Annotated in this window: 113 protein-coding genes and 1 tRNA gene (2 of these 114 only partly in view); 71 read left to right on the top strand and 43 right to left on the bottom strand. The window is 59.7% G+C overall.

Annotated elements, in window-relative coordinates; translation table 11 throughout:
* Nucleotides 1–971, top strand: partial view of an NADP-dependent oxidoreductase gene (locus CTR2_RS15570; RefSeq protein ID WP_087082869.1) — the 3' portion only. The gene continues 46 nt to the left of window position 1, outside the view; 971 of the gene's 1,017 nt are visible here — the last part of the coding sequence; its start codon lies off the left edge, out of view; the stop codon is at nt 969–971.
* Nucleotides 972–1,172: 201 nt separating this feature from the next.
* Entirely contained in the window at nt 1,173–2,078 is a 906-nt protein-coding gene (locus CTR2_RS15565; protein WP_087082871.1) for an SDR family oxidoreductase, read from the top strand.
* A 49-nt stretch (nt 2,079–2,127) separates the two neighbouring features.
* Here the strand turns inward: CTR2_RS15565 and CTR2_RS15560 are convergent, their stop codons facing one another.
* Complete coding sequence (locus CTR2_RS15560; protein ID WP_087082873.1) at nt 2,128–2,613, bottom strand: Lcl C-terminal domain-containing protein; 486 nt, start codon at nt 2,611–2,613, stop codon at nt 2,128–2,130.
* Nucleotides 2,614–2,957: 344 nt separating this feature from the next.
* On the opposite strand from CTR2_RS15560, the gene CTR2_RS15555 reads away from it, so the two are divergent.
* From CTR2_RS15555 to CTR2_RS15535, 5 genes are all read left to right on the top strand, one after another.
* Nucleotides 2,958–4,157, top strand: a complete 1,200-nt coding sequence (locus CTR2_RS15555) for a multidrug effflux MFS transporter (RefSeq protein ID WP_087082875.1) — start codon at nt 2,958–2,960, stop codon at nt 4,155–4,157.
* A complete protein-coding gene (locus CTR2_RS15550; RefSeq protein WP_087082877.1) occupies nt 4,150–5,583 on the top strand; it encodes an MFS transporter in 1,434 nt (477 codons plus the stop codon). The genes CTR2_RS15555 and CTR2_RS15550 overlap by 8 nt, the downstream gene beginning before the upstream one ends.
* 289 nt (nt 5,584–5,872) lie before the next feature.
* The gene (locus tag CTR2_RS15545) at nt 5,873–7,171 is read left to right on the top strand and encodes an efflux RND transporter periplasmic adaptor subunit (RefSeq protein WP_087082879.1); all 1,299 of its coding nucleotides are present in this window, start codon (nt 5,873–5,875) and stop codon (nt 7,169–7,171) included.
* An 18-nt stretch (nt 7,172–7,189) separates the two neighbouring features.
* Nucleotides 7,190–10,357 carry an efflux RND transporter permease subunit gene (locus CTR2_RS15540; protein ID WP_087082881.1) on the top strand — a complete coding sequence of 1,056 codons (3,168 nt, stop codon included), beginning with the start codon at nt 7,190–7,192 and terminating at the stop codon, nt 10,355–10,357.
* The gene (locus CTR2_RS15535; protein WP_087082883.1) at nt 10,354–11,793 is read left to right on the top strand and encodes an efflux transporter outer membrane subunit; all 1,440 of its coding nucleotides are present in this window, start codon (nt 10,354–10,356) and stop codon (nt 11,791–11,793) included. Before CTR2_RS15540 ends, CTR2_RS15535 begins: the two co-directional genes overlap by 4 nt.
* Nucleotides 11,794–11,923: 130 nt before the next feature.
* On the opposite strand, the gene CTR2_RS15530 is transcribed toward CTR2_RS15535, so the two are convergent.
* Nucleotides 11,924–12,562 carry a TetR/AcrR family transcriptional regulator gene (locus CTR2_RS15530; RefSeq protein ID WP_003075989.1) on the bottom strand — a complete coding sequence of 213 codons (639 nt, stop codon included), beginning with the start codon at nt 12,560–12,562 and terminating at the stop codon, nt 11,924–11,926.
* A gap of 170 nt (nt 12,563–12,732) precedes the next feature.
* Nucleotides 12,733–13,233, bottom strand: coding sequence for a flavodoxin family protein (locus CTR2_RS15525; protein ID WP_034380827.1), 501 nt, complete (start codon nt 13,231–13,233; stop codon nt 12,733–12,735).
* Between the two features lie 552 nt (nt 13,234–13,785).
* On the opposite strand from CTR2_RS15525, the gene CTR2_RS15520 reads away from it, so the two are divergent.
* From CTR2_RS15520 to CTR2_RS15495, 6 genes are all read left to right on the top strand, one after another.
* Complete coding sequence (locus CTR2_RS15520; RefSeq protein ID WP_087084558.1) at nt 13,786–16,926, top strand: bifunctional diguanylate cyclase/phosphodiesterase; 3,141 nt, start codon at nt 13,786–13,788, stop codon at nt 16,924–16,926.
* A gap of 51 nt (nt 16,927–16,977) precedes the next feature.
* Nucleotides 16,978–17,307, top strand: a complete 330-nt coding sequence (locus CTR2_RS15515) for a YnfA family protein (protein WP_034354139.1) — start codon at nt 16,978–16,980, stop codon at nt 17,305–17,307.
* Between the two features lie 251 nt (nt 17,308–17,558).
* Nucleotides 17,559–21,086, top strand: a complete 3,528-nt coding sequence (gene smc / locus CTR2_RS15510; RefSeq protein ID WP_087082885.1) for a chromosome segregation protein SMC — start codon at nt 17,559–17,561, stop codon at nt 21,084–21,086.
* A 36-nt stretch (nt 21,087–21,122) separates the two neighbouring features.
* Nucleotides 21,123–22,472: a cell division protein FtsZ gene (locus CTR2_RS15505; protein WP_087082887.1), complete on the top strand. Its 1,350-nt coding sequence runs from the start codon at nt 21,123–21,125 to the stop codon at nt 22,470–22,472.
* Between the two features lie 63 nt (nt 22,473–22,535).
* Nucleotides 22,536–24,662, top strand: coding sequence for an NAD-dependent DNA ligase LigA (gene ligA / locus CTR2_RS15500; protein WP_087082889.1), 2,127 nt, complete (start codon nt 22,536–22,538; stop codon nt 24,660–24,662).
* Nucleotides 24,663–24,692: 30 nt separating this feature from the next.
* Entirely contained in the window at nt 24,693–25,739 is a 1,047-nt protein-coding gene (locus CTR2_RS15495) for a patatin-like phospholipase family protein (RefSeq protein WP_087082891.1), read from the top strand.
* Nucleotides 25,740–25,780: 41 nt separating this feature from the next.
* Here the strand turns inward: CTR2_RS15495 and CTR2_RS15490 are convergent, their stop codons facing one another.
* Genes CTR2_RS15490 through CTR2_RS15480 form a run of 3 tightly spaced genes read right to left on the bottom strand, consistent with a single transcriptional unit; the run spans nt 25,781 to nt 28,531 of the window.
* Nucleotides 25,781–26,158: a DsrE family protein gene (locus CTR2_RS15490; RefSeq protein WP_238707780.1), complete on the bottom strand. Its 378-nt coding sequence runs from the start codon at nt 26,156–26,158 to the stop codon at nt 25,781–25,783.
* A 49-nt stretch (nt 26,159–26,207) separates the two neighbouring features.
* On the bottom strand, nt 26,208–27,053 hold the full coding sequence (dsbG, locus tag CTR2_RS15485) for a thiol:disulfide interchange protein DsbG (protein ID WP_087082893.1): 846 nt from the start codon (nt 27,051–27,053) through the stop codon (nt 26,208–26,210).
* Between the two features lie 56 nt (nt 27,054–27,109).
* Nucleotides 27,110–28,531, bottom strand: a complete 1,422-nt coding sequence (locus CTR2_RS15480) for a prolipoprotein diacylglyceryl transferase family protein (protein ID WP_254913305.1) — start codon at nt 28,529–28,531, stop codon at nt 27,110–27,112.
* Between the two features lie 184 nt (nt 28,532–28,715).
* Here CTR2_RS15480 and CTR2_RS15475 point away from each other — a divergent pair, with 184 nt between their 5' ends.
* The 4 genes from CTR2_RS15475 (at nt 28,716) to CTR2_RS15460 (ending at nt 33,110) form a co-directional block, all read left to right on the top strand.
* The gene (locus tag CTR2_RS15475) at nt 28,716–29,390 is read left to right on the top strand and encodes a response regulator (RefSeq protein WP_003062385.1); all 675 of its coding nucleotides are present in this window, start codon (nt 28,716–28,718) and stop codon (nt 29,388–29,390) included.
* The gene (locus CTR2_RS15470; protein ID WP_087082897.1) at nt 29,390–31,213 is read left to right on the top strand and encodes an ATP-binding protein; all 1,824 of its coding nucleotides are present in this window, start codon (nt 29,390–29,392) and stop codon (nt 31,211–31,213) included. Before CTR2_RS15475 ends, CTR2_RS15470 begins: the two co-directional genes overlap by 1 nt.
* A gap of 182 nt (nt 31,214–31,395) precedes the next feature.
* On the top strand, nt 31,396–32,115 hold the full coding sequence (locus CTR2_RS15465) for a c-type cytochrome (protein WP_087082899.1): 720 nt from the start codon (nt 31,396–31,398) through the stop codon (nt 32,113–32,115).
* Nucleotides 32,116–32,132: 17 nt separating this feature from the next.
* On the top strand, nt 32,133–33,110 hold the full coding sequence (locus CTR2_RS15460; protein ID WP_087082901.1) for a c-type cytochrome: 978 nt from the start codon (nt 32,133–32,135) through the stop codon (nt 33,108–33,110).
* A gap of 286 nt (nt 33,111–33,396) precedes the next feature.
* Here the strand turns inward: CTR2_RS15460 and cyoE are convergent, their stop codons facing one another.
* Together cyoE and CTR2_RS15450 are read right to left on the bottom strand one after the other, a co-directional pair.
* Nucleotides 33,397–34,302, bottom strand: coding sequence for a heme o synthase (gene cyoE, locus CTR2_RS15455; protein ID WP_087082903.1), 906 nt, complete (start codon nt 34,300–34,302; stop codon nt 33,397–33,399).
* A gap of 24 nt (nt 34,303–34,326) precedes the next feature.
* Entirely contained in the window at nt 34,327–35,505 is a 1,179-nt protein-coding gene (locus CTR2_RS15450; RefSeq protein WP_087082905.1) for a COX15/CtaA family protein, read from the bottom strand.
* A 508-nt stretch (nt 35,506–36,013) separates the two neighbouring features.
* Here CTR2_RS15450 and CTR2_RS15445 point away from each other — a divergent pair.
* A tRNA-Gly gene (locus CTR2_RS15445) sits at nt 36,014–36,087 on the top strand.
* A gap of 11 nt (nt 36,088–36,098) precedes the next feature.
* Here CTR2_RS15445 and CTR2_RS15440 read toward each other — a convergent pair.
* The 4 genes from CTR2_RS15440 to CTR2_RS15425 form a co-directional block, all read right to left on the bottom strand.
* A complete protein-coding gene (locus CTR2_RS15440) occupies nt 36,099–37,319 on the bottom strand; it encodes an Arm DNA-binding domain-containing protein (RefSeq protein WP_087082907.1) in 1,221 nt (406 codons plus the stop codon).
* Nucleotides 37,298–37,525, bottom strand: coding sequence for a hypothetical protein (locus tag CTR2_RS15435; RefSeq protein ID WP_003054634.1), 228 nt, complete (start codon nt 37,523–37,525; stop codon nt 37,298–37,300). The genes CTR2_RS15440 and CTR2_RS15435 overlap by 22 nt, the downstream gene beginning before the upstream one ends.
* A 70-nt stretch (nt 37,526–37,595) precedes the next feature.
* Entirely contained in the window at nt 37,596–37,958 is a 363-nt protein-coding gene (locus CTR2_RS15430; RefSeq protein WP_254913306.1) for a hypothetical protein, read from the bottom strand.
* A gap of 124 nt (nt 37,959–38,082) precedes the next feature.
* Entirely contained in the window at nt 38,083–38,808 is a 726-nt protein-coding gene (locus tag CTR2_RS15425; protein WP_087082909.1) for a BRO-N domain-containing protein, read from the bottom strand.
* A 245-nt stretch (nt 38,809–39,053) separates the two neighbouring features.
* Between CTR2_RS15425 and CTR2_RS15420 the strand changes: the two genes are divergently transcribed.
* Nucleotides 39,054–40,505: a putative phage abortive infection protein gene (locus CTR2_RS15420; protein ID WP_310220678.1), complete on the top strand. Its 1,452-nt coding sequence runs from the start codon at nt 39,054–39,056 to the stop codon at nt 40,503–40,505.
* A 329-nt stretch (nt 40,506–40,834) separates the two neighbouring features.
* Here the strand turns inward: CTR2_RS15420 and CTR2_RS15415 are convergent, their stop codons facing one another.
* The gene (locus CTR2_RS15415) at nt 40,835–41,032 is read right to left on the bottom strand and encodes a hypothetical protein (protein WP_087082915.1); all 198 of its coding nucleotides are present in this window, start codon (nt 41,030–41,032) and stop codon (nt 40,835–40,837) included.
* Between CTR2_RS15415 and CTR2_RS15410 the strand changes: the two genes are divergently transcribed.
* From CTR2_RS15410 to CTR2_RS15400, 3 genes are all read left to right on the top strand, one after another.
* A complete protein-coding gene (locus CTR2_RS15410; protein WP_254913307.1) occupies nt 41,031–41,678 on the top strand; it encodes a DUF4145 domain-containing protein in 648 nt (215 codons plus the stop codon). The genes CTR2_RS15415 and CTR2_RS15410 overlap by 2 nt on opposite strands.
* 12 nt (nt 41,679–41,690) lie before the next feature.
* Nucleotides 41,691–42,122 carry a hypothetical protein gene (locus tag CTR2_RS15405; RefSeq protein WP_087082917.1) on the top strand — a complete coding sequence of 144 codons (432 nt, stop codon included), beginning with the start codon at nt 41,691–41,693 and terminating at the stop codon, nt 42,120–42,122.
* 200 nt (nt 42,123–42,322) lie between these two features.
* A complete protein-coding gene (locus CTR2_RS15400) occupies nt 42,323–42,931 on the top strand; it encodes a DUF4337 domain-containing protein (RefSeq protein WP_087082919.1) in 609 nt (202 codons plus the stop codon).
* Nucleotides 42,932–43,104: 173 nt separating this feature from the next.
* Here the strand turns inward: CTR2_RS15400 and CTR2_RS15395 are convergent, their stop codons facing one another.
* From CTR2_RS15395 to CTR2_RS15380, 4 genes are all read right to left on the bottom strand, one after another.
* A complete protein-coding gene (locus tag CTR2_RS15395; RefSeq protein ID WP_087082921.1) occupies nt 43,105–43,665 on the bottom strand; it encodes a hypothetical protein in 561 nt (186 codons plus the stop codon).
* A gap of 386 nt (nt 43,666–44,051) precedes the next feature.
* A complete protein-coding gene (locus CTR2_RS15390) occupies nt 44,052–44,321 on the bottom strand; it encodes a hypothetical protein (protein WP_087082922.1) in 270 nt (89 codons plus the stop codon).
* A 46-nt stretch (nt 44,322–44,367) separates the two neighbouring features.
* Nucleotides 44,368–44,763, bottom strand: a complete 396-nt coding sequence (locus CTR2_RS15385; RefSeq protein ID WP_087082924.1) for a hypothetical protein — start codon at nt 44,761–44,763, stop codon at nt 44,368–44,370.
* 196 nt (nt 44,764–44,959) lie between these two features.
* Complete coding sequence (locus tag CTR2_RS15380; RefSeq protein WP_140401016.1) at nt 44,960–46,345, bottom strand: MORN repeat-containing protein; 1,386 nt, start codon at nt 46,343–46,345, stop codon at nt 44,960–44,962.
* Nucleotides 46,346–47,003: 658 nt separating this feature from the next.
* On the opposite strand from CTR2_RS15380, the gene CTR2_RS15375 reads away from it, so the two are divergent.
* On the top strand, nt 47,004–47,588 hold the full coding sequence (locus CTR2_RS15375; protein WP_087082930.1) for an HNH endonuclease: 585 nt from the start codon (nt 47,004–47,006) through the stop codon (nt 47,586–47,588).
* Between the two features lie 217 nt (nt 47,589–47,805).
* Here the strand turns inward: CTR2_RS15375 and CTR2_RS15370 are convergent, their stop codons facing one another.
* Nucleotides 47,806–48,468 (bottom strand): S24 family peptidase, encoded by a 663-nt coding sequence (locus CTR2_RS15370; protein WP_087082932.1) that lies wholly within the window; start codon nt 48,466–48,468, stop codon nt 47,806–47,808.
* Nucleotides 48,469–48,535: 67 nt separating this feature from the next.
* Here CTR2_RS15370 and CTR2_RS15365 point away from each other — a divergent pair, with 67 nt between their 5' ends.
* Both CTR2_RS15365 and CTR2_RS15360 read left to right on the top strand, forming a co-directional pair.
* Entirely contained in the window at nt 48,536–48,772 is a 237-nt protein-coding gene (locus tag CTR2_RS15365; protein ID WP_087084561.1) for a hypothetical protein, read from the top strand.
* A gap of 234 nt (nt 48,773–49,006) precedes the next feature.
* Entirely contained in the window at nt 49,007–49,390 is a 384-nt protein-coding gene (locus tag CTR2_RS15360) for a hypothetical protein (RefSeq protein ID WP_140401017.1), read from the top strand.
* Here the strand turns inward: CTR2_RS15360 and CTR2_RS15355 are convergent.
* The 3 genes from CTR2_RS15355 to CTR2_RS15345 all read right to left on the bottom strand — a co-directional run bounded on the left by CTR2_RS15355 (nt 49,371) and on the right by CTR2_RS15345 (nt 50,306).
* A complete protein-coding gene (locus tag CTR2_RS15355; RefSeq protein ID WP_087082936.1) occupies nt 49,371–49,577 on the bottom strand; it encodes a hypothetical protein in 207 nt (68 codons plus the stop codon). The genes CTR2_RS15360 and CTR2_RS15355 overlap by 20 nt on opposite strands.
* A gap of 144 nt (nt 49,578–49,721) precedes the next feature.
* Nucleotides 49,722–49,964, bottom strand: coding sequence for a hypothetical protein (locus tag CTR2_RS15350; protein WP_140401018.1), 243 nt, complete (start codon nt 49,962–49,964; stop codon nt 49,722–49,724).
* A gap of 66 nt (nt 49,965–50,030) precedes the next feature.
* A complete protein-coding gene (locus CTR2_RS15345) occupies nt 50,031–50,306 on the bottom strand; it encodes a hypothetical protein (RefSeq protein ID WP_087082940.1) in 276 nt (91 codons plus the stop codon).
* Between the two features lie 61 nt (nt 50,307–50,367).
* Here CTR2_RS15345 and CTR2_RS15340 point away from each other — a divergent pair, with 61 nt between their 5' ends.
* The 8 genes from CTR2_RS15340 (at nt 50,368) to CTR2_RS15305 (ending at nt 56,528) form a co-directional block, all read left to right on the top strand.
* Nucleotides 50,368–50,838 (top strand): phage regulatory CII family protein, encoded by a 471-nt coding sequence (locus CTR2_RS15340; protein WP_176391632.1) that lies wholly within the window; start codon nt 50,368–50,370, stop codon nt 50,836–50,838.
* A 1-nt stretch (nt 50,839) separates the two neighbouring features.
* The gene (locus tag CTR2_RS15335; RefSeq protein ID WP_087082944.1) at nt 50,840–51,673 is read left to right on the top strand and encodes a hypothetical protein; all 834 of its coding nucleotides are present in this window, start codon (nt 50,840–50,842) and stop codon (nt 51,671–51,673) included.
* Between the two features lie 71 nt (nt 51,674–51,744).
* Nucleotides 51,745–52,086 carry a hypothetical protein gene (locus CTR2_RS15330; protein ID WP_087084562.1) on the top strand — a complete coding sequence of 114 codons (342 nt, stop codon included), beginning with the start codon at nt 51,745–51,747 and terminating at the stop codon, nt 52,084–52,086.
* 13 nt (nt 52,087–52,099) lie between these two features.
* Complete coding sequence (locus tag CTR2_RS15325) at nt 52,100–52,888, top strand: helix-turn-helix domain-containing protein (RefSeq protein ID WP_087082947.1); 789 nt, start codon at nt 52,100–52,102, stop codon at nt 52,886–52,888.
* Nucleotides 52,881–53,429 carry a hypothetical protein gene (locus CTR2_RS15320; protein ID WP_087082949.1) on the top strand — a complete coding sequence of 183 codons (549 nt, stop codon included), beginning with the start codon at nt 52,881–52,883 and terminating at the stop codon, nt 53,427–53,429. The genes CTR2_RS15325 and CTR2_RS15320 overlap by 8 nt, the downstream gene beginning before the upstream one ends.
* Before the next feature lie 133 nt (nt 53,430–53,562).
* Nucleotides 53,563–54,111, top strand: coding sequence for a hypothetical protein (locus CTR2_RS15315; protein WP_254913308.1), 549 nt, complete (start codon nt 53,563–53,565; stop codon nt 54,109–54,111).
* Nucleotides 54,108–56,150, top strand: coding sequence for a phage terminase large subunit family protein (locus tag CTR2_RS15310; RefSeq protein ID WP_087082951.1), 2,043 nt, complete (start codon nt 54,108–54,110; stop codon nt 56,148–56,150). The genes CTR2_RS15315 and CTR2_RS15310 overlap by 4 nt, the downstream gene beginning before the upstream one ends.
* A gap of 51 nt (nt 56,151–56,201) precedes the next feature.
* Nucleotides 56,202–56,528, top strand: coding sequence for a Mor transcription activator family protein (locus CTR2_RS15305; RefSeq protein ID WP_254913309.1), 327 nt, complete (start codon nt 56,202–56,204; stop codon nt 56,526–56,528).
* A gap of 118 nt (nt 56,529–56,646) precedes the next feature.
* On the opposite strand, the gene CTR2_RS15300 is transcribed toward CTR2_RS15305, so the two are convergent.
* A complete protein-coding gene (locus tag CTR2_RS15300; RefSeq protein ID WP_140401019.1) occupies nt 56,647–57,282 on the bottom strand; it encodes a hypothetical protein in 636 nt (211 codons plus the stop codon).
* 32 nt (nt 57,283–57,314) lie between these two features.
* Complete coding sequence (locus CTR2_RS15295; protein WP_087082957.1) at nt 57,315–58,427, bottom strand: DUF4747 family protein; 1,113 nt, start codon at nt 58,425–58,427, stop codon at nt 57,315–57,317.
* A 194-nt stretch (nt 58,428–58,621) separates the two neighbouring features.
* Here CTR2_RS15295 and CTR2_RS15290 point away from each other — a divergent pair, with 194 nt between their 5' ends.
* From CTR2_RS15290 to CTR2_RS15280, 3 genes are all read left to right on the top strand, one after another.
* Nucleotides 58,622–59,407, top strand: a complete 786-nt coding sequence (locus tag CTR2_RS15290) for a Rha family transcriptional regulator (protein WP_087082959.1) — start codon at nt 58,622–58,624, stop codon at nt 59,405–59,407.
* A 220-nt stretch (nt 59,408–59,627) separates the two neighbouring features.
* Nucleotides 59,628–60,188, top strand: a complete 561-nt coding sequence (locus CTR2_RS15285) for a hypothetical protein (RefSeq protein ID WP_087082961.1) — start codon at nt 59,628–59,630, stop codon at nt 60,186–60,188.
* Nucleotides 60,185–61,399 (top strand): hypothetical protein, encoded by a 1,215-nt coding sequence (locus CTR2_RS15280; protein ID WP_087082963.1) that lies wholly within the window; start codon nt 60,185–60,187, stop codon nt 61,397–61,399. Before CTR2_RS15285 ends, CTR2_RS15280 begins: the two co-directional genes overlap by 4 nt.
* Here CTR2_RS15280 and CTR2_RS15275 read toward each other — a convergent pair.
* Nucleotides 61,396–61,527, bottom strand: coding sequence for a hypothetical protein (locus tag CTR2_RS15275; RefSeq protein ID WP_254913310.1), 132 nt, complete (start codon nt 61,525–61,527; stop codon nt 61,396–61,398). The genes CTR2_RS15280 and CTR2_RS15275 overlap by 4 nt on opposite strands.
* Before the next feature lie 370 nt (nt 61,528–61,897).
* Between CTR2_RS15275 and CTR2_RS15270 the strand changes: the two genes are divergently transcribed.
* The 20 genes from CTR2_RS15270 to CTR2_RS15175 all read left to right on the top strand — a co-directional run bounded on the left by CTR2_RS15270 (nt 61,898) and on the right by CTR2_RS15175 (nt 80,741).
* A complete protein-coding gene (locus CTR2_RS15270) occupies nt 61,898–62,170 on the top strand; it encodes a hypothetical protein (protein WP_254913311.1) in 273 nt (90 codons plus the stop codon).
* A 2-nt stretch (nt 62,171–62,172) separates the two neighbouring features.
* On the top strand, nt 62,173–63,789 hold the full coding sequence (locus CTR2_RS15265; RefSeq protein ID WP_254913312.1) for a phage portal protein: 1,617 nt from the start codon (nt 62,173–62,175) through the stop codon (nt 63,787–63,789).
* Nucleotides 63,786–65,237, top strand: a complete 1,452-nt coding sequence (locus CTR2_RS15260; protein ID WP_254913313.1) for a S49 family peptidase — start codon at nt 63,786–63,788, stop codon at nt 65,235–65,237. Before CTR2_RS15265 ends, CTR2_RS15260 begins: the two co-directional genes overlap by 4 nt.
* Before the next feature lie 29 nt (nt 65,238–65,266).
* On the top strand, nt 65,267–65,632 hold the full coding sequence (locus tag CTR2_RS15255) for a head decoration protein (protein WP_087082969.1): 366 nt from the start codon (nt 65,267–65,269) through the stop codon (nt 65,630–65,632).
* Nucleotides 65,633–65,659: 27 nt separating this feature from the next.
* The gene (locus CTR2_RS15250; RefSeq protein ID WP_087082971.1) at nt 65,660–66,703 is read left to right on the top strand and encodes a major capsid protein; all 1,044 of its coding nucleotides are present in this window, start codon (nt 65,660–65,662) and stop codon (nt 66,701–66,703) included.
* Nucleotides 66,704–66,705: 2 nt separating this feature from the next.
* The gene (locus CTR2_RS15245) at nt 66,706–67,026 is read left to right on the top strand and encodes a hypothetical protein (protein WP_087082973.1); all 321 of its coding nucleotides are present in this window, start codon (nt 66,706–66,708) and stop codon (nt 67,024–67,026) included.
* Between the two features lie 5 nt (nt 67,027–67,031).
* The gene (locus tag CTR2_RS15240; protein ID WP_087082975.1) at nt 67,032–67,445 is read left to right on the top strand and encodes a hypothetical protein; all 414 of its coding nucleotides are present in this window, start codon (nt 67,032–67,034) and stop codon (nt 67,443–67,445) included.
* Between the two features lie 35 nt (nt 67,446–67,480).
* Nucleotides 67,481–68,278, top strand: coding sequence for a phage tail tube protein (locus tag CTR2_RS15235; protein ID WP_087082977.1), 798 nt, complete (start codon nt 67,481–67,483; stop codon nt 68,276–68,278).
* 109 nt (nt 68,279–68,387) lie between these two features.
* Nucleotides 68,388–71,069: a phage tail tape measure protein gene (locus CTR2_RS15230; protein WP_087082979.1), complete on the top strand. Its 2,682-nt coding sequence runs from the start codon at nt 68,388–68,390 to the stop codon at nt 71,067–71,069.
* Nucleotides 71,069–71,452: a hypothetical protein gene (locus CTR2_RS15225; RefSeq protein WP_254913314.1), complete on the top strand. Its 384-nt coding sequence runs from the start codon at nt 71,069–71,071 to the stop codon at nt 71,450–71,452. The genes CTR2_RS15230 and CTR2_RS15225 overlap by 1 nt, the downstream gene beginning before the upstream one ends.
* A 57-nt stretch (nt 71,453–71,509) precedes the next feature.
* Complete coding sequence (locus CTR2_RS15220) at nt 71,510–75,064, top strand: hypothetical protein (protein ID WP_310220658.1); 3,555 nt, start codon at nt 71,510–71,512, stop codon at nt 75,062–75,064.
* An 18-nt stretch (nt 75,065–75,082) separates the two neighbouring features.
* Nucleotides 75,083–76,363: a hypothetical protein gene (locus CTR2_RS15215; RefSeq protein WP_087082981.1), complete on the top strand. Its 1,281-nt coding sequence runs from the start codon at nt 75,083–75,085 to the stop codon at nt 76,361–76,363.
* Nucleotides 76,360–76,749, top strand: a complete 390-nt coding sequence (locus CTR2_RS15210; protein WP_140401021.1) for a hypothetical protein — start codon at nt 76,360–76,362, stop codon at nt 76,747–76,749. The genes CTR2_RS15215 and CTR2_RS15210 overlap by 4 nt, the downstream gene beginning before the upstream one ends.
* The gene (locus CTR2_RS15205; protein ID WP_087082985.1) at nt 76,746–77,144 is read left to right on the top strand and encodes a hypothetical protein; all 399 of its coding nucleotides are present in this window, start codon (nt 76,746–76,748) and stop codon (nt 77,142–77,144) included. Before CTR2_RS15210 ends, CTR2_RS15205 begins: the two co-directional genes overlap by 4 nt.
* Before the next feature lie 4 nt (nt 77,145–77,148).
* On the top strand, nt 77,149–78,975 hold the full coding sequence (locus CTR2_RS15200) for a hypothetical protein (protein WP_087082987.1): 1,827 nt from the start codon (nt 77,149–77,151) through the stop codon (nt 78,973–78,975).
* The gene (locus tag CTR2_RS15195) at nt 78,972–79,208 is read left to right on the top strand and encodes a hypothetical protein (protein WP_087082989.1); all 237 of its coding nucleotides are present in this window, start codon (nt 78,972–78,974) and stop codon (nt 79,206–79,208) included. Before CTR2_RS15200 ends, CTR2_RS15195 begins: the two co-directional genes overlap by 4 nt.
* Before the next feature lie 95 nt (nt 79,209–79,303).
* Nucleotides 79,304–79,543: a hypothetical protein gene (locus CTR2_RS15190; protein ID WP_254913315.1), complete on the top strand. Its 240-nt coding sequence runs from the start codon at nt 79,304–79,306 to the stop codon at nt 79,541–79,543.
* Nucleotides 79,540–80,010: a lysozyme gene (locus CTR2_RS15185; RefSeq protein ID WP_087082991.1), complete on the top strand. Its 471-nt coding sequence runs from the start codon at nt 79,540–79,542 to the stop codon at nt 80,008–80,010. Before CTR2_RS15190 ends, CTR2_RS15185 begins: the two co-directional genes overlap by 4 nt.
* The gene (locus CTR2_RS15180) at nt 80,007–80,498 is read left to right on the top strand and encodes a hypothetical protein (protein ID WP_087082993.1); all 492 of its coding nucleotides are present in this window, start codon (nt 80,007–80,009) and stop codon (nt 80,496–80,498) included. Before CTR2_RS15185 ends, CTR2_RS15180 begins: the two co-directional genes overlap by 4 nt.
* 90 nt (nt 80,499–80,588) lie before the next feature.
* Nucleotides 80,589–80,741, top strand: a complete 153-nt coding sequence (locus tag CTR2_RS15175; RefSeq protein WP_153260315.1) for a hypothetical protein — start codon at nt 80,589–80,591, stop codon at nt 80,739–80,741.
* A gap of 6 nt (nt 80,742–80,747) precedes the next feature.
* On the opposite strand, the gene CTR2_RS15170 is transcribed toward CTR2_RS15175, so the two are convergent.
* Complete coding sequence (locus CTR2_RS15170; protein WP_087082994.1) at nt 80,748–81,203, bottom strand: universal stress protein; 456 nt, start codon at nt 81,201–81,203, stop codon at nt 80,748–80,750.
* A 379-nt stretch (nt 81,204–81,582) separates the two neighbouring features.
* Between CTR2_RS15170 and CTR2_RS15165 the strand changes: the two genes are divergently transcribed.
* Nucleotides 81,583–82,008 (top strand): hypothetical protein, encoded by a 426-nt coding sequence (locus CTR2_RS15165; protein WP_087082996.1) that lies wholly within the window; start codon nt 81,583–81,585, stop codon nt 82,006–82,008.
* A gap of 59 nt (nt 82,009–82,067) precedes the next feature.
* Here the strand turns inward: CTR2_RS15165 and CTR2_RS15160 are convergent, their stop codons facing one another.
* Nucleotides 82,068–82,856 (bottom strand): Rha family transcriptional regulator, encoded by a 789-nt coding sequence (locus tag CTR2_RS15160; protein ID WP_087082998.1) that lies wholly within the window; start codon nt 82,854–82,856, stop codon nt 82,068–82,070.
* Nucleotides 82,857–83,363: 507 nt separating this feature from the next.
* Here CTR2_RS15160 and CTR2_RS15155 point away from each other — a divergent pair.
* Nucleotides 83,364–85,952 carry an HD domain-containing protein gene (locus CTR2_RS15155; RefSeq protein WP_087083000.1) on the top strand — a complete coding sequence of 863 codons (2,589 nt, stop codon included), beginning with the start codon at nt 83,364–83,366 and terminating at the stop codon, nt 85,950–85,952.
* A gap of 182 nt (nt 85,953–86,134) precedes the next feature.
* Here CTR2_RS15155 and CTR2_RS15150 read toward each other — a convergent pair whose 3' ends face one another.
* The 9 genes from CTR2_RS15150 to CTR2_RS15110 form a co-directional block, all read right to left on the bottom strand.
* Nucleotides 86,135–86,281, bottom strand: coding sequence for a hypothetical protein (locus tag CTR2_RS15150; protein WP_254913316.1), 147 nt, complete (start codon nt 86,279–86,281; stop codon nt 86,135–86,137).
* Between the two features lie 84 nt (nt 86,282–86,365).
* Nucleotides 86,366–86,776, bottom strand: a complete 411-nt coding sequence (locus CTR2_RS15145) for a LexA family protein (RefSeq protein ID WP_087083002.1) — start codon at nt 86,774–86,776, stop codon at nt 86,366–86,368.
* Between the two features lie 279 nt (nt 86,777–87,055).
* Entirely contained in the window at nt 87,056–87,394 is a 339-nt protein-coding gene (locus tag CTR2_RS15140; RefSeq protein WP_087083004.1) for a DUF6616 family protein, read from the bottom strand.
* Nucleotides 87,395–87,404: 10 nt separating this feature from the next.
* Nucleotides 87,405–88,178 (bottom strand): DNA alkylation repair protein, encoded by a 774-nt coding sequence (locus CTR2_RS15135; protein WP_087083005.1) that lies wholly within the window; start codon nt 88,176–88,178, stop codon nt 87,405–87,407.
* Nucleotides 88,175–88,669: a MarR family winged helix-turn-helix transcriptional regulator gene (locus tag CTR2_RS15130; RefSeq protein WP_087083007.1), complete on the bottom strand. Its 495-nt coding sequence runs from the start codon at nt 88,667–88,669 to the stop codon at nt 88,175–88,177. The genes CTR2_RS15135 and CTR2_RS15130 overlap by 4 nt, the downstream gene beginning before the upstream one ends.
* 99 nt (nt 88,670–88,768) lie before the next feature.
* Nucleotides 88,769–89,449, bottom strand: coding sequence for a hypothetical protein (locus CTR2_RS15125; protein WP_087083009.1), 681 nt, complete (start codon nt 89,447–89,449; stop codon nt 88,769–88,771).
* A gap of 205 nt (nt 89,450–89,654) precedes the next feature.
* A complete protein-coding gene (locus CTR2_RS15120) occupies nt 89,655–90,551 on the bottom strand; it encodes a hypothetical protein (protein WP_087083011.1) in 897 nt (298 codons plus the stop codon).
* Nucleotides 90,552–91,154: 603 nt separating this feature from the next.
* Nucleotides 91,155–91,352: a hypothetical protein gene (locus CTR2_RS15115; RefSeq protein ID WP_087083013.1), complete on the bottom strand. Its 198-nt coding sequence runs from the start codon at nt 91,350–91,352 to the stop codon at nt 91,155–91,157.
* Between the two features lie 211 nt (nt 91,353–91,563).
* Entirely contained in the window at nt 91,564–91,989 is a 426-nt protein-coding gene (locus CTR2_RS15110; protein WP_087083015.1) for a nuclear transport factor 2 family protein, read from the bottom strand.
* 250 nt (nt 91,990–92,239) lie between these two features.
* Between CTR2_RS15110 and CTR2_RS15105 the strand changes: the two genes are divergently transcribed.
* Entirely contained in the window at nt 92,240–92,488 is a 249-nt protein-coding gene (locus CTR2_RS15105; RefSeq protein WP_310220643.1) for a TOBE domain-containing protein, read from the top strand.
* A 219-nt stretch (nt 92,489–92,707) separates the two neighbouring features.
* On the opposite strand, the gene CTR2_RS15100 is transcribed toward CTR2_RS15105, so the two are convergent.
* The 3 genes from CTR2_RS15100 to CTR2_RS15090 form a co-directional block, all read right to left on the bottom strand.
* Complete coding sequence (locus CTR2_RS15100) at nt 92,708–93,040, bottom strand: hypothetical protein (RefSeq protein WP_087083019.1); 333 nt, start codon at nt 93,038–93,040, stop codon at nt 92,708–92,710.
* A 148-nt stretch (nt 93,041–93,188) separates the two neighbouring features.
* A complete protein-coding gene (locus CTR2_RS15095; RefSeq protein WP_087083021.1) occupies nt 93,189–93,530 on the bottom strand; it encodes a hypothetical protein in 342 nt (113 codons plus the stop codon).
* Between the two features lie 128 nt (nt 93,531–93,658).
* Entirely contained in the window at nt 93,659–94,582 is a 924-nt protein-coding gene (locus tag CTR2_RS15090) for a LysR family transcriptional regulator (RefSeq protein WP_087083023.1), read from the bottom strand.
* Between the two features lie 98 nt (nt 94,583–94,680).
* On the opposite strand from CTR2_RS15090, the gene CTR2_RS15085 reads away from it, so the two are divergent.
* From CTR2_RS15085 to blaOXA, 3 genes are all read left to right on the top strand, one after another.
* Complete coding sequence (locus CTR2_RS15085; RefSeq protein ID WP_087083025.1) at nt 94,681–95,202, top strand: DMT family transporter; 522 nt, start codon at nt 94,681–94,683, stop codon at nt 95,200–95,202.
* A 201-nt stretch (nt 95,203–95,403) separates the two neighbouring features.
* Nucleotides 95,404–95,820 (top strand): VOC family protein, encoded by a 417-nt coding sequence (locus CTR2_RS15080; protein WP_087083027.1) that lies wholly within the window; start codon nt 95,404–95,406, stop codon nt 95,818–95,820.
* A gap of 200 nt (nt 95,821–96,020) precedes the next feature.
* Nucleotides 96,021–96,821 carry a class D beta-lactamase gene (blaOXA, locus tag CTR2_RS15075; protein WP_254913317.1) on the top strand — a complete coding sequence of 267 codons (801 nt, stop codon included), beginning with the start codon at nt 96,021–96,023 and terminating at the stop codon, nt 96,819–96,821.
* Between the two features lie 116 nt (nt 96,822–96,937).
* On the opposite strand, the gene CTR2_RS15070 is transcribed toward blaOXA, so the two are convergent.
* The 3 genes from CTR2_RS15070 to CTR2_RS15060 all read right to left on the bottom strand — a co-directional run bounded on the left by CTR2_RS15070 (nt 96,938) and on the right by CTR2_RS15060 (nt 100,329).
* Nucleotides 96,938–97,657: a PA1136 family autoinducer-binding transcriptional regulator gene (locus tag CTR2_RS15070; protein ID WP_087083029.1), complete on the bottom strand. Its 720-nt coding sequence runs from the start codon at nt 97,655–97,657 to the stop codon at nt 96,938–96,940.
* Nucleotide 97,658: 1 nt separating this feature from the next.
* Complete coding sequence (gene hchA / locus CTR2_RS15065) at nt 97,659–98,507, bottom strand: glyoxalase III HchA (protein ID WP_087083031.1); 849 nt, start codon at nt 98,505–98,507, stop codon at nt 97,659–97,661.
* A 430-nt stretch (nt 98,508–98,937) separates the two neighbouring features.
* Nucleotides 98,938–100,329: an aminotransferase-like domain-containing protein gene (locus CTR2_RS15060; protein ID WP_176391633.1), complete on the bottom strand. Its 1,392-nt coding sequence runs from the start codon at nt 100,327–100,329 to the stop codon at nt 98,938–98,940.
* A 169-nt stretch (nt 100,330–100,498) separates the two neighbouring features.
* On the opposite strand from CTR2_RS15060, the gene CTR2_RS15055 reads away from it, so the two are divergent.
* On the top strand, nt 100,499–100,732 hold the full coding sequence (locus tag CTR2_RS15055) for a hypothetical protein (protein WP_087083033.1): 234 nt from the start codon (nt 100,499–100,501) through the stop codon (nt 100,730–100,732).
* Nucleotides 100,733–100,897: 165 nt separating this feature from the next.
* Here the strand turns inward: CTR2_RS15055 and CTR2_RS15050 are convergent, their stop codons facing one another.
* Entirely contained in the window at nt 100,898–101,779 is an 882-nt protein-coding gene (locus tag CTR2_RS15050; protein ID WP_087083035.1) for a LysR family transcriptional regulator, read from the bottom strand.
* Nucleotides 101,780–101,830: 51 nt separating this feature from the next.
* Between CTR2_RS15050 and CTR2_RS15045 the strand changes: the two genes are divergently transcribed.
* From CTR2_RS15045 to CTR2_RS15015, 7 genes are all read left to right on the top strand, one after another.
* Nucleotides 101,831–102,769, top strand: coding sequence for a DMT family transporter (locus CTR2_RS15045; RefSeq protein ID WP_087083037.1), 939 nt, complete (start codon nt 101,831–101,833; stop codon nt 102,767–102,769).
* An 81-nt stretch (nt 102,770–102,850) separates the two neighbouring features.
* On the top strand, nt 102,851–103,483 hold the full coding sequence (locus tag CTR2_RS15040; RefSeq protein WP_087083040.1) for a LysE family translocator: 633 nt from the start codon (nt 102,851–102,853) through the stop codon (nt 103,481–103,483).
* Nucleotides 103,484–103,640: 157 nt separating this feature from the next.
* On the top strand, nt 103,641–104,003 hold the full coding sequence (locus tag CTR2_RS15035; RefSeq protein ID WP_087083042.1) for a histidine kinase dimerization/phospho-acceptor domain-containing protein: 363 nt from the start codon (nt 103,641–103,643) through the stop codon (nt 104,001–104,003).
* Between the two features lie 156 nt (nt 104,004–104,159).
* A complete protein-coding gene (locus tag CTR2_RS15030) occupies nt 104,160–104,486 on the top strand; it encodes a response regulator (RefSeq protein ID WP_176391634.1) in 327 nt (108 codons plus the stop codon).
* A 479-nt stretch (nt 104,487–104,965) separates the two neighbouring features.
* Nucleotides 104,966–105,880 (top strand): LysR substrate-binding domain-containing protein, encoded by a 915-nt coding sequence (locus tag CTR2_RS15025; protein WP_087083045.1) that lies wholly within the window; start codon nt 104,966–104,968, stop codon nt 105,878–105,880.
* Between the two features lie 137 nt (nt 105,881–106,017).
* A complete protein-coding gene (locus tag CTR2_RS15020) occupies nt 106,018–106,710 on the top strand; it encodes a hydrolase (RefSeq protein WP_087083047.1) in 693 nt (230 codons plus the stop codon).
* Nucleotides 106,711–107,535: 825 nt separating this feature from the next.
* Complete coding sequence (locus CTR2_RS15015; protein WP_254913318.1) at nt 107,536–109,317, top strand: amidohydrolase; 1,782 nt, start codon at nt 107,536–107,538, stop codon at nt 109,315–109,317.
* Nucleotides 109,318–109,320: 3 nt separating this feature from the next.
* On the opposite strand, the gene CTR2_RS15010 is transcribed toward CTR2_RS15015, so the two are convergent.
* Entirely contained in the window at nt 109,321–110,244 is a 924-nt protein-coding gene (locus CTR2_RS15010) for a LysR family transcriptional regulator (RefSeq protein ID WP_087083049.1), read from the bottom strand.
* 176 nt (nt 110,245–110,420) lie between these two features.
* On the opposite strand from CTR2_RS15010, the gene CTR2_RS15005 reads away from it, so the two are divergent.
* Nucleotides 110,421–110,776, top strand: the 5' portion of a protein-coding gene (locus tag CTR2_RS15005; RefSeq protein WP_087083051.1) for a cupin domain-containing protein. It continues 178 nt past the right edge of the window; the window shows 356 of its 534 coding nt (coding positions 1–356); the start codon lies at nt 110,421–110,423; its stop codon lies beyond the right edge, outside the window.

The raw sequence follows: 110,776 nt of genomic DNA, 5'->3' as shown, positions 1-110,776 counted from the left end.
AGGCGGTTGAGAGCAATTTCAAGCTGGTGCAGTCGCCGCTGCCAGCCGTGGGCGAGGGCCAGGTGCTGGTGCGCCACCACTATCTGAGCCTGGACCCTTACATGCGCGGCCGCATGAACGACTCCAAGAGCTATGCCCAGCCTCAGCCACTGGGCGAGGTCATGCAGGGCGGCACGGTGGGCGAGATTGTCGAGAGCCGCCACCCCAAGTTCAAGGCCGGAGACAAGGTGGTCGGCATGGGCGGATGGCAGGAATACTCGCTGCTTGACCCCAGCGTGCCCGGAGCACTGCGCAAGGTCGACACCACCCATGTGCCGCTGTCCTACTATCTGGGCGCCGTGGGCATGCCGGGCGTGACGGCCTGGTATGGCCTGGTCAAGATCATCAATCCCAAGGCTGGTGAAACCATGGTCGTCAGCGCTGCCACCGGTGCCGTGGGCAGCGCCTTTGTGGCGCTGGCCAAGGCGCGTGGCTGCCGCGTGGTGGGCATTGCGGGTGGTGCCGAGAAATGCCGCTACGCCGTGCATGAGCTGGGCTTTGATGCCTGCATCGATTACCGCGAGCACCCCGATGTCAAGACCATGGCCAAGGCCTTGAAGGATGCTTGCCCCAATGGTATCGACGGCTATTTCGAGAACGTGGGCGGCTATATCTTCGATGCCGTGCTGCTGCGCACCAATGCCTTTGCACGCGTGGCCCTGTGCGGAATGATTGCCGGCTATGACGGCCAGCCCCTGCCGCTGGCCAACCCGGCGTTGCTGCTGGTCAACCGCATCAAGCTCGAAGGTTTTATCGTCAGCGAGCACATGGAAGTCTGGGGCGAGGCCCTGACCGAGCTGGGCGGCCTGGTGGCAGCCGGCAAGCTCAAGCCGCGCGAGACGATTTCCCAAGGTCTGGCCTCGGCACCCGGCGCGTTTCTGGGCCTGCTCAAGGGCAAGAACTTCGGCAAGCAGCTGGTGAAGTTGGTTTAACCCCCCTGAGGCGCTGCGTGCCTTCCCCTAGCCGGGCGCCCCCTTTCTCTACGCGCTGCGCGCTAGGGAAGGGGGACGACAGCCTCGCTGCGGGGCGGCGCGGCCGGCATAGGCCCTTGCTTGCTGTCCCTTGGTTGCGCCGCGCCGGTTTCGAGTGAGGCGACGCATCCGAGCTGCATCCAAATACATACGGAGACAAGAATGATCACGAATTTCGCGGGAAAGACGGCGGTTCTGACGGGGGCCGGCTCGGGCTTCGGGCTGGAGTGCGCGCGCATCGGAGCTGCCAGAGGCATGAATCTGGTGCTGGTCGATGTGCAGCAGGAGGCGCTGGACAAGGCCGAGGCCGAGCTCAAGGCCGCCGGTGCCAAGGTGCTGGCGCGCAAGGTTGATGTCTCGGATGCGGCGCAGATGGAAAGACTGGCTGCCGAAGTCAAGGAAACCTTTGGTGCGCCGCACTTTGTCTTCAACAACGCGGGCGTTGGCGCGGGCGGCCTGGTCTGGGAAAACACTGTTGCCGACTGGCAATGGGTGCTGGGCGTCAATGTCTGGGGCGTGATCCATGGCGTGCGTCTGTTCACGCCCATGATGCTGGAGGCCGCCAAGGCCGATCCCGCCTATGAAGGTCATATCGTCAACACTGCCAGCATGGCGGGTCTGCTGGCGCCGCCGAACATGGGCATCTACAACGTCAGCAAGCACGCGGTGGTGTCGCTGACCGAGACGCTGTACCAGGATCTGGCCCTGGTCTCGGACCAGGTCAGCGCCAGTCTGCTCTGCCCCTTCTTCGTGCCCACGGGCATAGGTCACAGCGAGCGCAATCGTCCCCAGGGCCTGGAGGCGCAGCCTTTGACGGCCAGCCAGAAGATAGGCCAGGCCATGACCGACAAGGCCGTGGGCTCGGGCAAGGTCACGGCGACCGAGGTGGCGCAGAAGGTGTTCGATGCCATGGCCTCGGGCCAGTTTTATATCTACAGCCATCCGCAGGCCTTGGGCTCGGTGCAGGTGCGCCTGGAAGATGTGGTTCAGGGCCGCAACCCCACGGATCCGTTTGCGCACAAGCCCGAACTGGGCGTGAGCCTCAAGGCAGCGCTGCGCGCCGGCTGAGCGTGCGTGAGGGGGGTGAAAAAGCCTTGCCGAAGCGGCAAGGCTTTTTTCATGGTGCGGCCGGAGCCTGAATACCGAGCTCGGCCTCGGTGGCAGGGCGCACCAGGCGCAGCAGCAAGGCATTGCCCTTGCCCATATCGGGCACGGCCTGCAGAGTCTCGGTGTTGACCGCCCAGGCCTGCTGGGCCGAGAGGCCGGAGAGGCTGCTGGATTTGTCCACCTGGGCGTAGTTGTAGGTGTTCAGGCGCTGGGCATTCACGGCAGCCGTACCCGTCCAGTGCCAGTCGCGTGGCGCATTGGGAAAGAGTTCCGGGTTCAGACCCTGGGGCTTGCTGCTGCGGTCCAGCAGGCGCTTGAGTTCATTGACGCGCGGCAGGCGCCAGCGCAGATTTTCGGCCTTGCTGCGCTCTGCGGCATGGGTCATGGCCTGCTTGTAGCTGAAGACCTCGGCCTGGCCGCTGCAAGCCTTGCCATTCCAGCTCATGCCCTCGGCGCAGCGCGGCCAGGCCAGCCTGGCGCGCGTGTCTATCACCATGTTTCCATCCGGCGAGAGCTGAAAGGCCGGGGCAGCGGGCGCGGGCTGCGCACCGGTAGGTCCAGCCGCCAAGCATAGCGATAGCGCGGCGAGTGTGATGGGCAGCGAAAAGGGCAGACGTGGGAAGGAGCTTGCAGCAGTCACGGCGAGAGCAGGGAAGGGTAGTTGAGCCCATTGTGCTTGTCGTCCATGCGGTCATGGCTTGGATGACCGGGTCTAAAGCCTCGTAATTGAGGGCTTAGGCACAGGCAGTGCGAGGCTGACCGGCGTGAGCCTGCACCGCCATGCAGGAAACCGGCGCTTGTTCAGCACATAAATCAAGTTACCACGACAATCACACCCCTATGCAAGCTTCTGTTTCCCTGCGTCTGGTTCTGATCCTGGGCCTGTTGTCGGCCATCGGGCCTTTCGCCATCGATATGTATCTGCCGGCCTTGCCCCAGATCGGCGCCAGCCTGGATGCCCAGGTCGGGGCCGTGCAGGCCAGTCTGACCGCGTTCTTTCTCTCCATTGGTATGGGCCAGCTGCTCTATGGGCCGGTCTCCGACATGCTGGGCCGCAAGCCGCCGCTGTACTTTGGTCTGACGGTCTTTGCCGCCGCCAGCGTGGGATGTGCGCTGGCTCCCAATATCGAGACCCTGGTGGCGTTTCGCTTTGTGCAGGGCCTGGGCGCTGCGGCCTGCATGGCCGTGCCGCGTGCCGTGGTGCGCGATCTGCATACCGGCCACGCGGCCGCACGCATGATGTCGCTGCTGATGCTGGTGTTCAGCGTCTCGCCGATTCTGGCGCCCCTGGCCGGCAGCGGCGTGATTGCCCTGGCCGGCTGGCGTGCCGTGTTCTGGGTGGTGGCGGCCGCAGCCGTGCTGGGCCTGGTTGCCACGTGGCGCGGCGTGGAGGAGACCCGCACCGCCGAGGCGCGGCTGGACAGCAGTCTGGGCGGCGCACTCAAGGCCTATCTGATCCTGCTGCGTGACTGGCATTACCTGGGCCTGGTGTTCATCGGCGGCTGCGCCATGGCGGGCTTTTTTGTCTACCTGGCGGGCTCGCCCTTTGTGCTCATCAACTACTACGGTCTCTCATCCACCCAGTACAGCATGGCGTTCGCGCTGAACTCCATCGCCTTCATCGGTGCGGCGCAGCTGACGGGGCGGCTGGGCCAGCGCTTTGGTCTGGTCAATGTGGTCAAGGCCGCGGCTTCTGCCTCGGGCCTGACCATGGCCGCATTGCTGGTCTATTACCTGCTGGGCGGCGAGCAGCTGACGGTGCTGATCGTGCTGTACTTCATCGCCAGTGCCTTCATGGGCCTGGTGATTCCCACGACCTCGGTGCTGGCCCTGGAAGAGCATGGCGAGATTGCCGGTACGGCCTCGGCCTTGCTGGGCACGCTGCAGATGCTGAGCGGCGCGGCGGCCATGCAGATCGTGGGGCATTTTTCCAACGGCAAGCCCCTGCCCATGGTGGTCGGTATGGCGACCGGAGCCCTGGTGGGCGTGACGCTGACCTGGATCACGCTGGGCCGTGTGCACCGAGTCGCCCATGACTGAAAGCACTGCTCAAGCCTCCCCTGCCTACGACGGCCTGCCTGACGGTGCGCGTGGCCGCGCCATGCTGGTCATCATTCTGGGTCTGACGCTGTCGGTGCTGGACAGCAGCATCGTCAATCTGGCCTTGCCCGCCATTGCGCGCGAGCTGCAGGCCAGCTCGGCCCTGACGCTATGGGTGGTCAACGCCTATCAGCTGGCCGGCCTGGTGCTGCTGCTGCCGCTGGCAGCCCTGGGCGAGCGCCTGGGTTATCGGCGCATCTATCTGCTCGGTATGACGGTGTTTGTCATTGCCTCGGTGGCGGCCACGCTGGCCAGCTCGCTGAGCACGCTGATTGCGGCGCGCGTGTTTCAAGGCATGGGTGCGGCCGGCATCATGAGCGTCAATGCGGCGCTGGTGCGGCTGACCTATCCCCGTGCCATGCTGGGGCGCGGCATGGCCATCAACTCGCTGGTGGTGGCGACCTCGTCCATGGCCGGGCCTTCGGTGGCCGCAGCCATCCTGTCGGTCGCCAGCTGGCCCTGGCTGTTTGCCATCAATGTGCCGCTGGGCCTGATGACCTTGTGGATGGGGCGCAAGGCGTTGCCGGCCAACCCCGTGGTGCGCAAGGATGGCGAGCCGATAGCGGCGCTTGACGTATTGCTCAATATTCTGATGTTCACCCTGCTTTTTCTGGGCGGTGAGCAACTGGGCGTGCGCATGGGGCAGGATCAGGGCGCCGCGGGCAGCTCGCTGATGCCTTCGGGCTGGTGGCTGCTGGGCGCCGGGCTGGTGGTCGGCTACGTCTATCTGCGCCGCCAGTGGCACAAGGCAGCTCCGCTGTTCCCTGTCGATCTGATGCGCATTCCCGTGTTCCGGCTGTCGATGTGCGGCTCGGTCTCTGCCTTCTGCGCGCAGATGCTGTCCTATCTGGCCCTGCCGTTCCTGCTGCTGGAGGCGCGCGGTCTGTCACCCATGGAGGCCGGCATGCTGATCACGGCCTGGCCGCTGGCCACCGTGCTGACGGCTCCGGTGGCCGGGCGCCTGATCGGCAAGTATCCCGACGGACTGCTGGGCGGCATCGGCATGGCCATGTTTGCCTGCGGACTGTGGCTGCTGGCGGCCATGCCGGTCGATGTGGCGCACTGGGACATGGTCTGGCGCATGCTGCTGGCGGGCAGTGGCTTCGCGCTCTACCAGTCTCCCAACAATCACACCATCGTCACCTCGGCCCCCATGTCGCGCAGCGGTGCAGCGGGCGGCATGCTGAGTTCTGCCCGCATGACCGGGCAGACGCTGGGTGCTGTGGTGCTGGCCACCATCTTTGCCATCTCGGGCGGGCATGGTGGCAATGCTGAACTGCTGGCGCTGGCTGTGGCCGGCGGTTTTGCAGCGCTGGCCGGAGTTTTCAGCATCTTGCGCGTACGCCCGGGCAAGTCGCAGCATTGATTTGGCAGCAAAAGCGGCTTCTGTCCTGATATTGAGAGCGCAGCCAGTTGCCGATTTCGGGGTTTTGCGGGCTCTGGCTCTAGTCCGTTATGACGAGGAGCCTTGCTGCCAAGGTTTTCTACAGTGATGTCACCAAGCCGATGGAGCAGCATGTCTTGCATGCCTGTGTGACAGAGGAATGGCAAGCGGGTGATTGCCGGCATGTCATCGCGCTCCCGGCTGCTTTACATTTTATTAATATTGTCGGCGCACAATGTTGACAAGTTCCTTAGTTCAGACCGTTCCACGTATGAAGATTGACCAGCCCGCTTCGCCGAGACCGCGCCGAGAGGCGCATTTTTCTTGCCTCCCCGGGGCAGGCCGGCAGGGTCTTCGCCAGCAGCGCTGGACGCTGGCTGTGGGCGCCATGCTGATCGCTGCAGCGCTGGCGGGATGCTCCAAGCCCGAGGCGGAGCAAAAAGGCCCGCCCAAGTCCGAGCCCAAGGTCGGCGTTGTTACCTTGCAGTCGCAAAGTCAGCAGCTGGATGCCAGCCTGCCGGGGCGCACCCGTGCCTTCATGACGGCCGAAGTGCGCCCCCAGGTCTCGGGCATCATTCAGCAGCGCCTGTTCACCGAAGGTGCTCTGGTCAAACAGGGCCAGCAGCTCTATCAGATCGACGCCGCATCGTTGAAGGCTGCCGAGGCCAGCGCCGCGGCCGCCGTGGCCAAGGCCGAAGCCAGCCAGCGCACGCTGGCGGCAACGGCGCGGCGCAATGCCGAGCTGGTCAAGATCGACGCGATCAGCAAGCAGGCCTTCGACGAAAGCCAGGCGGCGGCGGCTCAGTCCGCATCGGATGTAGCCGTGGCCAAGGCGAATCTGGAAACCGCACGCATCAATCTCAAGTACAGCCGAATCGAAGCCCCTATCGGCGGCCGCATCGCACTGTCTGCCGTCACGCCCGGTGCGCTGGTCACGGCCAATCAGGCCACGGCGCTCACTACCATCGTGCGGCTGGACCCCATGTATGTGGACTTCACCCAGTCCAGCACCGATCTGATGCAGCTCAAGCGCGATCTGGATTCCGGCCGCTACCAGAAGGTGGAAGGCAACAAGATTCCCGTGCGCATCCAGCTCGACGACGGCAGCGACTACCCGCATCAGGGCAAGCTGGCCTTTGCGGGCGTGATCGTCAACGACACCACCGGCACGCTGACCCTGCGCGCCGAGGTGCCCAATCCCGACGGCATGCTCATGCCCGGCATGTATGTGAAGGCCTTGCTGCCGACGGCTCTGGCGCCCGATGCCTTGCTGGTGCCGCAGCAGTCGGTGACCCGCGATCTGACCGGCCGTGCCAATGTCATGGTCGTCAAGGACGGCGATGTGGTTGAAAAGCGGGATGTGGAACTGGATCGTGCCGTGGGCGCTTTCTGGTTGCTCAAGACGGGCCTGAATGCCGGCGAGCGTGTGATGGTGGATGGCTTTCAGCGCATCAAGCCCGGCGACAAGGTCCAGGCCATGGAAGTGGATCTGAAGGCCAAGGCCGAGCGCAAGAGCCAGCGGGGCGAGCCGCCCGTGCAGGCCGCTGCCGATGCACCTGCCAAGAAGTAAGCAAGGCAGGCGACACACATGGCTCAGTTCTTCATCAACCGGCCCATCTTTGCGTGGGTCATCGCCATCATCATCATGCTGGCCGGGGCTTTGTCGATCAAGCTGCTGCCGCTGGAGCAGTACCCCGAGATCGCTCCACCCCGCGTGACCATCGGCGCCCAGTACACGGGTGCTTCGGCCGAGACGGTCGAAAACTCGGTGACGCAGATCATCGAGCAGCAGATCAAGGGCATCGACAACATGCTCTATATGAGCTCGACCAGCAATGCCTCCGGTCAGGCTCGCATTACCCTGACCTTTGCTCCGGGCACCAATGTCGACGTGGCGCAGGTGCAGGTGCAAAACAAGATTCAGGGCGCGGTCAACCGCCTGCCGGACTCCGTGAAGACGCGCGGCGTCTTCATCAACAAGGGCGGCCAGGATTTTCTGGTCACCTACAGCTTTTATTCCCCCGATGAGGATGTGACCGCCGTGGACATCGGCGATTACATCAACAGCAATCTGGTGGACATCATCGGTCGCATCGAAGGCGTCGGCGACATCAACGTCTTCGGCACGCCGTACGCGATGCGCATCTGGATGGACCCCGCCAAGATGGAGAAATACGGGCTGATTCCCTCCGATCTGAGCAGCGCGCTCAACGCGCAGAATGCCCAGGTCTCGGCGGGTCAGCTGGGGGCCTTGCCTGCGGTGCAGAACCAGCAGCTGAACGCGACCATTACGGCGCGTACCAAGCTCAAGACCGTGGAGCAGTTCGAGGACATCGTGCTCAAGTCTTCGAATGACGGCTCTGTCGTCACCATCAAGGACGTGGCCCGGGTGGAACTGGGGGCCGACAATCTGTCCATTCAGGCCAAGCTCAATGGCATGCCGGGCGCAGGCATGGGCATTATCCTGGCCGATGGTGCCAACGCCATGGCGGTGTCGGATGCAGTGGCGGCCAAGCTGGCCGAGCTCAAGCCCTTCTTCCCCAATCAGATCGACTATTTCGTGAGCTCGGACTCCACGCCCTTTGTGCGGGCATCGATCAGCGAAGTGGTGCATGCGCTGGGCGAGGCCATGGTGCTGGTGGTGATCGTGATGTTCGTGTTCCTGCAGAACTTCCGTGCCACGCTGATCCCCGCCATTGCCGTGCCGGTCGTGCTGCTGGGCACCTTCGGCGTGCTGTCCGTCGCGGGCTTCTCCATCAATACCCTGACCATGTTCGCCATGGTGCTGGCCATCGGCCTGCTGGTGGACGATGCCATCGTGGTGGTCGAGAACGTGGAGCGGGTGATGCACGAGACGGGCAAGTCTCCCAAGGAGGCAACGCGCCAGTCCATGAAGGAGATCACGCCCGCGCTGGTCGGCATCGGGGTCACGCTGTCGGCGGTGTTCGTGCCCATGGCCTTCTTTGGCGGCTCGACCGGCGTGATCTATCGCCAGTTCTCCATCACCATCGTGGCGGCCATGGCGCTGTCCGTGTTCGTAGCCCTGACGCTGACACCGGCGCTGTGTGCGACGCTTCTCAAGGCACCGGATCGCAGCCATGGCGACGGCCATGAGCGAGCCATACGCTCCGGAGTGCTGGGCATCAACGACCGGTTCTTCCGCTGGTTCAATCGTAATTTCGATGCCGCGGCCAATCGTTACCAGGGCACGGTGGCGTTCAGCCTGGGTCGGGCCAAGCGCATGATGCTGATCTTCCTGGCCGTGCTGGCCGCGGTCTGGCTGCTGATGGCCAAGCTGCCCACCTCGTTTCTGCCCGATGAGGACCAGGGCTTTGTCTATGTCAACGTCAATCTGCCTTCCGGCGCTTCGGACGCCCGTCTGCAGGAAGTGCTGGACCAGGTGCGCGAGTACCTGGCCAAGCAGCCGGATGTGATCAGCTTCAACCAGGTTTCCGGTCTCAACGGCGACCAGAGTTCGGCGCGCGGCTTCATTCGTCTGAAACCCTGGAGCATGCGTCCGCTGCCTTCGCAATCGGCCGCAGCCATTGCGAACAAGGCGACCAGGGAGCTGGCCAGCATCCGCGATGCACGCGTGCAGGTGGTGCTGCCACCGGCAGTGCGCGGCCTGGGTTCGAGTTCGGGCTACAACTTCATGATCAAGGACATCAATGGCGTCGGCCACGAGGCCTTGCTTGCCGCGCGTGATCAGGTGCTTGGCGAAATGCGCGCCAACAATCTGCTGACGGCCGTGCGCACGACCAATCTGGAAGATGCCAGCGAGCTGCGCGTGGATGTGGATGACCGCAAGGCTGCCGCGCTGGGGCTGGCGTACAGCGACATCAACAGCGTGCTCTCCAGCGCCATGGGTGGCACCTATGTGAACGACTTCTTGAACAATGGTCGCGTCAAGCGTGTCTACATCATGGGCGATGCCCAGTACCGCATGCTGCCCACCGATATTGCCAAATGGACGGTGCGCAACAACAAGGGCGAGATGGTGCCGTTTGGCGCTTTCTCCAGAACCTACTGGGCCTATGGCTCGCCTCAGCTGCTGCGGTACAACGGCAGCCCGGCCTATGAGTTCGAAGGCCGTGCCGCAGCCGGCATCAGCTCGGGTACCGCCATGCAGACGGTGGAAGACATCTTGAAGAAGCTGCCCAATGGCATCTCCTACGAATGGACGGGGGCGTCCTTGCAGGAGCGCCAGTCCGGTGCGCAGGCGCCCATGCTGTATGCCATCTCGATTCTGTTCGTCTTCCTGTGCCTGGCCGCACTGTATGAAAGCTGGACGGTGCCGCTGTCGGTGATGCTGGCCGTGCCGCTGGGCGTGGTGGGCGCGCTGCTGGCGACCTATACGCGTGGCCTGACCAACGACGTGTACTTCCAGGTCGGCCTGCTCACCACCGTGGGTCTTGCGGCAAAGAACGCGATCCTGATCGTGGAGTTTGCAGTGCAGCTGCAGGAGCAGGGCAAGAAGCTGTTCGACGCCACGGTGGAAGCCGTGCGTCTGCGTCTGCGTCCCATCCTGATGACTTCTCTGGCCTTCGGTTTCGGCGTGATTCCGCTGGCCATCGGCACCGGCGCTGGCGCCGGTGGTCGCAATGCCATCGGCACGGCCGTGCTGGGCGGCATGGTGGCATCGACGGTGCTGGGTATCTTCCTCGTGCCGGTGTTCTTCCTGCTGGTGCGCAGCTGGTTCAAGAGCCGCTCGCGCAGCGATGAGACGGCTGACGTCAACAAGGAGAGCGCAGCATGAGGCGCCCGAGCATGAGATTTTCGACCATGGCGGCCGCCGCAGTGACGGCCTTGCTGGCGGGCTGCAATCTGGCCCCGGCCTATAAAACGCCTGATCTGGCCGTGCCCGAGACCGTGTCCGGCAACGCCTTGCCGGCCCAGGCCAGCGAGGCGGCGCTGCAGCAGGCCCAGGCGCTGCAATGGTTGCAGTCCCCCCAGTTGCGCGAGGTGGTGGCGCTGGCGCTGAGCAACAATCGCGATCTGCGCGTCGCGCTGGAAAACATCGAGAAGGCCCGGGCCCAGTACGGCATCACGAGAGCCGATCTGCTGCCGGGCATCACGGCCCAGGCACAGAGCAATCGCACGCGCACCGCAGGGGATCTGACGACGGCAGGGCGCTCCAGCGTCAGCGAGCAATACACGGCCCAGTTGGGCTTCGCCAGCTACGAGCTGGACCTGTGGGGGCGCATCCGCAATCTGAGCGAAGCCTCGTTGCAGCAGTTTCTGCAAAGCCAGGACAACCGGCGCAATGTGCAAATCGGTCTGGTGGCCGATGTCGCCAATGCCTGGCTGACGCTGGCGGCCGATCAGGCGCGTCTGCAGCTGGCCAGGGACACGCTGGACAGCCGCATCAAGGCTTTTGAGCTGACGCGGCGCATGCATGAGCTGGGCTCGACCTCCGGTTTGGTGCTGGCACAGAACCAGACCACGGTCGATACGGCACGCGGTGACGTGGCCAGCTACACCTCCCAGGTCGACAGGGATCGCAATGCCCTGCAACTGCTGGTAGGCGGTCCGGTGCCTGCACAGCTGCTGCCCAATGCCCAGACCCTGACGAGCGCGACAGACACGGCGGCGCTCAAGGTCGTTCCCGTACCTCTGCCCTCATCGGTGCTGCTCAAGCGTCCGGATGTGCAGGCGGCGGAGCGCAATCTGCAGGCCATGAATGCCAATATCGGCGCTGCAAGGGCGGCGCTTTTTCCCAGCATCACGCTCACCGGCAGTGTCGGTACCGGCAGCAATGAGCTGGACCGTCTGTTCGGCAACAACAACGGCACCTGGAGTTTCATCCCTCTGGTCAAGCTGCCGATTTTTGATGGCGGCCGCAACCGCGCCAATGTACAGGTGGCCGAAAGCAATCAGCGCATTGCGCTGAGTCAGTACGAGAAGTCAGTGCAAACCGCCTTCAAGGAGGTGGCGGATGTGCTGGCCGACCGCGCCCAGTGGGATGAGCGGCTGGCCGCCCAGACCAGCATGGTGGCCAATACCCAAAAAGCCTTCGATTTGTCGAATGCTCGCTTCAAGGCCGGTGTGGACAACTATCTGACGGTGCTGGATGCGCAGCGCAGCCTCTATACCGCGCAGCAGACCCTGATAGGCCTGCGCCTGTCGGAGCAGCTCAACCGCGTGACCCTGTGGAAGGCACTGGGCGGGGAAGAGGCCGCACAGCAGGGGTGATGGGTGAGCTGTCGCTCCATAGAAAAAGCCGCAGCCTGAAAGGCTGCGGCTTTTTTGATAGCTGCTAACGCTTTACCAGAAAGCGATTGAGCGGGATTTCATTGAAATTTCGGCGCGCCAACACTCAAGGTCAAGGCATCTTGAACAGCAAGGTCACCTGGAGCCGGAACAGGGTTCCGGCATTCATGGGCACTTCGGGATGGATGACGGTGTTGTTCATCATGGCCAACCACAGCGGTGCAAGCAGCAATTCCGGGTGTTGAACCAGCTCCGGAGCCTTGAGTTCGCCGCGTTTGGCGGCCAGCTGCGCGAGCCGGGTGAAATGCTCGAGCAAGGCATCGTGCACGTAGCGACGATACATCTGCGCCAGCAGTGGAAACTCCAGGCCTTCGGCGACGACCAGCCTGGCCGTGGCGGAGCGGCCGCTGCTGTCGATGACCTCTGCCGCGGCGCCCACGGTGCGCAGCAGATACTCTCCCACGGATTCATGCTCGTGCATGGGGCTGGACTGCAAGGCCACGGCTGCCGAAGCGATATGTGTCTGGATGACGGCTTCGAACAGGGCTTCCTTGCTGTCGAAATAGCGAAACAGCGTGACCTTGGACAGTCCTGCGCGCTGTGCAACCGAAGCCGTGGTGCCACGCGCATAGCCGTGTTCCAGAAATTCTGCAAACGCGGCCGCCACGATGGAGCGGCGTGTGGCCTGGGTCTTTTGCGGACTGGGGCCGCGTGGCGTGCGCTTGGGACGTGCGGTGTCTGGTTCAATCATGGACGCAAGAACTGGTGAAGTCGCAGACTATGCCTGCTTGGGAGCGCGCATCAGGGAAAAGCATGCGCGAGCAATGATGGCACATTTATACAACCCGATTCGAAGGCTCCATTCTTGCCTTTGTATGGAGCCTATCCTGCCCGGAATGATGCGGGCAAACCCTTGTTTTTCTAAAAAATGCCCAATGCCAGCCCCGTGGCCAGTGATTGGCCCAATTCTTCGCAGCGCTGCAAATCGGCGGCCGGAATCTGTTTGGGGGCGAGTATGGCCTCCGGCGTCTGGGCATGGGTGCAGATGATGAGCGGTTCTGCCACGGCCTTCAGGCGCCAGCCGGTGGCAATGCGTTCCATCTGCCTTGCTGCGTTATGACCGTCGCTGCCGGCGCAGACCAAGCTGGCATAGGGGCGGCCCTGTATCCGATCGAGCACGCCGTAATAGCTTCGATCGAAGAAGTCCTTCATCAGACCGCTGATGGCGGCCAGATTCTCCGGCGTGGCAAACAGATAGCCCTGAGCTTGCAGCAGGTCTTGCGGGCCGGCCTGGGAGGCATGCAGCACGCGGACCTCGACGGATTCCTCCTGCCGGGCGCCGGTGCTGGCCGCTTCAACCATCTGGAGTGTACCGCCAGTCAGCGAGTGGTAGACGATCAGCAGAGTCGTGCGTTGTGACATGGTTGCTTTATTGCCGGTGGACAAACCGCAGGCGCTTGCAGGCAGGAATAACCGGGTAGAGCGCTGTGGTTCTGCTTGATTGTTGCTAAAAAGATACGGGTTGTCGTGGTTTGTGATGCGGCCTGAATGGGACTAAGCTCCGACAAATATTGACATTTGTCAATTTTGCGACCTGAGCTTGCTCTTGATTTTGCAGCGCTTTGTATTGGATATACAAGCTTATGCCTATGATTTGATCTAAATCTAGACGCAATCATGCCAAGGCTTTCAGGGTAATCACTTGGTGTGAATGTTCTTTGGATGTAGGTTTGCTCCTACAAACTATGTCGCTCCTCATGTTGGCTCATGGTGCCGCAGCCTTTGTTGCAAGGTGCCACTGTCGACTGGAGCTACCTCGCAACTCAGGAATCTTGTGTCTTTTGCATGTCGCAATTCGCAACTCAGCCAGTGATGAAAGTGCGTAAACCCTGGTTGGCGCTGCTGGCATTGGGTTTTGGAATTGCCTGCGGCAGTTTGGGGGGCTGGATGCTCCATCAACGCCAGGAGTCGCGCATGCAACAGCGCTTGCAGCTCAGTGCCGATATGGCGACGCGAGCTCTGGAGCAACGCCTGGGCAGCTATGACCGTCTGCTCGTCAGGCTCGCCGAGCAAATGGCTGGCAATGCGGATGCGGGCCAGCAGGTGTTTGCCCAGCATGCCCATGCTCTGCTCAGCCAGGATAATCTGGTGGGACTGCAGGCCCTGAGTCTGACCCGTGCAGTGACTGCGGAGCAGCACACCGATCTTGCGCGTGATTCACAGGCCTTCGAGGTTTCCTACGTCTGGCCGTTGATAGGCAACGAGGCACTGGCGGGAAGCAACGCGCGTCAGCCGGCGGCGGCATTTCAATCCTTGATGCAGGCGTGGAACTCTCGTCAGATGTCGATGTCGGCTCCATTTCGCTTTCTGCAACTGCCCGATAGCCCCAAGGGCGTGGTGTTGCGGGCTCCGTTGTGGGCTGCGGCAGAGGAGGGCGGCGGCGCCGCGATCGGGAAATCTTCCGGAAAGCCGCTCGGGACGCTCAATGCCCGGATCCGTCTGGGCGAATTTGCGAGGGGGCTGGTTCCGGCCAACCTCTACCCTCAGGTCGCCTTCAAGCTGGTGGATCTCAGTCCAGTCGACCCATCGCCAAAGGCCGGTGGGGACCACAAGAGACTGACCACGCCGCTGTCGATGCTTGCCGGTGGTTCGGAGATTTTGTTCACTGGCGCACTGTGGGCGGAGGCGGAAACCCATCCTGAATTTGCCTTGATCAAGCCGCTGGAGCGGCAGATACAGGTGTATGACCGCATCTGGTCGCTGCAGTTCAAGCCCGCGCTCAGCACTCAGAGAAGGTTTGAGAGGTATTTGCCCTGGCTGGTATTGGGCCTGGGTCTGCTGGCAGGGCTGGTGCTGGCTGCCTGGGTCTCGGGCTGGTGGCAAAGCCGCTGGAGCTGGAGCCGGCGCCTCAAGTTCAGTGCTCAGGCAAGGCAGGAGAGTGATGCGCGCTTTCATGCCATGTGCGAGCAGGCTGCCATGGGCGTGCTCGAGCTTGATATCGCCACGCGCAGCGTACTCAAGGTCAACCAGCATTTCTGTCAGTTGCTGGGCTATGAGGCCCAGGAAATTCACAGACGCAGCGTGCTGGAGCTGGTCATGCCCGAAGACCAGGCGCACTGTGCGCAACTGCTTGAAGGACTGGACTTGCAGCAGTTCCAGCACAGCGCGGGCGAATTCTGTCTGCGTTCCAAGGAGGGCGCGCCAGTCTGGGTTGAACTCAATGCGTTTCTGACCGGACGTCATGAATCGCGGCGCCTGCAGGTGCTGGTGCAGGACATCAGTGGGCGCAAGCGCCTTGAGCAGATGGAGCGGCTGGGTCATCAGCAGTTGCGCAATCTCATGCAAAGACTTCCGGTGGGTCTGGTCATGGAGGATCTGGATGGGCGCCTGGTCTACTGGAACGAAGAATTTCTGCGTCTGGCAGGTCATGGGGGCAAGCCCGGCGTATCAACCCAGCAGTGGTGGGAGCGCATGTTCCCCGATGCCGCCGAGCGTGAGCGCGTCATCCAGCGCTGGGAAGTCGCCAAGGCTCAGGCCCGCCGGACGTTGCAGCTGCGCCAATCCGAGCGTGTCGACGATGTGCAGGCTCAGTGGGACGAGCTCGCCACCGAGGCGTCGGCCTGCACGGTGTCTGCGCAGACATTGATGCTCAGGGGGGTAGACAGTCTGCGCCGCCCGGTCGCGGTCAGTGCCGTGTTACAAGCCGAAGGGTGCTTGATGGTGCTGCAGGATCAGAGCCAGCGCATGGCGGCCGAGCAGGAGGTCCGCCGTCTGGCCTTCTACGACGCCTTGACCGGCCTGCCCAACCGGCGCCTGCTGGCTGATCGGCTGCAACAGGCTCTGGCCGTGGCGCAACGCAAGGCCCATTTTGGTGGTGTGGTGCTGCTGGATATCGACAACTTCAAAGCCTTCAACGAGACCTATGGCCTGGATCAGGGCGATTTGCTGCTGCAGTCGATGAGTCAGCGTATCCGTGGTCTGCTTCCTTCAGGGGCCACGATTGCTCGTCAGGGCGGCGATGATTTTGTGCTGCTGATCGAGGACCTTGGCAGCGATTCCGTGGCGGCTGCCGCCAGGCTGGAGCAGCAGGCCGACCAGTGGCTGAGCCGCTTGCGTGAGCCCATAGAGATCGGCGGTATTCCGCGCTCCATCACCGTCAGCATGGGCCTGAGCCTGTTTGGCGAGCCAGAACTGACGGGTGAAGAAGTACAGCGCCGCGCTGAAATGGCCATGTACCAGGCCAAGAGCCAGGGGCGCAATGTCAGTTGCTTCTTCGACCCCCAGCTGCAATCGGCGCTGCAGGAGCGTCGTACGCTTGAGCAGGATATGCGTGCCGGTCTGCAGGCCGGTGAATTCGAGCTGTTCTATCAACCCCAGGTGGAGATGGGCAAGGTGATTGGCGCCGAAGGTCTGCTGCGCTGGAAGCATCCTGAGAAAGGCTTTGTCCCCCCTGCGCATTTCATTCCGCTGGCCGAGGAAACAGGCGTCATCCTGCCCCTGGGCGACTGGGTGCTGCAGGCCGCCTGCCGGCAACTGGCGAAATGGGCCAAGCACCCCCGTTATGCGCAACTGGTGCTCTCGGTCAACGTCAGTCCCAAGCAGTTCCATCAGAGCGGATTTGTCGAGCAGGTGCTCAAGGCGCTGGCCGAGCATGGAGCCGATGCGCGTCGGCTCAAGCTGGAGCTGACCGAAGGCATGCTGGTCTCCGATGTGGACGACACCATCGCCAAGATGATGCGTCTGAAGTCCTACGGCATCGGATTCTCGCTGGACGACTTTGGTACCGGCTATTCCTCGCTGTCCTATCTGAAAAGGCTGCCGCTGGACCAGCTCAAGATCGACCGCAGTTTTGTGCGTGACGTGCTGACCGATCCCAATGACGCAGCCATTGCCCGCACCATTGTGGCTCTGGCCAAGAGCCTGAGTCTGCATGTGATCGCCGAAGGCGTGGAGACCCAGGCGCAGTGCCGTTTTCTCGAAGGCATACGCTGTTATGCGTGGCAGGGGTATCTGATGAGCCCGCCCGTGCCGGTCAGCGAGTTCGAGAGCCTGGTCACCAATGGCAATGTGCCGGGATCTCCGACGCCGGCTCTCAGTCCGGTGTCCATGCGTTGAGGCGGTTCATGCTCTCTACAATGCCCGCATTTCGCTGTGTGAGAGATTGAATTGCCTGAAATCAAGACCCTGTTGCTATTTGTCCTGACCGCCGTGGCGGAGATTGTGGGCTGTTACCTGCCCTGGCTCTGGCTCAAGCAGGGCGGCAGCGCCTGGCTGCTGCTGCCCGCTGCGGTCAGTCTGGCCTTGTTTGTCTGGCTGCTGACTTTGCATCCCTCGGCCTCGGGTCGTATCTACGCGGCCTACGGCGGTATCTACATCAGCGTGGCGCTTCTGTGGCTGTGGCTGGTGGATGGCATCAAGCCCAGCGCCTGGGATATGGCAGGGGTGGCCGTCTGTCTGCTGGGGGCGGGTCTGATTGCTTTTCAGCCGCGCACCTGAGGCGTCCGCTGCTCTCTTATTCGATCAGAATCTGCCCCAATCCCTTGTCGATCCTGCGCAGGCAGCTATGGTTTGCGTGTATGCAGCAATCTTGGCTGACGAGGGGGCAGGCCGCGTTATGATTCCCGTCTGTTGACGGTTGCGAGCAAGAACAGGGCTTTTTCAAGTTTTGCGTTTGTGCAACCGCTTTTGCCGTTTTCTTTCCCAATCACAAGCCTTTGCTGGCCAGCCTCTAGACCGACACCGACACCGTGCGCCTGAATTCCATCAAGCTCTCCGGCTTCAAATCCTTTGCCGAGCCCACCAATTTCATTCTGCCGGGGCAGATGGTCGGCGTGGTGGGGCCCAACGGTTGCGGCAAGTCCAACATCATGGATGCGGTGCGCTGGGTGCTGGGAGAGAGCAAGGCCAGCGAGTTGCGTGGCGAGTCCATGCAGGACGTGATCTTCAACGGCACCACGCATCGCAAGCCGTCCAGCCGTGCCAGTGTCGAGCTGACCTTCGACAACAGCGACCACCGCGCGGGCGGTCAGTGGGGGCAGTTCGGCGAAATCGCCGTCAAGCGCGTGCTCACGCGCGAGGGCAACAGCAGCTACTTCATCAACAACCAGCCCGTGCGTCGTCGCGACGTTCAGGACGTGTTTCTGGGAACGGGTCTGGGACCGCGTGCCTACGCCATCATCGGACAGGGCACGATCAGCCGCATCATCGAGTCGCGCCCCGAAGAGCTGCGCCTGTTTCTCGAAGAAGCGGCCGGGGTTTCCAAGTACAAGGAGCGTCGTCGTGAGACGGAAAACCGCCTCTCGGCCACGACCGAGAACCTCACCCGTGTGGAAGACATTCTGCGCGAGCTCAATGCCAATCTGGACAAGCTGGAAAAGCAGGCCGAAGTTGCGGCCAAGTACAACGGCTTGAACGCCCAGGTAACGCTCAAGCAGCATCAACTGTGGTTCATGAAGCGGGCCGATGCCGAGGCCGAGCAGGACCGCGTGCGTGTCGAAGGCCTCAAGGTCGTCAACGAGCTCGAAGAGCGCATGGCCGATATCCGCAACAACGAGAGCGGACTCGAAACCCTGCGCCAGTCGCACTATGACGCCAGTGATCAGGTCAATCAGGCGCAGAGCAAGCTATACGAAGCCACGGCCGAGGTCGGCAAGCTGGAGGCCGAAATCCGCTATGTGGTCGAAGGTCGCCAGCGCGTGCAACTGCGTCTGCAGCAACTGGCCGAGCAACTGCTGCTGTGGAGCAGCCGCAGCGAAGAGGCCCAGGGCGAGATCGAGAACATCGAAGGGGCGGGCATGGATGCCGAAGAGCAGGCCGAGATGCTGGCTGCCCAGCTCGAAGAGCAAAGCACTCGCCTGCCCGATCTGGAAGATTCTCTGCATAAGGCGCAGAAAGCCGATGCAGACCAGCGCAACTCGGTGGTGCAGGTGCAGCAGCAGATTCAGGTGCTGGCCGCCGAGCAGCGCAGTCTCGATGAGCAGCGTCGCCAGTTCGAAACCCGTTATGAACGTTTACGGGCCGACCGCAATGCACTGGAAACGCCGGATGAAGCGCGTCTGAACAATCTGCAGACGCAACTGGCCGAGGCGCAGGAGCTGGCCGAGATGGCTGATGCCGTCCTCAACGAGTTGCAGGACAGCGTGCCGCAACTCGATGAGGATAGGCGCGCACGACAGCAGGCCGTGAATGCCGAAAACAGTCGTCACGCCGATCTGTCGGCGCGGCTGGACGCGCTCAAGGCCTTGCAGGAAAAGGTCAAGACCGATGGCAAGCTTCAGCCCTGGCTGGCCAAGCATGGGTTGGACGGCATGCAAGGTCTGTGGAGTCGCATCGCCATCGAGTCGGGCTGGGAAAATGCGCTGGAAGCCGCACTGCGCGAACGTCTGGGTGCGCTGGAAGTCGGTCGCCTCGACATGGTGCGCGGCTTTCTGGGCTCGGGCGGACAGGACGCTCCGCCGGCCCGGCTGGCCTTCTTCAGCCAGGCTCAGGCGGTGGGCGCATCGGCGGCTGCGCGCTTTGCGCGTCTCAGCGATCTGCTCAAGATCAATGACGCCGGCCTGCGCACCGTGCTGGTGGACTGGCTGACGGGCTGCTATACCGCGCCCACGCTCGACGAGGCTCTGGCCAAGCGTGCCGATCTGCAGGCTGGCGAGACCATTTATGTGCCCACCGGCCATGCGGTGACCGCGCACAGCGTGACTTTTTATGCGCAGGACTCCGAACAATCGGGGCTGCTGGCGCGGGCGCAGGAAATAGAGCACCTGGAAAAGGAAGTCCGCGCCCAGGCGCTGATCGCCGATGAATCGCGTTCGGCCTTGGTGCGCGCCGAAAGCGCTTATGCCGATGCTTCGCAGCGTCTGGTGTCCGCACGCCGCGAAGCGAGCGAGTCGCAAAGCCGTGCCCATGAGCTGCAGGTCGAGACCTTGCGCCTGTCTCAACTGGCCGAGCAGGCGCGCGCCCGCAATGCGCAAATTTCGGCGGATCTGTCCGAAGTCGAAACCCAGCTCTCCGATATCGAAGAGCGCAAGGTCGCCGCCGAGGCCCGCTTTGAAGAGCTGGACATGCAACTGGCCGACAGTCAGGAGCGCCATGCCCAGCTGGGCGATCGCGTGCTGGAGGCCGAGCGCCGTCTGAACGAATCGCGCGAACAGTTGCGCAGCCTGGAGCGTCAGGCCCAGGAGGCGACCTTCTCGCAGCGCACGCTGCACGCGCGTCGCGCCGAGCTGTCGCGCACCATCGAAACCGCCAGCCAGCAGGCCAAGTCCCTGGCCGAGGAGCAGCAACGCGCTCAGGACGAACTGGCAAGACTGTCTGATGCCGCAGCGCAGGGCGGTCTGCAGGATGCGCTGGATCTGAAGATGCAACGCGAAAAAGACGTCGCCGAGCGCCGCAGTGAATATGAGGATCTGACCAACAAGCTGCGTGCCAGCGACGAGCGTCGCCAGAGCCTGGAAAAGGCACTGGATCCGCTGCGTCAGCGCATCACCGAATTCCAGCTCAAGGAACAGGCCGCGCGCCTGGGTCTGGAGCAGTACAGCAATCTGCTGACCGAGGCCGAGGCCGATCTGGCTGCTGTGGCTCAGTCGATTGCCGAAGGCAATGTGCGCATGCACGGCCTGCAAGGTGAAATCGACCGCCTGCACCGCGAAATCCAGGCCCTGGGGGCCGTGAATCTGGCCGCGCTGGATGAGTTGACCCTGGCGCGTGAGCGCAAGACCTTCCTCGATGCGCAGATGGATGATCTGACCAAGGCCATGAACACCTTGGAAGAAGCCATTCGCAAGATCGATGCCGAAACGCGGGATTTGCTGACCGGCACCTTTGACATCGTCAATCGCCATTTTGGCCGCATGTTTCCCGAGCTGTTCGGTGGCGGTCAGGCCAAGCTGGTGATCACCGGCGACGAAATTCTCGATGCCGGGGTGCAGGTGATTGCCCAGCCGCCCGGCAAGAAGAACCAGACCATTCACCTGCTCTCGGGCGGCGAGAAGGCGCTGACCGCGATTGCGCTGGTGTTTGCCATCTTCCAGCTCAACCCCGCGCCATTCTGTCTGCTGGACGAGGTGGATGCGCCGCTGGACGACGCCAATACCGAACGTTATGCCAAGCTGGTTTACAGCATGAGCAAGGGAACCCAGTTCCTGTTCATCAGTCACAACAAGATCGCCATGGAGATGGCCGAGCAGCTGATTGGTGTGACCATGCAGGAACAGGGCGTTTCACGAATTGTTGCGGTGGACATGGAGTCCGCCCTCTCCATGGCTGAGCTATCCTGAGCCCGGTCATCCCCTATTGAAGAACCGTTTTCTCACATGAGTAACTTGCAAATCAGTCTGGCCGTCCTGGGTGTGGTGCTGTTGGCGCTGATCGTTGCCTACAACTCCTGGACTGCGCGTCGCAATGCGCCCAAGCGGGCCGAGCCTGAGGATGAAAGCACAGATCCTCAGCGTCTCGAGCCCGGAATGAATACCGTCGGTCATGGTGCGGACCTGACCAAATACCAGCATGAGCCCGTGCTGGGGGATTTCGGCAAGGCCATTCCCGGTACCGAGCCCCTGCAGATGCCCGAATCGGCAGGTCGCTTTGCCGAAGCCGATGCCGAGCTGGCCCGCCTGGTGGCGCGCGAAGCCCATGAGGAAGCGCAGCGTCAGGAAGCCCTGGTGGCCGCCCAGCACAAAGCCGAGGCGACTGAGGCTACGCATGCTGTGCAAGAGGTGAACGCTCAGGGCACGGATGCAGCCATTGCAGCAGTGACTGAGCAGGCCGCGCAGGCTGTGGAGCCCGTGCTGACGGACGCTCCTCTGGCCGCTTCGATCCCTCCCGCCCCGTCAGTGGAGCGACGCGGCCATCTGGATGCGCTGATCGATGCGATTGCTCCGATTACCGTGGCCCAGATTGTTCCTGGTGAAGTGGCCTTGCAGGCCCAGCCCAGTACCCGCCGCGCCGGCAACAAGCCCTTTGCCATTGAAGGCATGAACCAGGACAGCAAGCAGTGGGAGCCGTTGCAGACCGGCCAGCGCTATCTGGGCTTTCAGGCCGGTGTCCAACTGGCCAACCGTACCGGTGCACTCAACGAGATCGAGTTCTCGGAGTTCGTCACCAAGGTGCAGCGCTTCGCCGATGCGCTGGGCGCCATGGCTGACGTGCCCAATATGCTCAACGAGGTCTCGCGTGCACGCGAGCTCGATCAGTTCGCCAGCGAGCACGATGCGCAACTGAGCTTTATGCTGCGTGCGCGTCAGGCGTCCTGGAGTGCTGGTTATGTCCAGCAAAATGCCCAGCGCCTGGGCTTTGTCATCACGCCCATGCCGGGCCGCATGGTGCTTGCCTCCCCCATCCAGGGCCTGCCTCCGGTGCTGGTGCTGAACTACGACCCCCAGGCCGCCATGGGCGATGATCTGGATCAGTCCGTCGTGCGCGAATTCCTGCTCAGCCTGGATGTGGCCCAGGTGCCGCGTGGACAGCAGCCGTTTGCGCGCCTGCGCCAGGTGGCGGAGCAACTGTGCCAGACCATGGACGGCGTGCTCTGCGACCAGAACGGCTATCTGCTGCCGGTTTCGGCGCTGGACCCGATTCAGCATGACCTGGAGCTGCTCTACGACAAGCTCGACAGCGCAGAGCTGTCGGCCGGCTCACTTCTTGCCAGAAGGCTTTTCAGCTAAAACAAACAGGCCAACAATGTTGGCCTTTTTTATCCCGGACCTTGAATTTCCAGCGGGCAGAGCATGACCGAGAATTTAGACCTTTTTTCCGCTGAACCCCAGGGCCAGAAGCCATCGACAGCTATCAATGCTGGGGTGCCCGAAAGCGTGATGAGCAAGGTGGCGGCATTGCGCGCCCAACTCCATCAATGGGCACATGAGTACTATGTGCTTGATGCGCCCACGGTTCCCGACGGGGAATATGACCGCGTCTATCAGCAACTCGAGGCACTGGAAGGAGCTTACCCCGTACTCGTTACGCCGGACTCTCCCACGCAGCGCGTGATCGGTGCGGTGCTGGACGGTTTGACTCCGGTTCGCCATGCCGTGCCCATGCTGAGCATCCAGACAGAGACCGATAACGAGGCCACGGGTGCCATTGCCTTCGACCAGCGTGTGCGCAAGGAGCTGGGGCTGGATGAGTCTGCTGCAGCCATCGAATATGTGGCCGAGCCCAAGTTCGATGGCCTGGCCATGAATTTGCGTTATGAAAACGGCCGCCTCGTGCAGGCCACCACGCGCGGCGATGGCGAGGTGGGGGAAGACGTCACGCACAATATCCGCACCATTCGCCAGATTCCACTGATCCTGTCCACCGGCCGCGATGTACCGCCCGTGGTGGAGGTGCGCGGTGAGGTGCATATGGCCAAGGCCGATCTGGACAAGCTCAACGCGCGCCAGCAGGCCGCAGGTGCCAAGACCTTTGCCAATCCGCGCAATGCGGCGGCCGGATCGGTCCGTCAGCTCGACTCGAGTATCGCGGCCCAGCGTCCGCTGTCGTTCTTCGCCTATGGTCTGGGCGAGATCACGCCGCCGGAGCAGGGCGGGCCGGACTTCGGCACGCACTACGCCATGCTGCAGACTTTGAAATCCTGGGGCTTTCCGGTTGCACCGCAAGTCAGTATTGCGCTGGGTGCTTCTGAACTGGTAGCGTTTCACGAGCGCATCGGTGCCGAACGCGCCAATCTGCCCTATGAAATCGACGGCGTGGTCTACAAGGTCAACAGCCTGGTCCTGCAGCGTCAACTGGGCTTCAAGTCGCGCGAGCCGCGCTGGGCCGTGGCGCACAAATACCCGGCTCAGGAGATGCCTACGCTCATGGAAGCCATCGACGTGCAGGTGGGGCGCACGGGCAAGCTGACGCCCGTGGCGCGCCTGGCTCCGGTGCAGGTGGGCGGCGTGGTGGTGACCAATGCCACGCTGTCCAATCTGTTCGACATCCGCAAGAAGGGCGTGCGCGTGGGCGATCAGGTCATAGTGCGCCGTGCGGGCGATGTGATCCCCGAGGTGGTGGGACGGGTGCCGGGCGAGCGGCCTGCTTATGTGCCCAACTTCCGCATGCCCAAGACCTGTCCCATCTGCGGCAGCGAGGTGGTGCGTGAAAAAGGCGAGGCCAACCACCGCTGCACGGGCGGCCTGTTCTGTGGCGCACAGCGCAAGGAGGCAATCTTGCACTTTGCGCATCGCCGTGCCATGGACATCGAAGGTCTGGGCGACAAGCTGGTCGATCAGCTCGTGGATGCCCAGGTGGTGCGCGTGCTGCCTGACCTTTACAGGCTGGGCCTGAGCTCGCTGGCAGCGCTGGATCGCATGGCCGAGAAATCGGCCCAGAACGTGCTGGCAGCCCTGGAAAAATCCAAGAGCACCACACTGCAGCGCTTTCTGTTTGGTTTGGGCATTCGCAATGTGGGTGAATCCACGGCCAGGGATCTGGCCAAGCATTTCGGCAAGCTCGACGCCATCATGGACGCCAGCGTGGAGGAGTTGCTGCAAGTCAAGGATATCGGGCCGGTGGTGGCAGACAGCATTCACACCTTTTTTGCCCAGCCCCATAACCGCGAGGTGGTGGAGCAACTGCGCGCCTGCGGTGTCCAGTGGGAGGAAGGCGAGCCAGCCGAGAAGGCGCCTCAGATTCTGGCCGGTCTGACCGTGGTGCTGACCGGCACCTTGCCCACGCTGGGCCGCGACGCCGCCAAGGATATGCTGGAAGCGGCGGGTGCCAAGGTCTCGGGTTCGGTCAGCAAAAAGACCAGCTATGTAGTGGCCGGGGCAGAGGCGGGCAGCAAGCTGGCCAAGGCCGAGGAGTTGGGCGTGCCCGTGCTGGACGAAGCTGGCATGCTGGCACTGCTAAGGGGCGAGCAGCCCGGTTGAGTCGACTGTAGAAGCAGCAAGGAAGGCTACATGAACAAATTGCGACGCAAACCCGTGGTGGGCCTGGCCCTGGGCAGCGGTTCTGCAAGAGGCTGGGCGCATTTTGGCGTGCTGCGCGCGCTGCGCGAAGCCGGTGTCAGCCCCGACATCATCTGCGGTACATCCATTGGTTCATTGGTCGGTGCAACCTATGCTGCTGGCGAAATGGACGCCTTCGAGAGCTGGGTGCTGGGCCTGGGCAAGCGCAAGGTCTTCGGCTTCATGGACTTCAATCTGGGCGGCGGATTGCTCAAGGGCGAGAAGATCATCGAGTTCTGGCGCGAGAATTTCGTCCAGGAAACCGTGGAGCAACTGGTCACGCCGTTCGGCTGCGTTGCCACCGATCTGCAGACAGGTGCCGAGGTATGGCTGCGCAAGGGCTCGATTGCCGAAGCCGTGCGCGCGTCCATTGCCCTGCCAGGCCTGTTCACTCCGGTGATGCGGGAAGGGCGGCTGCTGGTCGATGGCGGTCTGGTCAACCCGGTGCCGGTGTCGCTGGCGCGTGCCATGGGGGCGGACATCGTCATCGCCGTCGATCTGAATGCGGACATCATGCGCAGGCATATGAAGCCCGTTGACATGAGCGAGAGCGAGATCAACCTGCATGCCCGCGAACTCAGGGTTTCGCAGTTGCATCTGGAAGAGGAGGAGCCTCCGGTACCGCTGGGCCAGATTCCTGAAGCGCTGGCGGCGAATGGCTCACCGCTCGGTTGGGCGGGCGCATGGATGCGCAGCATGACGAGCGTGAAGACATTGTCCTCATCCGTCATGCGCAGGGGCCGCAAGGGGGAGGGAGATGCCGAGGACGGTGCTTCTGTGCCTGTGCCCTCGCTGGTCAATGTGGTCATGGCCAGTGTCAATATCATGCAGATGCGCATCACCCGCAGCCGCATGGCGGGTGACCCGGCCGAGGTGCTGATTGCTCCGCGCCTCTCGCATGTCGGGCTGATGGACTTCTACCGGGGGCGCGAGTCCATCGATGAGGGCTATGCCGCAACCCAGCTGGCGTTGCCTGCGCTCAAGGACTGGGGTCTTTAGCCCGGAGCGCGCGGCTTTGGAGTGCCGAGGCCGCAGCCTGCTCAGCTGCGGATATAGGTCCAGCCATCCTGCTGCATGCGGGCGATGGCTTCGACGGCGCCCATGGGCAGCACCTGAATATTGTCCGGTGCGCTGATGCCGGCGTTCCTGAGCGTGTTGGGGCACAGCAGCACATGTGCCAGAGCAGGGCCCATGTCGTCCGGCTGGTCCAGCACGGCTTGCACGGCCTGGGCATTGACGACAATCCAGACCTCCAACTCAGGGTTGGCGGCTTTCAGGTTCTTGAAGTTTCCGCGTGCGCGGACCAGTGCTTGCGTGCTGGGTGCGTGCAGCACGATGCGGGTGCTGGGGCGCAGGGCGGGCAGCAGGGTGTTCCAGTCGGGTCGGATCATGGTGTTGGGGCAGATTTGCCAGCGCAATGATAGCTGCTTGCAAATTCTGTGAAGGGGCTATGCGGTGACTTGAATCCTAATGTGCGGGCGACTTGGCTGGAGCTTTGTCCATCAACTCGTCCAGCAGCCCGGGCGGCATGCCGGTGCGGATCTGCACCAGCCCCTGGGCATTCTTCCAGATCGTTGCGGGTGTGGCACGCAGGCCTGCATTGCTCATCAGCGCGGCGTTGTTGGCTAGTGCATCGCGGGCCGACAGGGGGATGCGCTGCAGCGGTGCAATACCCAGGATATCGGGATTCTTGCCATGCGCGTCGGCATAGGCCATGGCATGGCTGGCAAGAGCCTGCTCGGGTGCCTTGGAGGCCAGAATGGCGGCGGCCTTGCCTTCGCTGCTGGGGCGCAGCATGCCCACCAGAATATGGCGCAACTGCAGCTGGCCAGCTTGCACCAGTGGCCTGGCATCGCGCCAGAGCTGGTTGCAATAGGGGCAGTTGGGATCGGTGAATACATAGGCGATGCGGGCGGCATCTGGCCTGCCGTCGCCAATCCAGTGTGTACGCTCCAGATCGGACCAGAGCTCCTGGCCCATGGGCTTTTGCACGGCGTTGTGCAAGGCTTTGGCGTTGACATCCTTGCCCTGGGCATCAATGACGGTGCCAATCACCCAGTGCTTGCCGTCAGGCATGCGGTAGATGGGGATGGGCTGCTGGTCGCGGTAGGCGGCCCAGGCCTTGAGGCCACCGGAGCTCTGCATGGGGCCCACGATCTGCAGGCCTTGCTCGGCGAGAAACTGCGCTGAGGGCAGGTCGCTGCTTGCCGCACCGCTTGCTGCCGCGCCGCTGGCGGCAATCACGTCGCGGGTATAGGCCACGGCCACCACGGTGGCTGCGGCTGCAGCGAAGATGGGGAGAATCAGTGCCATCAATGGGCGTGACAGGGGCTGTAAACGTGGCACGAAAAACCTTTGTCCATCTTGAGTCATGGGGCCTGTGTTGGAGGCGCAATGATGCGCAACTGCTCACTCAGACTGGCGCGGGAGAGCTCCCCCGTACGCGTGGACCGCAGGCGTCCGTTCGCGTCATAGAAATAGGTGGATGGCAGGGCGCGTTGCTGCCAGTGCTGACCGGCGAGCTGCTCAGTGTCCAGGAGCACCTGGGCTGGGGGTAGAGGCATGGACTGCAAATAGCGCAGCACTGCAGCGGCGTCTTCACCCTGGTTGATCCAGATGAAACGAACGCCTGGATGGTCTTTTTGCGCTTGGGCCAGTACCGGCATCTCGCGCTTGCAGGGGGGGCACCAACTGGCCCAGAGGTTGATGACCAGCGGTTGACCGCCGTAGCTGCGCAGATTCGTGGGCTGAGCGGCAGCGCTGACCAGCGTCAGGGAGGGGAGTGAGGACTCTGGAGGCTCAACCCAATTTCGCAGTGTGTAAGCCGCCATCAGGATGAAAGCGCCCACACCCAGGGACTGCAGCACGCCACGTTGCAGGAGCGCATGGCTGCGGCAGCTCCAGGCTGCCCAGAGAACCGCCACCAGCAGCCCGGCCCAGAGGTTCCAGCCACCGTCGCGAATATCCAGAATCTGCAGCACGCTGGCGGGAGCTGCGCTCACGGGCAGCCAGTACTCGGGCCACCATTGCACGACGTAGGCCGCGCGCGCCGCCACCAGTCCAGCAAGCGTGGCCTGAAGCAGCAGAGTCTCGACAGGCTGATTGCTTTGCCGCTGCCTGAGTCGCGCCCACCACTGGCTGGCAAACAATGCCAGAAATGCGGCAAGAGCCATGGTGGGAAGAGCGAGAGGGCCTATCCGCACGCTGGCGGGCAAGGCCAGTGCCTGCAGAAAGCCGGGTTGAGCTGCTTCGGTATTGCCTTCGCTTAGGGCTGGAGCCGGGGCATCCGCATTCCTGTCCATGCCTGCTTGAGCGGCGCTGATGCTCTGCTGCTGTACCGGGTAGCAGATACCTATCTCGGCACAGCCCTGCCATTGCAGCTCCAGCGGCCATTGCGCCGACCGTTCAGGCAGCGAGGCCTGAATGCGCAACTCCCGGTGAAAGACCTGCACATGGCCGAAAAACGCATCGCTCAGGGTCCGACCTTCAGGAATCTGCAGTGGTATTGGCTGACCTTGAGCATCGAGCAGGCGCAACTGGTCGCGGTAGAGATAGTGACCAGGAGCAATGTTCCAGCGCAGCTCCAGCAGGCGGTGGCCATCAGCCTCTGTTTTGATGGCGCTTTGCTCGGCGTGGACCAGCTCGAAAGCCTGTTCAGCAGTCAGGACTTCGGGCTGTGCAGCGGGCCTGTCGGCACTCAGGCTGGGCAGGGTCAGCGGCTGTGCCCAGGCAGTCATCCCCGTCAGCAGGACTGAAAGCAGAACTAGGGCTGCGGCAGAGCGAAGAGACATGAATGGTGGTGGCTGAGTGTCTTGGATGAGGCAGCCCTGCATCTTGGGCGCAAGGGATTAAGCAGGGGTTAACGCTGCGAAAAGATAAATCTGCGATGCTCGGCCGCTTCGGATAAACAAGGCGCGTAACGGGTACTCACATCCTTGGATGTGATGGTGCGGGTGGCGGTTGCGCAGTGAAAAAATGCATGTGCTGTTAGTGGAAGATAACGCTTTGGTCGCCAGCGGGGTGAAGGCGGGCCTGCAGCTACAGGGCTTTGGCGTGGACGTGGTGGGTTGCGCGAGCCAGGCTGATGCGGCGCTCAAATCCTCCCACTTCGATGTATGCGTGCTGGATCTGGGACTGCCCGATGAGGACGGTCTGCATCTACTGGCGCGGTGGCGCCGTCAGGGGCTGGAGCTGCCGGTGCTGGTGCTGACCGCACGTGATGCAGTGGACCAGCGCATCGAAGGCTTGCAGACCGGGGCTGACGACTATCTGGTCAAGCCCTTCGATCTGCACGAGCTGGCGGCGCGACTGCACGCGCTGCTGCGACGGGCGGCGGGGCGTACCGTGGACTGGATTGTGCTGGGCGATGTCAAAGTGGATCTGGCCGCCGGCCAGGCCATACGGGAGGGCAGCATCGTGGACCTGTCGCGTCGTGAATGGGCGTTGCTGCGCGCGCTGCTGCAGTCGCCAGGGCGAGTGCTGAGCCTGGAGCAACTGCGCGACAGCCTCTATGGCTACAGCCTTGATGTGGAGAGCAACGCGGTCAATGTACATGTGCACCATCTGCGTCGCAAGCTGGGCTCGGACATGGTGGAGACCGTGCGTGGTGTGGGGTTCAGATTAGGGCGCGTGCAGGGGGGCAGTTGCTGATGCGCAGCCTGCGGGTCCGTTTGCTGGTCTGGCTGTGTCTGGCACTGTGCACTTTGTGGGGCGGTGTGGCCGCCTGGATGTTTGCCGGCATGAGACATGAGCTGCGCTCCGTGCTCGACGACCGGCTGATTGCATCGGCCCGCATGGTGGCGGGCATTGTTCACCAGTTCAAGCCGCACAACACCAGCCCCGGGGACTGGGGGCCCATGCTCAATGTGGTGGCGCGTGATGGTGTGGCTTGCGAGGTCAGCATGATTCGCAGCGAAGTGCATACTGCGCCTACGCATGATGCTATGGATCCGGATGCAGATGCTGTGTCGGACGAGGCGAGCGGCAACGCGGCTCGCCCGGCACTGATTCCGGCATCTCCGCTGGATGCACCGCGCGTCAAAACTGCAAAGACCGGCCGCGCCGGGGATTTCGCAGATACGGCTCCAGAGCAGGCGACCGAGCCTACCGATTCTCAGGTGCTGGCTCGCACTGCGGGTGCGCCCAGCTTCCAGGGGCCGCTGCCGCTGGGCTTCTCGAGCATCACCAAGGGCGGCAAGCCCTGGCGCACCTATGTGCTTGAGGAGCATGGCGTGCGCATTGCCACGGCCGACCGCATCGATGTGCGCGAGGGATTGATCCATGGTTTCGCCTACACCATCATCCTGCCCTTTGTGCTGGCGCTGCTGGCCAGCATGGTGTTGATGTGGTGGGGGGTGACACGCGGCCTGCGCCCCCTTGAGTCGCTGCGCCAGGAGTTGAGCGAGCGTCCGCCCGGAGATGATTCGCCCGTGGCGCAAGGCAGGCAGGTCAAGGAGCTGGCGCCACTGGTGCAGACCATCAATCACTTGCTGCAGCGCGTGCACAGAGCCATTGAGCGCGAACGTCGCTGGAGCGACGATGCCGCCCATGAGCTGCGCACGCCGCTGACTGCCGTCAAAACCCATGTGCAGGTGGCGCAGATGGCGGTGGCCAATGCGGGGTCTCAGATGGTGGCTTTGAGAGATCCGTCCGGAGCCGGCAAAGAGGATGCTGAGCCCAGGCCGATTTCGGAAACCGCGCAGTGGCAGATGACCCGGCAGGCACTGGAGCAGGCGGGGGAGGGCGTGGAGCATTTGCAGCACACGCTGGAGCAATTGTTGCTCTTGGCGAGGCTGGATTGTCAGCCGGTGAGCGAAGATGCAGGAGGCTCTCGTGCCATGGCCTGCGGTAGCGAGCCCGCCTGTGCCTGGGAGGCTCTGGAGAAAGCCTGGGGATTGGCCGCCACGGCCATTCCTTCAGGCTCGCTGCGCTTGCGCTGGTTGCCTCAGCAAGCCCTGAATGACGCCAGGCTGCAGGACTTGCGTGTAGCCGTGCCTCAGCCCCTGCTGGTGTCGGCATTGCGCAATCTGATGGAAAACGCCTTGCGCTATGGGCAGAAGGCAAGTGGCGAGCCGGGCGACTCTGCGATACTGCTCGGCCTGCGCCACATTCCGCAGCTGGCGCAGGTCGGCGGGGACAAGTCGCAGGCGATGCTCGTCAATCCTGCTGGTTATGTGGAGTTCACAGTGATCGACCATGGGCCCGGTCTGAGCAGCGAGGACTGTGCCGTGGCGACCCAGCGCTTCTGGCGCAAGCAGCATCAGGCCCATGGCAGCGGTCTGGGGCTGGCGATAGTGCAGCGCATTGCACAGTGCAGCGACGGTGAGCTGGAGCTGCTGCCCTTGGCCCAGTGGCCGCAGCATAAGGGCTATGCATTCGAGCAGGCACACAACGGCCTGGCGCCAGAAGCGGTGACAGGGCTGGTGGTGCGTTTATGCCTGCCGGTGAAGTCCTGTGCTGCGCCGCCTGATTAGTCAGATTGGGGGAGCCAATTGTTTGCAGCATTAATTGGCTCTTAATCTTCTATAAGTATCTTCGGGCAATGTGCTTGCTGTCATTGGGCTGCCATGGCTCGTGACATTCCAGGTCAGACGTCGGCGTTCAGCACACGCCTGATGTGCGGCAGATCTGAGCCGCTTAAACCTCCATTCCCAAGATGAATCGCTTGAACACAAAGACTCTGCCCCGGTCGTGGGTGGCTGTCGGCATTTCCATGCTGATGGCGACCAGCGCCTGGGCACAAGAACCTGCAGCCGCCAAGACTGCATTGAGCGGCAATGCCGCTGCCGGTGCAAAGATCGCTCAGTCCGGCTCGGCCGGCGGTGCGGCTGCCTGCGTCACCTGCCATGGTGCCAAGGGCGAGGGCCAGCCTGGCTTTCCCGCACTGGCGGGTCAGCACGCCGGTTACCTGGAGCGTCAGCTGAACCAGCTGGCGGCTGGTGCCCGTCAGTCCGCTGTCATGGCTCCCATGGCCAAGGCCTTGAGCGAGCAGGAGCGCGCCGATGTGGCCGTCTATTACGCCAGCCTGCAACTGCCTATCAAGAGCGTGCGCGGTGCCTTGCCCGGCAAGAGCGACGATGGCGGTGCCTGGTTGGTCGAGCGTGGCCGCTGGGTCGACGGCATTCCTGCCTGTGCGCAGTGCCATGGCCCCGGTGGCGTGGGCGTGGGCAAGGACTTTCCGGCCATCGGCCATCTATCTGCCGACTATATGCAAAGTCAGATCGATGCCTGGAACAAGGGGCAGCGCGAGGCCGGCCCACTGGGTCTGATGGGGGCTGTGGCCAAGAAGCTCACGGCCGATGACGTCAAGGCCGTTGCAGCGTACTACCAGCGCCTGCACAACCCCGCTGCTGCCACAGCAACCGCCAAGCCTTAAGAGTTCGGGAGTTGACAATGTCGGACAAACAACAAACTGCTTCCAAAAGCTCCAATCTCGCTGAATACGCCGTGGTGGCCTGCCTGTTCGCAGGTCTGGGGGGCGCGCTCTGGTATGGCATGAGCATCAGCAGCCCCAAGAAGGCTGAAGAGCCAGCCAAAGTGGCTGCGCCTGCTGCAGACGCCAAGGCCGTGACAGTGACAGCCAAGCCCGGTGAATTCACACCTCCCGGCGTCAGCGACTATCCGGAAGGCCCCATGGGCGAGTGGGTGCGCCGTGGCGAAGCGATCTTCACACGCACACCGGTCAATGCCGTAGGCTTCTCGGGCAATCCGCTGAGCTGCACCAATTGCCACCTCGACGCGGGTCGCTTGAAGGGCGCAGCCCCCATGTGGGGGGCCTACCCCATGTACCCGGCCTATCGCAAGAAGACCGACCATGTGGATACTTTTGCCGAGCGCGTGCGCGGCTGCTTCATGTACTCCATGAACGGCAAGGCACCGGACGACGGTCATGACATTCTGGTGGCACTGGAGTCCTATGCCTACTGGATGGCACAGAAGGCCCCTACGGGCGAGAAGCTGCCCGGTGCCGGTTTCAAGAAAGCGGGCCAGCCCGAAACGACACCCACCTATGAAGCCGGTGCCAAGGTTTATGAAGCCAAGTGCGCGCTATGTCACGCAGCAGACGGCAAGGGCCAGTTTGTCGGCGATGTGGCCGTGTTCCCGCCGCTATGGGGCAAGGACTCCTATAACTGGGGTGCCGGCATGCATGACATCGACAAGGCGGCCAACTTCATCAAGAACAACATGCCCTACGGAAATGCAACGCTGAGCGATCAGGAAGCCTGGGATGTGGCGACCTTCATCAACAGCCAGGAGCGTGGCCAGGATCCGCGTTTCAATGGCAATCTGCAGGCCACGGCCGAAAAGCACCATGGCAAATACTCCATGTACGGCAAGGAAGTGAACGGCAAGCTGCTCAAGGGTCTGTAAATGGACGCATGATTAGGTCTGCCGGATGCAGCTCAAGGCCAGCCCTGTAGTCGGGGCTGGCCTTTTTTGTGATCGGGGTGATCAAGAGTGGGTGTCTGGCCGAGCCACCGTTGAGCCGTCGGCGGTACGTTGCGCCCTGGGCGCGGAGCCCAGGGTTTGGCTGGGCTGAACAAGATCCGTGGAGTCCGCACTCAAACGTAGACTCGAAAAGCACGGGAAGCTCACTTTCCGACAGACGTAGGAAAGCCCGGCGAGCCGGGCTTTTGCAATGGCAGGGCTTGAAAGATCAGGCCATGAACAGGTAGTGATCCACGAGCAGGGCGAGAAACAGCAGGCTCAGGTGAAGCAGTGAAAAACGGAATGTGCGACGCGACAGCTCGTCCGAGTAATTGCGGTACAGGGCCACGGCATAGGCGATGAAGCCTGCACCCAGAACGACAGCCGCGAACAGATATAGCCAGCTGCTCATGCCGTACATGAAGGGCAGCAGACCGGCCGCAAACAACACAACGGTGTAGAGCAGAATCTGCAGGCGTGTGTATTCGCTGCCATGGGTAACGGGCAGCATGGGCAGGCCGGATTGGCGGTAGTCCTCCACACGGTACAGGGCCAACGCCCAGAAGTGGGGCGGAGTCCAGAGGAAGATGATGAGGAACAGAATCAGTGCCTCGGGGCCGACATTGCCTGTCATGGCGGCCCAGCCCAGCACGGGTGGCATGGCGCCGGAAGCTCCGCCGATCACGATGTTCTGTGGCGTGGCGGGCTTGAGAACCACGGTGTAGATCACTGCATAGCCGACAAACGTGGCCAGCGTCAGCCACATCGTCAGCGCATTGGTCCAGACCAGCAAGATCGTGGCGCCAATCATGCAGAGAATGGCCGAGAAGGCCAGTGCCTGCTGACCGGAGAGTTCGCCGCGCGCCGTGGGGCGCCATGATGTGCGCTTCATCTTGGCATCGATATGACGTTCCACCAGGCAGTTGAAGGCCGCAGCGGCAGCCGCTACCAGCCAGATGCCGACGCAGGCAACGCCCATATGTATCCACTGATTGGCTGTGGGCCAGCCGGGCACGGCCAGCACCATGCCGATCAGGGCGCAGAACACGATGAGCTGCACCACACGCGGCTTGGTCAGTGCGTAGAACTGGCTGATTCGCGAGGTGTTGTTCAACAAGGCTTCACTTTGACTCATGCAATCACTCTTTTGCGCTATGCCTCAGACAGGGCGGCGCGCCATTTCAAGGTCGGGGGCTGTGACGGCATGGCTACGCGTCACGGCCAGGCTCCAGACCACAATCGTTACCAGGGCCGCGGCTCCACCGGTGTGGAGCACGGCCGCTACCAGGGGCCAGTCCAACACCACATTGGACAGACCCGTCAGAACTTGCAGCACAGCAAAAAATCCCAGCAGCCGGCGCTGCTTGGCCAGTGCAGGGACATGGCGCATTGCCCACCACAGACTGGTCAGTGCCAGAACCACTACATAGGCTGCCAGCCTGTGGGTGTAATGGATCGCGGTCAGCGCTTCGAAGCTGATGTGGCTGCCGTCCTTAAGCATGCCCAGAGGGCGCCAGATCTGCAGCGCTTCGGCGAAATTCATGGCTGGCCACCAGCTACCCTGGCAGCCAGGGAAGCTCGTACAGGCCAGCACGGCGTAATTGGTGCTGACCCAGCCGCCAAGGCTGACCTGGGCGACCAGCAGCGCCAGACACAGCCATAGCGCGATGCGCAAGCGTCCGGCAATCGGGGCAGCAGAGCGACCGGCCTGCTGCTGGCTCAGTCCCGATGCAGGAATGGCCAGCAAGGCCAGCAAGCCGGTACCGCCCAGCAGATGCAGGGTGACGATGGCCGGAAACAGTTTCATGGTGACCGTCAAGGCGCCGAAAGCGCCTTGTATGCAGACCCATACCAGAGCCAGAGTCGGCCACCAGGGATTGGCTGCACCGCTGAAAGACGCATGCTGATTCTTGCGCCTGGCGGCCCGAGCCTGCTTCCAGCTCATGACCGTCATGGCAATGATGAGCACGCCGACCGTGGTCGCCAGATAGCGGTGAATCATTTCCACCCAGGCCTTGCCATGGGTGACCGGGCCGGTCGGCATGGCAGCTTGCGCTTCGGAGATCTGGGCATGCGCTGCGATAGGGCTGGCCGTGCCATAGCAGCCAGGCCAGTCAGGGCAGCCCAGGCCCGAGTCCGTCAGCCGAGTGAAGGCGCCGAATAGAACCAGATCGAAGGTCAGGAACAGCGTCAGCACGCAAAGAGCCTGCAGACGTTTGCCGGGGCCGGTGCCGCGACTGCGCCACCAGACCCAGCACAAGGGCCCCAGGGCCAGCACCATACCGAAAGCCATCAGCTCCAGCGCAGGAGCCAGGTCATAAAGCTGTTGCTCCGTCATGCCGCAGCTCCGCGGACTGGCTTCCGTCGTCCAGCCGCCTGTGCTTCAGGCAAGACACGGCGGTCAGCGGACAGGAAAAAATCGCAGAAGCAAAGCGGCATGATTCGGCAGGGACGGTCAGTACTTGGCCAGTATTTACAGAAATTATTGAAGATCTTGGTCAAGCGTAAAACGAGAGGAGCCTGCTTGCCCGTAGCGAGACTTGCGTGCTCCAGGACCAGGACTTTGCTCGACGCTTGGAGCAGCAGTTGAATGCATGCTCTTTGATCGCGCACAATTTTACCCATGTGATTTGAGGCTAGGCAGTCGTGACCGGAGTGTCCCTAACAACGAGGAAGAAAGGCTTGTCTTCAAAACCCTGCTTTCGGGGAAACTCCGAGGCAAAAAATTGCCAAAATGCTCCGATTTTGAACGGAGGCTACACAGCCTTGATGTACGATAGCCCAAGCTCGCAGCCTGGAACTGCGAGCGTGTCGAAGGCAGCTGCAGCCGTGGCTTCGTCGCAGACGCGGGTGTCGTTCAATGGTAGGACTCTTGCTTCCCAAGCAAATAACGTGGGTTCGATTCCCATCACCCGCTCCAGCTTTATCCTTCTAAAACAAAGACTTATCACGATCTTTGTTTTTCAGGGGAGTTCCTGGGGAGTTTTGTCCGATGAAGGACTCCAGCTTCGCCTGCTCTATATCCCCCTGACCGTCCTCCAGCCACTTGGAATAGACGTTCAAAAACATCTCCACCGAATGCCCCATCTGCTTGGCTGCATAGGCCGGCGTGGCACCTGCCATGAGCAGCATCGTCGCATAGGTGTGGCGCATGTTGTTGGGCGGGCGGTAACGAATGCCCAGCGCCTTGAGCATCGGCACCCAGAAAGGGTTACGAAACCGCTTGTCGTCTGCCCATGGCTCGCCATGCGTCGGGTCGGCGAAGATCGTTTGTGAATCCTTGGGCGCGGCCTGGTGCATGACGTCGCCGGCCATGTGGCCGAGTTGCGCCCTTGGGGTCTGTTCCTTCTGCCTTTCCAGCGCATTCAGGGCCCGGCTGTTCAGGCTGACGAGGCGGGCCTTGTTGGTCTTGGTCTGCTTGCGCAGACCCTTGACGACCGCCTCGTGGATCAGCACCTGCTTCTTGCTCCAGTCGATGCTGTGCCAGCGCAGGGCCACCATCTCGCTGGTGCGCAGACCTGAGAAGAATCGAAATGCGATCAGATTGGCAACCGTCGGCGCAAATTGGGCGCGCGCGTAGTCAATGATCTTCTCCACTTCCTCGCGGTCGAACGGGTCGGGCGGCTCCCTTTGCCACTTGGCGCTGGGGACCGCCGCGACCGGGTTCTCGCTCAGTAGCTTGTCGAGAACAGCCAAGTCCATCGCGGATCGGAGTGCCGACACATAGTTGTTGACGGTTTTGCCGCTCAGATCCGGCCGGGTCTTGATGGCGCGAAGAATGTCCGAATGCTTGAGGGCCGAGACCTGCTTTTCGCCAATGAACGGCTTCCAGAACTTGACCGCACTGAGGTAGCCGGCCAGTGTCGAATTCTCTGCCACCTTCACGGACAGCCAGTGATCCAGCTGGTGGGCCACGGTGGTGCCGGCGGCCACCGTGCCGCCTTCCGGAAAGTATTCGCGCATCACAAAGTTGCCCGCACGGATCTTGAGCCTGATCTCGGCAAGCAGCCGTATGGCGTATTTGATGTTGGCAGGCGTTGGCGCAATGGCTTTGCCGTCCACCAGGAGAGTGCGGCGAATGCGCTCTCCCCGGTAGGCGAACGAGAGCCGAATGCCGCTCTCACGAATCTCTACACCCCGCGCATTACCCATTTCTGGACTCCTTCACGGTCGATAAAAATGTGCGAATCGGGCGATCTGAAGTACTCGCGCCGCTCGATCCAGACACCGCTCTCGATCTTTCGGCGAATCGCTTTCTCGGTGAAGCCTGAGATGGCCGCAAAAATCTTGATGGTGACAAAGCGGTCCGGTGCCAGAAAGACCGGTGGCGGCTGGGTGGCGGTCAGAAAAGAGTCCATGTCATACCTCCTGAAAAAGAAGAACCCTGCTCAGTGGCAGGGCTCGGGGTTGCTCGATCGATGGCGTGGGTCACATTGCGTGCTGCGGGTGCGCATGCCGCGTTGAAGCGCTGGCAGGCTCCTGGCTGCGCGCCGGCACCAGTGCGCAGTGAATGACGCGTGCATGCACCTCGCTGCGTGGCGGGCGGCAGGCCAGCGTGTGGATGCGGGCACGCTCCAGCTCCACCACCAGGGCGGCGCCGGGCAGCAGCGCTGCATGGTGCTCTTGCCAAAAGCGCTGCGCCGCCACGCCCGTCCAGGTGGCGCGCCATGGCTCGGTGTGGTGCGGGCCCAGGCAGTCCAGCAGCAGCAACTGCAGCTGAAAAGCGCCGCACAGCGCCGTGCTGGCCTGCGGCGGGGTGCGGCTGAGGAAAAGCGTTCCGGTATGGCGCATGCATGCCTCCTGTTTTGGGCAATGAAAAAAGCCCGCGCGGCGTGGGCCGGGCGGGCTGGGGTTTGAATGAAATCAGGCTCTAGCGTTGATGTAGCAAGCGCTGGTAGCTATGAAGTTGATATAACTACTGCAGCTGCAGACGGCCTTGGTGGCCGGGCTGAGAGGGTTGGGCCTGCTGCAGCGCCTGCAACTCGGCGCGCGTGGCCATGCGCTGGGTGCAGGCTGCCGCCAGTCGCGCCAGCGTGGTATCGCTCACGATCAGATCGGTGCGCACAGCCTGGGTCAACTGGGCCAGCGTCATCACCATGGCACCGGTCTCGATGGGCTGCACATACGGCTGCATCGCACCGCCCGCGCCGCGGGTAAAAGACAGCAGCATGCGCGTGGAGTGGGGTGCTTCGCCCTCCAGCATCACGGCATCAAACACGGCCTGATAGACCTGCAGCGTGGCCGCATGGGCCAGCTGGTGGGCATGCTCGACGAGGTGAACGTCGCGTTGCGAGGCGTTGTCGTCCGTCTGTTGTTCAAGCAAGTCCAGTACCCAGGCCCGAAACTCCTTGGCCACGGTCGTGCGGGCAAACATTGCGAGAAGATGCGCGCCGCGCAGGCTGAAGATGCGGACTTCGCGGGTCTGTATCTGGTCGGTCAATTTGACCGAGCAGGTCATCGTGTCCGTGAACTCGTCGGAGCGCCGTGCATAGATGCGGTTGATTGCGCTCTCATCGGCATACCCAAGAGCTTGGGCAATCTCGTTGGCCTTGAGCCAAGGCTGCCCTTGGTGGTCAACGATGCCAAAAGTGGTGGAGTGAAAAGACAGCACAGCAGCGCGTGCATTGAGGGTGTCAGCCATTACGGCCTCCTTGCGGTCATTTTTGCAACAACCACCGTCCCTTGACGCCAACCAAAGGGCGGTGACTCGAAGAGATTGGCGTACCGGGACCGCTTGCGCTAACCGGCGAGCCTTGCGGCTCTCCCTCCGAGCCACCATAAAACTGGGGCCACAGACGACAAAGCCGCACGACTGCGGAGCAGATGCGGCTTTGTTGTCGCCGCAAGCAGTATTCAGGACGCCAATCCTGGTCACGCTTTACTGGCGTGACGTTGTGGAGTGTACGCGAACCAGTTGCGTTATGCGACTGCCAGAGTGCTGCTTTGCAACATTCGGATACTTCTTGTGTATGCTCGCCTGCCATGGAGGAGATAGCTTTTATGCCGTTTATTTTTTGGGCAGGTCTAGTTTTTTTGCTGGGAAGTGCGTTATGCGTTCACTTTGATGTGTTTAGTTTTAGAAAAAGATTAACAAGAAAATTTTACTCTGCATTTAGCTTTGTTATTCCAAGTAAAGATATACGTGGACAGCGTTTAAAATTTGGCATGGCTGCAGCTGCAGCTTATATTTTTGCCGTAATTCTATTGTTGCTTCTGTTTTCTATACTTTTTTCAACTGCGATGCCGTACGCTACAGGGTCTGAGGAAAATAAGTACACAGGGCCATTGGGGGATTTATTTAATGGGGTATTAACGCCCGTGCTGACATTTCTTACGTTCTGTGGTTTGCTTGTGACTATTCTTATTCAGAATGTCCAGATGCAGGCGACCCTGCAAGAGCTGGAGCTAACACGAAAAGAAATGTCGGATTCTACGGATGCTTTGCAAGCGCAAGTTGTGAATTCAATAGCTCAAAAATTTGATGGTAATTTTTATGAGATGCTTAAATTTCATAAAAATTTATCAGAAAAATTATACGATGAAGAACGGATAATTAATTTTGAATTAAGGGGTTTTAATGATGATCCATTAGGATGGTCGGGGTTTTCTAAGGTTGATTATTTTCGTGGATTCTTTTTGACTAATTATCAGCTGTTAAAATTTATTAAAGATAATGAAAAGAAGAATATCATAAGTTATGAGGAGGCAAAAAACTATGCAAATATCGCTAGAGCAATGATTCCTGAGAGGTTGCTTGCATTAATTTTTATAAATTGCCTCAATGCCCGCTATGTAAATTACAAAAATCTGGTTGAATATTATGAATTTCTAGAACATTTTTCTTTTTCAAATTTCAATGATTCGTGCGTTCTTAATAAAATTTCGGAGTATGATCGGAAGGCATTTGGAAATTTTGAAAATTTATTGAATTTTATAAGTTCTGAAAAAAGTCATTTGCTATATTTTATAGGACTTGATATAAAAGATTTTATTAATGAGCTAAGGTCTAAAATTCATTCTGTATTTAAATTAAGTGATTATCATGAAATGATGAAGAATCCGGAGGTTATGGAATATTCTCGGTCAATCTACAAATTTGTCGAGAATATTAATGAAATAAAGAATGGCATTGAATTAAGAAATTTCTTAGATGAAAAATATTTTTTGATGGCCATTGAAAGTAAAGATCAAATATTTTTCTTGAAATATAGCGGGTTTAATATAAAAGAATATTATTTGTCTATTCAGAATATAAACTCGAAATTGAAGGAACTGACACCAAGTGCTTATTACGGGGTTGAAGAGCATTTAAAATATTTGGATAAAGTAATGTATTAAATATTGAATATTTGGCGACATTGATTAGATAGGTTGTTTTGTATGACTGGGAATATATAAATAATAGTCATTAACTGGCGCCGTTTACAAACCCTGTCCAGCAAGGCCGTGCCTTTGGTATGCCAGTCGGCGCGCAGGGCTATCTCGGTGGGTAGCCTGAGCAAGTCAAGCAGGTCGGGCTGCTGATCGGCGTTGAGGTTGCGCAGGCCTCGGGAGAGCGGGGGCTGCTCACCAGATAACCGCACCAGTTCGTCGCGGTCTGACGTGTTGGTTATCAAGATCCCTTGGTGATCAAAAAAGCCCGTCGGGTCTGGAGCCTTGCGGGCTTTTTAAATTGGTAGGTTTGACTTGAGAAGGTGCCGTTGGTGCTCCAGCAGCAGCCGCATGCAGAGGGTGCAGACAAAATCATCCCTGTCGGGTGCCGTGCGGTACAAATCCACCAGTTGCCGCAACTTGAATCCGCCATCAGAATTCAGCACATCCGAAATGGCGTTGTCATCAATCACGATAGAAGAGAGGGAGTCCATGGCAGTCCTTGTGATGCAGTGCCCGCATTGCGGCGCAGAAAATATGACTTTTGCTGCGATTTCAGGCAGCAATAGCAATCGAAGCCTGACTTCGTCGATCTTTGCACAGTGCTCTGCCTGCTACGAAGGTGTCGTTGTCAAATTTGCCTTTAGGCAGGCTGGGTACAGGGCTGAACAATTACTGGGCTATTCGGGAAATATTCTCGAGCACCCAGCAGTGGTTCTGAAGAAGATTTGGCCCACTTTGCCGCCTATAGACGCGCCTCAGAGCACACCTGAAAAGGTAGCTCGCAGCTTTGTGGAGGCAGCGAAATCAAGACGCTCAGGGCTTTGGAACGCCGCATGTGGCAGTTATCGCCGTTGCATGGAGCTGGCGTTGAAGGAGTTTGCCCCTGATGTCGAGGCATGGAAGCTGGAAAAGCGTATCGACAAGCTGGCGGCTGAACATCGAATTACACCAGCTCTTCAGACATGGGCGCATGAGTTGCGACTGGATGGCAACGAGGCACTGCATGGCGATGATGATGCGACGGAGGAGATGGCTGAGCAAATGCATCATCTGACATATTTTCTTCTGACCTATTTGTACACTTTGCCGAATCAGATTGAAGAGGTTCGAGTGCGACGTGAAGCTGCTTCAGAATAATTTTAATGAGCCATGCAAAGTATCCTGAATAATTTAACAGACGCGTCGTGGTGGTTTACAAGTTTTGTTCCGGCGCTGTTGATCATTTTTTTTCCCAAGCTTGTTAAATACGCATTCAAGAGATCAAAGAAGATTTTTCGCTCAGTACGTGCACGTCATTTGTGGAAGGTAAAAGGAAAAAGACTGGATGATTTGCTGATTCAGAGAGAAATGTTTTCAGAACAAGCGGCATTTAATGTATTTATGACATTTATATCTGCTGGTTTTATTATCCTGGTTTTGAATCCTTATTCGGGCATGAGCGGAAAGAGCGTTGCATATGGAATTATTGTTTCTGTGCCCATCCTGATCTCAGAGCTTTTCTGGCTTAGTAAGGATGCGCGTGTGCAAGATTTAATTGTGCGTCGCAAGCGCTGGCTGAATGGGAAAAAACAGGTGAAGTAAAGAACCTGTGCGTAAGCATTGCTTATCAGCCTGGCCAGCTCTCCGGGTTGCTGGTGACCCATGACCATTTGCTGTGTTGTCAGCCGCGAAGCCTGTCCAGCAAGGCCGCGCCTTTGGCATGCCAGTGGGCTCTGAAGCCCAGGTAGCGGTCATACCGCCCCCATAATGCGCCACCCATTGCTATCAAGAATTTGGCTGCTATGTCTTCCAACGGCTTTCACGTCCACGGCCCGCACGATCACGAACTCGAACATGCCGCCCAGGGTGAACATGGCGCAACCGCCCACCACGGCATCGGCGGCGGCAGCCTGACCAACCAGATCGCCATGTGCACGGCAGTCATTGCCACGGTGGGCGCCATCTTCTCGTACATGGGCGGTGCGACCCAGGCCAATGCCGGGCTGTACAAAAACGACGCAGCCATCAAGAAGACCGAGGCGGCCAACCAGTGGGCCTTCTATCAGGCCAAGAGCACCAAGCAGTCGATGGCCGAGTTCGCGCGCGATCTGGTGGCCACGGAGGACAAGCGGGCCGCCTACCAGGCCAAGGTGGAGCGCTACGAGAAGGAAAAGGACGACATCAAGCGCGATGCCGAGCGTCTGGAAGCGGAGGCCCGGCAGTGGGACGAGCAGTCCGAGATGCAGATGCACCTGCATCACCGCTGGGCCCAGGCCACCACGGCGCTGCAGGTCGCGATTGCCCTCGCAGCCATTGCGCTGCTGACCAAGAAGAAGTGGCTCGAATACGGGATGCTTGGCGTGGCCGCGCTTGGCCTGGCCGTGGGCGGGCTGGCGATGCTGCATATCTAAGAGCGTTTTTACGATCTGCTGAGCAGTAGCGCAAGGAATGCGAGAGATTTTTCTCCGTTCACACACAGCGGCACGCGGACTGTCTCTGGGGTGTCAGTCATCTAGATTCCTTGGTGATCAAAAAAGCCCGCCGGGTCTGGAGCCTTGCGGGCTTTTGGGCAATTTATGTGGGGTCAGGGCTTCACGCATCGTCGTGCCAGCTCGACAAGCCATTCGGCCAGCGGTGGCGGCGTATGTTCGCGTTCCGACCTGGTGATGTGTGGGCGATAGTCCTGGCGCTTGCGGCTTTGGACAACATGAGTTGCCTCGCCAAGGACTATCGGAAGGTTGGGTATGTCTGCTGGTTCGCAGCCTACGATGTAGAACCAGGTTTCTTTTTCGGCCTTGTGGCCCCACCACTTCTGGGGCGCCGCCAGCGTCCAGCCGCCCCATGAGTCACGTGTGCCTGGTTTCGGAAGGTGCTGTGCGAGCCATAGCGTGCTTCCGGCAGGATGCTCCAGAACCCCGCCGAATTCGCGGATCAGCGCAACTGCCAGGCGGCCCAGGTTTCGCTCGTCGGGACGAGGGCGCGCGAATGCGCGCAGTCGTCCCCAGGCGCGGCAGGGCGGATGTGCAACCGCCGGATGGGGGCCGTCATAAGTTCGAGCATCCCGAGTGATGTCGTAGACGTCCACGTCCTTGAGGTTCTTGTAGATGCTGTCTGTGCGAGCGAACAGTACCGCGACTGTCTGCATGTGCGTGCTCCTTTGGCTTAAGGCTAGGCCAAGGCCTGCTCTCACGTCGTTCTAGGCACTAAAAAAGCCCGCCGGGCCTGGAGCCTTGCGGGCTTTTGTTTGGGTAGTGGCTTTTGAATTTGTGAGCGCGCTGTGCTTGCTCTAGCTGCGTTTGAAAATAGTTTGATACCGATAGCATTGCTGGGCTGGCGGTCGCTGCTTTGCTTTCCATAGCGCGTAGCAGGCGGCTGCGCTGGCGGTCCCGGTGCTGCAGCTCGTGCAGCACGGTGTCTATCGGATGCATCGGCAGGTGATCCCCAAGCCCAGGTGGCCCAGCTCGGCAAAGCCATGGTCAAACGCTTCGGCGGCGCTGCGGGCCGCGTGTTGGATGGAAACGCAGCCGCATTTCAGAACAAAGATGCGCATGGCGACTGCTCCTCGAAAAGCGGCAAATTCAGGTGGTTGGCGGTGCCGGCACGCACGCGGTTGATGGTCATCAGCGCCGGGCCATGCTGGCTGCGGCGGCGTGGCTTGCTGGTCGCAGCAGCCTGCTCGGCCGCCATGCGTGCGCGGGCCTTGGCAAAGGTGTCGGCAATGTTGGTGCTGGCCGAGTTGCTGTACTGGAATGCCGCGCTGGTGATCGGCACGCTGGGCAAGGTGGGGCGGGCTGCTTGCATGGGTTCTCCGGTTGAGGGCAAAAGAAAAGCCCGCTCAGTGGCGGGCTTAGGGTGGTTTGTCTTGGTTTTGCTCTGACCTGACGGCCACCATTTGCAAGATGAAAAGCCGTACCAGCCGAATGCCGAAGCTCCATAGCCAGCCAGCCCAAGCGAATACGAATAGCTCTGCGATTGCAAGCAGCGTGCTGTGAACTCTCGTCCAAGTCTTGCGCTCTTGCTGTTGTTGCCTCCAGAGGCGATTGACTTCTTTGTTGCCTACTAGAAATGCAAGATAGATCAGCAGCAGAGTGTTGATGATTCCTGTCCAGATGGCGGCAACATCAAGCAGTCGTGCGCCATATGATGGCTGGGCGTAGGTTGCATATGCAATGCCGGCAATCACGCTCCAATGGGTTGCGTTCCAGAGTAGCGGCTTGAGGTTCGTTTGAGATTGGCTGTTCATATGCTTTCTCCGTGAGCCCTTATCCAGGCCGTGCATTCGTCGTACGTGCCCTGATGCCAGGTGCTGAAAATCCAGGCTGTAAAGGTACCGTCGCCATTCGGCTCAATGCGTACTGCTTTCAAAGTAAATTCTCCATAAAAGAAGCCCGCTACTTGCGGGCTTCTGTCATTAACTACTTTATTGTTTATCTGTGATTCTATCGTTCCATAACCCTTCCTGTTCTGGGTCGGGTTGTGTCACTTCTAGTAGTGAGATAGTCTTTATTGACTGGTGGTATAACCAATTTTTCCGATGTATCTGGCATTGTTATTTTTTCAGTCGGGATTTGTGGTTTTACATCGTATGTGGTGCTCCTTAAGATGATTAAGGGTTCGCTATTATTTTTAGCACTTGAGCCCTTTTCAATCTTTGCACTATTTTCACTCTTATCAGATTTCAAGCGTTCATTTTTTGACTTGCTGCTTCGATTTGATTTCTCTTTCTCGAAGTCATCAGTGCTAGTTCTCGATGCAGAAACAGCCTTTGAATTTTCGTTGACCTGATTATTTCTCTCTCTTTTAGCTCGTGTTTCATTAAATTCTGTATTTCGACGTGCTTTTTCTCTGTCCAATTCGACGGTGCTTCCGCGAGAGGCAGACTCGACCCTGGTCATATTGGTTTTTATATTGACTGACATATTTCGCAAGTCTCTTGCGAGTGAGGCTCGTGCATTCTCTCGGCCTTGTGCCATCTCTGCATCGTAATTTGCTTGAGCATTGGTTATCAACTTGCGAGCAGCTACGAGGATCAATGGACATTCAGCCATTTCTTGAGCGTATGCAACTAGGTCAGCCTCGCGCCCTCGTCGAGGAAGGTATGTATCAAAATCTTCAGTGACAACTCCCACATAATCCGGTTGACCTGGAGTTTTTAAAACACCTTTACCAAAAAACATAGATCCTATGCAGCTGAGGCCTTTGGGATTGCTCAATCCTTCACTGCGATTGAAAAGGTAGTATCTATAAGCATTGCCTTCAAATGTTGCGCCATTAGGCCATTTTACAGAGACAGGACCTTCAAAGTAACTTCCAATTAAATTGCTGGATTTAAAAAATATTCGGTCATTTGGCGCAACGGCGTAAGGTATTGATTCGTTATCGAATTGACCTTTGACTACTCTACCACTTCCGAATGTGATGGTTCCCGGTCCTTTGAAGCCTTTGTTGTAACCACCGACGTATTTGAAGGCCTCTGGAGATATTTTTTTATTTCCTGTTCCCCATCTTGACGTGTATGTTATTGACTCGTTGTCTATCGTGCCATTATTGAATTTTGCACTTGATGTATCACCATGGATCTGAGGCGCATTAGTTGTGGATGGATAATTTCCGTAATAATCATATTGATTGAAAAACATTCCATTCCCATTGAATGTTTCTCCAAGGTAGCCTCCCTCATATCGACTGCCATCCTCGAAAACATATATCCCAGTACTTGTTCCAGCATCTTTTTGTATCCATCCTGTCTTGGGGCCGGTCGACACACACCCGGAAAGAACGAGTAATGTGATGGATGCCGTTATAACGCTATTAATGTTAATCATTTTTATGCTGGTTAATGGATTATTAATTGACGGATGTGTTCAGTTGTACCATGGTGTATTGATTTCGACTTCATCAAAATATATGAAGGGTAAATACTAGGTGGCGCCCCTTTGGTGATGGCCGGCACGCGAGCTGCCTGTATCGGGTGCTCCGGTTCAGGGCAAAGGCAAAGCCCGCTCAGCGGTTGCTGAGGGGCTTGGAGGATTGACGGCTGCAGCCATCGACTGGCGCAGGCCGTGAAGAAAGAGCCGATGCCCTTACGGGCGTGCCAGAGGAAGTGAAGTGGAGGGAGGAGATACCTCTGACTCGGCGATAACCGTTCAAACCGCAGCGCCCTGGTGCAAGGCGCTCTGGTTTGGCCCCGATGTGCACGGGGAGGGCAGTGCCGGGATTCCAACCGGCGTTGCCGTTCTTGCTCTTGGCCGCATTCGCCTCACCCTTTTGACCGTGTACGCCCTTTGGCGGCTGGATACGGCAGGGATGCCGCGCAGAGCAGCGGCCGTGCCCGCTGATGCGATGGTGCCCGGGGACGCTCCGCATGGGTGGAGCGAACGACATGGGCATGCGGTGCAAGAGTGGATGGAAAAGGGTGGGATCCGCTCGCTGTAATAACATCTGGATTCCGACATCACAGACTTCTTACAGGAGGGATCCCGTATGGGAGGAAAGGCCTCGGTTGAGCTTTATCCGGGTCAGCGCCAGAAAGAGCGGCGTCAGTTATTCAGTCGTTTTGCAATCCCTGCTGTGGAGGCTGTTTACAGGGAAAAATTCTTTGCCTTGTTCGGTACGCGTTGTTTTAAATGCGGCCAACCCGAAACATACGTGCACGGCACGAGAGGACTGAAGGTTCTTTGTATCGACCACCATGTGTCAATGGCGCATGGCGGGCATCTGGTCCCCGGCAATCTTGTGTCACTTTGCCGCAGATGCAATGGCACGAAGCTAGACCAAGACCCCGAAGCCTTCTACACGCCTGAAGAGCTGAGTCGCCTTCAGCCGTTTCTCGACCGCCAGCACGAGCTGTTCAACTTCGTGTTTGATTGGGGCGCCTGGCGTGCTGATCCGGCAGGCTATTTGATCGGGTTGGGTGTTTCTCCAACCTTGGTCGGTCAGCTCTTGCACGATGAAGACCACCCTGATTTTCTCGGTATGCCTGAGAAGGATCATGAGGCGTCCATGTCTGTCTCTATTGGCTTGCCACCAGAGTTGGCAAAGCTTTTTGAACCAGATCCACCGGCCTGACCCTTTCCCATCCACTCTCTTTTTAAAGACCGGGCGTGACCCGGTCGATGCCGTGGTGCCCGTCACACTGCTGCGACGAGTTAAATGTACCGATATCGGTACAGAAGAACAATACCGAATTCGGTACATTTGTGATATTTTTTTGTGTGCCAGCTTAGAGTTCGGTACAAAGACAACAAAAAAGGGCCATAAGGCCCCAGATGTGAAATCGTTGTAGCTACAGCTTTGAGCCTACCCAGATGGCCCGCCCTTGTATGAGTGTTTCGGCTTTGCCATCAATGATGATGTCTGGGTATTCGCTCTTGTCCGCGTTGTCTGATACTGCCCGCCACACGCCTCCGATAGTTTGAAAACGCTTCACAAGCATCTCGCCATCCCACGAGAAAGCGTAGATCTGGCCTGCGCGTGGTTCGCGGTCTGCTTTGTTAAGCAGCAAAATAGAGCCATCGCGGATGGTGGGTTCCATGCTTACACCCTTGACGGTGACAACCGCCGCATTGATAGGGCTTACACCTGCAGACTTCAGAAAATCCCTACGAAACTGGAGTAGCCCCAAACTGGCGACTACACCCACATGACGCCCGTTGCCTGCACCGACCTGAACGCTCAGCTTAGAGACCGGTACAAAGTCGTTCTCGCCATCTTCTATCGATTCATGAAGGAGAGTGCCCGTGCTGATCCCGAAGAAGTCTGCAAATTTCTGAATTGACTCCATTCTCACGCCGGTGTCGCCAGCAATGATCCTAGCAAGCGTGCCCTGGCCGATGGCGTAGCCAGCGGTCTTCATCTCATCACGTAGACGCCCAATCGCCTTGCCTTTGATGAGCATGGCAACGTTGTCGGCGAGTGTCTGATTGGCTGCTTTATCCATATCAAACATTGTTCGATCTTGTTGTACCGATATCGGTATGTCATACTTGTACCGAAATCGGTTTATGGGTTTATTGATGAACGTGCCAATCACTGAATATCTCCATCAGAAGCTGACCGAAGTCGGTACGAGTGGGTTTGACCAACTTGCTATTGAGACGGGCGTGAAGGTCAGCTTCATCCGCAAGTTCTTCTATGGCGGGCGCAAGGATCCGCGCGTGAACACTATTCAGCCGCTGCTTGACTACTTCCGTGCTCAAGACCTTCTGACTGGAAGCAGCCTGATTTCAGTGCCGGAGTCTGCGCATGACTGAATCCACAACACGAGGCGGTCGCAAGCCTGCCGCTCAACAAACGAAGGTAGGTGTCTGTGAACTCTGGTGAACGTCTTTTCTGGGTCATGTTCTCGTTGAGCATGTTCATGTCGACTGTGCTGGTGAAGTCTGGTGCGCTGCATCGCTTCTGGCCGGATCACTTCGCGCCGCCGGAGATCTGTGTGAAGCAGGCGCAACCACGGCAAGTGCCTGAAGTTGTGAGGCTGGAATCTCGTGACTAAGCCCGCGTCTCATCTTGATCGCTATCAAGCTGTGCAGTGGCGCGGCACGACGCCGGTAAGCGACGGCTGGATCTGCTTCTCGTTTGCGCGCGACGCTGAGGTGCTGCGCATACGTCTGCCGGTGGAAGGCGCTCATGGTTTGGTGGAGACCGCTGCGTCTTATCTGGGCAGGTGGGGTGTCCAGTCGCCCGGCAAGGCCCTGCCAATCGCGCAAGTGGCCCTGGATTTGCTGCCGGGCGGACTGGTGCGAATCACCAGCACCTGCAAAGGAGCGCCCGATGCGTCGTACGCCCCAATGCAAGACCTGCGGGTCGCAGCTGAAGTTGAAAAGCTGGTGAACGAGTTGCGAGATCGGCTCAGTCGGGAGCTGTCGTGACTTTGTATAGCTCGTTGAACTCGATCTGCACCATGCGCGGTCCTTGGAGTGGGCCGCGCTCTTTGACGCGATACATGCTCAGGTCGGCCGATCCGAAGTACACCAGGTCGTCGTCCTTGAGCGAATCCACCAGATCTTTGAAGTGGGCCTTGAACTCGGCGCCGCTCATCATTTTTTCCTTGGTCATGTCCGTCTTCCTTGGTGCGGTTGGTAAAGGTTTGGTCGCCGCCATCGTAACCAAGTGTGGGGCGGGCACCTTTGTGCCAGGAGGTTCTTATGGCTTGGCTTGATCCATTGCAGGAGCGCGCGGCTGCTTCTTTGCGTTACCGCCTCAGCTTGTCACGCTCTCCAGCCATTGCTTCATGTGGTCTATCGCGATCAGTCGGCTTTCAGGAACCGCCTGATGAAGCAATGCCGTCTCAACAGATTGCAGCCTCTCAAGACCTTCCGTGCGGAAGTCGTCCTTGTCCACAGTGCAGTTTGCAATTGCAAGCACCAGTGCCGTCAACGCATCAATCTGGCCGTTGAGGTAGTGAATGTCTTCATTCAAAGGTTTATTGCTCATGGTTTGCATGGGTAACGATGTTGAGAGTTCGATCGTACGCAAAGAGGTTGTGGGCTCTATTTCGAGCCTGAACGCTCACGTCAGCACCCGCACAGCCACGCGCTGCAGCTCTTCGATGACGGGCAGGGGCACGCTGCCGGTGCGCAGCATTTCGTGGATGCACTGGTTGTTCCAGCGGGCGACTTTGCGGGTGGTGAAGCTGTCGCGGCCTTCGACGTCGAGGACGAAGACGATTTGCTGCAGCAGCAGCTCCATGGCGTGGGCCCATTCGGGTGTGGGGGCGATGGGGGTTTGCTTGGCTGTCTGCGCGGCGGCCGTCAGCGATGCGCCTGAGAAGTGAGGTGTGGTCATGAGAAGCAGTGTCTCTTTCCCTCCCCACGCAAACAATGGCGAAGCAGGCCGTCAAAACGACATGCGGATGCCGGCCGATGTGACGGATGCGGCATACCTGATCGCACATAACCACCCGGGCGGCGTGCGCGTGCTGGCCGAGCGCATGGGTGTGAGCGCCAATACGCTGCAGAACAAGCTGAACCCGAACAACACGACGCACCACCTGACGCTGCGCGAGTCTGTGGCGCTGCAGGTGATGTCGGGCAACCCGGCAATTCTGCATGTCATGGCTGCGGCCCTGGGCTACACCTGCGTGCCCGCGCTGCCCGACCAGGCCGCGGGCGATCCAGTGGAGGCGTTTGTGGCCCTGCAGCAGGAGGTGGGCGAGTTCACGTCCGCAGCGGCAGACGCCTTTCGGGGCGGCAAGGCCATGGTGAGCCGCAACGAGATCAAGCGGCTGCAGTACCGCTACAACGAGCTGATATCTGCCTTGAATCAGCTGCTGGCCACGGCGGCAGCGCGCGTGCCTGCGCCGGTGGAGGAGGGCTGATATGCATATCCAGCTGAGTGCGCGGGTGCTGAACCAGGCGGAGCTGCTGCGGCAGATCCACGGCCTGACGGGCGCACAGGCCGCCAAGGCCTATGCCAAAGCTTTGAACGATACGGGCTTCGAGATCCGCCGTGCGATGCAGGACGAGATGCGCGCGGTGTTCGACCGGCCTACGGATTACATCCTGCGCAGCCCGTTTGTGCGCATGGCCACGGCCGCCAGGCTGAGCGTGACGATCGAGCCGACCTATATGGGCGGCAAGGGGATCGATCCGCAAAAGATTCTGGATGCCCAGGCCTGGGGCGGCCGCCGGCGCGACAAGCGCAGCGAGGTGGCACTGAAGCGTGCGGGCATCCTGCCTGCCGGATATCAGACGGCGATACCCGATGAGGCCAGAGGCGGCCCTTACCCCGGCAGCGATGACGGCAAGGGCAATCTGCGCGGGCCGTTTCTGGTGCAACTGATCAGCTACTTCCAGGCGTTTGGCGAGCAGGGCTACAAGGCCAATATGAGCGCCAAGGGCTATATGCGCGTGCACCGCGGCACCAAGAGGCAGGCGGGCCGCCGCTATTTCATTGCCTATGGCGGTGAGCGCGATTCGCCGCGCACCAACCGCAAGGGTGAGCCGGACGGGCGCACTGCTCATTTGGCTCGCGGCATCTGGGCCGTCAGCGGCACGGGCGGCGCGCTCGTTCGCCCTGTCTTGCTTTTTGTGAAGCCAAAGCGTGGCTACCTGCCGCGCTTTGACATGGACAAGGTGGCCAAGCGTGCCGACGCCACGGCCTACCTGGAGCGCCGTATCCGCTACCGCTTGCGCGAGGCCGCAGGCGTATGACTTCCATGAACCCAGCAACGACTTTGAGCGCAGGCGCGCAGCCGCCTGTGCAGATATCAGGAGGTTTGACCATGCAGCAACCCCAATCCGTGGTGACCGGACGCGATACCAGCGCCGAGGCGTTTGCCGCTCTGGGCAACGAAACGCGCCGCCGTTTGCACGAGCGCCTGTACGAGTCGCTGCGCCATGCCCACCAGCAAGGCGTGCGGGACATGAGCCGGCGCGAGCTGCGCGATTACCACAACGCCCAGACGGGCGAGTGGCTGGAGCTGTGCAGCGTGGCCAGCACGGTCAATGCCCTGCTGGCCGCCGGACGGCTGGAGGAGGGCGCCGCACGCCGCTGCAGCCTGTCGCCGCGCCAGCGTGACGTGATGCCTGTGCGCTGCAAGGCGCGCCAAACGGCCTTGGCCTGATCGGGAGAGAAGTATGAGCACCATCATCATGTCGGCCTGCTGGCCGCTGCAGGGCATGTCGGCAGCGCAGAAGGCGGTTCTGATATCGCTGGCGGATCAGTCGAATGACGACGGCGTGTGCTGGCCCGGTGTCGGCACCATTGCCCGGCGTACCTGCCTGTCGGAACGGGCCGTGCAAGAGGCGCTGTCGTGGCTGCAGAAGGTCGGCTTGGTCTTTCGGGAATATCGCCTGAATGCCAGCACCAGCTACACCATCACGCCGGGCAGTTTTGACCCGACCAAAGCACCTGCCGGTCGCAGTCGACGCAAGGCAGGTGGTGCAGATGGCGCACCCCCCGCAGATAGCGCACCCCCCGCACCAGGCGCACCAGGTGGTGAACCAGGCGCACCTGCACCCCCGCACCAGGCGCACCCCAGGGGTGAACCAGGCGCACCTAAATCATCATTGAACCGTCATAGGAACCATCAAAGAACCAGCACACCTGCGCTTGAGCGCGCAGGACCTGTTGCCCAACCGGAGGACGTGACCGACCAGACCTGGGCCGACTGGCTGCAGCTGCGCAAGGTCAAACGGGCACCGGTGACGGAGACCGTGCTGAAGGGCGCCAAGGCCGAGGCGGCAAAGGCCGGCATGACGCTGGAGGCCTTTCTGCAGCTGTGGTGCATACGCGGCTCGCAAGGGCTGCAGGCTGCGTGGCTCAGGCCGGCTGCAGCGCCATCACCTGGCCGTGCGCCGGCGTTCAACGCGAACAAGCACGCGGCTGCGGCAGCAACGATCTTCGACGGAGTGTGGGATGCATGACGTGGCGACGTTGACGGCTGAGGCGATCCAGCAAGCACAGGCACGCGCCGCGGATCCGGCAGACGGGCTGCGGGCCGGACCGGCGGTGCGAAAGCTCTTCGTGCTGCTGCAGGGCAGCTACGGCAGCCTGTTCCTCAGCAAGTTCGCCACCGGGCTGAAGGACGGCCAGGGCCACGACAAGGGCATCCGTGCGGCCATGAACGTCTGGCAGGCGCGCCTGGGTCGCTTTCCTGCCGATGTGGTGGAGGCCGCAGCCGCCCGCCTGGCTGCAGAGCACCCCGATTTCCCGCCCAACCTGCCGCAGTTCGAGCAGATGTGCGATGCCGTCATGCCGCGCCAGACCTATGCCGAGCAGCAGGGCCTGCCTGCCTTGCCCGCGCCCGTGGCTGCGCCGCCTGTGAAGGTCAACCTGAAGGAGCGCAACGACGGCAAGGACTGGGCACGCCGCATCGTGGCCCGCATGGAGGGTGGCGACACCAGCATCTCGTACTACGCCGGCAAGTCCGCACGCATGGCCCTGGGGCTGGAGGTGAAGGTTTGATGCATTGCACAAAAAATAGGCAGGGTGAGGGTCGCGGGTCCTTCCGCCGAGCCTCTGAAGCGGGTAATTCGAGCCGCGTTGTCGGACTGTTTCGTGGGTTTCCTAAGGGGGTTAAGTGAAGGTTCTGCCTTATTTGGATGCTATCGTTTCGCAAGCAGAGTTTGCGCAGATGGTGGGTGTCAGCGAAGCCAGCATCAGCAAGCGCGTGAGCGAGGGCGTGTTGACCCGTGGTGAAAACGTCCACGCCTGGCTGCTGGGCTACTGCGAGCACCTGCGCGACCAGGCTGCGGGCCGGATCGGCGAGACCCTAGGCCTCGACCTGGTGCAAGAACGCGCCGGCCTGGCCAAGGCCCAGCGCGAGGCGCAGGAGCTGAAGAACGCCGTCGCCCGTGGCGAGTACGCGCCCATCGGCATCCTGGCCGACGTGCTCGGTCTGGCCAGCTCCGCCATCGTCGATCGCATGGACCAGTTCGAAGGCCAGGTGCGCAAGGCCTGCCCGGGCCTGCCGCAAGAGGTGCTGCTGATCGTGCTGCGCATCATGGCCGACGCGCGCAACGAGTGGATCCGCTCCACCTCCCAGTTGGTCAACAAAGAGGCTGAGGCCATGGCGCAGCTCGACGCAGACGAGGCCGCCGCATTTGATATCAGGGCAGGCAGCGAAGAGGAGGGCGAAGCCGCATGAGCGCACCCTTCAGCCCCGAAGCCATGGCCGCCATCCAGGCCGCAGCCGCGCTGGGGTTGTCCAGCCTGCGGACCGATGCGCCGCAAACCCTCAGCGAATGGGCGGCAGAGCACTTTCTGCTGGCGGGCGAATCCAGCCACCAGAAGGGCGGCTGGGTCGGCTGGCCCTTTCAGCTCGGCATTCTCGACTTCATGAGCGACGACCGCATCGAAGAGCTGGCCGTCAAAAAGAGCAAGCGCGTGGGCTATACCAAGATGATCACCGCCTTCGTCGCCTACAACATCGCCCACCGCCGCCGCAAGCAGGCGCTGTGGCAGCCCACCGACGACGACCGCGACAGCTACGTCAAGAGCGAGATCGAGCCCGTGCTCGACGGCGTGGCCGCCGTCCAGGCCGCGCGCCGCCAGGGCAAGGGGGTGGAGGACACCATCAAATACAAGCCCTTCCGCGACAGCGTGTTGCACCTGCTGGGCGGCAAGGCTGCGCGAGCCTACCGCCGCATCACCGTGGCCGTCTCCATCCTCGACGAATGGAGCGCCTTCGACCAGAGCATCGAGAAATCCGGCGACCCCGGCAGCCTGGCCAAGGGCCGGCTGGAAGGCGCGCCATACCCCAAGTTCGTCGGCGGCAGCACGCCCCGCGTCAAAGGCATGTGCCATGTAGAGCGCCCCTGCGAAGAATCCGACGCCTACGTCCAATACCACATCGAATGCCCGCGCTGCAGCGCGGAGCACCCGCTCGTCTGGGGCAGCAAAGAGCTGCCCTACGGCTTCAAATGGGTCAAAGGCCAGCCCGCCAGCGTGCACCACGTCTGCCCCCACTGCCTGGAGAGCATCACCCAGGCCGACTACCTGCCCGGCGGCTGGCCGCTTACCGGCACCTGGGTCTGCAAAAAGACCGGCCGCCGCTACGGCGCAGACCGCATCTGGCGCGATGCTGCGGGCCAGCCCTGCCGCCCGCCGCGCACCCTGGGCGTGCATGTCTGGGCCGCCTACAGCCCCCAGCGCACCTGGGTCAGCATCGTCGATGAGTTTGAAAAGGCGCACCGCGCCCTGCAGGCGGGCGACGTGGCGCCCATGACCGGCTTCACCAACGAAACCCTGGGCGAGACCTGGGAGCTCAAGGGCGACAGCAGCGACGAACACGCCCTGCAGGCCCGGGCCGAAGACTACCCCCTGGGCCGCGTGCCCGCCGGCGCGCTGTTGCTCACCGCCGGGGTCGACGTGCAGCGCGACCGATGGGAGATCGCCATCTGGGCCTGGGGCCGCGGGCTGGAAAGCTGGGCCATTGCCCACCAGGTCATCCAGGGCAACCCCGCCAGCGAGGCCGACTGGGAGCCCGTCACCCAATACCTGCAGCAGCGCTACGTGCAGGCCTGGCACGGCGGCAGCCTGGGGCTCAGTGCCATCAGCATCGACTCGTCCGACCAGACCCAGGCCGTCTACAACTGGGTGCGCAGCGCGCAAGGGCAGCTTGCCGGCCTGCGCGCCATCAAGGGCGACAACAACGACAACCGCAACATCGTCGGCCCCAGCAGCCTGCAAGAGGTCAACTACCGCGGCCGCAAGATATCGCACGGCATCAAGCTCTGGCTGGTGGGCGTGGACAGCGCCAAAGACCTGCTGCTGGGCCAGTTGGCCATCGACAAGCCCGGCCCTGGCTACGTGCACACCAGCCAGAAGCTCCCGCGCGAGTGGTACGAACAGCTCACCGCAGAGCAGCGCGTGCTGGTCAAGGTCAACGGCAAAGACGTGTACCGCTGGGTCAAGCGCAGGCCGCGCAATGAGGTGCTGGACTGCCGCAACTACGCACTGCACGCCGCCATGTGCCTTGGCATCCATAAATGGCCCGAGGCCCGCTGGCTGCAGCTGGAGCAAACCGTGCAGCCCCCGCAAGACCTCTTTAACACCGCCCCGGCCCAGGCCGCCCAGCCACAGCCGCAGGGCGATGAACCAGCCCCGCCACGCGCGCCAGCGCGGCCCAGCCCGTCGCGCCAACTGGCGGACGAAGAGCTTTTCAGCCCCATCAGCCTTTATTAATAAAAACCAATGCAAACGCAGGCACAGCAAGCGCAACCAGCTATTAAAACAATGAACGACAAAGACGCAACCTCCACCCCTTCGGTATCCAGCCCCAACAAGCTGGACCCCATCGCCGTGCTGCGCGAAGAACTGGCCGCCGCCGCGTTATGCCATGGCGTGGAGCGAGTGGAGGATTTGACGGAAGAGCTGGTGCGCCGCTATGTGCAGCGGTTGGGTGGGCTCAATGTGTATGTGCGCAATGAGCGGGTACGGGAGCGCGAACGTGTGGCTCGGGAAATACGCGCCGGCTTTGATGGGTGTAATGCTCGGGAGCTGGCGTGCAGATTTGGTCTAAGTGTGCGGCAGGTACAACGAATATTGGAGAGTAAGCTGTAGTTAGATCCTTGACATTAAATGCAGGATTTTTTTATTGAGGCGTTGTGCTACGGAAAATCCGTTTAGCCTAGTTCCTACTTTTTTCTCTGATAGGTATGAAATAGTTATTTAAAATACATCAAAGATTTTCTTTTTCTTTCTGTTCTTCAATCTTTTCAAGTATAGAGTGATCTCCAAGACCAAAAATAACTCCAATAACTTCAAGAACAAGGAGCATAGAGTACCAGAAAAATACCCAGCTAATTATCAATAAATATGCAGAATCAATGGCTTTTTGAAAAGCCCCAAGCCCGAGTGTTATTGTTAGTATGGTCAATGGGTATGCAAAATTTGAGTTCAACATCAACGCTGAACCATTTTTCTTTAATCCGGCATCCTTCAGGATATTTATGGACTTGTCTAAAAATCCCAGAAATTTTGGAGACAAAGCAAATACTAACGCATATACACCGATTCCAAATCCTAATAGCGATGGAATGGAAGAGAGAATAATATCGCCTGGCTTCTGAGCGAATTCAGACAGGCCCATTGTAGAAAGCGTACGACATTTAAATAATGCTGTGCTCAATGGCTTTAAGGTAATAGCCGTAAATGCCAAGGCCGTTATTATCTGTAGACCAAAAGCTTTTAAATAATTGCTAACTCCTGCAAATCTCTTTGATGATAAATAGTCACCATTAAATGCATAGGTGTTTGTAATGTAAATGAAAGTTCCAACTACTGGTATTGATATTAATCTTTCATATATTGACATTTTTATTCCAGTTTATTTAGTGTCAGAATTATTTATTTTGCAATGATTTCTTCCACATGCTCGGGTTCTGTCGACGGTTCTTGAGGTCGATCTGGGGAGATGTCGATGTCTGCGAGTTTATCTGATACACGCGCATAAAAATCCTTCTTCTCTTTATCGTTTGGACTACTTCTTATCTCGAAAGTAACAGGTGTATCTTCGGATTTGTACAGCGCTCTGCGTTCTTTTCCTGGTTCTGTCTCGACAAAATATGAGATGCTTGAAGTTCCAAAGCTAACTGCCGCTCTAAGCATATCTTTAATTATATGAGGGATATCCGACATCCTGCCTTTTTTTCCGGCGGATGCATGAACCTTCAATTGCGTCTTTGTTTCTTTAAGTTCTCTTAGCAGTTTTTCGGTTTCATTGCCATTAGGGAATGCCAAGTCAATATCCACTGTTTTATATGCGGTGGCTTTTTCGAAAACTTCTTCAAGAGCATTAATTTTTGAAATAATATTAATTTCAAGATTGTGATTTGGAAAATACTCTTCACAAATTGGAGTTAAAAAACGCTCTAAAGCTTCGATAAATATCTTTCCCTTAGGAAGATGTGCGCCATCAATAGCCAGAAGATGGCGTTTTGTATCAAATACAAAAGGAATTTGTTTCTTTGTCGATATCGCAGTCTTCTCGCCAGCCTTAAAAATGGTTTTCCCAGAAGACAAGTCTGTCAAGCGCTCTGTTTTTGTATAACGAATGAAATTTCCATATACAAAACCAGCAGGGAAAGAAAAATCATTATCTGGACCAATATATGTGTCGCCAGGCATATCATAATGAAACGATGTAGTAGTCTTGGCGCTGAGATGTTTTTTATTCAAATCTCTTAGTTCAGAGAATAATTTTCTATAGCCAATAGCTCCAATTTCATCAATGTTCTGATCATCGGGCAACAATTGAACGTTATAAATTCTAAACTTGGACATGGAAATATTTAAATGTAACTTGTAACTAAAGTTTACTGCAAAAATTTGAATTTGCCAACCATCGGTAACTAGACGATCAATAGCATTTTTAAAATGCGTTATGATGATGCCGTCACGCCCGTAAGCGTGATCTGGGCTTGGCGGCCCGGAACTACACAGGCGCAGCAGCCGCGCCATCACTTCATGGTCTGCGGCTTTTTGCTTTTATGAGCATGCCTGCGCGCGCATGGCTCCGCTTTACGGTGGGCCGTGTGGGGACACCCGCGAGGGTGTGCCGGTCCTGTGTCCGGTCCGCCAACCCTGCACGGTCCATCACCTTTGCTTGGCGGCTGAGGCGATGGGTTCAAACACTTGTCGCACAGGAGCCCGTCATGGCTGACATCACCATTGGTTCGTCCGTAACTGCCGCATCTGCTCGCCCCGAGCTTTCGATTCACGACGGCATCGTCACCACCACCAGCAACCAAATCGCCGCGCACTTCGGAAAGCAGCACAAGGCTGTACTGCGAGCTATCCGAAATTTGAGTGGTGTGGTGGAGGCTGATTTCTATCAGCGCAACTTTGTGCCGATACAAATCAGCACCGACCTTGGCATGGGTCGTACCCGCAAAGATCCCGCTTATCGCATCACACGCGATGGCTTTGTGTTCTTGGTGATGGGGTTCATCGGCAAGGAAGCTGCAGCGTGGAAAGTTGCCTACCTTGCAGCCTTCAACCGCATGGAAGCAGAGCTGCAAAAGCCCGCGCAAGACCCCCAGCGCATTCAGCTCGCCCAGCGTCTGGCTACCCAGGCAGCAGCCCAGGTCACGCAGGCCGTGTTTGATGCCGTGATGGCCGCAGACAACACCGACTGGCGCCACGCCCGCTACCTGCTCAATCTGGGCTACGACCGCGAAGGCCAGCCCAGCGTGCCCCATGCCCAGCCCATTGGCGACGACCAGATGATCGTCTCCTTCAACGCGCTGCCCGAGCGCATCGCCAGCGGCGAGATCCTCTCAGCCACCGACGCCCAGCTCGCCACACTGGCCACGGCCTGCACCCAGCGCCTGACCCAACGCGCCCAGCACCGCGAAAAGCAAGCCGCCAAGCCTGGCCTTCCCGCCGCGCAACCCGCAGCCAGCCTGCCACCCGGCACGCTGATGATGACCTTCAAGTAATCAGTTTTGATAGCTACTGGCGCTTGATGGATAAGCGCTAGAGGCTGATTTTTATTTAAGTCTTTGGCGCAATGAAAAGCCCCTGCTGGTGTTGACTGGCAGGGGCTTTGTTTTTGCCAAAAACATTGAATTATGGGGTCTTAAATCAATTAATTTATCTACTGTTGTAAATGCAATGAAATTTGATTTATTGGGTCATAAATCATGAAAAATAGGCTGCATGAATGACGTCACTTCATCGCGCGGAGGCGCTGGACGGGGGCAGGGGCGCAAGCCAATTTCCCCGGAAGGAGCCAAGGCATACAAGCTTCTGCTGACCGATGAGCAGCGTGCCAAGCTGGAAAAGCTGGGCAACGCGGCCTGGATTCGTGAGCAGATTGATTTCGCAACCTATCTTGAAGAGATTGACATGACCAGAGCCGTCAATTTGAGCGCCCGCTACATCCATGCCTTGCGGCAGCTGCCTCAGTTTCACTTTGTACTCGATCAGAGCGGGCCTCTGACTCACATGCTTAGCGGCGTGCGGGTGTTGCCCTCGGGTGACTTGACCGACGAGGAGGATGACAGCGGACTTTTGCAGCTGGTTTTTCCAGGAGGGCACTCTGTAGAAGTGCACGGTTTCGCCTATCTGGAGTGCATGGCTAAAGAGGCTGCCGAGATCGAGATGACCACGAAGCCAGGAGATTTCAGCATTCCAGAGAAAAAGCAGTCAATGGTGCAGTGGCGCACGGCTGACCTGATTCGGCATCTGACTGGCAAACATGGGTTGGTGAACGAATGACAAAGGCGATTGAGGAAGCTCTCGTTGCTGATCAGCCTACGGGGGTATATGACGAGCTCGGAGCGATTTTTCAGAAGGTTTCTCTATATCCATTCGGAGTCATGCTTTCCTGTCTGGGAATGTCTTACAACACCTTTTGGCATGAGAAAGGGGGCTTGTCTAAGGGGCGGGTGCACCAGGGAAATCTGGACAAGCTGCGCCCAAGCACGCAGAAGAAGTTGCTAGAAAGTCTTCGCTCGTTCGCGGTTGATGAGGGTTTGAAGAAGGGTTACACGGAGGACGAAGTTCATGAGCGTCTAGATAGCATGCCTCGCTGTAGCGATGGCGAGGAAGCAAGCTTTGCAGGAATGCTTCACAGCTTGCAAAGCCCGGAGAGGATGCTGCCTTTAAGCATTGCTGTTGCGCTGGCCATAGATGAGCTATTGCTTGTTTTGCAGAGGGCGCATCAGGCTGGTGATTTAGAGGCGTTTAAGTGTGCAGTTTTGGAGTTTGTTCGATCTCAGAAGTGGCATGAGTTGCCTGAAATGTGTGGGAACACTTTTGATTGTTTTGTTAGCAAATGGAAAGAAGCGAAGAGCTGGGAGCAAGCCAGGCCTCTTGCTGACAAGTTCTTGATGGAGGTCTTTGCATCCTTCCACTGTGCGTTGGATGTGGAGTGGGCGAACCAGTATTTCGCGGGATTCTGTGACCGTCCGGTGCTCCCTCTGATAGCACCCAAACCCACTGCTAAGGCGCTGACTGGCGAGAAGCTCAAAGCCACGGACGGTTTACTGCATCGCCCTGTGCGTAGGCTGCTAGAGTTTTCTGCAGCGGTGATCCATCGGAACTACAAGAAGGAGTGGCCTGCTTCTAGACCTACCGTAAAGCAGTTAGCTGAATGGATGAATTTTGATGAAGATCAGGTCTATAACTACATCGATGGATCCAGCGCTTTAACTTCGGAAAAGTTCCTCGAACACTGGGAACAAATGTGCCGCTGGATTTCTGGAGAGGATGATGAGCAGTGTCTAGCTCATCCGTCAGTAATGTGTGTTTTCGCTCTAGGCTGGCAAGCCGGCTGGATTAAGCGCACCAAGACTAAGAAGGTGATCTCCTTTGTGTTTCTGGACAAAGACTGGGAATACCACTGGGCGATGTACAGAGCCCGCTGGGCGGGCCAGCTCCAGGTTGCAGAAAGAACTCTGGAGTGGCCGGACTGGTTGGTCAGTTAGTCTTCTTCGTTCGCGATGCGATCTTCCCAGTCATCTGGGCGCTCGTCATCGCCGCGTGAGTGCCAATATTCATCATTGTTGGGATTGCACTGGTTCGAGTGGTTGTCGAGATCGGATTGACGGCTCATGGTTATCTCCTGGGACTAGGACTGGTGTTTAAGCGTTTTGCTGGCGGTCATATACGCTCTGAAGCTTTGCGGCAAGCGAATCCTTTGGAGTTTTTCCGTCGTTTTGCGCAGCCACCGCTTGTTGAACACGCTTGACTGCATCTGCCGTCACTGGTGTGCGAGTGCGTGGAGTCGTTTTCTTTGGCATGTAGGTTCCTTTCGTTGAGTTAGTGCTGTCATCGAGTGACAAACGAAGTCTCATTCGAAAGACCTAAATATCCTTTCCCCAAAATTTTCATTTTCAGTTTTGCTATCGAATTGATTGTTTGAGTTGTTTCTGCATAAGCGCTAGACAGCTGCGACATGATTTAGAGACATATGTCGCAGTGACTTGTCGCAGCCATCCGCCGACCATCGGCGCATGGGTCTCTACAGCCACCTCACCACCGATCAGCTCACCGCCCGGCGCGACAGTTATCTGGCCGCCATCGATGCGCGCCTGACCGGCCCCACGCAGGCCAGCCACAGCACCGACGGCGTGGGCGCGCGCTCCGTGCAGTTCAATGCCGACACGACGCAGCTGCGCCGCGCCATTGACGACATCAACGCCGAACTGGCCCAGCGCAACGGCCAGGCCGTGCGCAAGCCCATCTACCTAGTGTAAGCATGGGCCGCAAGAACCAACTAAGCCGTCAAAGCCGCAGCCGCACGTCGTTTGCGGCGTCGCTGGGCGCAGCGCCGCTCAAGGGCGGGGCGGCCATGTCTGCCTACCAGGGTGCATCGCACACCGATCTGGCACTGAGCGACTGGCAGCCCATGGCGGGCAGCGCCGATGCCGACCTGCTGCCCGAGCTGGGCACGTTGACCAGTCGCGCCCGCGACCTGGCCCGCAATGACGGGCTGATGGCGGGCGGCTTGCAGACCCACCGCGACAACGTGGTGGGCGCAGTGCTGCGCCTGTCTGCCGTGCCCGACTACCGCCTGCTGGGCTGGACGCCCGAGCAGGCCCGCGAGTGGGGCAACAAGGTAGAGGCGCACTTTCGCAGCTGGGCCGACACGACGGATTGCGATGCAGCCCGCACGCTGGATTTGCTGGGCCTGACGGTACTGGCCCTGGGCGGCGAGATGGTGAACGGCGATGCCGTGGCCATTCCCAAATGGCTGCCTCGGCCCGACAGCCCCTGGGCCACGCGGCTGAGCGTGATCGAGGCCGACCGGCTGGAGACCCCGCCGTACCTGGAGGGCATGGCCCGCATTCGCCGTGGCGTGGAGCTGGACGGCGAGGGCGCGCCCGTGGCCTACCACTTTCGTGCCGCGCACCCAGGCGATGCGCTGTACCTGCGCGGCGACGAGGCGCTAGACCTGAACCGCTGGGAGCGCGTGCCCGCCTTTACCCCCTGGGGCCGCCGCCGCGTGGTGCACCTGCATGCCAAGGAGCGCACGGGCCAGAGCCGGGGCAAGCCCATCGTCAGCGCAGTGATGCGCGAGTTCCATATGGCGGGCAAGTACGCCCAGAACGAGCTGCAGGCCAGCCTGGCCAACTCGCTGGTGGCGGCGTTCCTGGAGTCGGACCTGAGCCAGGAGGCTGCGTCGGCCCTGTTTGGCGATCAGGCGCGCGATGTGTGGAAGGAGTCCGTCACCCAGTCGCGCAGCATCGGCAAGCTGCAGGCCGGGGCGGTGATCCCGCTGCCCGTGGGCGCGCGGCTGCAGTCGTTTGCGCCGGGCCGCCCCAATGTGGCGTTTGAGGCCTTCATGCTGGCGGTGGAGCGGCGCATTGCCGCCGGCATGAACCTGCCGTACGAGCTGTTTGCCAAGGACTTCAGCCGCGTGAACTACAGCAGCGCCCGCGCCGCGCTGCTGGAGGCATGGCGCTACTTTCACGGCCGCCGCCGCTGGCTGACCACCACCTGGCTGCGGCCCATCTACGAGCTGTGGCTGGAAGAGGCGGTGAACGCGGGCGTGATCGACGCGCCCGGCTTTTACGCCAACCGCTACGCCTATACCCGCTGCCGCTTTGTGTTTGGCGGCAAGGGCTGGGTGGACCCGGTCAAGGAAGTGCAGGCCGCCAAGCTGCGGCTGGAGATTGGTGTCTCCACCCTGGAGCAGGAATGCGCCGAGCAGGGGCTGGACTGGGAAGAGGTGCTGCACCAGCAGCGCCTGGAGGCCGAGTGCCGCCGCGAGCACGGCCTGCCCGAGCCCGGTGCCACCACCTGGATTGCCAACACCGCAGACAACGGCAGCGACAAGGAAGAGGGCGCACCCGCCCGAAAGGATGCGCCATGAACCGCCAAATTAACCGTCAGATGAGCAGACCCTATCCGCATCTGGCCGACCGCCTGTTCAACACCCCGCTGCTGCTGCACCCGCAAAAGCTGGACGCCATCATCGCCGGCCTGGGCCAGCGCCTGCTGGGCACCGAGGGCCTGCAGATCGATGCTGCCGCCATCAGCCCCCGCGCGGCTTTGCCTGCCGAGATGTTTACCACCCGCAAGGGCGAGCGCACCGAGCGCGGCTACCGTGTGAATGAGGGCGTGGCCGTCATCAGCGCCATGGGCGGCCTGGTGCACCGCACCCGGCTGGAGGCCGACAGCAGCCTGCTGATTGGCTACAACGACCTGGCTGCCGATATGGAAGACGCCCTGGCCCAGCCCGAGGTGCATGCCATTGCCCTGGTGCTGGACAGCCCGGGCGGCGAGGTGTCGGGCGCGTTTGAGCTGGCAGACCGCATTTACGCCGCACGCGGGCGCAAACCCATCGTGGCCGTGGCCGACGGCATGGCGGCCAGCGCTGCCTACCTGGCCGCCAGCGCGGCAGACGAGGTGGTGCTGACCACGACTTCTTACGTGGGCTCCATCGGCGTGGTGATGCGCCATGTGGACTACAGCCGCGCGCTGGCCAATGAGGGCATCAACGTCAGCCACATCTTTGCCGGCGAGCACAAGGTGGACGGCAACCCCTACCAGCCCTTGCCCACATCGGTGCGCGAGCACCTGCAGGCAGACATCGAAGGCCTGTACCAGATGTTTGTGCAGGCCGTGGCCAGGCACCGCGGCATGGAAGAGCAGGCCGTGCGCGACACGCGCGCCGCCGTGTACCGGGGCGTGGCCGGCGTGGCTGCAAGGCTGGCCGACCGCATCGGCACGGCAGACGCCGTGATTGCCGACCTGTCTGCGCGCCGCGCTCGCAGTTACCCCGCAGGGGCGGGAATCTCAATTCAACTTCAAGGAGCTTCTATGGGCGACCCCCAAACCATTCAACCGGCGGCGGCTGCGCCTGCCGAACCCTCTACGGCGGCTGCGCCTGCCGAACCCTCTACGGCGGCTGTTGTGGCCCCCGCCGCTGCATCGGCTGCTGCACCTGCCGGTCCTGCTGCAGTTGCTGCTGCTGCCTCGCAAGGCCTGGAGCAAGCCCGCGCCGAAGGCGCACAGGCCGAGCGTGCCCGCGTCAGCGCCATCCTGGGCCATGCCCATGCACCGGCCAACGCTGCACTGGCGCAGACCTGCATTGCCGGCGGCCTGACGGCCGAGCAGGCCCAGGGCGTGCTGGATGCCGCACCGGCTGTCGCAGCCGCTGCAGCCCCCGCAGCGGCTGCCAACCAGTTTGCCCAGGCCATGGCGGCACTGGGCAACCCCAATGTCTCGGGCGTCGAGGCGGCCAGCCCCGACGGCTCTGCACAGGCGGCCACCCAGGCCGCAGCCGGTTGGGGCAAGGCCTTTGGCACCGCACCGTAACCCAACCCCCACCCATAGGAGCACACACCATGCAAGTGCAAGAACTCGGCCCCGGCACGGCCTGCTATCTGGTCAGCGAGGCCAACGGCACCCGCTCGCGCGAAGTGGTTACTATCGCGCAGGGGCAAAACCTGCTGCCCGGCGCTGTGCTGGGCAAGGTCACTACCAGTGGCGAATACACGGCCGTCAGCCCCACCAACGACAACGGCAGCCAGACCGCCATTGCCGTGCTGTTTGCCGCCGTGGACAGCACCGCCGCAGCCCACGCCGCCGTCATCACCGCCCGCGACGCCGAAGTGGCCGCCCATGCGCTGGCCTGGCCAGCAGGCACGACCGAACCCCAGAAAACCGCTGCCCTGGCCCAACTGGCCGCCGTGGGCATTGTTGCGCGCTGAAGCCGCGCCAGAAAAAGGACTACCGATATGGCCGATCTCAATATCTTTGCGCACGAGGCATTCAGCATGACCTCGATGTCCACCGCCATCCAGGCCGCGCCCTATGCGCCGCAGCTGCTGGGGCAACTGGGCATTTTCACGACCGAGCGCTCGCGCACCACCACCGTGGCGATCGAGGAAAAAGGCGGCGTGCTGTCCCTCATCAAGACCAGCCCGCGCGGTGCACCCATCGAAGAAGGCAAGGGCGAAAGCCGCCGCATGCGCCACTTCGACACCCTGCGCATCGCGCGCGGCAAGACGCTGTATGCATCGTCGGTGCAGAACATTCGCGCCTTCGGCTCCGTCAGCGAGCTGCAGGCCGTGCAGAACGAGCTGGCCGACATCATGAATGGCAAGACCGGCCTGCGTGCCGCTGTGGAGCTGACGCACGAGCACATGCGCCTGGGCGCCGTGCAGGGCAAGGTGCTGGACGCCGATGGCTCTGTGCTGGTGGACTGGTATGAAGAGTTTGGCATTGCCCAGCCTGCCGAGATCAACTTCGACCTGGCCAACGCCACGGCCGAAGGCGGCGAGATCCGCAAGCAGTGCAATGCGCTCATCCGCGACATGATGCGCGCCAGCCATGGCGCCTGGCTGCCCGGCCAGACCTATGCCGTGGGCCTGTGCGGCGACAACTTCTTCGACGACCTCACCGGTAATGCCGAAACCCGCGGCACCTACCTGAACCAGCAGGAGGCGCGTGACCTGCGCAATGACGTGGGCCAGGTCTTCGGCTCGTTTCGCTACGGCAATATCCAGTTCATCAACTACCGAGGTACCGACGACAACAGCACCGTGGCCGTGCACCCGGACAAGTGCCAGTTCTTCCCCGTGGGTGCGCCGGACGCGTTTCGCGTCGGCTTCTCGCCGGCCGAGTCCTTCCCCTTCGTCAACACGCCCGGCCAGGACGTGTACGCCATGGTGGTCACGGACAAGGACCGCCAGGAGTGGGTGCGCCCCGAGGTGCGCAGCTACCCACTGTTCATGTGCACCCGCCCCGGCATGCTGCAGCGCGCCAAGCGCAAGGCCTGAGCATGTTGGCAAGTACTGCACCTTTTGCGCAGGTGGATGCGCTGATCAATCAGGGCATCAGCCAAACCCTGGCCAATGCCACGGCCAGCTGGCAGGGCGGTAAGCCCTTTGGCGTGGTGTTCAACCGCACGCCGCTGGAAGGCTTTCTGACCGATGCGGCCACTGCTGAGCGCCACACCGTGGCCATGCCGCTTGCCGATGCCCCCGGCATTGCCGAGGGCAGCACCGGCCTGCTGCTGGGCGGCCAACCCTGCCAGGTGATCGGGCCGGTGGTGCAGGACGCCAGCGGCTGGGCCGTGTTGCCCATCGTCTTTCTGAACTGAGCGCCATGTTGCTGCTTGAACCAATCATCAAGTCGCGCCTGGCAGGGCGCAGTGCACTGGCCGCCTGGCAGGTGCGAGGTGCGTCGCAGCTGTGCGACCGCACGCAGGTGCCGGCCATCGAGGTGCGCATGTCCGGCGCGGGCCTGGGCGATGTGTCGCGCGAGGCTGCCCAGCTGGAGCCGCGCTGGTCCTGCGTGCTGGTGAACCGGCGCAGCGACACGGCTGCTGCCGAGCTGGATGCCGCCGTGGAAGACGTGGTGGGCTGTCTGCACGGCTGGCGGCCTGCTGTGCCCGGCGGGCGGGCCTGGTCAGAGCTGCGCGCCGCCGGAGTGCGAGAGGCCGAGTTTGTGGACGCCGGCCTGGTCGGCTATGCGGTGGAGTTCACCACCGTCTCTGTTTTCGAGTCGCTGGACGCCTGAGGCCGGCGCCGTTCAATCATTCAAAGGAGCTAGTCATGGCTGCACTGCCCCGCGTCAAGAAGGAATACCAGATTCCGCGTGGACGCCTTGTTTTCTATCCGTTCGATGCAGCGGGCCGCCTGCTGGGCGGTCGCCAGTTCGGCAACTGCCCGGCCTTCTCTTTGAGCGTGGAGGGCGACAAGGCCCCGCATTACAGCTCGCAGGGCGGCCTGCGCGAGAAGGACGAAGAAGTCCTGATCGAGATCACCCGCAAGGCGGCCATCACCACCGACAACATCAGCGGCAGCAACCTGCGCATGTTTCTGTCCGGCACGGCAGAGACCCACACACAGGAATCTGCCACGGTGGCCGACGAGGCGCATACGGTGGAGCCGGGCGGCATCTACCGCCTGGGGGTTACCGCAGCGGCCCCCACGGGCGCGCGCAAGCTGAGCACCGTCACCGTCAAAAGCAAGGACGGCACCACGACCTTTGCAGCGGGCACCGATTACACCGTGGATGCCGACCTGGGCCTGCTGCAGATCGCGGAGGGCGGCGAGATCGACGCGGCCACCGAGGTACTGGTGGGCTACACCGCCGCAGAGACCAGCTGGGAGCGCATCAAGTCCGGCAACGGCGCGGATCTGAAGGGCGCACTGCAGCTGATTGCCGACAACGCCCACGGCAGCAATCGTGACTGGTGGTTCCCCAGCGTAGCGCTGTCGCCCACGGGCGAGCTGCCGCTGATTCAGGACGGCACGGACTACAGCCAGTTCGGCTTCGATGTGGAAGTGCTCAAGCCCGACAACGGCGAGGCCGTCTATGTGGACGGCCGTGCGGCGCTGATTCCTTAACCCATCTCCATCCAGACCTCCCGGCTTGCCGGGGCGGTTTGCACTGCGGCCACCAAGCGCCGGCTGCAGTGCAAACCGAAGCAACCACTTTCACTCAAGCACCGACACCATGGCCTTCAAGCCCATTCAGATTGTGATCAACGCCAAGGACGATGCGTCTGCGGTGCTGAGCCGCCTTGGGCGCAATGTGAAGCTGCTGGGCGCGACGATTGCCGGCTACTTCGGCATCAAGGCATTTGCAGGCGTGGTGCAGAGCGCCGCAGACTTTGAAGCGGCCATGAGTCGGGTCAAGGCCGCCACCGAGGGCACGGCCGCAGAAATGGCCGCGCTGACCAAGGCCGCCCAGGCGGCGGGCAGCAATACCAAATACACCTCGGTCCAGGCTGCTGGCGCACTGGAGAACCTGGCCAAGGCGGGTGATATCGAGCTGGGCAAATCCAGCGAGTACGTGACCAAGGCCGTGATGGGCATGGGCTTGGCGTTTGATGATGCAGGCCGCGTGGCCGATGTGCTGGCCAAGGGCGCCAACGCCACCAACACCAGCGTGGAAGGGCTGGCCCAGGCGCTGAGCTATGCCGCGCCGGTTGCCAATTCCCTGGGCGTAAGTCTGGAGAGCACGGTGGCCATCATCGGCAAGTTTGCCGATGCGGGCATCGACGCCAGCCGCGCAGGTACGGCGCTGAACTCCATCATGAGCCAGTTTGCCAACCCGCTCTCCAGCTTCCGCAAGGAATTGGGCGCCGCAGGCATAGTCACCACCAACTTTGAAGAAGCCTTGCACCAGCTGGCCGCCAAGGGCAAGGACGGCGAGCGCGCCATCAATGCCGTGGGGCAGGAGGCCGGGCCCGCGCTGCGCGCCTTGCTCAACCAGGGCATGGGCGCGCTGGACGAGCTGACGGGCAAGCTGCGAGAGGCGGGCGGCAGTGCAGAGGCCACGGCCAGGACCATGGCGGACAACCTCAATGGCTCGCTCAAGGGCCTGAGCAGCATGTGGGAGACCGTGACCCAGGTGCTGGGCAAGCCCGTGCTGCCCGTGGTGCGCAAAGGCGTGGACGAGCTGACCGGCGCGCTGCGCAAGGCGGTCGAGAGCGGCCTGGTGGAGCGCTTCGGCAAGACCCTGGCCACGGCTTTTGAGAACGGCCTCAAGTTCTTCCGCGCGTTTGCAGCCAACGTCAACTTTGACGCCGTGGTGCTGCGCCTGCAGGTCTTTGCCAGCGAGGCGGGCGAGACGCTGCAGCGCATCGGCCAGTACGCCACCAATGCAGGCAACACGGTGCAGCTGGCCTGGGGCGTGATGACGGCGGGTGTCAATGGTGTGCTGACTGCCATCTACGGTCTGGGCGCGGCGTTTGCACAGATTGCTTCCAAGGTGATGGAGGGTGTGGCGGCGCTGCGCAGCGGTCTGGCATCCGTCACCTTTGGCGGTCTCAGTGAGAGCTTTCGTCTGGCGGCGGCTGATGCCGAAGAGATGGCGGGCGCATTTGGTGCCTCTGCCGACGCCCTCAAGGCCAAGGCTGAGGAGTCCTTGCAACGCATGGCTGACGGCGCCCAGACGGCGCGCGATGCATGGAGCGGGCTGACGGGGGATGTGGCAGCAGTCGGCAATGCTGCTGCGGCGGCGGCCCCCTCCATCGAGGCGGTAGCTGCAGGCATCGAGGCCACGGGAAAGGCCGCAGCCAAGGCGGCCAAGGAGGCAGCAGCCAAGGCCGAGGCCGACCGCGTTGCTGCCGAGAACCTGAAGAAGCTCAGAGCCGAGTACGAGCAACTGATTGCCAGCGGCAATCTGGATGCTGCCGGGCGCAAGCTGCAGGAAATTGCCAAGGCCCAGCGCGCTGCTGCCAGCACGGCCCAGGATGCGGCGCAGTCCACCGCGCTGCTGGAGCAGGCCTACAAAGACCTGGGCATGACCACCAACGAGGATCTGCAGCGCATGGCCAAACAGGCGCGTGCTGCGTTTGAACAGTTGGAAAAAGACGGCAAGCAGCCGCCCATGCGTATTGCCGAGGCCTGGAAGTCCATGGCCGACAAGGTGATTGCGGCCAATGGCGGTATCGCGCCTGAATGGCTCAAGACCCAGGCAGCGGTCAAAGGCTACGAAGTCGCGGTGGACGATGCGGGCAAGGCCATGCTCAACACCGACCGCGCCACGGCCCGGGCCGTCAGCAGCATGGTCAGCGGCATGGGCCGGGTGCGCGAGGCGGCCGACAGCGTGCAGGAGAGCATGCGCGGCATCGAGCATGCATCGGGCCGCGCCGCCCACGCTGCCCGTGAATGGGAGCAGGGCGGCCCGCGCAACTTTGTCGAGGAGCGCAATGCCGGCGTGCAGGGCTCGCAAGGCGTCATGCACCAGAACACCGGGCCGCTAAGCCTGGTGCCGCAGTTCCAGACCCGCCAGGAGCTGGAGGCCTGGTGGAAGCAATGGCAGAACCAGTATGCGCAGGACAACCCTTTCTCCGTCAAGAGCAGCGGCGCTCTGGGCAACTATCAATATGACCTGACCCAGTTTGCGGTCACGCAAGCGGGCAGGGCTATCGACCTGCAGCAGGCCGCCACCAATGCAAGGCCGAAGCAGGAGGCGGAGCGCAAGCCAAGCGCTCCCAGCTCAGTGCCTCGGGCGCCGGCTCCAGCCCCTGCAGCCGCAGCACCCCAATCCGTCATCACCCACAGGCACGAGGTCGTGATTGGCGGCCGTCAATACAACGTGGGCACGGACGCAGCAGGCAGCGGGGAGATGCAGCAGCTGATGGCGGCGCTGGAGCGTGATGCCAATCTATCAGGAGGTGTTCACTGATGGCTGGTCATTTTCTCGCGGGCATCGAGCTGCCGCGCGGCATGTTGTGGGTGGACGAGTTCAACTGGTCTGCCGTGCAGAAGACGGTCGAGCGCGGCATCACTGGCGCCCAGATCATCGATGCCGCTGCCCGTATCGAGGGCCGGCCCATCACCTTGCAGGCCGTGGAAGACCAGGGCTGGATTCGCCGGGTAACGCTGCAGGCCGTGCAGGCCCTGGCCGATGCGCCAGACGGTCAGTACCCGCTGCGCCTGGCTGACGGCCGCGAATTCACCGTGCAGTTTGCGGCAGACGACCCGATTGCCGCCACGCCCATCTCCCGGCCCGAGCTGCCTGCTGCAACCCATCCCTATGTCGCCACGCTGCGGCTGATCACTGTTTAAGCGAGAAGAACGATCCCCATTCAGACAGGCGACGTAAAGCTGCTCAAGTCCGCCGTCATGAGCGATGCGCCCGAGGGCGGTGGTGCCCCGACTGGCGAAGCTATTCCCGATGGTGTGAGTAATGCGATATTTCCCGACATCTCGCAACTGGACCGCGCCATCGGCCGTTTCAGCGCACGCAAAGTGACGCTGGGCGTGCGCACGGACGATACCGACACTTACTTTGGCGCCAACGTCATCGTGGCCGACCCGCCTGAAGACCCGCGTATCAGCGTCACCCTGTTTCGTACCGGGCAGGCTTTCGACACTCGCAAGGACGCCATTCAGCGTGTCGAGGCCTATCTGAACAAGGGGCCGGAGTGGCCTGGTTACCTCTACGAGGGCCATATTGCGGGTCAGCGTGTCATCCAGATTTTCCAGCGTATCGCCGAGGCGCTGCCCGCCGTGGGCCAGACCCTGGTCATCGTGCAAAACGAAGGCGCCGCCAATCAGATCGAGCAGTATGTGCGCGCCACTCGCGTGAGTTCGGTAGTGCGCACCTTCACCGACGCCAACGGCACGGACTATCAGGCCGCCATCGTGACGATGGAGTTGAGCGACAAGCTGCGCACCGATTTCATCGGCTCGTCTGCTTCGCGGTTTTTCACGCACGCAAGCAATGCGGCCCGGATTCGGGACACGGTCGTGGCCGATGCCGGCAGCTACGTGAGCGTCAGCCCACTGGCCCGGGCTGCCGCGCTGGGGGATTTCACCGCTGTCGCCCAGAGCGTCTTCACCCAGCTGGTGCCATCGGCACAGACGGAGACACCGATCCCGGCAGGTGTTCCCTATGCCGTGGCCGCACTGCCGGCCTCTGGTGCTGAAGAGGTCACGTTCGTGACGACCCAGGCCTGGGACAGCGCCACGAACCTGGCCCTGCCGGGCGGCTGCCTGCCGGGCTCGCTCAAGATCCGTATCGGCTCCGGCGCGCAGTTCACGGACGAGGCTGGCATTCTGCTGTCGGGCTCCCAGCAGGTGGGCACGGTGGACTATGCCAACGGTATCGTGGCCAGCAGCTCGGGCAACTACGCCGGCAGCAAGACCATCAGCTACCGCCCGGCTGCCTATATGCAGCGCGTGCCGCAGTCCAGCGAGATCGCCATCACGGCAGAGTCTCGCAGCCAGTCCTATGTGGGCTTTATCACGCCTGTGGCTGCACGTGGCACGCTGTCTTTCAGCTACCGTGCCCAGGGCCGTTGGTATGTGCTGTCGGATGCTGGCGACGGCTCCCTGCGCGGTATCGACTCCAGCTATGGCGCAGGTACCTATAACTCTGTCACTGGCTCCTATGTGATCACCCTGGGTGCGCTGCCGGATGTGGGTAGCTCCATCATCATCCAGTGGGGCGTGCCGACCCAGGAGACCGTGCACCCTGCGGCAGACCTGCTGATCAGTCAGACGATTGCCCTGCCGCTGCCCGCGGGGCAGGCGCTGTACCCCGGCGCCTTCGACATCACATGGATGGACGGCCAGACCCAGCGCACGGCTACGGCCAATGCCGCCTGGCAGCTGCAAGGCGACGCCACGGGCGAGGTGCGGGTGGGCCGCTCCGAAGTGCTGTTTGCTCCCAAGCTGATGCCGCCTATCGGCACCGTGCTGGACGTGACGGTCGATACGGCTGCGGCCCAGGAAGTCAATCTTGCCCACCCATCGCGCAACGGACAGGGTCGCCTGGTGGTGGCGGCAGGGCAGGGCTCCCTCGTGCCGTTTGCGGTCGAGGTCGAGTGGAATACGCTCACGGATCAGTCCGTGCTGGGCACATATACCCGGGAGCAGCTCACGGAGATGGGCGTCAGCCTGGTCGATCCCACGCAGATTGCGCGTGACGACGGCCAGGGCAAGCTGGTGCTGGGGGGCGCTCAGATCGGTACGGTGGACTATGCGGCCGGCAGTATCGAGTTTCAGCCGGATGTCTCGATCCGCATTCCCAAGCCCCGCTACTCCTCCACGCAGATCAGCGGCGGCGGGTTCTCCGGCGACGCTGCGCGCTACCGCCTGAACTATGAGGGCATCGAGTATGTCAGCGCTCCTTCGATATTTCCGAACGATGAGAGCGGCTACGTCAAGATCCGGTTTCGCACGACCGGATCGCCCACGCGCCAGACCCTGCAGGTGCCGTTCGCGCCCGAATTCGCACTGATCACCGGAGTGCAGGCGCCCATGGTGCCGGGCTCCGTGGTCCTGTTGCCTGCCAGTGGGCAACCCTGGAGCGATGACGGGCAGGGGACGCTGCGCGTGCTGACGCCGGCGGGCTTTGTGACACGCGGCACGCTCAACTATGCAACGGCAAGGGTGGCGCTCACCTCCTGGACACCGGGCAATGCCAACACCCTGCGCCGGGTCAGCTGCATCACGACGCTGGGCGATGCCATCTCCAGCGCCTACGTGTTTCGCACCGCATCGAGCCCGCTGCGCCCTGGCTCGCTCACGGTGCAGGTGCCTCGCGTCTCGGGTGGCATGCAGAACGTGACCGCTGGTATCGACGGCACGATCTCGGCGCCCGGTGTCGTCGGCACTGTCGACTATGAGACCGGCCTGGTGCGCCTGGGTTTCGGCTCCCTGGTCAACGCGGCGGGCAGCGCGGGTGAGCCCTGGTATGACCCGGCCAATGTGCAGCCGGACGGCAAGATCTTCAAACCCCAGCCGGTGGTCGCCAGCGCCTTGCGCTACGCCGCCGTGGCCTATAGCTATCTGCCGCTGGATGCGGATCTGCTGGGTATCGACCCGGTGCGCCTGCCCAGCGACGGCCGAGTGCCGATCTTTCGGCCAGGCGGTGTGGCTGTGGTGGGCCATACGGGCTCGATCACGGCCACCTTCAGCAACGACCAGACCGTGGACTGCGGCCGTGTGCGACTGTCCCGTGTTCGCCTGGTGGGCGCCGATGGCAAGGTCATCCATGGCGGCTATACCGCCAACCTGGAAGCCGGCCTGGTGCACATCGTGGATGTGGCCGCCTGGGCGCAGCCCGTCACCATCGAGCACCGCATCGAGGACATGGCCGTGGTGCGCGATGTGCAGATCAGTGGCGAGATCAGCTTTGCCAGCCCGCTGTCGCACGACTACCCGCTGGGCAGCTATGTCTCAAGTGCGCTGACGGCCGGCTCGGGCGTGGCCAGCGACCTGTTTGCCCGTGCCAATACGGTGTTTGACCAGCAGACCTGGACGGGACTGTGGGCCGATGTGGTGACGGGCAATGAAGCGCTGGCCTCGTTCAACCATGCGCAGTTTCCGATAGTGGTCACCAACCGGGGAGCGATCACCCAGCGCTGGGCCTTGCGCTTTACCTCGCCCACGCAGTTTGACGTCATTGGCGAGAACGTCGGGGTGATTGCCGTGGGCAACACCGATGCCGACTGCCAGCCGATCAACCCGGCCGAGGGCGTTCCGTACTTCGTGCTGCCCTGGAAAGGCTGGGGCAATAACTGGGCCGCAGGCAATGTGCTGCGCTTGAACACCGTGGAGGCCGGCATGCCGTTCTGGGTGGCCCGCACCGTGCAGCCCGGTCCCGAGACGGTGCCCGACGACACCTTCACGCTGCTCGGCCGTGGCGACGTGGACAACCCCAAGCCTTAACCATTCTGGAGAGACCTCATGCCTTACGGAACGCAAAGCAAGTTTTTTAGCAGCGATATGGCCGGTGCGCCCGCGCTGTATGCCGATGCCGGCGCCTATGTGGCGCTGCTCGATGCCGTGCTGGTCAACGGCTATGGTGCAGCCACAATCAGCCAGATCGTCGTGACGGATGGCATGGCCGTGGCGACCACGGCCCTGGGCCACAAGTTTCGCAAGTGGCAAGTTGCGCTCAACACCGGTGCGGCCCACGCAGCTTTAAACGGCGAGCACCGTGTGATCGGAGTCAGCGGCGCAAGCTACACATTTGAAGTGACCGGCGTGCCCAACGGCACCTACAACGGTGGAGAAACAAAAGTCGCGCCCCTGGGCTTCGAGATCACGGCTACGTCAGCGAACCAGCGCATCTACCGCAGCAAGGACTCCCGCCGCAATGCCGTGAGCCTGTTCGTAGATGACAGCAACACCGTCACGGGCTGGAACATCGGCAGCAACAAAGCACTGACGCAAGCGCGGCTGGTGTGCGATGTGACCGATATCGGCAACTATGTGACGCTGGGCACGACCTGGTGGCCCAAGGCCAATGCCGTATCGGGCACGGCGGCACGCCCCTGGATCATCGCCGGCGATGCGCTGGGCTTTTATTCGGCGGTGGATGTCGTAGCCAATGGCTTTGCCGTGGCCAGCAGCCACTTCATGCAACTCAATACCCTGGCCGCAGGCGATCAGTTCGCCACGATGCTGGAGGGAGCAGGTCCAACAACTGACACGATGAGTAGCTACGCGAACGGGGTGGGAAGTGCGGGCGCTGGCATGTCTGCCATGACCATGGGGGCGCGGGTGATTGCCCGCGGACTGGCGCAAAACGGTGCGGCCATTCCCATGCGGTATTTGGGCCTGGGCTGCATGGCTCATAACTCCTCCCCGCCGTTTGGTTGGACGACCAGTGGCAGGCGCGGTGGCGCTACAGCAATTTATCAGTTTGGAGGAATGACGTCGGTAAACCCTGCGGACTCCGGGCTGGTGTTGGGACAAAACGTAATTGCGGTGCACAGTCCTTCAGGGCTGGTCGATGGCAAAGACTTTGTGGGGCGTGCCATCTTGCCGGGACTTTACTCGGTGCCTGCCGACAGCAACTGGGCCATGACAGCGACGGTGCAAGAGGCGCCGGGCGGCATGTCGGGATCCAACTTGATGCCACTGCCAGCGTCAACGGGCGGCGGTTTAATGGGGTCGACCGAAACACCCGGTGCCAACACCCTGGGCGGCTACTACGTCGACATCACCAAGGACTGGCGATGAGCGGGCCGGTCACCTTGTCGGGGGCGCTGCTGCGGCCGCTGCTGCAGCGGCAGGATTTCAGCAACGGGGTGCCCAAGGCATTCCCGCAATCCGTGCTGCTGGTCAAGCCGCTGCTGGCCGCCGCAGTGGGCCTGGGCAATGGCTTCATTGCATCCACCGTGGAGAAGCAGGAGCAGGCAGACCCTGCGCCGCTGCCGCTCGCCCGCCGGGTGGTGCTGCTGCTGGAGCCCACGCTGCAACTGGTGGCCGAGACGGTCAGCGATGCGGCAACGGGTGCCTATCGCTTTGACGGGCTCAACCCGAATGCCCGCTTCACGGTGATCTCGTTGGACCACCTGCACAAGTTTAGGGCCGTGCTGGCCGACAACCTGGCGCCCTCGGTATGAGCCTGCTGCGCATCTCCGCCCGCCACAACAGCGCCAGGCTGCAGGCCACGCTGGCGGACATCAACGCCGGTCCGGCCGCCGCGTGTATTGAGATATACGACGGCTTGCTGCCCAGCACGCCCGAAGCCGCTACGACTGCGCGCCTAGTCGGGCGTGTGACGCTGCAGGTGCCCGCCGGCGAGATCGTGAGCCATGCGCTGCGCCTGCTGCCCGAGGGCGACGGCATGGCCCTGCTGACCGGAGTGGCCGGCTGGGCGCGCCTGGTCAATGGCGCGGGCGAGGTCGTATGCGATGGCGAATGCACGGCGGCCGATGGCGCCGGCCCTTGGCGGCTGCCCAGTCTGCAACTGTATGCAGGCGGTGCGGTGCGCCTGATCTCTGCGGTGCTGGGGTGATCTGATGGCCGACTCTGCACGTCTGGTCTTCAAGCGCAAGCCCGCTGCCAATGGGCGATTGGTCTTCGGCCTTCCCGATGGGCAGGAGGTACAGCCGCCTGGCGTGGAGCTGCAGCTCGACGCGCAACTGCCCGGCATGACGCTGCAATGCGATCTCGCATACGCCAGCAACACAGAGCGCCCCCTGGTGGCCGCCAGCAGGGGGGACTGGCAGTCTGCCGCGCAGCACAAGGCTGGGGTGCTGGAGCGCATGCAGGGCTCGGTGCGCAGTCCTGCAGGCTGGCAAGGCCGATGGCAAGCCGCGCAGGCCCGGCCCCAGGCGGCGGAGATCCGGCAGGTGGGCACGCTGCGGCCGGCCAAGCTGCAGATCGCAATGCGCCATCAGGACGGCCTGCCGTTGCATGAATCGGCCGCAGTGCAGGCGCAGGCCGGCTGGCCTATCAATCCGCAGCTGCAGGCCCGGCATCAGCGCGGCGAGCCCGTGCAAAAGCAATCCGAGCTGCCGCACCAGGACGGCCTGCGTGATCGGTTGGCAGAGCAACGCTCGGGTATGCAGAGCGCACTGCCGCTGGTAGCCGGGGTGTCGACAGACCACCAGACGGCGCGGCCGTGGCTGCTGGGCTTTGCGGTGCGCTACCAGGAAGCGGTGCCGCCGCCACCAGGCATCAGCAAGCGCCCCGGCCCGCCGGTCGATCCCGAACCGCCCGTGGATCGCTGCTATGTACCCGATCCGCGCCTGCTCTTCAAAGCGCTGGCGGCGCGTGATGGGCGTCTGATTTTTGTGTGTGAGCACGGCATAGCGCCGCTGCCCCCGTTCGTCATTCCTCTGCTGCCCGTCTATATGCAAGTCCACCATCTCACGGCGCATTTGCTGCCGAGCCTTGAGCCAGTAGTGCTCACTGACGTCACCATTGCGGCCGACGACGACAGCTACTGCTGGAGCCTGTCCGCCAACGGCCCCGAGCATCTGCTGGACCAGCTCGCGCCCGTGGGCGGGCTGCCGCAGCGGCTGCAGGTCGGCATTGACGGCATGCAGTTTGTCTTTGCCGTCACCAGCACTGCGCGCAGCCGCTCGTTTGACCGGCGCCGCGTGGCAGTGCAGGGCATCAGCGTCACGGCCATGCTGGGCAACCCTTATGTGCCCAAACAGGCCTGGCTCTCCACCTCGGTGGCAACGGCGCAGCAACTGGCGGTGGGCGCGCTGGAGTTCAGTGGCGTGGATCTGGATTGGCAGATCCCCGACTGGCAGGTGCCCGCTGGCGCCTGGAGCTTTCAGGGCACGCCGCTGCAGGCCGTGCTGCGCATGGCCGATTCGGTCAATGCCGTGGTGCGAAGCCATCGCACGGCAGAGCAGCTCATCGTCGCACCGCGCTACCCGGTGCTGCCGTGGGAGTGGGGCGCGGCCGTGCCCGATGTGCAAATGCCTGCGGCCGTCATCGTCACCGACGAGCTGCGCCCCGATCCGCGTGCCGAATACAACGCCATCTATGTCGCCGGCGGCAGCGTGGGCGGCGTGCTGGGCCATGTGGTGCGCCGCCTCAGCGCGCGCGACAAGCTGGCCCCGCAGATTCAGGACGACCTCATCACCCATGCCGACGCCGCTCGTATGCGCGGCAGTTGGGCGCTGGCGGCCAGCGGCAACAAGCTGCAGCACAGCATCAGCATGCCCGTGCTCACGGGCGGCACCAACCCCGGCATCTTGAACCCCGGCCAGCTGCTCGAGGTAGCCGACACCGACGGCACCTGGCGCGGCCTGGTGCGCGGCGTCAGCGTAAGCGCCTCCATGCCCCGCGTGCGCCAGCAGGTCACCGTCGAAAGGATTGCCGCATGAGCACCAACCTCTACAAGCGCCTCAAGGCCCTGCTGCCAGACGACCCCGTCATGACCGGGCAGGTCAGCGCCGTGTTTGCCGACGGCACTGCGCTGGTTGCGCTCGAAGGCGCCGCAGGCCTGCTGCGCGTGCGCAACCCGCTGGGCACGGCCAACGGCGTGCGTGTCTATGTACAAGGCGGCGCCGTCACCGGCCCCGCGCCCGCCATGCCCTATGTGCTGATCGAAGTCTGAAAGAAGAAAGGAAGGGGAATGGACGACTACGGTAACGAGCTGCCGGCCACCACGCTGCAGCAAGTCAACAACGCTTTAACCAGGGGAGTGAACGCATGGCTGCCATCGAACGAGATCTGAAAGCCGCAACCCAGGGCTTGCATGAAGTGCGACAGGAACTGCACCAGCGCAACCAGCAGATGGCCGAGCTGCTGGAATTCTTTACCGCCATGAAGGGCGCATTCAAGGTGCTGAACTGGGTGGGCAAGGTCGCCAAGCCCTTGGCCGCCATCGTCATGCTGGGCGGTGCCTGCGTTGCTTTCTGGACGGCCCTCAAGGGAGGGGCAAACCGATGAACTGGAAAGAAAAGCTCATTGCCACCCTTGGCGGCGCAGCGGTCGCGCTGGCCATACCCCTAGTGCAAAAGTACGAAGGCACCGTGCTGCGCAGCTACCGCGACCCGGTAGGCATCATCACGGCCTGCACGGGCCACACCGGGCCCGAGCTCAAGATGGGCCAGACCTACACCCGCCAGCAGTGCGAAGAGATGCTCTACAAGGACCTGGCCAAACATGCCGACGCCTTGAGCTGCGTCACCGTGCCGCTGACCGACGGCCAGCGCGCCGCCTTTGTGAGCTTTGCCTTCAATGTGGGCGACCAAGCGTTCTGCCGCAGCACCCTGGTGCGCAAGGCCAACGCGGGTGACATCGACGGCGCCTGCGCTGAACTGAGCCGCTGGACCTACGCCGGCGGCAAGCAGTTGCCCGGCCTGGTCAAACGCCGCGCGGCAGAGCGTCAGCTGTGCGAGGCGGGGCTGGCATGACCGGCGCGTCCCGCATCTGGCCCTGGCTGGCCTTGGCGCTTGCCCTGCTGCTGGCCGTGCAGACCCGGCGGTTGGCTAAGGTTGAGGTTTCTCAGTCAAAACAGGCTGTAGCTCAGGCGCAGCAAGCGCAGGCTGCTATGGAAATCAAAACCGCAGGGCGACTGCAGCACGCCGCAGGACAACAGGAAAACACCCATGACTACACGCAAGAAATGGCCCGCCTGGAGGCTGGCCGCGCTGCTGATGCTGCCCGCATTGCAGGCCTGCAGCACGACATCAGGGGCGCTGCCACCCGCAACGCCCAGCTTGCCGGTGACGCCGCTGCCTGCCGAGATCTCGCAGATCAGCACCAGCGACTCGCAACCCTTGCTGCAGAAGGCGCGGGCGTGGTTGGCCAGCTTGTCGGACTGGTCGAGCGCAGAGACGCCCAGGTCAACGCCCTGAAAGGGCAGGTGCAGATCGACCGGCAGTTGCTGGCGACCGATTGAGCAGACCCCGAAAAAGGCGAAAGCCCCAGACGTTACGAGCGCCTGAGGCTTTCTTTCCTAACCCTTGAAGGCCCAAGGATCAGAACTCAGATGAAGTTTACCAAGATGACCGTAACAGGACAATTGGACGCCGCAGGCGCCGACCGCTTTGCCCGCCGCATTGCCGTGGCCTATGTGCTGGCCGCATTGGGCATCACCGCCGCAGGTTTGGGTGGCTTGATTGCCGCTATCCGCTGGTGGTAAGCAGCTTTATTCTTTGACCACAGGCCTGTGCACCAGCACCGGAATGTGGCTGTTCACCAGCACGCGCTGGGTTTCGCTGCCAAGCAGAATGCCGGCAATGCCCTTGCGGCCGTGCGATGCCATGCAGATCAGGTCGCAGTGGCTTTGCTCGGCCTGCTGGATGATGGCCTTGTGCACCGATGCATTCATGGCTCGTGCAGTCTTGCAGTCCACCCCCTCGGCCCTGGCAATGTCCTGCACCGCCTGCAACACCTTGTCGGCCGTTCTCTCGGCGTCCTTGTTCAGGTCGCTGGTGTTGTAAGTCATCATCGCCTCGCCGCTGTACATCAAGGCGGCATAGTCCGGCATCACATACAGCACCGTCACCAGGGAGTCTTGTTCCTTGGCCAGCTGCATGCCCGCACGCAGCGCGGCTTCGGAGAGTTTGGAGCCGTCCGTAGGAATCAGAATGTGCTTGAACATTTTCAGCCTCCTTGCGCGCCAGCGCCTGTGGGGTTGCCAATCAATCCGAACGCTTGCACAACCCATACTCACACTCTGCGGCGGCTGATGCAACACCCCGAAGTGGGTATTCAGGCGGTTTTTTGATGGGCAGGCAAACGCCTGAAATTCAGTGAAACCCGGCCCTGATGCTTGCCCATCAAGCGCAGGCAGCTATCAAAAGCAGACTAACTGAACGTCAGCGCAGCATGTCTTGCGCGGGGGATGCCGGGCCTATGGGGCGCTTGCCAGCGCCGCGCCAGTGTCACTCGGGCACCCTCAACCCGCAGTGCGGATCGCTATCAGCGGGTGGAGCGGGAAGGGCGGTAGTACGATTCGCCCATAGCAACTTGGAGAGGGTATGGGCAAATCGACGTATCGCGCATTGGTGATGGCTTCGCTGGGCATCCCCGTGCTCGGAATGCTGGCGGAATATGGCTTCGATCTCGTGCCCCATGAGCTGACCGACCTTTCCCAGAGCCTTTTGATGCAGTCAGAGGTCGGCCCCACGGACTGGATCTTCTTGCTGGCGCTCTCGGTGCTCGTGGTGCTCGGCCTCATTTCCTTTTACGGGCTGCTGCGGTTCAGAGCATGGGCGCCTCGGTTTACCCTGTGGTCTTCTGTTGCGACTGCAGTCGTCGCATGTTTCAGCCCGCCGATTGTGCTGTCCGGCTTGGGGAACGCGACATCGGGTTTGGGCTTTGCGCTGTTTGGCGCAGTGCTTGCATTGCCGTACTACGCACCCGAAGTGCGAGAGATGTTCTGGCCCTCCAAGCCAGAGGCCTGAACAAAAGCCCCTGCCAGGGGCTTTTTGCATGGCAAAGCGCTTCGGGTGACCCGAGCAGCCTATCGGAACGTCATGCGCAGCAGGCCTTCATCGGGCGCAGGGGGCTGCTTGGCGGACAGGGCCGGTGCAGACGCGGAGCGCTGGCCGGGGGAATTACCGGGGTAGATCGGCAGCGTCACCTGCTTTTCGCGGTGTTGGGCGCGTTGGGCCAGCCGCTGGGTGCAGGCCGTTGCCAGCGTGGCCAGCTGCGCATCGGTCGCGCCCATGATCTCGCCGTCGGCAATGCGCTGCGGCAGGCTGCTGAAGGACACCACCATCTGGTCCGTTGCAATCGGCTGGGCGTGGGGCAGGGTGGGGCGGCCCTGGCTGTCGTAGTTCAGGTTCAGCAAATAGCGGCTGTGCTGCCACTCGTCTGCGTCACCCTCCATCACCGCATTGAACACCGTGCGGTGCACCTGCGCCGCGGCCTCCGCGGCCAGAGAAAATGCCAGCTCCATGCGCTGCGTGTCCGCAGGCTGGTGCAGCGCGGCCTCCATGCGGTTGAAGGCGTCGATATAGGCCAGCTTGAAGGCCAGTGCCTTTTTGCCCGTAAAGCCCATGGCCAGCAGCGTAAAGCCGTCGCGGGTCAGACTGTAGGCGGGGCGGATCTCGCCTTTTGCATCCGTGTAATCAACCAATCGGAAATCCGATTGGTGCTCATGCGGCAGGTCTGCGGTGAGGGCGCGAATGCGCTCCATGACGTGCAGATGCTGCTTGCCGAAGTGCGAAGCGACTTCGTTGCTGGTGGTGCAAGGTTTGCCGTCAACGAGAGTGACGGCGGGAGAAATAGCCAGAGTGGACTTGGACATGGTGGCGCTCCGTGATGAGACTTTGAGTGCCTATCGCAGCGTTCTTACGCACTGCAATAGGCGGCCGGGAGGTTAAGAACCTAGATCACGCTAGGCGGACTTCTTCCCCTTTCGGGTCTTGTATCCGTCGCCCTCCCGGCCATAAATCAAGCGTCTGCAAAAGTGCAGACGTGCAATGTCCGGGCACAAAAAAACCGCCAGTTATCGGATGCGGTTCTTCCGCGTGATCTTAGGAGTTCTTACGCTCCACCCCTTGCGGGGTGCCTAAAGTGTACAGGATATGAGGAACTAGTCCAAGATGAAATCTTGCATAGCGTGCATTTAACAAAAGAAAAATCGGTTGTCATAAATGAATTTTTTATTGTATCTTTAAGTCTTGATATCTAAATAAAACGAGATATTATATTGGTGAAAGAGTTAAATGAAGGGGAGTGCTAATAGGTAGGATTATTGATAATGAATTTAATACTGTTTCCGAAAATATTTGGGTAATTGGGGATATAAAAAATGTCGATTGAAACAATTAAAGCTACATCATTGTGGGCTAATGCATTCTCTAGTTCGTCTGGGCCTTTTCAAGACCAATGTAATCGTTTGAGTACAGAGTTTTTGAATTTTAGAAATAAAGTGGAAGTTTTGGTTCAGAGAATATATTCAGTTTTGCCAGGATTAACTGTTCATGATGTAACTCACCTTGATGCACTATGGTCGATGGCAGACTTGATCGCAGGAGATGACTATCAAATAAATCCCCTTGAAACATTTATTTTAGGTGGAGCAATTCTTCTTCATGACTCAGCCATGTGTTGGGAGGCATATGAAGGGGGGCAAGAAGCAGTGAGAAGCACTATTGAATGGAAAGATGCTTATGCAGCTGAGAAAGCAAGAGATAAGGATGTAGATGATGAGCTTGCCGGAAAAAATGCTGACTTTACCGCACTGCGCTATTTGCACGCGAAACGAGCTGAAAGCATACTTCAAAGTGTTTGGAAGGATCCAGGAGATGGATCTGAAATTTATTTGATCAGTGATGAGGGAATTAGGAAGCATCTAGGTGAAGCAATAGGTCTGGTAGCTGCTAGTCATCATTGGGATATTGATGATGTTGCTGAAAAGCTTGATATCCAGCTGAATGCGCCGGATTTTCTTCCGAGAGCATGGTCAGTTGATTTAGTTAAGATTGCTTGTCTATTACGTTGTGCTGATGCGGCACATATTAATCAAGCAAGAGCACCAGATTTTCTGCATGCCCTGATAAAGAGAAGTGGCCTGTCAATGGCTCATTGGCAAGCGCAAAATAAGTTGGCTGGACCCAGTTCGGATATTAAAGAAGCGCATTTGATTACATACACATCAACGAAAGCCTTTGGTGAAGGGGAAGCTGCTGCTTGGTGGGTTGCTTTAGACGCTATCCGACTAATTGATAATGAATTACAGCAGTGCAATAATCTTTTAAAGTTAAGAGGGCGACCAAAGTCTACTGAGTTTTTTATCAAGGGGGTTTCAGGGGCAGGATCTATTGAGGAATTAACGCGCTTTGTAAAAGTAAGCGGTTGGACTCCATTTGATGCAAAAGTGCATGTTAGTGATATCGAACATTTGGTGAAAACTCTAGGTGGAGATAAGCTTTATGGTGAGAGTAATAAATTTGAAGTGGTTATTCGAGAGTTGATTCAAAATGCAAGAGATGCGGTTGTAGCCAGAAGGTTTTTAGATGACGGTTATCAAGGGAGTATTAAGATATCCGTATGCGGAGATGGCTCATCAGCGTTGACGATTTCTGTTTGTGATGATGGCGTGGGGATGGGGAAAAATGTGCTGACTGGCCCATTCCTAGATTTCGGATCTAGCTTTTGGAAATCGTCGTTATTGCAATCTGAGTATCCCGGGCTTAGATCTTCAAAATTCCGCTCATCTGGCCGGTTTGGTATTGGGTTTTTCTCGGTTTTTATGGCGGCGCACTCAGTGAAGGTCCGCACCAGACGCTGGACAGCTGATCGCAATACGGAGAATTCTCTGAATTTTCCGACGGGGTTATCATTGAGGCCATTATTCAAGCAGATAGATGCTAGTACTTTGCCAACTGGGGTCTCTACGCAAATTGAACTGAATATTCTTCCTGGTATCCTTAATGAGGATATTACGGTTACCGCTGGTTCAGCCTATTCTGAGTCTGATAAGGCAACAGTATCTCTGAGTAATTTTATTTCGGCTTTGTGTGTCGGTTTGGATGTTGATTTGTATTTCTGTTTGAATAATTCAGCAGTGGAGAAAATCCATGATGATGTTCGGAAATTGAATGAGAAAACTGATGCGAAAAAAATTCTGAAGGAAATTTCATTCTCTCAAGATAATCCATTTATTAAATCGGCTTTGCCGGAAATGATAGATGCTTGCGCGGATAGAATGAGGCTCATAAAACAAGATGGAGAAGTCGTTGGATTTGCCGCTATTTCAGTTGAAGGGAGTGCGGGGAGAGCGCTGCTCGGTGTGAATGCAGTTAATGGGCTGTCGGATAATATAACAAGAAGACATATGGATAGCATTGTTGGATATATTGATAACTTCCCTGGTAAGGCAAGTAGAAATGTTTCTGAACCTATAGCTTCAAAAGATGTAATCAAGAGCTGGGCGGATGAGCAGTTGATTATTTTGGAGAAGAAAGGGTGTGATGCCTTATCTAGGCACATCGCTTCCGCAAATTCTTTTCAATATGGTGCTGATGCAATCGATTTTGCAAGAAACCTAGTTTCTATTGGCGGTAAATATTATTGGATGAGTTTTGATAAGCTTGCTCAAATTTCATCTGAATTGCCAACTGGATTTTTAATTACCCACTATGGTCATATAGAGACTCATCATTCAATTGAAGGTATTAAAGATGTTGCTTTGATCCTTCCAAGAATGAATTCCAATTGGTTGAATTTTGCTCTTGATAATGGCATTCCCAGGAAAGATATTTCATTGGCGGGATGTTTGCATAGAGCCATTGAACGGATGGGCAAGAAGGCTGTTTGGAGTACTTCTGAGCGAGAGCACAAAGCTTATTTTTCCCTAGTAGCCTTAGCTACTGTACGCGCAACTAATATAGATTGAAATAGATTTCTGGGGTAAAAGGCAATTTTGATATTTAAATTGTCTTTTTACTTCAGTATTTGACTTGGTGATTTTTTGTAGGCAGGGCCTGGGCTAGTTAATCTACTGCTGGGCGTTACATTCGATGTGCCCCTTGATCGTTGTGACCTATAAACGGACTTAGGCCCGCACTTTAACCGAGGTCAGTTGGTCGCAAAGCAGTACATCAGCCCGGCGCTGCCGCTCTGTTTGAGCTGGTCTATGCTGCAGCCGCGCGTGCCGTGCGATGAGTTCCACGAGGCATTGGCCACAGGGTCGGGGTTGGTGCCCTTGTGGTCGTGGTGGCCCACGATGGCGGATCCGCCGTCGCTCTTGGTCCAGTTGCCGCAGGTAGTGGCTCGGGCACGGCCATGGCGCCGTCGGGGCGCATGTGTTCACCTTGCAAAGCGCTTGATGCAACTGGTGACGACACCCCAGATTTCCAGCGTCTGCCCTTCTGGCGGCACGATGTCGGGGTAGGTGGGGGCGCCTGCCTTGAGCTTGCAGGTGTCGCCCTCGCTGTCCAGCACTCTGATGACTAGTTCGCGGTCGACAACCGCCACGACGATGCTGCCATCACGGGCGCGCAACTCCCTGTCCACCACGACGATATCGCCGTCATCGATGCCGTGTTCCTGCATGGACGGGCCGGCCACGCGCAGCACAAACGTGGCCTTGGAGTGCGTGACCAGCAGGTCTGTAATATCCAGCCGCTTGCCTGCAAAGTCATTGGCGGGCGAGCCTGCAAGCGCGCTGCGATCAGCCAGCGGCAAAGTAACCGGGGACGCGATCAGTTGGACGGGCATACCACTCATAAGACGATGACTGTGCATATGTACAGTGTAGCGGTTGATGCGGCTCAGGTGTTGTGAATCCACATTGATGTCGCATGCTTTCCACGCGATCTTGTGCCCGGTTCTGTGCGAAGCCAGGGACCAATGTTGTGTTGCATATGCTGCGCCGAAGGCTGGCCAGCCCGCAGTGGCGACTGTGGCTGGTGGCCATTAAGCGGGCATTAGCGGGCACTAGAAAATGACTAGCCGCATGCATTGCAGATGCATAACGGCATTATCGGAATTACTGCGCTACGCGGCAGCTAGAGCAGCCAAGTGAATATCCGCCGCCCCTGCAGTACTGGCTGCATTCACATGGTCAAAGTAGTCGTACCAGCCGCTGGCTTTGATGCCCGCCAGCAGGGCGTCACGAGCGGCCTGGTCAGGAAAGCGCCAAATGCCAAGGAATTTATGCGCGGATCCTTGGTCGATGTTGGAGTCCGTTTCTGCCAGAGAGAGGACTTCGACACCGAGGCTGGAGAGTTGACTTAATGCGAGTCCGATGCCGCCGAGAAAGTGTTGCCTTTGTTCGGCGGGCAGTGCGAGCCAAGCCGAATTGGGGGTGTAGAGCTCTACGAGGTAATGAGACATGGTTCCACTTTCACTTGAGATTGCGCAGTGCGCGTTGACATATACGATGTGTGGCGGCGGTTTGGGAGCTTTGAAGCCATTGGGCACAGGTGTCACGCACCCAGGCTGGCTGGTCCTTGGCGGCATCATTGAGCCAGTTGGCGACCGAGTCCTGCACGTAGACCGAAGGGTCGCTCTTCAGAGCTGAGAGCAAAGGCAGCGCTTGTTCAGGCGAGCGTTTGAGCTGTGAGATATGCGTGCTCCACACACCGCGGGGACGCAAAACCTCGCACGCGAATCGTCGGACACGCTCAGAAGGATCTTGTGTCCATGGCATCAGCTGTGCGATAGCCGCAGCTAGGTCTTGCACCAGGTGCGGCCGCATCGCCATCCAAGCCCATTCACGCACACCAAAATGGGCATCGTCTGCCAGCGGGCGCATTGCGGCCAGCCGTACACCGAGATCTAGGTGAGGCTGAGCACCGACCATGAAACACGCCCAGCCGCGTGCCATATCGGCGCGGTGCGTTTGGCACTGTGCAATGCCTTCAGTACCCAGGGCCTCCAGCAAGACTGCGCCGATACGGGCCATGCGTTTGAGCACACCCAGCTGGCAGGCTTCATCGATCGTGTTCAGTGCTTGGACCGTAAGTGCCGGAAAGAGTGTTCGTGCCAGTACGGCCTGGTCGACTGCCAGGCATTCAGTCAGCGTTGCACATTGCAACTCCCCGCGCGATAGCGCATGCAGAACGTCCCGAGGAATGTCAGCGGTGCGCGTCGCCCCCTTGCGGACTGGGTCCTTCATGATTCAACGTCCGATTTAGGGCCTCGTACTTTCTCCAGCAGCGCTGCCAGCTGCTTTCGTTCAGGTGCAGACAGGTTGCCAAACAGGCCTGCAATCCACCGGCCATGCTGGTCGATAACGGTACTGGCGAGCTGTTTTCCTTTTGAGGTGAGCCGAATGCACAGTGCCCGGCGGTCTTCGGCGTTGGCGTGACGTTCAATCAGACCTTCACGCTCCAGTCCGTCTAGGAGGCCGGTCACCGTGGCGCGGGTCACGCCAGCCTGTTCGGCCAGCGCGTTGGGTGCGAGTCCGTCAGGTGCCACATCGAGAAGGAACAACAGCACAAAGCGCCCCTCAGACAAACCATGAGGGGCCAGCAAAGCAGCACAGTCGCGGTCGATGTTTGCAGCCATCGACAGCACTTGAAAACACAGCTGAATGCCATCCACATCGGGAAGATCGCGTCGTTGCGCTTCTTCAATTAGCGCCTGGTACTTCTGTTCAAGCTTCATTAGTTAGCCAAAATATAATATGGTGGCTAATTATATGAGTAAGTTCACTTCGTGAGTAGCAGGCACTTGTGCGGGCCGAAGCCCGCGCTTTCATCCCGCTCAGTTGGTCGCGAAGCAGTACATCAGCCCGGCGCTGCCACTTTGCTGGAGTTGCTCGACGCTGCAGCCGCGTGTGCCGTGAGACGAGTTCCACGAGGCGTTGGCCACAGGGTCTGGGTTGGTGCCTTTGTGGTCGTGGTGTCCCACGATGGCAGAGCCGCCGTCACTCTTGGTCCAGTTGTCGCAGGTGGTGTCCTTGCCGGGCTCGGGCACGGCCACAGTGCCGTCCAAGCGCGAGCCGGTGAGGATGTCGTGGCGGTTGACCTCGTCGCCAAAGCCCGAGACGACTTCGCCCTTTTCGGTTAGCGAGGTGTCCTTGCCGACCTTGGCATTGGCGCTGTGCAGGTCGGCCACGCTGGTGGCAATGACCACGCCCTTGGCGTTGCGCCACGGGCCGTTGCCGATGCGATCGCGCGCATTGACAGCGGGTTGCCCATCCAGTGCCGCATTGCTCAGGTAGGCGCGCCAGGTCTTGTTGCCCGCGCCGACGCTTGCGGCCAGCGACTGGCAGTAGCGGTCGGCCCCGGCCAGCCCGCCCAGGTCGCCGCCCTTGCCGGGGTTGGTGCTGGTGATGAAGAAGCCCATGGGGTTGCCGCCCGACGCCCCCATGGCGCCGCAACCCACAATCAGTGCGGCAGCCGCAAGGGCGGTGCTGGCAGAAAGAACCAAACGACGGGACATGGCAGGCTCCTGAGCAATAGTGGAGCGTGCAGGCTAACGCAAGGTGGTGTCAGCGGCAATATGGGGATGGCTCGCCACATTGCGATTCTGGACTGGTTGGAGGAACTGATGCTGCGTAACGCTCGTGATCTGGGCGTCTGTGTCTGCTTGGGATCGCCAGTTCGACGGCTGTGATCCGTTGAAGCAAGCACCTATTCTTGTGAGTCTAGCAATTTGTAGCGCTCACCAAGAACCCAAGGTTTGTCGCACGCCTGACAAGACTATCAATGTTGCCAATACCCCATTGGTTGCTGACTGCTGCTAGGCTGTCTTGGAGCTGTATCAGATCACTTGGGTCCAAGAAATGGCGCTTACGTCCAGAAGTTGTGTAAATGCTGTTTGCCTGATCGGCTGTAGCTATTACGCCGCTTGATCCTTGGCACGTACTTGGAAATGCTCTTTCAAGCTCAGCGAATGTAATGGAAGGGTTCAATTCAACATAGCGCTTTACGATTGCGAGGACGAGGCGTCCTTTTCCGTATACCTTGCCATCAAAATGGTACTTGGTAGCGTCTTTGTTGGAGGGGAGCTTGAAATAGGAGTCAGTGCTGACAAAAACGCTGCCATCAGAACCACGAAATCGTTGGAGGGTTAGCGCAGCGATGGGTGTGCCATCCGTTGTCTGATAGCCTTGACTAAATTCATTTGCAAGCTCTGAGTCTATAGTTGCTCCAACTAAGACGCCAATCCACTTTGGGCTCGGCACACTGTCACTGCTTAGGATGTTTGGCTGGTTTTCGAGTATCTGGCCTTTTTGCAGAAGATAGCCCTCTAACTGAGAAAGATGTTTTCTTTCCAAGTGACCGAGTTTGAGCTCTACGATGGCGATATACTCCTGAGAGTATGTGGCTAGGATGTCAATACGACCATCTGTATCCTTACTTATTTGTCCCTGCTTGAGTTGTATCTCGGCGCCAATTATTTCTACATTGGTAAAGACTTCGTCATCGAGAGCTAGCACTCCCTCGTTGTCGATCAAATATGCTTCCATAGACAGCTCTCGCTTGAAGGGAAACGCTTCTAATTGAATGTCGTTAGCAGTGATGTGACGATAAAGGCGCATTGATCCCTCAGACAGTTGACGTAGAATCGCAGGCCACTTCGGGAATCTGCGAGTTAAAAACTACAGCCTATCACCTTCCTTCCTTGATTTCCCGAGAATCAGCTCGGAAAGATATCGTTGGGTTGCGTTGATCAGTTGACTCCACAGTTGATTACATACTTTGGTTCTGCAAAACCACGCGTCAACAACTAGGCAGAGTAGGGTGTCTGTGAACATTGAGGCATCAGGGGAGTTTTTTGGGGAGTTTAGGGGGGAGCGACGGGAATTGAAATGATGTCTCTCAGAGGGAGATGGGCCGGTTACACCCCCTTAAACCCCGGTCTGATCGGTTCGATTCCCATCGTATAGGCACCGATGCCGCAGACCTTGAAGGTTGGGGATTCCGGTTAAGTTGACCGTCTGTGTCGGCTGCTGCTGACCGGTCTGATGGTGGGCGATCGGTTGAGACGAGGCGCGAAGCCGCGCAATATATAAGTACGATAAAGCGAAGCAACGACGTATCAAGGGTTGTGTTGGCGGCTCTAGCGAATGCGTTGCATCAACCGGTTGAATCCAGGCAGACTTTAACTGCTGGCTAGCAGTTGTCCATGTAAATCACTGCAATCAATTTCGCTGCTTGCCGATTGGCAATTGCTTGATGGCTCCCAAGTCTCTTTTCTTGGCTAAGGCCTCAATCTTCCATTGATTGCTGCGAACGAAAAGAAAAATTGCTGCCAAGACACAAGCCAAGGCTATCGCGAAGACGATAGCGGCGACGTTGTGAGGCACCAAAAGCCATAGCAAGCCAAGTGTTGTGGTCAAGAAGACTCTGAATACTCTTGCCAGAAGCGATGCCTGAAACAGGAGTCACTTGTCGTGCCGCGCTGGGCAATGATTCGGTGAGTAAGGTCTAGCGACTACTGAAGCGAAACTTAAGCCGCTATCCTAGGGTGCTTTTGACTACTTGGGAGCGATCGCAACGGCTGCACACCAAGCAATGCGAGAACTCGCAGGCTTGCGCCAAAGCGTGTGATCAGGCCATATTTGCGGTCCAACTGCGAACTTGCTTTCGTGATTTGATCTTCCAGCCATCATTTGTGCGTTCAAAGCTGTCTTCATACCAAAGGCCGCTTACAAAAGTGGTTTCTTTGCCTTCAGGCGTCCTGCCCGTCATGGGGACGATGGCCGCAGATCGGGCGGTGGCGCTATTTCCTGCCAGATCAATTTTGACGGTGGAGACTGTGTGCTGTGTCGAGGCCAGGCTGCCAAGGATTGGTAAAAAAAATTCTTGCAGCTCGGCAGGAGAGCCTTTGGGTCCACCAAAAGCGGTGAAGTCCAAAATCGCATCAGAAAGAAATATCGCTTGAAAGGAGTGCCAATCCTTTTCGTCTAAAGCATGACAGTACCGTGCCAGGAGCTCGTTGATTTCTACCTTGTCCGAGATGTCCTGAAGTGTCATTGCTGGCTCCGTTTGGAAGTCATGATTTGAACCAATCAGGACAATACGTGCATCGACCGGTTGGGCATCGTCTGTATCGACTATCGCGCATGTAGCGGTACTTTTTGAGGAACATTTGACTCACAAAGGCTGGCGAGTGTCCGCAGCCGACAACCGATTGCGGCTGTCGCTGCTCGGCCCCTGCAGTCATACAGTTGCTGATAGGACTTCTATATGGCAAAGCTTCTACAGCCATTGAGTCGCTGAATATATGCTCTTGTCCGTCGTCACTTCTTCAGATACAGATACTATGAAAATCAGTGCTCGCAATGTCTTGCAAGGCAAGGTTATCTCGATTGTCACGGGTCCAGTCAGCACGGAATTGACACTGGAAGTTGCCCCTGGTGTGAGAGTCACGTCCTCTATCACCTCGACGTCGGCCCAGTCCCTGGGGTTGAAAGAGGGCGACAACGCATATGCCTTCATTAAAGCGTCGTCGGTAATGGTTGCTGTGGATTAAAGAGTTCTTCTGTCTAAGCAAAGAGGCTCCTAGAGGAGCCTTTCTGATTCAGCCAGTTCAGATCAATTGGACGCGCTAAGTTGAAATCTTCTTCCGCAAGCAACGGCCTCCAGACCGGCGCAGCGGGTAGCACGGCGACGTTTGCGCAGACACTCAACAGGCATCAGAAGCCGGACAAGGGATTGCTGCGCTTCTGAATTCCGGGGCGTTGAGGTCCAATCAAGTCAGGTGGTCTTCCACAATCAACCAGCCCATGCTCCCAACTCCATCATTGATGATGTCCAGGTGGTTGCCGCCCTCGTACACACGAATGTTCTGACCAATGAAGGCTTTGGGTGCAAGGCGCTCAATATTGGACAGGGCCAGCCTTATTTGCTCGCCAAGCTCAAAAAGTGACTTTTGAGAGTAGTCAATGTCGATAGCCTCGGCCAGCAGTCCATAGACAACTCTCTTTTTGCCCTCTTCGGGGAAAGCGAGCACCTTTGTATGCAAGAGCTCTGCATCCGAAAATTTGCGACCAGTGAGCTTTTCAAAAACTTCAATGCTTGGCAAAGTTCCCTCCTAGCGCTGCGTGACTCAATGTAACCAGCATAGTCGAGCGCATTGAAGAGATGCAAGCGCCAAGAGCGCGTAGTTACGCCTACTTCACTGATGAATTCAGGACTGCAAACGACCCAGGCCAGCTGCTGGGCATGGTTTGTCAATCGTCCTCAGGTGCCTGATCCTGCCCGTGAAAGGCTTCCCATGCAGCTGCTTCCAGCTCACCGCTATCAGAGATGAGATTGCCGCTCTCATCATGCAGCATGTACGTTTGTTGCTCATCTCCAGTGCTCGCGGCGCCATCAAGTCCCAGCAGCAAGGTATACATGGTGTCTCTCAGCACCGCATCCAGAATCGCTCGCAGTTGCTCGTGCTGCTTGGGCGTGAGATCTAGAGCCTTGATCCTCGCTGCGACTTCCGACTCCTCATGAGCATTCATGAAAGACAAAAGAAGTTCTGATTTGAGGTTGACCCAGTTTTCAACAAATTGTTTGGAGTTCATCGTCACATACCAGGATGCAATGGGCAAAAGACCGCTATTGTCCGATTGAATCAGCTACCCATTGCAGTCATCGGCAGCGTCCGGGAGGCTGAAGAAAAATTACCGCAAAAGTCGCGACTTGTGGCACCTCACTGCTCGCCAGCATTCGGTTTGCAGCTGTTCATCACAGCAAGCCTGAGCCAGGCCAGCGCAGGATCATTGTGCTTTCGCGCATGCCAGGCCTGCTGGTACGCCATTCTCGGTAGCTGCAATTGGCGTGGAGGCGCAAACTGCCGTAGATTCTTAAATGAACGCAGCGGGCCGACAGCACGACGGGCAATCGTCAGAACCAGATCGGTACCTGGCAGCAATTCAACCGCAGCGCTCCAGTGTGGCAAGGCCACCGCAATCCTCCTTTTAAGTCCCTTGGCTGCGAGTGCTCGCTCGATCTCGTCGTTCGCATCCGGCCTCAATGCCAGCATGACATGAGGGCGCGTCAGCCATTCCTCTAGCGACAGTCCTCCTTTTTCCGGACTGACGGCCTTGTCTGCGAGACAGATGAAATCCTCTTCGAACAGTGTTTCGACCTGGATGTCTTGTGCAAGATCGGGAAAGATCCCCAGAGCCAGATCCAATTCACCATCGGCTAGCTGTACCAGCATGGCATCCCGGCTGGCCTGACTGATGGCGAAGTCAAAGCCGGGCGCATGTTTGCGGACATATCGCATCAGGTCTGGAAGTACCAGACGAGCCGCATAGTCGGACAGTGACAGCCTGAATCGTCGTTGTGCCTGCAGTGGATCGAACTGAGGCGTTCCCAGCAGAGTATTGAGGCTGCCCAAAGCCTCCGAGAGTGGTTGCAGCAGCCCATTGCCTCGGGCCGTCAGCTCCAGCTTCCCCTGCTTGCGCACCAGCAATGGGTCATTGAAATGCTCGCGCAGCAGAGCTAGCGAATGACTCACTGCCGGTTGGCTCTTGTGCAGGCGTACGGCAGCCCTGGTCACGTGCTTCTCGGTCAGCAACGCGTGAAGTGCCAGCAGCAGATTGAGGTCGATACGGCGCAGATCATCCATATGAAGAATAGTAAACGTGCATATAAACGATTTCCATAATTAATCCGTATGCGAGACCATTCAAACATTGCTTGTAGACGTTTGAAGGAGTAGCAGATATGAACAGCAAGATGGCATTGATGACGGTCACCTCACTGGGCATGGCCTTGCTGGCGGGGGCCATCCTGCCTTTTCAGGCCGCTGCAAATGCCAACGTAGGCCGTGCTCTTGGTCACCCTTTCTGGGGGGCCGCCACATCGCTGGTGATCAGCCTGGCCGTGATGGTGCCCATGCTGATTCTGGTCAAAGCCCCCATGCCGAATTTCAGCACTGCGTTTCACGGTCCATGGTGGTTGTGGATCGGCGGTGTCCTGGGAGCTGTTTATGTCGCCAGTGCTGCAGCCTTGATACCCAAACTGGGTGCCGGCGGATTTCTGGTTGCCGTAGTCGCAGGACAGATGGTCGTGGCGGTATTGATCGATCACTTCGGTGTCATGGGGCTGGAGCCCAAGCCCATCAACGTCATGCGTGTGCTGGGTGTGCTCCTGATTCTTGGCGGGGTGTTCTTGATCCAGGGAGCAGGAGCAGCCAGGCTTGCCGCCGCTGCGATCCCCGTTACCTCCAGCGTGGGCGTGGCTTGAGCGCAAAAATAGTGATTGACCCATTGGCGTGGCGCCAGTGCGCTGAACACTTCTCGAAAGGAAATGGAAATCAGCGCCTCACGCCGAAATGCTCAATGCGAGGATCGAGAAAAATGTCCCTGACGCTCGCCGAACGTCTGGGGTTCAATTACACCAAGTGCATACGATTAGGAGTGTGCATGACTGGAGCAGGAGATCGCCATGAGCAGATTCAGTATTCAGCACATTGATCACATCGTGTTGCGCGTCACCGACCTGGAGCGCAGCATCCGCTTCTACCAAACGGTCCTGGGCTGTACCTTGGTGAAGCGTCGCGAGGATTTGGGTATGGTTCACCTGCGAGCTGGTGCATCCATGATTGACCTGGTGAATGTTGAGGGCCCTTTAGGCCGTGCGGGGGGAGCTGCGGCTTCAGGCGAGCGCAGAAACGTCGATCATTTTTGTCTGCGTATCGAGCCTTTTGATGAGCAAGCCATACTCACCCATTTGGCTGGTCATGGTCTCGAGGCTGATGGGGCGGTGCAACGCTTTGGCGCTGACGGCATGGGCCTGTCCATTTACTGCAAAGACCCGGACGGCAATCAGCTTGAACTTAAAGGGCCTGCGAGCGCCGATTGACAACTCAGGCGGCAGTCCGAACTCCCGGAGTGCTCGCTATTCCCGAGCTGGTTGGTCGAAAGACAGCCTCTGGCTGTGGATTCAAGCGATTGCGGCTGCCGCTGTCCGGCCTGCAAGAGATGCTCCCCATTGCGACAAGGTGGCACCGCCACTGTCCCGGCCACCTCAGGACGAGTTCGTTTGACCTTTAAACTAGCCGCATGAATCGACGTAGTTTGGTCTTATCCGCCCTGGCCGCAGGGTTTGCTCAAGTGACGGCGGCTGGTCCCCAGCTTCAAGAAATGACCGAGTGGTCTCGGTTTTTCACAGAAGTCGATGTGCAAGGTAGCATTGTTGTTCTCGATGCACGCGATAACTCTGAAGCTACCTACGTCTACAACGTGTCGCGCTCCGGTCGGCGTTACTCGCCAGCCTCTACCTTCAAGATTCCGCACAGCCTGTTTGCGCTTGATGCAGGGCTGCTACGTGACGAATTTCAGCCCATTCAATGGGATGGTGTGAAACGACCTGTGGAGGCCTGGAACGTGGACCAGAATCTGCGCTCCGCGATGAGGAACTCCACCGTCTGGGTGTATGAGCGCTTCGCCAAGGAACTCGGCGATGCACGCGAGACCGCCTATATGCGAAAGATTGAGTATGGCAATGCGCTCGCCACTGGCGACAAGCCATTCTGGGTTGAGGGCGACCTCGCCATCTCATCCTTCGAGCAGATTGTTTTCCTGCAACGGCTTTACCGCAATCAACTGCCTTTCCAGGTCGAGCACCAGCGGCTTGTGAAGGACGTGATGGTCAATGAAGCGGGGCCTGACTGGATACTGCGTGCAAAAACGGGTTGGACCGGAAAAATCGGCTGGTGGGTGGGCTGGGTAGAGTGGCCCAGTGGCCCCGTCTTCTTCGCCTTGAACATGGACACTCCCAACAGACTTGCCGACCTTGCCAAACGGCAAAGCGTCACACGCAATGTTCTGCGCTCCATTAAAGCGCTACCCACTTCAGCATAGATCTGGACCGGGAGCAGAAGGCGGCAGGGTCATGTCTTGAAGAGCTCTTGCGGCCGGTTCCTGCCCCTGTTTGCATGTTCCAAAGGGACATTGGAGATGTGAGCCGACATTGATAGTCAGGCGACGATCTCTCCGTTGCGGATCGCTACGCGAATGGCCTGCGCCGTCGTGGCAACGCCCAGGCGCTTGCGGATGCGGCGCAGGTGGTTTTCCACAGTGCGTTCGGACAGGCCGAGGGTTGCGGCAATCTCCGTCTGCCGCCGGCCGGCGGCCGTCCATGCGAGCACCTCACGTTCGCGATCGGATAGGGGGCCGAGCTCCTCTTGCGCGGGCAGTTCAAGCAGCCTGCGCGCCGTGCGGAATGCTGTGTGGGCGATCAGCTCCAGCGCCAGCCGGGCCTGCGGCGAGGCATCGATGCGCTCGCCGCCCAGGCTCATCGCGCCTTCCAGCCCCAAGAGGCCGAATACAGGCACTTGCAGGCCGTGGATACCCGGGCCCTGCGGCGCGCGGACGACGCTGTAACGCTCGCCCTGAGCACCGTTCGTTTTGGTCCAGAAGAAGGGCTGGTTCGTCTCCAGGATATGGCGCGTCACCGGGCAGTGCCGCACGTAGGTTTCAGCATCGACAGGTGCGCCCGTGCCGAACCAGTCGCCTTCGATCCAGTAGATGCGCTTCACCGCATCGTCCCGAGCGCTGGAAGCCGAGAACAGCACAAAACGGTCGTACCCCAGCGGCACGCCGACCGCACGCACCGTATCCTGGATTGTGGCGAGGCTGCGGGCGCCCTCGATGGCGAGGGCTCCGTGGAATGCCGCCTGCGCGATTGTGGTGCTCATCTCAGGCCGTGACTTCCTTGAGCAAGGTTTCGGCCGCGAGCTTGCCAAGAGCATTGCCAGCCAGAGGGCTGTCGCCAGTGATCAGATGGCGGTCCCGGTGCACGGCACCCGAGATGCCGTCGTTGACGATCTCGAAACCCAGGGCCTCTAGCCTTTCGCCGAACTTCCAGGTCAGGTGACCCGGCATGTAGCCGATGGCCGGGGTCTGCGCATCAAGTGCGTCGGGGAAGGCGCAGATCTTGTAGCCTCGGTAGATGTCGCTGTCGCCAACCGCGAGGAAGGCAGCAGGTCCGTGACACAGAGAGATGACGAACCGGTTGTTGGCCGCAGCCCATTCCAGCACCGCACCTACGTCACGGCTGTCGGGGATGCCGATCAGCGCGCCATGCCCGCCGGGGACGAAGATGGCGGCATACTGCTCCAGCCCTTGCTCAAGCACCGTCGACAGGCGCAGCGGCTCCTTGAATTGCGAGTGGTACTTGTTGAAGAAGCCTTTGACCGTCTCGTCTTCGGAAGGCATTGCCCAGAACTCGAACTTGACGGGATTTCCCGACACCGTTGCCACATCGAACGCGAAGCCCGCCTTGTCCAGGTGGTACATGGGCAGCAGTGTCTCGACCGGGTGGTTGCCGGTGGAGAAGAAGCTGCCGTTGTCGGTCAGCAGGTAGCGCTCGTCTGCGCCGATCATCAGGATCTTCTTGTTGCCTTGATAGGTTTTCGCGTAGTCGGCGCCGCTCAGGTCGGACTTGGGCGACGTGAACTGGCTGAGTGAGTAGGGGGAAGGAAAGAACGCATTGAGTTCGGCCGGATCGGGTTGCGGTTGCTTGTCGGGAGTCGATGATTCAGCCATAGGGCACCTCTGGGGTAGTTTGCGGAGTGCACAACAATGCGGCGGCAAGAAACCTGTGGCAATGAGGGATTTCCGTCAACGCGGGTCGGGCGAAGTCGGCGGCGTGTACTTGCAAAGCAAGTGTGCAGAATCACGAACTCATCATATGCAGCGCTCTGTTGTGCATGGCTCTCCTTCCCAATCTGATCAACGCTGACCGGCCTTGTGGTGATGGCGTAAGAGGGCAATGTCGGCAGCACCGGATGGCCAGAGATGCCAGAGTGCTTGTTGCAAACGGAAAGCTGCAGTCCATCCGCTCAACGTAGAACGACCACATGTCGCGGCCGTATGAGTCCTCTGCGAAAAAGGCCGGAGCAGTCGATGGTTGAGTCGGCCTGGATGCAGCCGCATTGAGGGAGCTCCTGAAAGGTGCGCCGTCTTTCCCGGGCACTTAAACCACCGCAGTGTTGAATGGCTCGGGCCTTCGTGCAAGCAGATGAGACAGCCTTTGAAGGCCCGTCTGCAAGCGTCCACGGTCCTTGATGCTGCCCAGCGAGATGCGAATGGCATTGACGGAGCCGCTGCCGGTGGCGAATGCCTCCGCCGGCGTGACTGCGATTCCTTCGCTGTCGGCCGCACGCGCAAGCTGTGAGGAGTTCCAATACCCTGGCAACTCGAGCCATACATGCAGGCCGTCTCCGGTGCCGCTGTACCTTCCCGCAAGAATATCCCTTGCCATCCAGTGGCGCAGACGCGCCTCCTTGCGTACGCCCTCCATCAAGGCGGCGGCCGAACCGTCGAGAATCCACTGTGTGGCCAGTGCGGCCGTCAGAGGAGCGACCATCAGCGCAAATGACCTGAGCGCGACCAGGAAGCGTTCGCGCTCATGCTGATCAGGTATGAGCACGAAGGCGACGCGCAAGCCGGGCGTCAGGCATTTCGACAGGGTCGAGATGTAGGGCACCTGTTCCGGGGCAAACGTGGCAATAGGTGGTGGCGGTGCATCGGCAAGCAGCCAGTAGGGATCGTCCTCAACAATGCGTACATTGCAGCGTTTCGCGATGTTGGCGAGCTCTTTTCGCCGGTGCCCCGGAATGGTGATGGCGGTCGGGTTCTGCAATGTAGGGTTGAGGTAGACCAGCCCAGGCTGGTGCTGATGGCAGGCCTGCTTCAGCATCTCGGGCACCATCCCCTGCTGGTCCGCTTCCACCGCAACGATGCGTCGGCCTAGCTGGGTCGCAGCAGTACGCAGGCCCGGATAGCTTGCTGGCTCTGTCAGTATCACATCGCCAGGCTTCGTCAGCGCCAGGATCAATGCGGCAATTGCAGCTTGAGCGCCCGGACAGACAACAACCTGTGCTGAATCCAGAGTTCCAAACATCGGTTCCAGCCATCTGGCTCCTGCCTTACGGTCGGAGTCGCTTCCTCCGCCCAGGTGGTAAGTCATCAGCAGTGCGGTGTCTGCCCCCATCATTACCTGAGAAAGGCCTTGTTTCAGCAGGTCGTCGAAGTCGACACCAGCGGGTGGAGGAGGTGTGTTCATGCTCAGGTCGAGGACCGAGGTCAGTTCAATTCTCGGTGCCGCGACATAAGTACCTCGCGCGCCGCGGCCCTCCAGTAGATGGCGGCGTCTGGCTTCGTCGTATGCGCGCGTGACCGTCGTCAGGTCGAGGTTCAGCTGTGCTGCCAACTGGCGCTGCGGGGGCAGACGATCACCCGGCTTCAGCGACCCGTCTGCCATTGCCGCCTGCAAGGCATCTGCAATCTGCAAGAAGCGTGGCCCGCCATGCACGGCCAATCGCGGCAGCCAAACTGGCAAACTATCATCTTGTATGGTTTTCATACGCAGACATTTTGTCTCAATGTATGGAAATTGCTTTTAAGTAATATGCCTCAGAGCGTGTAGCGATCCCATTCTTGTATGGCAATCGCCGACGTCTTCGCCTCTCTCCTTAGGGAAGCGGTGTTCCTCACGATAGACAGTGTCAAGTCATAGGCTGGAAATTTTCAAAATGATCGATTGGGTCCCTGTAATCTTTGTTACGTTCAAGGTTCTCATCTTCGGCGCGTGCATGTTCTTCGCCATCAAGTGGCATTACGACCAAGGCAAGAAGGGGATGGACAGGCGCGCGCTGCTGCGCACGGGCGGCAAGGTGGCTGCCGCCTTCATGCTGGCGCTGCTGTGTGTGTTGCTGTTCACCTTCGGCCTTGCCAGTATGCTCGGCATGGACTTGAGCCTGCCATGACGGCGAAGACTGGTTGGCCGATATCCAGTCATGCAATGAACCTGGCATTCATCGGACGGCCATGACTGGCTGCCTTGTCGGAAATGGCAATCTGCCTTGCGTGGCCTTTGCAGGTTACCTTTGGCTCCAGGCATTCGGGAGACCACTTGCTTCGGATGACGAGGTTTATTCAATCGTCAGGCTATCCCTGCTTTTCCGGGCCAGTTCGACAAAAGCCAAAGCAGCGGGCGAGAGCTTGTCAAAGCTCAGCGCGGCCAACGCGATTTTCCGGCGACAACGGGGCTTTAACGGGCGGTAGACAACACCTGCCGGGGGCTCGGGCAGAGCCAGACGTGCGGCAATGGTGACTGCCTCGCCTTGCGCTACAAAGCCCATCATTGAGGTGAGCTGCTCAAACTTGAACAGAGTTCTGGGTGAGGCGCCCTGGCTGGCCAAAAATGCATCGATATGGGGGCCTGAGCCTGCGCTGGTACGGATAAAGGGCTGTCCATGAAAGCTCATGGCAGCGATGGCCGATTGGGACGCCAGGGGGTGCGCAGCAGGCAGCACCGCCACCAGCTCATCTTCGGCCAGGGTCAGGGTGTCGAAGCGCTCGTCGGGCAAGACGACAAAGCCCAGCTCCACACGCCGCTCCAACAGCCACTGAACGACTGTGTCGTCTATGGCTTCCTCAATGTGCACCTCGACCAGGGGGTGCTTCTGCTGAAAACGCGCTAGGAGCTTCGGCAGCAGACGCAGCGACGAGGTGGCTCCAAAAGATGCGATGCGCAAGGTGCCCCGGGCAATGCCATGCTCCGCATCGGCTTCCTGCTGCAATGCCTCTTTTTGCTGAAGGATGTCATTGGCGCGGCTCAGTAGCCTGGCGCCCACGTCGGTCAGTGTTGCCACTGCTCCTTCTCGATTGAAAAGCGTGACGCCCAGCGCTGTCTCCAACTGCTTGATGGCATGGCTGACGCCGCTCTGGGAAATACCCAGCACACCCGCTGCGCGAGAGAAGCTGCCGACTCGGGCGAGCGCTGCAAAGACTTCGAGTTGCGTGAATGTCATGAGTTTTTACTCATTCGACGATGAATACGGATTATCAGATAGTAACCTCTCATGAACACATTACGAACTTCCACCCATTTGGGATTGATCGGCATGGCTGCCCTGTGGGGCGCTTCCTGGCCCTGGGGACGCATCGTCGCGCAAGCCATGCCTCCGCTGGCTGCGGCCAGCCTGCGCTTCTTTCTGGCTGGTTTCCTGCTGGTGCTGTGGCTGTACCGCAGCGGGCGCATTGGTGCGTTGCGTGTTCTGGGGCCTCGCCAATGGGCGAGCCTGGCCTGCGCTTCTGCCGTAGGCGTGCTGGGCTACTCCGTGTTCTTCTTGCAAGCACTCAAGACGGTGCCCGCAGGCAAGGCGGCCATGGTGGTGGCGCTCAACCCGGTCCTGACCATGCTGTTCGCAGCGCTGCTGTTTCGTGAACGCGTGAACACCATCATGTGCCTGGGTTTGGGGCTAGCCGTGACGGGCGCCCTGTATGCGCTGAGCGGCGGTTCTTTGGGGGACCTGGTGTCTTCATCGTCCGGCGTGGGAGAGTGGCTGCTGCTTGGCTGCGCCGTATGCTGGGTTGCCTATACCCTGATAGGACGCATCGTTCTGGCCCGTGTGGATGCGCTGACCACGACGACGGCAACCGCACTCATTGGTGCTGGACTGCTTCTTATGGCCAGCATCGCTCTGGAGGGGTCGTCCGCCTGGACTGGCCTGGCAAAAGCCCCTGCCGCTGCCTGGTACAGCGTTGTGGCCCTGGCCCTGGGCGCTACGGCCTTGGCTTACGCCTGGTACTTGAAGGGCGTCCAGGAGCTGGGTGCTGGCGCGGCAGCCGCGTATATGTCCCTGGTGCCGCTGTTTGGCATGCTGCTGTCCAGCTTCTGGCTCGGAGAGCCCATTACCAGCTCGCTGCTGGGAGGCGGCGCTACGGCCATCTTCGGTATGTTGTTGATGAATATAGGGCGCATACGACTGGAGAGAGCCGCTCTCTCTGCGGCTGCCTGATTCGGGTCGAGTGCTGCTGCTTTCGGTCTGGAGCAGACCTCGACTGATATATTCAAATGCAACAACACTTAAGAAACCATCATGCCTGGCTTTGAGAATTGGCTGGCTTTCGGCCTTATTTCCCTTGGAATGGTCCTCACTCCAGGACCGAACATGGTTTATTTGATTTCCCGATCGATATGCCAGGGGCGTGCCGCCGGGCTTATCTCCCTGGGGGGAGTTGCTCTCGGTTTCGTGTTCTACATGATGTGCGCGGCACTGGGCATTACGGCAATCGTCATGGCGGTACCGTATGCCTACGATGGGTTGCGCATTGGCGGGGCTCTGTACCTGGTCTATCTGGCATGGCAAGCCGTCAAGCCGGGTGGCCGCTCTCCGTTCGAAGTCAAGAACCTTCCGCAGGACGGCCCAAAGAAGCTGTTCCTGATGGGGTTCCTGACCAATCTTCTCAACCCGAAGATCGCCGTGATGTATCTGTCACTGCTGCCTCAATTCATCAGCCCTGAACATGGCAGCGTGCTCTCGCAATCCCTGGTTCTGGGCTTCACCCAGATTGTGATCAGCGTCAGTGTGAACGCCACGATCGCCATGCTTGCAGGATCGATAGCAGTATTTCTTTCCGGTCGTCCGACCTGGATCTTGGTTCAGCGGTGGCTGATGGGAACGGTTCTCGCTGGCTTGGCCGTTCGTATGTTGACCGAAGCAAGGAAATAGCACCTCGCCGAATTGGACGACGACACGCCCCGCGTCGCCATGGCGATACAGGCGCAGTAGCCTGAGCTGGTTGCGATCCTGGGGAAAGCCTGGCTTGCAATCACGCCAGAAGATGTGGCGGAACTGATGTGCAACTGGGAGCCTGGACATCCTGCCGATGGCTGGGGACGAGCATCGACAGGCACCTTGGCGGGTGGCGGGCGCACTCGGCCTGGCGGCCACGATCTCGCTGACCTGGGGGATATACCTGACCTGTCAGGTTCGCCGGGCAAGGCGTGCGGAACCGCGTGCCGAAGCCGCCAATCAAGTCAAGGCCCAGTTCCTCGCCATCATGACCCATGAAGTTCGCACGCCTCTTGCCGCAATCACCGGCCTGCTGGATATGGCTCGGCAGCGAAGCCAGGGAGCGGCCACCGAGGATGGCAGCCTGCCAGCGGCTCAGGATGCGGCACAGACCATGCTGCTACTGCTCAACAAGGTGCTGGATCTCGACCGGATCGAGTCAGGCCTGATCCACTAGAGTCCCAAAGCGGTGGCGCTCAGGCCCTTGATTGAGGATATGGCTGTCCTGGTCCGAGGCATGGCCTATCTTCAGCAACGCCGTCAAGTTCACCGCTCACGGGGGCATTGCCCTGACAGCGGCTGGAAGCGCCGAGGGCGGAATGCTGAAAAAGGCATGATGTCCGATCAAGGTGTGGTCCCCGATGTTGCCGAGGATGGCGTTCAGGCCAGGGAGCGATGCGCCGAGACGGATTTCGATCTGATCGTCACGGACGGCCAGATGACCCATATGAATGGCGCCGAATTGAGCTCTAGAGTGCGCGCACGCGAAACCAGCGAGGCTCGACCTCGCTGCCGGACCGTGGCACTGACCGCCAGCATTGAAGATGCGGAACGGCAGCGCTATATGGCTGCCAGCGCCGATGAGGTGCTTTGCAGGCCCATCCGCGAAGAGGACATGGCCAGTATGATTCGCGAGTCCGCGGCTCTTATTAGAGGCTGAGCGATTGCGGGTGTGCGGTCAAGGGGATTGCATGACTCGATAGTGCAACTCTGGCGACCGCTTGCCCATTGTTGTTACAGGCGGTTTTGACCCGTTGCCGGTGTTCGAGCCTCCACCAGCGGTTGCAGTAGTTCACGCCAGCATAATGAATGATCGGTGGCGCCCATTTACCAGCCATTTCGAGTGCAAAGGCAACCCATCTACCAATGACAGATCTCAAATGAGCACCGGTCATTGAACGGAGCCGACTGACTAGCACCCGAACCGCCATAGCAAACGAAAAGGGCCGGGAAGCTCACGGCACTCGAATGAGTGCGTGGTGTAACCGTAATTGTCTGCTCGCATCCAGCGGTTAAATCCTCCCGTCAGAAGCCGTGCGCAACTACTATCAATGCGTAGTAAGTCGGAAAACCGCGTTGGTCGCCGACTCAAGCCATGAAATTTCCGAGCACTTCGGGGTAGTTCAAAAACCGAAAAATATGCAACAAGACCTCAACGATCTCATGTACTTCGCTCATGTGGTGGACCATGGAGGCTTTGCTCCAGCCTCACGAGCGCTGGGAGAGCCTAAGTCCAAGCTGAGTCGGCGTATTGCATCGTTGGAAGTGCGTCTTGGCGTGAGGCTACTTCATCGCTCCACCCGACATTTCTCCGTGACGGATATAGGTGCGAACTATTACCGTCACTGTAAAGCGATGCTGCTGAGCGCAAAGGCAGCTCAAGAAGAAGTGGAGCAGGTCTTTAGCGAGCCATGTGGAGTCATTCGCGTCTGCTGTCCAATTGCCCTGCTTCACTCGCGGGTCACAAGCATTGTGGTTGAGTTCATGTCACTAAATCCGAAGGTTGAAGTTCATCTGAAAGGTATCAATCGCCCTGTCGATCTCGTTGCAGAAGGCTATGACATTGCGATCCGGGCACGTACGCCTCCACTAGAGGACAGTAGCCTAGCGATGCGAAAGCTCGCGCAGCGCGATTGGTGCCTCGTAGCGAGCCCAAGTTTCTGCCAACGCTTCCCGATGCCGACTGTTCCAACTGACCTCGTTGACATGCCTAGTCTGAGTGATGACCGCGATCACAAATGGCACCTCATTGGACCAGGTGGAGTGACTGCATTGATCGCCCATAGACCTCGATTCGTCACAGACGATATGTATTCGCTTCGAGCAGCTGCAATTGCCGGCATGGGGATCGTTCACCTACCTTTGATGATTCTTGAGGAAGAACTGGAGCGAGGAGAGTTAGTACGACTTTTGCCCGAATGGAGCTCCAAGGGCGCTCTCATTCATGCTGTATTTCCAACTAGGCGAGGCCTACAGCCTGCGGTGCGTAAGTTTTTGGACTTTTTAGTCGAACGGTTCGACAAGGATTCGGCTGCTCCACGTCAGTGTTCCTGAAATAGAACGCTCCTACGTCAAATCAAGGACTACCGTCTGATATTTGTGCGGGCTAAAGTGCTTCGGCAACCAGTCGCCAAGCATGACCAGTACGGCTCGGTCGACGGGATGCAGTCACTTCTCCAGGAGCCTCCATCATGAACAGTCAAGTAGCCATCCCTGCAAATTTCAACGGTGCAAAGCCGGTCATTGATCCTGATAACGTTGCAATGTTGTTGATTGATCACCAAAGTGGCCTGTTCCAGACGGTACACGACATGCCGTTTACCACGCTGCGCCGCCTTGCGGCCACGCTGGCCAGGATTGCGACTTTGTCGAAGATCCCAGTCATCACCACAGCTTCTGTGCCGCAAGGCCCAAATGGTCCGCTGATCCCCGAGATTCATGAGAACGCTCCACACGCCAGATATGTCGCCCGCAAGGGAGAAATAAATGCTTGGGACAATCCAGATTTCGTACAGGCCGTAAAAGAAACAGGCAAGAAGCAACTGATCATTGCAGGCACCATTACCAGCGTTTGCATGGCTTTTCCATCGATCGCTGCCGTGGCTGATGGATATCAGGTATTTGCAGTGGTTGACGCTTCTGGGACTTACTCCAAGATGGCAGAAGAAATTACCCTGGCTCGCATGATGCAGGCTGGCGTGGTTCCCATCGATACCGCAGCCGTGGCCTCTGAATTACAGAAGACCTGGAACCGTGATGATGCTGCTGAATGGGCAAAGGCTTATACGGGCATCTTCCCGAACTATCAGTTGCTGATCGAGAGCTATACCAAAGCTCAAGAAGTGGTGCAGAACCAAGAAGTGCTGGACTCGCAGCGCAAGTAAACCAGCGTCAAGCATCCACGCCTTGTCTCGAAACGAGTTGCTGGACGCCTCGTGCGTCTGGCAATTGACCGAGCGCGCAGTTTTTTGCAGTGCTGCACCTTGGCATCCGCGCAAACTGCTATGTCACCAACCACCTCAATCCTGATTTTCCATTGGCTGGCTTGGCCGACGGATTGTTTGTGGGCCTGATGGGGGCAGGCATGGCACAGATTGCTGTCCTACTTTTGACCTTGTTCCAGCCGTAATTTGGCGCGTCATATGAAGCAGTACCTCTGGTAGCTATTGAACTTCTATGGCCGTGGTGCCGTTTGCCCGAGCAGGCTCCATCACTCGACCCTGGCAATCACCTGCGGACGCTGATGCGCTAGGTGGTTCCGTTCAGCCTGACGGTCATTGCCGCCGCCTGCTAGCAACGAACTTAGCGAGATGATTGCTCAAACCCACATTTGTGATGTTTCTGCTGTTCATGTCAGCACACATGTTGCTTAGCAAGGTTGGACATGCGTCTCCAAATTGGGGGCGCTGATCGACGCAATTCAACGTTCGCAAGGAGCGGTAACCGGCATGCTGGGCCCTATCAGCCGGGAGTGGAAGCACTGTTTAAGTGCACATCTGGAGCTCGGTTCGCATCATGTGTGCTGGCCAAGGCTTTGAAATGTAGTTCTGTGCGGATTTTGCCGGTGATCGCGGTGTGCAGGCTGATGGAGCAAGCCAGCCATCTCGCGGCTCGCCGCAATTCTGGGTGCTATGGGGTTCATGACGCTTCTTCGAGGCTTGGCGATTTCCCGACCGCCGGGCTGGTTCATCCACGGGAGGTATTCCAACATGAAAAACATCGCTACCCATTCGGTGACGCGTCGCTTAGCCTTGCACGCGTTTCTTGCAATTTACTCTCTGGGCACCGTGCAGGTCCATGCACAGGTCGGCCCGGGATCCGTGTCGAAAGCTACCAATAGTCCTGCGGCAGACATCGTTATCCGCAATGCCCGGGTGCTGACCATGGATCCGGCACATCCTAAGGCTACAGCCATCGCCATCAAGGGCCAGTACCTGAATGCGGTGGGCAGCGATGCCGATGTTCGGCCGCACATCGGCCCGAATACTCGCATCCTTGATGTGCACGGGAAAACAGTGATCCCGGGCTTGATCGATGCGCACCTGCACGGCATTCGTGGCGGACAGAGCTACCTGTTCGAGACCTACTGGTACGACGTGTCGAGCTTGCGAGAGGGGATGCAGCGCATGCAGCGCGCTGCTCAAGGACGGGCTGCAGACCAATGGGTGGCGGTGGTTGGTTCATGGATACCTGAGCAGTTTTCCGAGAAGCGCGCGCCCACGGTGCTCGATCTCAACAATATGCTTCCCGACCACCCCGCCTACGTGCAGTCGCTGTACGACTATGCCCTGGTCAATCAGCGCGGCATCGAGGTGTTGGCTCTCGATACGCCACAACCTAAAGTTCCCCGGGGCATCACTGTCGAGCGCGATGCCGCAGGGAAGGCGACAGGTAGGCTGCTGGGTGGCATCGGGCCATTCAACATGCTGTTTGCCCAAATTAGCCGTGGGTTGGATCAGCAGGAGAATCTTCGGGCCTTTTTTAAGGACCTGAATGCACACGGTGTGACAGGTTTCATCGATCCTTCGGCGGGAGGTCCATCTGCCTTTGAGCCCTTGTTTGCATTGCACCGACAAAAGGAATTGAGTGTGAGGGTAGGGTACCGCCTGTTTGTTCCTCCAGGCGGTAACGAGACAGCTTGGGTGCAGACGCACATGGAATATCGCCCACCAGTTCATGATGATGGCTACATCGCGTTCCTGGGCCTGGGCGAAAACCTGGTCTCAGCAATGAATGACGCGGTTCGCATGGGGCCTGGCTTCACCTCGCCGAGAGGTGATCAGCAGGAAATGCGCAAAGTTCTCGGTTTTGCGGCCCAACGTGGAATTCCTCTCGAGTTGCATGCCTATACCGATGACAGCGCGCGATCCATTCTCGACGCCATTGAGGATGTGGCACGCATTCACCCGGTCAAGAATTTTCGGTGGTCGCTTGCACACCTGAACACCGGCTCCTTGCCGACGCTCAAGCGCATGCACGAGCTGGGACTGGGCTACAGTGTTCAGATGGGGCCTTACTTCGAGGCGCCTGCGATTCTTGCCGAGAACGGCCGCCAGGTGGCCGAGCAGACGCCTCCCACCAAGATAGCCCTTGACCTGGGCATGATGGTCGCTGGCGGCACCGACGCCACCCGCATTGGCGTAGCCGGTGTTTGGCAAGCCATCGAATACCAGGTCACGGGGCGGTCGCTCAGGGGGGCAGTGCAGCGTCGCTCTGATCTGCTGTTGACGCCAGAGCAGGCCTTGAAGCTCTATACGGCCAATGCTGCGTGGATGGCCTTTGCCGATGACACGCGCGGCAGCTTGGTGGCAGGCAAACTCGCAGACCTTGCGGTGCTCAACCAAGATCCTCTGCGTGTCCCTGCCAATCATTTGCATCGCACGCGATCGCTGCTGACGTTGCTCGGAGGGCATGCCGTGCACGGTCAAGACTGGCTTGATGATCAATCTCCTGCAGCACACACGGCAAAGGGCTTGCCCAGCGGGAAGTGAGAGCTAGAGGAGAACTGCGTTCGGCCAGTTGCCGCTCTGTACCTCTGCCTCGACTACATTGCGAAAGATGTCAATGAGTTCTTCGGTGGCCTTGGACGGAGGTCTATCGGCGACCCTTGCAAGAATGCGCCGCAGCTGCAGTCCCTCAATGGGGACTGCTGCCAGCATGCCGAGGTCGAGCTCCCGCTTCACGGCCGCTGCAAAGTGCACTGTCAGGCCGACTTTCTCCTGTATCAGGCGCTTCGCCACCTCCATGGTGCTTACCTCCACCACCTGGTTCAGAGTCAATCCAGCATGCGCGATCCCTGCTTCGAGCTCCAGGCGCACACCTGACTTGGCCAGACCGGTCATCACCAGCGGCATTCCTGCAAGCCGCTGGATGGCAATGCGCCGGCGCTTAAGGGCCGGATCGTCGCTACGTCCGATCAGGCAGATCTCCTCATCGAGCAATGGAAAGCTGATCAGGTTCGACAACTGTACCGGGCCATTGAGCACGGCGATATCCAGGGCACCTTGCAGCAGCATGGAGTGCAGCGCTGGCGAGAAGCCTTCTTCCACCCGCAGCCTGACGTCGGGAAGGTTCTGATGCACGGCCTTGGTCAACGGGACCACCAGCAACTGGGCCAGGCCAGGTGACATGCCTATGACCACCGGTCCCCGGGCATCGCGCTGCAGGGCGGTCATGTCCTGCTTCATCTGTTCTGCGTATCGAAGCAAGAAGGAGGCTCGTTCCAGCAGGAACAAGGCTTCTGGAGTCGGTGTGGCACCCCGCGGGTGCCTCTCGAACAACTGCACACCCAGCTCCTCCTCAAGGAGCTGGATCTGGCGGCTCAGCGCGGGCTGCGCCACGTGCAGCACGCTGGCCGCACGGCCGAAATGCTGCTGAGTGGCCAGAACAACGAAATATCGAAGCTGTCGCAAGTCCATCGAATCTCCGGTTTTGACCTGCGAAGTATGCAGTCAATTCTCGATGCCGAAATGTTATCGAATCGTTCAGAAAATGGTCTTGGACTGAGGGTGATCAAGTTCTTAAAGTTCATCCCACAGAGAGAAATTTATTGGCTTTCTGTTCTTTCAATCACTAATCGCATTAAGGAATCGAAATGGATATCAACCCGCAAGAAATGGAAGCAACACGCATTGCCCGCTGGGGCAAGGTGGAGCCTTACCGCGAAACCTTCATCGAGAGCCGCCTGCCCGGGATGAAGAAGAACATCTACAAGATCATGAATCGTGGCGTGCTGGAGAACAAGGGCGTGGAGCCGGCCATTCCCGGCAATCACCGCTTTGGCGTGACGTTCATCGAGATCCCGGTCGGACAGGGCGCCAGCCTGCATGCACACAAGACCGAAGAGGTGTTCTGCCCGCTCAACGGCCAGATGGAAGTGATCTGGGGTGAAAAGGGCCAGTACTCGGTAATGCTCAACCAGTGGGACGTTATCTCGTGCCCCATCGGCAC

The sequence above is a fragment of the Comamonas thiooxydans genome (assembly GCF_002157685.2).
Classification (GTDB): Bacteria; Pseudomonadota; Gammaproteobacteria; order Burkholderiales; family Burkholderiaceae_C; genus Comamonas; species Comamonas testosteroni_H.
This window is presented reverse-complemented; position numbering and strand designations above follow the sequence as displayed.

What these genes read in the sequence shown, in the direction of transcription:
- CTR2_RS15565 (WP_087082871.1), top strand. Translation starts at nt 1,173, where the DNA reads ATGATCACGAATTTCGCGGGAAAGACGGCGGTTCTGACGGGGGCCGGC.
- CTR2_RS15560 (WP_087082873.1), bottom strand. Translation starts at nt 2,613, where the DNA reads ATGGTGATAGACACGCGCGCCAGGCTGGCCTGGCCGCGCTGCGCCGAG.
- CTR2_RS15555 (WP_087082875.1), top strand. Translation starts at nt 2,958, where the DNA reads ATGCAAGCTTCTGTTTCCCTGCGTCTGGTTCTGATCCTGGGCCTGTTG.
- CTR2_RS15550 (WP_087082877.1), top strand. Translation starts at nt 4,150, where the DNA reads ATGACTGAAAGCACTGCTCAAGCCTCCCCTGCCTACGACGGCCTGCCT.
- CTR2_RS15545 (WP_087082879.1), top strand. Translation starts at nt 5,873, where the DNA reads ATGAAGATTGACCAGCCCGCTTCGCCGAGACCGCGCCGAGAGGCGCAT.
- CTR2_RS15540 (WP_087082881.1), top strand. Translation starts at nt 7,190, where the DNA reads ATGGCTCAGTTCTTCATCAACCGGCCCATCTTTGCGTGGGTCATCGCC.
- CTR2_RS15535 (WP_087082883.1), top strand. Translation starts at nt 10,354, where the DNA reads ATGAGGCGCCCGAGCATGAGATTTTCGACCATGGCGGCCGCCGCAGTG.
- CTR2_RS15530 (WP_003075989.1), bottom strand. Translation starts at nt 12,562, where the DNA reads ATGATTGAACCAGACACCGCACGTCCCAAGCGCACGCCACGCGGCCCC.
- CTR2_RS15525 (WP_034380827.1), bottom strand. Translation starts at nt 13,233, where the DNA reads ATGTCACAACGCACGACTCTGCTGATCGTCTACCACTCGCTGACTGGC.
- CTR2_RS15520 (WP_087084558.1), top strand. Translation starts at nt 13,786, where the DNA reads ATGCAACAGCGCTTGCAGCTCAGTGCCGATATGGCGACGCGAGCTCTG.
- CTR2_RS15505 (WP_087082887.1), top strand. Translation starts at nt 21,123, where the DNA reads ATGAGTAACTTGCAAATCAGTCTGGCCGTCCTGGGTGTGGTGCTGTTG.
- ligA (WP_087082889.1), top strand. Translation starts at nt 22,536, where the DNA reads ATGACCGAGAATTTAGACCTTTTTTCCGCTGAACCCCAGGGCCAGAAG.
- CTR2_RS15495 (WP_087082891.1), top strand. Translation starts at nt 24,693, where the DNA reads ATGAACAAATTGCGACGCAAACCCGTGGTGGGCCTGGCCCTGGGCAGC.
- dsbG (WP_087082893.1), bottom strand. Translation starts at nt 27,053, where the DNA reads ATGGCACTGATTCTCCCCATCTTCGCTGCAGCCGCAGCCACCGTGGTG.
- CTR2_RS15480 (WP_254913305.1), bottom strand. Translation starts at nt 28,531, where the DNA reads ATGTCTCTTCGCTCTGCCGCAGCCCTAGTTCTGCTTTCAGTCCTGCTG.
- CTR2_RS15475 (WP_003062385.1), top strand. Translation starts at nt 28,716, where the DNA reads ATGCATGTGCTGTTAGTGGAAGATAACGCTTTGGTCGCCAGCGGGGTG.
- CTR2_RS15470 (WP_087082897.1), top strand. Translation starts at nt 29,390, where the DNA reads ATGCGCAGCCTGCGGGTCCGTTTGCTGGTCTGGCTGTGTCTGGCACTG.
- CTR2_RS15465 (WP_087082899.1), top strand. Translation starts at nt 31,396, where the DNA reads ATGAATCGCTTGAACACAAAGACTCTGCCCCGGTCGTGGGTGGCTGTC.
- CTR2_RS15460 (WP_087082901.1), top strand. Translation starts at nt 32,133, where the DNA reads ATGTCGGACAAACAACAAACTGCTTCCAAAAGCTCCAATCTCGCTGAA.
- cyoE (WP_087082903.1), bottom strand. Translation starts at nt 34,302, where the DNA reads ATGAGTCAAAGTGAAGCCTTGTTGAACAACACCTCGCGAATCAGCCAG.
- CTR2_RS15450 (WP_087082905.1), bottom strand. Translation starts at nt 35,505, where the DNA reads ATGACGGAGCAACAGCTTTATGACCTGGCTCCTGCGCTGGAGCTGATG.
- CTR2_RS15440 (WP_087082907.1), bottom strand. Translation starts at nt 37,319, where the DNA reads ATGGGTAATGCGCGGGGTGTAGAGATTCGTGAGAGCGGCATTCGGCTC.
- CTR2_RS15435 (WP_003054634.1), bottom strand. Translation starts at nt 37,525, where the DNA reads ATGGACTCTTTTCTGACCGCCACCCAGCCGCCACCGGTCTTTCTGGCA.
- CTR2_RS15430 (WP_254913306.1), bottom strand. Translation starts at nt 37,958, where the DNA reads ATGCGCCATACCGGAACGCTTTTCCTCAGCCGCACCCCGCCGCAGGCC.
- CTR2_RS15425 (WP_087082909.1), bottom strand. Translation starts at nt 38,808, where the DNA reads ATGGCTGACACCCTCAATGCACGCGCTGCTGTGCTGTCTTTTCACTCC.
- CTR2_RS15410 (WP_254913307.1), top strand. Translation starts at nt 41,031, where the DNA reads ATGGCAGTCCTTGTGATGCAGTGCCCGCATTGCGGCGCAGAAAATATG.
- CTR2_RS15415 (WP_087082915.1), bottom strand. Translation starts at nt 41,032, where the DNA reads ATGGACTCCCTCTCTTCTATCGTGATTGATGACAACGCCATTTCGGAT.
- CTR2_RS15405 (WP_087082917.1), top strand. Translation starts at nt 41,691, where the DNA reads ATGCAAAGTATCCTGAATAATTTAACAGACGCGTCGTGGTGGTTTACA.
- CTR2_RS15400 (WP_087082919.1), top strand. Translation starts at nt 42,323, where the DNA reads ATGTCTTCCAACGGCTTTCACGTCCACGGCCCGCACGATCACGAACTC.
- CTR2_RS15395 (WP_087082921.1), bottom strand. Translation starts at nt 43,665, where the DNA reads ATGCAGACAGTCGCGGTACTGTTCGCTCGCACAGACAGCATCTACAAG.
- CTR2_RS15390 (WP_087082922.1), bottom strand. Translation starts at nt 44,321, where the DNA reads ATGCAAGCAGCCCGCCCCACCTTGCCCAGCGTGCCGATCACCAGCGCG.
- CTR2_RS15385 (WP_087082924.1), bottom strand. Translation starts at nt 44,763, where the DNA reads ATGAACAGCCAATCTCAAACGAACCTCAAGCCGCTACTCTGGAACGCA.
- CTR2_RS15380 (WP_140401016.1), bottom strand. Translation starts at nt 46,345, where the DNA reads ATGATTAACATTAATAGCGTTATAACGGCATCCATCACATTACTCGTT.
- CTR2_RS15375 (WP_087082930.1), top strand. Translation starts at nt 47,004, where the DNA reads ATGGGAGGAAAGGCCTCGGTTGAGCTTTATCCGGGTCAGCGCCAGAAA.
- CTR2_RS15370 (WP_087082932.1), bottom strand. Translation starts at nt 48,468, where the DNA reads ATGTTTGATATGGATAAAGCAGCCAATCAGACACTCGCCGACAACGTT.
- CTR2_RS15365 (WP_087084561.1), top strand. Translation starts at nt 48,536, where the DNA reads ATGAACGTGCCAATCACTGAATATCTCCATCAGAAGCTGACCGAAGTC.
- CTR2_RS15355 (WP_087082936.1), bottom strand. Translation starts at nt 49,577, where the DNA reads ATGACCAAGGAAAAAATGATGAGCGGCGCCGAGTTCAAGGCCCACTTC.
- CTR2_RS15350 (WP_140401018.1), bottom strand. Translation starts at nt 49,964, where the DNA reads ATGCAAACCATGAGCAATAAACCTTTGAATGAAGACATTCACTACCTC.
- CTR2_RS15345 (WP_087082940.1), bottom strand. Translation starts at nt 50,306, where the DNA reads ATGACCACACCTCACTTCTCAGGCGCATCGCTGACGGCCGCCGCGCAG.
- CTR2_RS15340 (WP_176391632.1), top strand. Translation starts at nt 50,368, where the DNA reads ATGCGGATGCCGGCCGATGTGACGGATGCGGCATACCTGATCGCACAT.
- CTR2_RS15335 (WP_087082944.1), top strand. Translation starts at nt 50,840, where the DNA reads ATGCATATCCAGCTGAGTGCGCGGGTGCTGAACCAGGCGGAGCTGCTG.
- CTR2_RS15330 (WP_087084562.1), top strand. Translation starts at nt 51,745, where the DNA reads ATGCAGCAACCCCAATCCGTGGTGACCGGACGCGATACCAGCGCCGAG.
- CTR2_RS15325 (WP_087082947.1), top strand. Translation starts at nt 52,100, where the DNA reads ATGAGCACCATCATCATGTCGGCCTGCTGGCCGCTGCAGGGCATGTCG.
- CTR2_RS15320 (WP_087082949.1), top strand. Translation starts at nt 52,881, where the DNA reads ATGCATGACGTGGCGACGTTGACGGCTGAGGCGATCCAGCAAGCACAG.
- CTR2_RS15310 (WP_087082951.1), top strand. Translation starts at nt 54,108, where the DNA reads ATGAGCGCACCCTTCAGCCCCGAAGCCATGGCCGCCATCCAGGCCGCA.
- CTR2_RS15305 (WP_254913309.1), top strand. Translation starts at nt 56,202, where the DNA reads ATGAACGACAAAGACGCAACCTCCACCCCTTCGGTATCCAGCCCCAAC.
- CTR2_RS15300 (WP_140401019.1), bottom strand. Translation starts at nt 57,282, where the DNA reads ATGTCAATATATGAAAGATTAATATCAATACCAGTAGTTGGAACTTTC.
- CTR2_RS15295 (WP_087082957.1), bottom strand. Translation starts at nt 58,427, where the DNA reads ATGGCGCGGCTGCTGCGCCTGTGTAGTTCCGGGCCGCCAAGCCCAGAT.
- CTR2_RS15290 (WP_087082959.1), top strand. Translation starts at nt 58,622, where the DNA reads ATGGCTGACATCACCATTGGTTCGTCCGTAACTGCCGCATCTGCTCGC.
- CTR2_RS15285 (WP_087082961.1), top strand. Translation starts at nt 59,628, where the DNA reads ATGAATGACGTCACTTCATCGCGCGGAGGCGCTGGACGGGGGCAGGGG.
- CTR2_RS15280 (WP_087082963.1), top strand. Translation starts at nt 60,185, where the DNA reads ATGACAAAGGCGATTGAGGAAGCTCTCGTTGCTGATCAGCCTACGGGG.
- CTR2_RS15275 (WP_254913310.1), bottom strand. Translation starts at nt 61,527, where the DNA reads ATGAGCCGTCAATCCGATCTCGACAACCACTCGAACCAGTGCAATCCC.
- CTR2_RS15265 (WP_254913312.1), top strand. Translation starts at nt 62,173, where the DNA reads ATGGGCCGCAAGAACCAACTAAGCCGTCAAAGCCGCAGCCGCACGTCG.
- CTR2_RS15260 (WP_254913313.1), top strand. Translation starts at nt 63,786, where the DNA reads ATGAACCGCCAAATTAACCGTCAGATGAGCAGACCCTATCCGCATCTG.
- CTR2_RS15255 (WP_087082969.1), top strand. Translation starts at nt 65,267, where the DNA reads ATGCAAGTGCAAGAACTCGGCCCCGGCACGGCCTGCTATCTGGTCAGC.
- CTR2_RS15250 (WP_087082971.1), top strand. Translation starts at nt 65,660, where the DNA reads ATGGCCGATCTCAATATCTTTGCGCACGAGGCATTCAGCATGACCTCG.
- CTR2_RS15245 (WP_087082973.1), top strand. Translation starts at nt 66,706, where the DNA reads ATGTTGGCAAGTACTGCACCTTTTGCGCAGGTGGATGCGCTGATCAAT.
- CTR2_RS15240 (WP_087082975.1), top strand. Translation starts at nt 67,032, where the DNA reads ATGTTGCTGCTTGAACCAATCATCAAGTCGCGCCTGGCAGGGCGCAGT.
- CTR2_RS15235 (WP_087082977.1), top strand. Translation starts at nt 67,481, where the DNA reads ATGGCTGCACTGCCCCGCGTCAAGAAGGAATACCAGATTCCGCGTGGA.
- CTR2_RS15230 (WP_087082979.1), top strand. Translation starts at nt 68,388, where the DNA reads ATGGCCTTCAAGCCCATTCAGATTGTGATCAACGCCAAGGACGATGCG.
- CTR2_RS15225 (WP_254913314.1), top strand. Translation starts at nt 71,069, where the DNA reads ATGGCTGGTCATTTTCTCGCGGGCATCGAGCTGCCGCGCGGCATGTTG.
- CTR2_RS15220 (WP_310220658.1), top strand. Translation starts at nt 71,510, where the DNA reads ATGAGCGATGCGCCCGAGGGCGGTGGTGCCCCGACTGGCGAAGCTATT.
- CTR2_RS15215 (WP_087082981.1), top strand. Translation starts at nt 75,083, where the DNA reads ATGCCTTACGGAACGCAAAGCAAGTTTTTTAGCAGCGATATGGCCGGT.
- CTR2_RS15210 (WP_140401021.1), top strand. Translation starts at nt 76,360, where the DNA reads ATGAGCGGGCCGGTCACCTTGTCGGGGGCGCTGCTGCGGCCGCTGCTG.
- CTR2_RS15205 (WP_087082985.1), top strand. Translation starts at nt 76,746, where the DNA reads ATGAGCCTGCTGCGCATCTCCGCCCGCCACAACAGCGCCAGGCTGCAG.
- CTR2_RS15200 (WP_087082987.1), top strand. Translation starts at nt 77,149, where the DNA reads ATGGCCGACTCTGCACGTCTGGTCTTCAAGCGCAAGCCCGCTGCCAAT.
- CTR2_RS15195 (WP_087082989.1), top strand. Translation starts at nt 78,972, where the DNA reads ATGAGCACCAACCTCTACAAGCGCCTCAAGGCCCTGCTGCCAGACGAC.
- CTR2_RS15190 (WP_254913315.1), top strand. Translation starts at nt 79,304, where the DNA reads ATGGCTGCCATCGAACGAGATCTGAAAGCCGCAACCCAGGGCTTGCAT.
- CTR2_RS15185 (WP_087082991.1), top strand. Translation starts at nt 79,540, where the DNA reads ATGAACTGGAAAGAAAAGCTCATTGCCACCCTTGGCGGCGCAGCGGTC.
- CTR2_RS15180 (WP_087082993.1), top strand. Translation starts at nt 80,007, where the DNA reads ATGACCGGCGCGTCCCGCATCTGGCCCTGGCTGGCCTTGGCGCTTGCC.
- CTR2_RS15175 (WP_153260315.1), top strand. Translation starts at nt 80,589, where the DNA reads ATGAAGTTTACCAAGATGACCGTAACAGGACAATTGGACGCCGCAGGC.
- CTR2_RS15170 (WP_087082994.1), bottom strand. Translation starts at nt 81,203, where the DNA reads ATGTTCAAGCACATTCTGATTCCTACGGACGGCTCCAAACTCTCCGAA.
- CTR2_RS15165 (WP_087082996.1), top strand. Translation starts at nt 81,583, where the DNA reads ATGGGCAAATCGACGTATCGCGCATTGGTGATGGCTTCGCTGGGCATC.
- CTR2_RS15160 (WP_087082998.1), bottom strand. Translation starts at nt 82,856, where the DNA reads ATGTCCAAGTCCACTCTGGCTATTTCTCCCGCCGTCACTCTCGTTGAC.
- CTR2_RS15155 (WP_087083000.1), top strand. Translation starts at nt 83,364, where the DNA reads ATGTCGATTGAAACAATTAAAGCTACATCATTGTGGGCTAATGCATTC.
- CTR2_RS15145 (WP_087083002.1), bottom strand. Translation starts at nt 86,776, where the DNA reads ATGCCCGTCCAACTGATCGCGTCCCCGGTTACTTTGCCGCTGGCTGAT.
- CTR2_RS15140 (WP_087083004.1), bottom strand. Translation starts at nt 87,394, where the DNA reads ATGTCTCATTACCTCGTAGAGCTCTACACCCCCAATTCGGCTTGGCTC.
- CTR2_RS15135 (WP_087083005.1), bottom strand. Translation starts at nt 88,178, where the DNA reads ATGAAGGACCCAGTCCGCAAGGGGGCGACGCGCACCGCTGACATTCCT.
- CTR2_RS15130 (WP_087083007.1), bottom strand. Translation starts at nt 88,669, where the DNA reads ATGAAGCTTGAACAGAAGTACCAGGCGCTAATTGAAGAAGCGCAACGA.
- CTR2_RS15125 (WP_087083009.1), bottom strand. Translation starts at nt 89,449, where the DNA reads ATGTCCCGTCGTTTGGTTCTTTCTGCCAGCACCGCCCTTGCGGCTGCC.
- CTR2_RS15120 (WP_087083011.1), bottom strand. Translation starts at nt 90,551, where the DNA reads ATGCGCCTTTATCGTCACATCACTGCTAACGACATTCAATTAGAAGCG.
- CTR2_RS15110 (WP_087083015.1), bottom strand. Translation starts at nt 91,989, where the DNA reads ATGACACTTCAGGACATCTCGGACAAGGTAGAAATCAACGAGCTCCTG.
- CTR2_RS15105 (WP_310220643.1), top strand. Translation starts at nt 92,240, where the DNA reads ATGCTCTTGTCCGTCGTCACTTCTTCAGATACAGATACTATGAAAATC.
- CTR2_RS15095 (WP_087083021.1), bottom strand. Translation starts at nt 93,530, where the DNA reads ATGAACTCCAAACAATTTGTTGAAAACTGGGTCAACCTCAAATCAGAA.
- CTR2_RS15090 (WP_087083023.1), bottom strand. Translation starts at nt 94,582, where the DNA reads ATGGATGATCTGCGCCGTATCGACCTCAATCTGCTGCTGGCACTTCAC.
- CTR2_RS15085 (WP_087083025.1), top strand. Translation starts at nt 94,681, where the DNA reads ATGAACAGCAAGATGGCATTGATGACGGTCACCTCACTGGGCATGGCC.
- CTR2_RS15080 (WP_087083027.1), top strand. Translation starts at nt 95,404, where the DNA reads ATGAGCAGATTCAGTATTCAGCACATTGATCACATCGTGTTGCGCGTC.
- blaOXA (WP_254913317.1), top strand. Translation starts at nt 96,021, where the DNA reads ATGAATCGACGTAGTTTGGTCTTATCCGCCCTGGCCGCAGGGTTTGCT.
- CTR2_RS15070 (WP_087083029.1), bottom strand. Translation starts at nt 97,657, where the DNA reads ATGAGCACCACAATCGCGCAGGCGGCATTCCACGGAGCCCTCGCCATC.
- hchA (WP_087083031.1), bottom strand. Translation starts at nt 98,507, where the DNA reads ATGGCTGAATCATCGACTCCCGACAAGCAACCGCAACCCGATCCGGCC.
- CTR2_RS15060 (WP_176391633.1), bottom strand. Translation starts at nt 100,329, where the DNA reads ATGAAAACCATACAAGATGATAGTTTGCCAGTTTGGCTGCCGCGATTG.
- CTR2_RS15055 (WP_087083033.1), top strand. Translation starts at nt 100,499, where the DNA reads ATGATCGATTGGGTCCCTGTAATCTTTGTTACGTTCAAGGTTCTCATC.
- CTR2_RS15050 (WP_087083035.1), bottom strand. Translation starts at nt 101,779, where the DNA reads ATGACATTCACGCAACTCGAAGTCTTTGCAGCGCTCGCCCGAGTCGGC.
- CTR2_RS15045 (WP_087083037.1), top strand. Translation starts at nt 101,831, where the DNA reads ATGAACACATTACGAACTTCCACCCATTTGGGATTGATCGGCATGGCT.
- CTR2_RS15040 (WP_087083040.1), top strand. Translation starts at nt 102,851, where the DNA reads ATGCCTGGCTTTGAGAATTGGCTGGCTTTCGGCCTTATTTCCCTTGGA.
- CTR2_RS15035 (WP_087083042.1), top strand. Translation starts at nt 103,641, where the DNA reads ATGGCTGGGGACGAGCATCGACAGGCACCTTGGCGGGTGGCGGGCGCA.
- CTR2_RS15030 (WP_176391634.1), top strand. Translation starts at nt 104,160, where the DNA reads ATGATGTCCGATCAAGGTGTGGTCCCCGATGTTGCCGAGGATGGCGTT.
- CTR2_RS15025 (WP_087083045.1), top strand. Translation starts at nt 104,966, where the DNA reads ATGCAACAAGACCTCAACGATCTCATGTACTTCGCTCATGTGGTGGAC.
- CTR2_RS15020 (WP_087083047.1), top strand. Translation starts at nt 106,018, where the DNA reads ATGAACAGTCAAGTAGCCATCCCTGCAAATTTCAACGGTGCAAAGCCG.
- CTR2_RS15015 (WP_254913318.1), top strand. Translation starts at nt 107,536, where the DNA reads ATGAAAAACATCGCTACCCATTCGGTGACGCGTCGCTTAGCCTTGCAC.
- CTR2_RS15010 (WP_087083049.1), bottom strand. Translation starts at nt 110,244, where the DNA reads ATGGACTTGCGACAGCTTCGATATTTCGTTGTTCTGGCCACTCAGCAG.